Below are 115,343 nucleotides of genomic sequence, written 5' to 3'. Positions count from 1 at the left end.
ATCAACTTACCAAGTGCGCGCTTAAATGCAGCTTTACTCATGTTAAAGCGTTCTTTAATATCTTCTGGATGGCTCTTATCCCAAAACGGCATTGCTCCGCCTCGTTCTTCCATATATGCATAAATTACTGCAGCATCGTCTTCCATTCCTTCTTCTTTACGAGGAAGAAGTGAAATGTTAATTGTACCGTCATCTTTTACGTCAATAATACGGCCTGTTACACGCTGACCGATGCGGACTTGTTCTTTTCTTTCTGTATGGTGTAAGAAAGCACGGAAATGTTCATCTGTTAAAACGAATGAACCTACTTGAAGCGAACGATATACACGTCCATTTACGTTTTTATTACGCATAGATGGCGTTGCATCTACGATAATTTCTTGCATATCACTGTCTCTTGCCGGAAGAGCAATTAAACGATCACGATTCGTTAATTTTAACGTACAATATAATTCGTCTCCAACTTCTGGCCATACCGGCATATAAATTGGGAATTCATCAGCTGGAATTAGTATATCTTTTGATACACCAATATCAACAAACACACCTAAACTCGGAATAACTTCTACAACCTTTACCCAGTTCCAATCATACGTTGTAATAATTGGCTCCTTCATTGTTGCTGAAATACGATTTTGGTGATCAAGGTATAAGAATACATCAATCGTATCGCCTTCTTCAATTTCTCCAGCTACTTCATTTTTATGTAGGAAAATTTCTTCTTCTTCATTCCCAACCATATATCCGATTTCCGTTTCGCGTAAAACAGTTACCTGTTCAATCGATCCTATTTGCAAATACATATTTTTTAATTCCCTTCTATATATATAAAATTATCTTTTTTATCATTCCAAACAAAAGTTAATTATAACATGATTTTTCCTATATTTGTCCAACTGCCCAAAATTCACTATAATAAAATGAGGTTACATGAATATAAATACGAAAACACTTAAGTCTAGACTCGTTTTCAGCTATACTTTAGTATGTACAGTACATAACAAGATTAGAAATTTATTTGGAGGTGCTAACTATGGCAAAAGATAGTTCTTTTGACATCGTTTCGAAAGTAGAATTACCTGAAGTAACAAACGCAATTAATATCGCATTAAAAGAAATCCAAAACCGATATGACTTTAAAGGAAGTAAAAGTGATATTAAATTAGAAAAAGAAGTACTTGTTTTAACTTCTGATGACGAGTTTAAATTAGAGCAAGTAAAAGACGTTCTTATCTCTAAACTTGTAAAACGTAACGTTCCAATTAAGAACTTAGATTACGGAAAAGTTGAAGCTGCAACTGGCAACACTGTTCGCCAACGCGCAACACTTCAACAAGGTATCGATAAAGATAACGCGAAAAAAATTAACAACATCATTAAAGAAATGAAATTAAAAGTAAAAACACAAGTACAAGATGATCAAGTACGTGTTACAGCGAAAAGCCGTGATGATTTACAAGCAGTAATCGCAGCTGTTCGTAGCGCTGATTTACCAATCGACGTACAGTTCATTAACTACCGCTAAAAAGAAAACTCCTCTTAATTAGAGGAGTTTTCTTTTTGTCTTGTAGAGACAATATTACAAGAACAAACCATAGAAAAAAGGGTATGTGCGGTAAAAATCGCTAAGTAAATTGAAAATAAGGAAAAGACACCTTAAGACGTTTTCCCTTCGATTTGAATTACTTTTCTTAGCAATTACATCCTAGGCCAAAGTCATCTTAAAAATTGCTATAACTCATAATTCCTCTCCTCGTCGAAACGTAACAATTTATGAGTATAAGAATATTTTCCAACCTTTAATGTAATGTAAAATTAATAAGTATTTTAAAAAATGTTAATTAAAAAAGAGTTAGAAGTGGTTATTTGAAGAAATTAATATTATGGTTTTTATTGGCCACATTCTCCCTAAATACTGTAGGATGTTCTAATAATACGAATACACTAACGGATAAGTCTAACTGTATCAACAAAGCTTGGTACAAAAAAAATATGTCATGTAATCATTTAAAAAAACATTAAATAGTTAATGATAAAGGTCATAAAAAAAAGACACCTCAAAGTGCCTTCCTCCGACTTGAATCATCTCAATCTTAACAATATTTGGATGTGATTAAAAAGAAGCATAAATTGTTAATAAAGATGCAGACTTCAAAATAAAAAGTACACTAAGTAAACTCTTATTCAAAAATTTATATTAAGCACTAATATTTTAGAAACAAGTTTATAAGTATAAAACCTACAGAGATTTTCCCTGTAGGTTTTATTATATTTCAAGTGATTTCCAAATGAATTATAAGTGACTTTTTTCAGTTTGGTTTTCAAAATATTTTTCTTTAACCATTTTTATCAGATTTTCTTTTTCTGTTAGTTCAAATATAAATAATGCTTTTTTCATGTTATTTGCAATATCTTCTTCATTCTGTTGTTTAAATCTTAATAAATTCCATCCTTTTAAATAGTAAAGTTCACCTAATAAGTATAGAGTATTTAGATTAATAGCTAATTTGATGCCCTTATCAATGTATTTTACCGCTTCTTCATATTGATAGGTCATACCTAAACATTTCGCTAAATTAAAAATGATTTTTAATTTAATCGCTTTATCTCTCGGAAAATCTAATTTATTAAAATTAGTTAAACATCTTCCTAATATAGTAATACTTTTATCATATTCTTTATTTTCCGCATAAAATATAGACATTGTCTGCATAATATCTATTTCTCTTTCTGATAAAAAATCAACATTGGTTAAAGTTAGTTTTAATGCATTATTTAAAAGCTTTAAAGCAGTTTTTATGGATCTGTTCACCTCAAATATAGCAATAGCTTCATGCCATAGGAGAAATTGTTTATCTTCTTTTGCCTGGAAATTCTTTTCATCTTTCTCTTTTTTCACGATTTCATAAAGTTCATTATATTGTTTTTGCTTTAAGCAATCTTTTATTACACATTTTACATTTTCTACATATTTTAGCTTTTTGTTTTGAGTTAATGCAAATATATTATTTGGGTCAATACCAAGTCTTTCTGATAATTGATATAACAATATACTAGATGGATAAATCATACCTTTTTCTATTTTGCTAATTTGACTTTGCGAACATATTCCATGACATAATTCGGATTGTGATATATTTTTTTTAATTCTAAGCTCTTTAATGGTAATACCCAAATCGTAAAATTCCATTTTCCCACCTACTATTTAGTACTATATTAGTATAAGAGTATTCTCTAACTTTTAATGTAATGTAAAATTAATATAGTTGCAATTATTGTTTGTTTCAAAGGTCTTTCTCTATCCGTATTGACACAAAAACAGGCTAGGAAGAAGACTTTCTCCCTAACCTGGCCCCACCGAACAAACTTACAAATCCAATAAGAAGACATGAACATAGAGTGAGTAACTTCTCATCTCATCTACGTTTCCTTTTAACTGCAATTAAAAACGCAATAAATAATACATTCACACCAACGATTAAGGAGATAAATAACCAATTCACACCTGTTTCTCCGTTAACTTTATACACGTTTGATTCTTCACGCTTTAAAACGAGATAAAATTTTCCATTTTCCTCTCTTATAATTTCATCCTGCAACAATCCTCTTAACTCTTGTTTTTCACCAATTTCACTTGCAGGTAAGGAGACTTTTTGTGTTTCTTTCGTATTATTAATTGCTACTAAAGTTACTTCATCTTTATATTTTCGTTTTAGTATACTCATCCCGCTCTTATCATACAGAAGCTCAAACGTACCGCGTCGTAAAGACGGTCTCGCCTGCCTAAGTTCACCTAGTTTTGTTATGTGCTGCATAAATTTTTCGTCTGACTTAAAATCCATTAATCGTCTATTATCGGGTACACTTCCTCCATCTAATGCAATTTCAGTTCCGTAATAAAAATTCGGAATCCCAGGTGATGTTAACAAATATGTAAGCGCCAGTTTTAAACGTGATGGCGGATAATACATATTTTCTTTTGCAATACGCGCATATCTTTTTGTTTCTTGATCATCTAAAAACGTAACAAATTCCCCTTCTTTTTTACTCACATCGTATAACGATTTCACCGATACATCCGCTTCGGAAAACGATTCTACTATTTTTTCGTTGTATTCGCTATCCTCCTTTGTCATAATACGAAAATCTTTCTTTATCACTTGCATATCTTTTTGCGCGTTATCCCAAAAGGAACGCGGTTTTTTTTCACTATGTATAACATAACTTCCGTCTAAATCAACTTCTTTTATCCACCATTTCATTGCGTCAATTACCTGTCGTTCGTTTTCTCCAAGCGGAAATTGAAATACAACTTTCATTCCTTTTGCATGAGCTTCTTTTACAAGTTCTTTCACATCATTTTCTGTCCCGAAATGTTCATTTACCTTTTTAAAATTTCGCACGTCTAATCCATCGTACTTTCCACTTTCAAAAAGCGGCGAAAGCATAACGGTAGTAAAACCCATTTCTTTTATGTAATCCAACCTTTTTATAATTCCTCTTATATCCCCGCCTTGATACCCTTCTAAATTACCAACTTCTAATTGTTTGTCATTTTTCGGTTCTCCATTATTGAAGCGATCAATCATAATGGAGTATATAACTTCATCTTTCCACTCTCTTTTTTCGTCTGCAAAAGTATGTATTGGTACAAACAAAACAAAAGCTAAGCAAAAACAAATGAATAGTTTCCTAGTCCGTATTTTTCCCACACGCATCCCCCAAGTTTTTAATTGTAAGAATATTATACCAATTATCCAAGAGAAACGCATATGTCGATTTCAATCCTCACAAAATAATCTATGTTACATTTTCTAACATCATGTATATATTTTTCTGAATTTTTAGTTGATTTTCAGTTCCTTTTCGAATATGATATGAAACATAACAAAACGATGTTATTTTTTCTAACATTATAGGAGGAGAGCTCATGAATATGGGAGATACAGTTTTTATGTTTGTGACGACAGTAATGGTCATGTTGATGACACCAGGATTGGCACTTTTTTATGGAGGTATGGTCCGCAGCAAAAATGTACTCAGTACAACGATGCATAGTTATAGTGCAATGGCTATCGTTTCGATTCAATGGATTGTTATCGGCTATTCTTTATCATTCGGACCAGATTGGCACGGGCTTATCGGTACACTTGATTGGTTCGGTCTAAACGGAGTTACCTACGCACCAAATCCAGACTACTCATCTACTATTCCTCACAATTTATTCATGATGTTTCAACTCATGTTCGCCATTTTAACTCCAGCTTTAATTTCAGGTGCATTTGCTGAAAGAATGCGATTTTCTGCCTTTCTTATTTTTATCCTTCTATGGACAACGATTGTTTACAATCCTGTCGCTCATTGGGTATGGGGCGTCGGCGGGTGGCTAAGGGAACTTGGTGCACTAGACTTCGCTGGCGGAAACGTCGTTCACATCACTTCCGGAGTTGCTGGTCTTGTATTAGCTATTTTCCTTGGAAAACGAAAAAACATAAATGGTTCTTCTCCTCACCATTTGCCATTTACAATGTTAGGCGCAGGATTATTATGGTTTGGCTGGTTCGGTTTTAACGTCGGAAGCGCATTATCTTTAAATGATGTAGCTTTAACTGCATTTATTAATACAAATATAGCTGCTGCTGCCTCAGCATTAACTTGGATGCTTTCAGAGTGGTTCTTCCAATCAAAACCGACTGCGATGGGAGCTGCTTGTGGCGCCGTTTCCGGTCTAGTCGCTATTACACCAGCTTGCGGGTTCGTTACACCTTTCTCAGCTCTTCTTATCGGAGCAATTGGCGGCGTATTATGCTTCGGAGCGGTCTTTTTCTTAAAAACAAAATTCGGATACGACGATACACTCGATGCATTCGGATGTCACGGCATCGGTGGAACTTGGGGCGGTATTGCGACAGGATTATTTGCAACTACTGCCGTAAACGGTGATGGCGCTAACGGATTATTTTACGGAAACGCCTCGCTGCTGTTGAAACAACTTGTAGCGATCGGCGCAACATATGCGTTCACAATTATAATGACGTATGCCATTATTAAAGCAATCAACTTCTTCCTCCCTGTCCGGGTAGATGAGCACGAGGAACATATGGGACTTGATATTTCGATGCATGGGGAGAAAGCTTATGAGTATACTGAGCGAGTGAACTAAAAAAGAGATGCAATCTATCGATGATAGATTGCATCTCTTTTTTGCGTACCGGGCAACATACCCCACCTAGTATAACTGGAAATATATTAACGGTTTTTTGGATATATCAACGATTTTTCAAATATATCGATTGTTTCTTTCAATATATCAACGGTTCGACACAACATATCGATTTACCAACAAATTCCGACATGTTTTACATGCGAAATACCCCACATAACTTTATACAAAAAAGACGACCGAAGCCCGGTCGTCTTTTCCTATTTATTTCGGAGCATTTCCTACATATTGCGTAATATCAACATTTAATGCCTGCGCTAAACGCATACCGTATTCTTGATCTGCACGGAAGAAGTTACAAACAGCTAATAATTTTGTGCGTTCATTTACGTCTTTCAAGTCATTTGTTAAGTTTGCAATTAAGTTATCTTGCTCTTCTTTAGAGAATGAACGGTAACGCTCACCTGCTTGTTTAAAGTCATTTGGTTTCTCAATTTTTTCACGAGATACATAGCCTTCTACTTTCATAGTTGAATCGCGGTAAGCTGGGTCTTCAACTGGATTTTCAGCATGACGGCTCGGTTCGTAGTTGATTGTAGATGGGTTTTGATTTACTTGCATCGCACCATCACGTTGTTGGTTATGAACAGCTGCGTATGGGCAGTTTACAGGAATTTGTAAGTAATTTGCCCCAAGACGATAACGTTGTGTATCTGGGTAAGAGAATAAACGACCTTGTAATAATTTATCTTCCGATGGCTCAATACCATTTACAGTTGCACTTGGAGAGAACGCTACTTGTTCTACTTCTGCAAAGAAGTTTTTCGGATTACGATTTAACGTCATTGTCCCTACTTCCATTAATGGGAAGCGATCTTCTGGCCACACTTTCGTTGGATCTAGTGGATCAAAGTCTAAAGAGTCCATTTCATCTAATTGCATAACTTGTACGTGTAAATCCCATTTTGGGTGATTTCCTTTTTCGATTGCATCGAACAAGTCACGAGTTGCATGATTGAAGTCTTTCCCTTGTACTTCTTGCACTTCTTTCGCATTTAGGTTACGTACACCTTGCTGTGGTTTCCAGTGGTATTTTATATAAACAATTTTACCTTCTTCATTAATCCATTTAAATGAATGGACGCCAAAACCCTCCATTTCACGATAGCTTGCTGGTGTACCGTAATCAGAAAATACCCATGTCATCATATGTGTAGATTCTGGACTTAACGTCATGAAATCCCAATAACGATCTGGCGTTTGAATATTCGTATCAGGTGCTGGTTTTAAGGAATGTACCATATCTGGGAATTTAATTGCATCACGAATGAAGAAAACTGGTAAATGATTACCTACGATATCGTAGTTTCCTTCTTCTGTATAAAATTTAACAGCGAACCCACGTGGGTCACGTGCTGTTTCAGGAGAACCTTGACCATGAATAACCGTTGAAAAACGAACAAATACAGGCGTTTCAGTTCCTTCATTTTGTAAAAATGCCGCTTTCGTATATCGCTTCATACTATTTTTCGTTACGAATACACCGTGAGCACCTGCACCACGTGCATGCACAACGCGCTCTGGAATACGTTCACGATCAAAGTGTGCAAGTTTTTCTACTAAATGATAGTCTTCTAATAATACTGGTCCACGACGACCAGCTGTACGAGAATTTTGGTTGTCTCCAACTGGAGCACCTTGGTTTGTTGTTAAGCGATTATTTGGATTCATCTAGGGGGATCCTCCTCTTTATTTCGTAGTAATTATTATTTATTTAAAATTATTATAAATTAATTATTATTCAAAACTAAATCTTTGTCAACTATTTCCTTCACTTTTTTGGAAACAATTTCAGCCAAACAGTCGATCAATGCTGATTGTGCATTCGGCATATTTGGTCTAAAATATTTGGCATTTAATTCATCAGTTACAACTTTACATTCATAATCGTTGTCATATAAAACTTCTAAATGCTCCGCTACAAAACCAACTGGGCAATATATGAAAGATTCGTACCCATGCTCTTCATATAAATCTTTCGTTAAATCTTGCACATCTGGACCAATCCACGGATCTGGAGTATTCCCAGCACTTTGCCAACCGATTGTATAGTTTTGAATATTTGCAGCTTCTGCAATTAAATCTGCCGTATGCTTTAGTTGTTCTACATAAGGGTCTCCTGCTGCAATAATTTTTTCTGGCAAACTATGCGCTGAAAAAATTACGACTGCTTTCTCTTTATTTATAATATTAGTAAACGTCTCTTTTATTTGGTCTGCCCAATACGAAATAAACTTCGGTTCATCGTACCATTGTTCAATTGGTTCAATAACAGGACCACCGATTTCTTTTGAAAGACGAATAGCACGGTCATTATACGCTTTAATGCTAAATGTAGAGTAATGTGGCGCTAATACGATACTAATCGCTTGCTCGATCCCATCACGCTTCATTTCTTCTACCGCATCTTCTATAAATGGTGCAATATGTTTTAAACCTAAGTAACAAGTAAATTGATACTCTGTAAATATGTTATTCATTGAATCTGTTAATTTATGCGCCTGTTCTTTCGTAATTTTTGCAAGCGGCGAAATTCCACCAATCGCTTTATAGCGGCCAATTAAATCTTCAAGCGCTTCTTCTGATGGCGTACGCCCGTGACGGATATGTGTATAATATGCCTCTACATCGTCTAATGATTCTGGTGTTCCATACGCCATTACGAGTAAACCTATTTTTTTCTTTGTCATCTATATAACACCTCAATTTTATAAATGAGAATACTTTTCAGAACATTCGTTTCCAATTATAACAAGTAATAATAAATACGTCAAAATAATAATTCTAATTAAATATTATTTATAAGGTGATTTTGAATTTTATATGAAAATTTCTTTAATAAAAAGCGACTTACATAATTGTAAGCCGCTTTTCCCTTATTCCTTAATATTTACCCCATATTCTTTAAACCAAACGTGAATTTGTGCTAAATGAGCTAAAAGCTGTGGCCCAGTCATCAATTGACCAAACCATGGTGTTTGAAATGCACTGCCGCCAGACTGAATTAATCCGCTCAACTGCTCTTTATCAAACAGTTCGTGTAAAATTGAACCTTTATCCGTTAATAGATTTTGAAGCCATACTGTTACTGCTTTTGTATAGTGCGGATTGTGCGTTTTCGGATAAGGACTCTTCTTTCTATATAAGATGTCATGTGGAAGTACACCTTCTAACGCTTTACGTAATAGACCTTTTTCGCGGTTTTTATACATTTTCATTTCCCAAGGAATATTCCACGCATATTCGACAAGACGATGATCTGCAAATGGAACACGTACTTCTAAGCTCGCTCCCATACTCATGCGGTCTTTTCTGTCTAATAATGTTGTCATAAACCATACCATATTTAAATAAAATAATTGGCGTCTTTTTGCTTCTAGCGGACTTTCCCCCTCTAAAATAGGAACTTCTTGAATCGACTCTTCATAGCGCCTTTGTACATATTGTTGTAAATTTAATTTATTTCTCCATTCTTTTTTTAGAAGTTGTTCACGTGCCTCTGTAGAACGCATCCACGGAAATGCACTCGATTGTAAATCATCTTCTCTATAAAACCACGGATATCCACCAAATATTTCATCTGCACATTCTCCAGATAAGCCAACGACAAAATCTTGTTTAATTTCTCGGCAAAACCATAATAATGACGAATCGATATCTGCCATACCAGGCAAATCACGAACGAGTACTGCTTCAGTTAAATACTCTGCTAATTTTTCATTCGAAATGACGCAGCGATGATGGGTTGTTTGAAATGTCTCAGTCATTAAATTAATAAACGGAGCATCTGAATTTGGCTGGAATGCATTCGCTTTAAAGTATTTGTCATTATCTTCATAATCAATAGAATACGTGTGTAATTGCCCTTTTCCCAATCTCTCATATTCTTTCGCTGCAATAGCTGTAATAGCGCTCGAATCTACACCACCCGATAAAAAAGTACATAGTGGTACATCAGAAACAAGCTGTCTTGTAATAGCATCTTGTAATAAAAAGCGCGTTTTCTCTACTGTTTCTTCAAAAGAGTCTTCATGTTTTTTACTTTCTACATTCCAATATCTCCATATGCATAAACCGTTCTTTGAAAATGTCATCGCATGACCTGGACGCAATTCTTTTATACCAGCATAAATACCGTGGCCAGGCGTTCTTGACGGTCCGAGCCCGAATATTTCTGATAATCCTTCTAACGTTACTTCCGCCTTCACATCTGGATGCGACAATATCGCTTTTAACTCCGAACCAAATAGTAAGCGTCCGCTATCATATTTATAAAAAAGTGGCTTTACACCTAATCGATCTCTCGCAATAAATACTTGCTCTTTCTGTTCGTCCCATACTGCAAACGCATATATACCGTTTAAATGATCGACACATTCTTCTTTCCATTCAATATAAGAAGCTAATAATACTTCTGTATCAGAATGACCTTTGAACGTATATCCTCTTCTTAATAATTCTTTTCGAATGTCTTCTGTGTTATAAAGTTCACCGTTATAGCAAATGGCGTAATTCGTTTCATCTTTTAAACAAGTCATCGGCTGTTTACCGCCCTCAGGATCCACAACGATTAACCGCTTATGCCCAAATGCGACATTTCCTTTAATCCAAACTTTATTATCATCCGGCCCCCGTTTCGCTAACGTCTCAGCCATCTTCGTAACGACATCTCTTTCTCCTTCTAATGAGCGTTTATAATCCACCCATCCTGTAATCCCGCACATATAAATCATCCTTCCATCTTATTTCTTTTCTTGAACGTGCAGTAATCCCCACCCTAAGAGTGCGGATCAAAAAATGAAAAACTTGACGATAACCTACTATCCACATATGGAATAGCATTCTCACTCAGTAAAACGTGTTTTATTGTATGCCCACCTATGTCTAGATGTGTCTAGTTATAAAGAACGCACGAACTGTCTATAACAGGAATAACTACTTTTCATAAAGGAGAAATCGTGTATGATACAACGTAAACATATTTTATATAATCAGCCCCGTGCTCATACAGTCGGTAATGTAGAATATATAAACAATGAGTGGGTATTCTTTGATGATGAAAATGATGAAGCGTTTTTATTAGAAGATATTGCCGAAGATGGGTTTGAAATTTTGTATAATAACAATTGGCTACCAGCCCGTTTCTATGAACAAGATGTATTACAAATCGCCAACGAGCAACACCATTTGCAAAATGGTGAAATGATACGTATTCGAAAAAAGTTACTTCTTAGCTATAATGAATGGCTGGAGGAATTACCTGACTCTGTCTTCACATTATTAACCGAATCATTGCAATCACTTCACTACTCTTTATATGATTGCATGTATTGTCATAATTATTTATCTTTCTTACCGCAAGAGGAGTCACGCGAAGGAGTAAATATTCTTTTGTTTGATAACGAAGAAATGATCTGTACACTGCAGCACCATTTCGTCCGTCACACTACGTCAAATAAAAATATGTTCCGTTTTACGAAAGTAAATGGAGAAGAGTTGCATATCGATGCGACATAAAGTGAAACTTTAATCAGTGGGGTAGCCCACTGATTATTAGCCTTCACCAATCTGATGTTTACGGGATAAAGTAAAAAACCACCTTATAATCTCCCAAGTCTTTGAGATTATAAGGTGGCTTTATTTTTTATTAGAATACTTTCCAGCCAATCGGTAATTTCAGCCCAAGGTAAAATACTGCTACTAGCGCAACAATAAATAAGCCCCAAACCGCCCCTGTTGGTTTGTTTTTGCTCATTTTCACAAGAACCATTTCCATTCCACCGATAACTAAAATACCAGCTAACATTTTTAAGCCATACCACATGTGCATGCTACCTGTTGCTGTCTTCACAATACTCATGTACAACATGAAGCCTGTCACAATAATAATGATATACATTAGGCGAAGCCCCATATGTACACCTTTCCCTTTTCTTCCTGCTGAATAAAGTGAATACGCAACGAAGAATAAAATTAAACCTAACGCCCATGCTGTAATATGCATATGTACCATCGTATCCCTTACCTCCTCTTTTCACACTTTTTCACTCTATATGATAACATGTTCATTTATTTTCAGGAAATGTTTCGCTTTTTTACATTTAAATGCTATAATATTTAGAGTATTTACAAACTTCTTGTAATAACAAAAGGGGGAACAATCATGATTCAAACTAAGGATATTATCGAACTTACAGACACATACGGAGCAAATAACTATCACCCACTTCCAATCGTTATTTCTAAAGCAGAAGGTGTTTGGGTAGAAGATCCTGAAGGAAACCGCTATATGGACTTATTAAGTGCATATTCTGCAGTAAACCAAGGTCATCGTCACCCGAAAATTATTAACGCTTTAATTGACCAAGCTAATCGTGTTACGTTAACTTCTCGTGCTTTCCATAGCGATCAATTAGGTCCTTGGTACGAAAAAGTTGCGAAACTAACTAATAAAGAAATGGTACTTCCAATGAATACAGGTGCTGAAGCTGTTGAAACTGCAATTAAAACAGTTCGTCGCTGGGCTTATGATGTGAAGAAAGTGGAAGCAAACCGTGCTGAAATCATCGTTTGTGAAGATAACTTCCACGGACGTACAATGGGTTCTGTTTCCATGTCTTCAAATGAAGAGTACAAGCGTGGATTCGGTCCAATGCTTCCTGGCATCGTTGTAATTCCTTACGGTGATTTAGAAGCATTAAAAGCCGCAATTACACCAAACACAGCAGCATTCATTTTAGAGCCAATTCAAGGTGAAGCAGGAATTAATATCCCACCAGCTGGTTACTTAAAAGAAGCTTTTGAAGTATGTAAAAAAGAAAACGTTTTATTTGTAGCAGATGAAATCCAAACTGGCTTAGGCCGTACTGGTAAAGTATTTGCTTGTGACTGGGACAATGTAACTCCTGACATGTACATACTTGGTAAAGCACTTGGCGGCGGTGTGTTCCCAATCTCTTGCGTAGCAGCAAACCGCGACATTTTAGGTGTATTTGAACCAGGTTCTCACGGTTCTACATTCGGTGGTAATCCACTTGCATGTGCTGTTTCTATCGCGGCTCTTGAAGTGTTAGAAGAAGAAAAATTAACAGAGCGTTCTCTTCAATTAGGTGAAAAATTAGTTGGGCAATTAAAAGAGATTGATAACCCAATGATCACTGAAGTTCGTGGTAAAGGTTTATTCATCGGTATCGAATTAAACGAGCCAGCTCGTCCTTACTGTGAACAACTAAAAGCAGCTGGTCTATTATGTAAAGAAACACACGAAAATGTAATTCGTATCGCACCACCTCTAGTAATCTCTGAAGAAGATTTAGAGTGGGCATTCCAAAAAATTAAAGCTGTATTATCGTAATGATAGAGAGGTTGTCCGACATGTTGGGACAACCTCTTTCTTTTTATATTCATTTATATTAAGATGAAATTGTAATTTTCTGTATTTTAAAATCGTAAAGGAGGTGCGACATGCTATTAAGATATGGTAAACATATTAACTATTTAGCTACAGCTTTTATTTTAGTTACATTCTTTGGTTTCCTACTTTCCACAACATGGCTTCATTACTCAACTCCTACTACACTCACACTACTGAAAGCATCATTTTGGACTGCTGTTATTCTTACTATCATTGGTTTTGGACGAGAAAAAAGCGCACTTACGGTTATACTATTTGGCATTTGTACACTTGCATTCATTGGTCTTTACACTTTTGCCGTTATCGATTACCTCTATAACCCAAGGCCATAAAAAAGAGCTATCTTTTAACAAGATAGCTCTTTTCTTTATTTCACTACATTTCGTAAAGTACCAATTCCTTCTACTGTAATGACCACTTCATCACCAGCATGTAAAAACTTCGGTGGTGTAAAACCTTTTCCGACACCAGCCGGCGTTCCTGTTGCGATAATATCGCCTGGTTCTAAAGTCATTCCTTTACTTATCGTTGAAATAATTTCTTCTATTGAAAAAATCATTTTATTTGTGTTAGAAGTTTGCCTTACTTCTCCATTTACTACCGTTTCAATGTGTAATGCATTCGGCGCATTAACCACCGATTTATGAATTAAATACGGTCCCATCGGACAAAATGTATCGAAGCTTTTCCCAAGGAAAAACTGTTTATGTTTTCTTTGAATGTCTCGAGCTGTTACATCATTGATAATCGTATAACCAAAAACATGCTCAAGCGCTTTTTCTTTTTTTATTTGTTTCCCTCGCTTACCAATAATGATAGCTAATTCTCCTTCGTAATCTAGTTCGTCCGTTGCATGAGGGTGACCATTAATTTGCTCATTTATGCCAATAACTGTTGTTGGTGCTTTCGTAAAGATCATTATATTTTCTGGAATAGACTCTACTCCGCCCATTTCTACCGCATGCTCACGATAGTTTTTTCCAACGCACAAAATATTCTTTCTTGGCCTTGGAATCGGCGCTAATATTTTCACCTCTGTTAACGGATAATACGCCGCTTCCCCGTTCTCTTTTGCCCAATTTACAATTTCACATACTTTCTCAAAGCATTCAGTCCCTCTTTCAATACACTCTAACATTGTAATAGGGATTGTAACCTTTTCCCCTTTTTGTCTTTGCGCTTCTCTTAAGTGTAATACCTTTTCTTCTTCTTCATCTACAATACCTACAAATACCTTTTCTTCTTTCTTCGCCGTTACAAAACGCAATATTTCCACTCTCCATCCTAAAACTCATACCCTTTAATTGTATTCGCATCCGCAAGAAAAAAACCTTCTCATGCACGCTAATTTTTACAATATTCTTCTCATCCCCTATTCGTTACCCCTTTATCATTTGGCATAAAATGTAGAAATTTTACTTTTTTTAGCGAATGCATTTCTTTTTTATGAAGTTTTTGTATAATATGTACTACATATATACTAAAAATTTCATTTAGAGATGGAGCCGATTTCAATGTTTGAGCAAGCGATTGAAAAAAAACGTGAAAAAATGATTTATTTTGCTGAACGCTATGGAATGACTTCTCAAAAAACAGTGGATTGTAGCCAAGAACTGGACAGGCTCTTAAATGTAATTTGTCATGTACATACGGATTTACACCCTAATCAAACGTTCAAAACACACACGCAATAATGCGTGTGTTTCTTTTATTTCAAAAAAATACACATTTTATTGGAAACGCCCATACAATAGTAGAAAAGAAAATTTTAAAAGCGAAGGGTGTTTTGTATGCCAGCTATGGTCGGACATATTCGTATCGTCAATATTGGATCAAGTGGTATTTTTCATATTGGAGATGTATTTGCGATTAGGCCTATTAGTTACTCACGTGCTTTCGCCGGGGCCGGCTCTTTCAACGTTGGAGATAATGTTTCTGTCTACAATTATCAAAGTGCAACGACTGTCAACGATTCAGATGTAATCGATCAAGCGATAATTGGCTCAACTTAAAGGAGGCAATTGCATTGAATTTTTATGTAAACCAAAGTATCATCATCAACAGTATTAAAATTGATAGCATTACAACCTCTTCTGTGTTCCAAATTGGTACTGCCGGAAGTATTAAAGCCCTATCTAAATTTTCAAATACGGGCGGATTTACGGAACCGCTTCGCCCATTACAGGCGAAAGGACAAATTATTTCTATCAAACCATCAACTAGTTCTTCTTAAGACATCCTTGTCATAAATATATAGCAGGAATATTTTTACCCTCCCTATTGAAAAGGAGGTTTCACAAATGAATCAAGATATATATACTTACTTACACCAACTTCAACAAGCTCTTCAAACACAACAAGCAACCATCCTGAATTTAGAAGATCAAGTGCGCCAACTCCAAGAAGAGCTTAACGAATTAAAAAATCGCCCCTCCTCTTCTGTAGGAAAAGTGGAATACAAATTCGATCAATTAAAAGTCGAAAATTTAAATGGTACTTTAAATATTGGTTTAAACCCATTTTCAGCAAAAGGACAACAAATTGAAGATTTTCAAGTGGATACAGAAACATTGAAGGTAAACCCTGAAACCGAAACAAACCCAGACTTTTATCAAGGTATCCTCCAAGAAATGCATCGATACTTAGATGAAGAAGCATATAATCGTATTCTCCATTTTGAACAAGAAGAGAGAACACCGCTTGATGAAATGTATCGACAAATGATGGTGGATGACATAAAAAAACAGATGGAGCATCGACTCCCTTATTATTTATCACAAGCGCAATCATATGAAGGTATTTCAACAGATCCAGACTATTTACGAGATATCATTATTCAGGCAATGAAACAAGATATTGACAAAGCCTTTCTCTCCTTTATTCAGCACATACCGGGAAATTTCCGAAAGGAGTAAGTAGGTATGAACCTTAACGTTGTAAACCGTGAGTTAAAAGTCGGACAGATTAAAATGAACGGTGTATCGTCGTCCGCACTCTTTTTAATTGGAGATGCAAATCTCCTCATTCTATCTTCTATTCTCGATACACCATTTGAAACAGTTACAGAGGGTCCATTTGTACCATTAGTAACAGATGTCCCTCCTACTCCAGGTTAAGGAGACTGAAAAATTATGTTGCATCATGTGTCTATTGTCCAAAATGTTTCTATTGTTTCGTTAGGGATTGCTGCCGTATTTCAAGTTGGAGATGCCAATCAAATGGAATTAAAAAGTAGAGCTATTGCCGTCCACCGTGAAATTCCTTGTTATATACGGGGAGAAGGTAGCTTTGATGCTTTTGAAATCTTTACAGATGAACACATTACAATTCCAAAACGAACGACAGATGTAAAATTAAATATTGTAAATGAATGCCCTTTTATTGAAGTGAATAACGTTGAATTGCGCACACTTTTAAACTCTGGTGGATTTCAAATTGGAAATGTTGATTATGTTTTTAATAACTCTCGTATTATGCAAATCCGCCAATATATTACAGATGAACCTTCCGCACAATAATTCATATAGTAATTACAAAGTTTAGTAAAGTAGGTGGATGGATATGCCTTCTGTTGTTGGAAATCTCGTCGTTCAAAACAGTAACGGTTCTTTCAATTTAGGAGATTTTTATAACGTTTCTCCGAAAGAAAACACGAAAGCTTATAATGGGTCCGGAGCTTCCAATGTTGGATTTGTCGTGAATACGTTTAACGGTGTTAGTGCAACGAATACATTTGATTCTGATGTGGCAGATCAAGATCAGATTGGAACAGCGTAAAAAAAGTAGGAGATATTCTCCTACTTTTTTCTTTTATCTAATTCAAAATTATTAAAATGAAATTTTAATAAGCAAGAGCTTGACTGTCCACAAATAGTGGTATAAACAAGTAAGTAGTGAAGAGGCACTATTTTATTTAAATGATAACCCACTCTCCTCCAAAGCCTTCCTAAGCTTCGGCAAAGACGCAGGTCCCATACCATGCAGTTTTAAAATTTCTTTTTCACTATATTTTGAGAGTTCTTCTACAGTTTGAATTCCACGGTGCTCTAATGCCCTTCTTGCTGGCGCTGAAAGAAGAGAGAGAAAACCTTCTTTTGGTTTTCTCTCTTTCTCACAGACTGGGCAAGTTGGACAATCGCTACTTTTATAGTACTCGTGTCCCTGTTCACAAGTTCTTAACGTTTTTTCCGTTACCATTTTCAAGCCCCTCTATTCTTCAATATTTACAACGTGATTCCCATCAAAGAAGTATAAACATTTCTCTTTTACAGGATGTTGTAAGCTTTTCTCCAGTGCTTTTGCATATAAAGAAAGCTGCACTTTATATCGATCTTCTAAAATTGGTTTCGCTTGTTCGAATCCGCCTGGGAATTTCCCTTCAATCGTATCTGTTTTGAAGTCGATTAACGTAATGCCATCTTCCTCTTCAATCATGCAGTCGATAACCCCTTGGACAAGAATCATTTCCCCGCTCTTCCCTTGCCAATCTTGATATGCTTCTTCTGCTGCAAGCATCATCGTAAATGGTACTTCACGCTCAACACTTTTCGCCGCTAATACCCTTTTACCTAAGTCACTGTCAAAGAATGAAATTACTTTTTCAATCGCTATTTCTTCCGCCTGCTCGAATGTTAATAATTCCTTATTTACCATTCCAGCAATTTGCTCTTGAAGAACTTCAACCGTAATCGGCTTCTTCAAATCAACATGCTGCATAACGGCATGGACTGCTGTTCCGCGCTCTGCGTACGTTAACCCTTTTTTCTCCATAAATCGCGGGCGTGTTTTAATTGGTGCACGTAGTTTTTTAATAAAGGCGTTATCGCTACCTTCTTCAGATTGATAATTTCTCTTTATTTCTGTAACAGATTGCTTCGCACGATGAGATGTCGCATCCTCATATCCGTACTTCCACATTAATCTGTCGTACACTTCTTCTTTCCGTTCACTTTGCAGGGGAACAGCCTGTTTCTCACGAAGCGCTTCTAACAATTCTTGTTTCTCTTCTTGAACTGGCTCTGGTGCAAGTAGCGTGTTACCGTCCACAACTTCTACTTTCCAGCTAGTGTCATACTCGTAAATTTCATCTGGAATACTTCCTTGTCCTAATTCAAGAAGCATTTCACTATCACGGTGTCTATATAATGAAGGTGCAATCCAGTCTAAATAACAAGACGCTCCGGCACGTATGTGATCTGGTAATAACCATTCACTATGTTCCCTCGCATCAAGCCATTTTTCCATTTCCTTATTTGCATCCTTAACTGTGCCGATTAAAATTAACTTCTCTTTCGCACGCGTCAATGCTACGTATAGTACGCGCATTTCTTCCGCAATTAATTCCATTTTCATTTTACGCTTAATCGCAAGCTGTGATAATGTTGTATATTTAATTCGTTTACGCGGATCGATAAATTGCGAACCGAAACCGAAATCTTTATGCAATAAGAAACGTTTCATTAAGTCTTGTGTATTAAAACGACGACCGAGTCCAGCTACAAATACAACTGGGAACTCTAACCCTTTACTTTTATGAATTGTCATAATGCGAACAACGTCTTCTTGTTCACCGAGAGCCCTCGCCGTACCCATATCATCACCGCGTTCTAAAATACGTTCAATAAAACGTAAGAAGCGGAATAATCCTCTAAATGATGTTGCTTCATATTGTCTTGCGCGGTCATATAGTACGCGTAAGTTTGCCTGCCTTTGCTTTCCAGCCGGTAAACCGCCAACGAAGTCGTAATAACCTGTCTCACCGTACACTTTCCAAATTAAATCAGAAAGTGATTGTTGACGGGCGAATTCACGCCATCCTTGCAGTAAGTTATAAAACCACTCTAATTTATCATGAAGCTCTTGCTCCTCTTCAAGCGGTGCCCCTTTTAAGAATGAGCTCATTACTTCATAAAACGAGCCTTTCTTTCCATGAGCACGAAGCGTTGCAAGTTCTTCATCGCTCAATCCAACGATTGGGGAACGAAGTACAGCGGCAAGCGGAATATCTTGCATCGGATTATCAATAACGCGGAATACGTTCATCATAATATTTACTTCTGTCGCTTCAAAATAACCAGTCGCGAGGTCAGCGTATACTGGAATTCCTTGTAATTTTAACTCTTCCATAATTTGCGGGGCCCACGGCATGGAGCGAAGTAAAATAACGAAGTCGCGGTATTGTACCGGACGCATACTATCATTTTTACGGTCATACACTTCATAACCGGAATCAACCATCGCTTTAATGCGCTGCGCCATAAGGCGAGCTTCAAGCTGTGCTTTTTCGACTTCTGCACCTTCTTCACCGTCTATTACTTCTTCTTCCGTTTGCTGAATACATAGTAATTCTGCTGCTACATCTTCACCTTCTGGATAGGTAGCACCTAGCTTTAGTTCAGCGTCAGCATCGTAGTCAATTTCCCCAACTTCTTCGCCCATAATTTGTTTGAAAATAAAGTTCGTACCTGCTAGTACTTCATGACGACTACGGAAGTTTTTCGCTAAGTCAATCTTCATTCCGCCGCCTAATCCTTCTTGTGTGAAGCGTTTATATTTTCCTAGGAATAGTCCTGGCTCGGCTAGTCGGAAACGATAAATCGACTGCTTTACGTCACCAACCATGAACAAGTTTCCTTCACTCTCAGAATCTTTCGTTACGAATTTAATAATCGATTCTTGTACGAAATTCGTATCTTGATATTCATCGACTAATACTTCAGCAAATTTATTACGATATTGGAGCGCCACTGCTGACGGATTCATTTCACCATTTTCACTTTGTTCACTTAAAATTTGTAAACAGAAATGCTCTAAATCTGTGAAATCGACCATTCCTTTATCTCTCTTCATCGCTTGGAAACGCTCTGTAAATACTTTTACAAGTTGAACAAGCTTTTCTAATACTGGGTGCATATCTTGAAAATCTCGTAAGAAACTTTCAGGTTTGCGGCTAAATAACTCTTCTTGTAATTTCTTCACTTCATCTTTCGCTTTATTACGAAGAGAGTCTACTTGTTTTACAACATCTTCATTGTAATCACTTTTCTTAATACGCTTTAACGTTTGCCACGATACGTTTTGCATCGCTTCATACACACTTGTCCATGACTCACGAGCAGCTGATGATAGCGTTCCAAGTAATGCTACATCTGCTTGCAGGGTTTCAATGCGAGGCGCTGGACCGTCAGGAAGCATTGCGAGTTCAGTTGCCTTACGAATATGCTGTTCCGCTGTTTCAAGCTGGAATTTCACATCTTCTAATAAATAAGAAGCATACACTAAATCTTCAATTGTCTTTCCTTCTACGTCATATGCTTCTACTAATTTATCAAGCCATTTTTCCGGATTTGGATGCGCTCTTGACTCTGTATGAAGCGCTAAAATCATACGTTGTAAGTCATCATCACTACGGTCACTCGTATAACGATCAACAAGTTCAAAGAAGATTGTATTATCTTCGATTCCGTACTCTTCTTCTAATATGTCATCTAGCACTTCTTCTTTTAACAATTCATTTTCTGTTTGATTCGCAATACGGAAACGAGGATCAACATCAAGCATGTAGTAATATCCTCTAATTACTTGTAAACAAAATGAGTGAATTGTTGAAATGGAAGCTTTATTTAATAGGCTCAGCTGCTTTCTTACGTGTTGAGAACCTGGTTCATCAATTAATACCTTTTCTAACGCTTCCCCGATTCGGTTTTTCATCTCTTGCGCTGCTGCATTCGTAAATGTTACAACGAGCAGGCGGTCGACATCGACTGGATTCTCTTCATTAATAATCTTTTTAATAATACGTTCAACTAATACTGCTGTTTTACCTGATCCAGCTGCAGCCGCAACTAAAATATCACGCCCGTTCGCTACAACAGCTTTCCACTGGTCATCTGTCCATTGACTACCTTCTGGTTTTTTAGGACAATTTTCTATCATTCTCCGCCAACCTCCTCTCTTATTTTCTCCATCGCTTCGCTATCTTTCATATCTTTTAACGATCGGAACTGATTATCTTCCAGTGACTCATCAAATTGACAAACAGACTTGAAGTTACAGAACGTACATGCTGCTTTATTTCCCATTTTATAAGGAGCAATATCGATAACACCTTCTGTAATATCTTTTCCGATATTTTCAAACGTATGGTGTACATATTTTTGCAGTACGTTAAACTCTTGCTCACTTGCAATACTTGAACGCGCACTAAAGCTACCGTCTTTTTTCAGGCCAGCAGAAATAATATCTGAGCTTCCTGTTGAAAGTTTGTTATCCATTAAACGAACAACGTCAGCATCTCCTAATACGAGTCCTTTCATTTTAAATTTCTTTAAAATTTCTTTTTCAATTTCAGCTTCAGATGCGTCACCTTTCATCTCAACGATTGGGTTATGAATATGGAAATACAATACACCAGCTGGTGATGCTGCGTGGCCTTTTTTCATCCACGTCTGTGCATTCGAAGTAACGACATCTAAATACGTTAACATTTGAAGTGCTAATCCGTAATACACTTCCGTTAAATCTAACGCTTTTGAACTTGATTTATAATCAATAATACGTAAGAACGTCCCGTTTTCATCTTCTGCCTTATCAACACGGTCAATACGACCGACTACTTCCATCTTCACACCATTTGGTAATGAGAATTCCATCGGCGGAAGTGATCCTGTACCACCCATACCGAACGGCACTTCTAAATCAACTGGTACGAATCCGCTTGACTTCGCATGTTCACGAAGAATGATTGAAGTACGGAAAATGATTTGTTGTAGTTTTTGTTTTAAATAGAAATGACGGTTTGAACTTAATAAAATTTGTCGTTGTAATAACGGTGCGATTTCTTCTATTACTAAAACAGAAAGATGCTCACACTCTTTTATGGATAAATCCGCCCAAGTACGGTTTTCACGCAATAACTTGTCCGCAATTTTCTTTAATGCCGCATGGAATAATTCGCCGATGTCTGGCGCATCAAGCTTGAAAATATCACGCTCTCTAAGCGATAAACCGTGCTGCGCAAAATGAGCGTATGCACAACGGTTAAATAGTTCCATACGAGAGACACTTCCTTTAATTATATCTCCGTATAAATCTCTACTTACTGCTGTACTTAATTTCTTCGCACGATTTCGATAGAATAAACTTGATAAGACGCGGCTGCTTTTTTGTTTCCATTCATCTGAAGTTACGTAGAAATTATATACGTCCCACCAAAAGTCTAAATTCCCTTCAAATCCGTATCGCTTCCACGTTTGTAGTTGCTGCATAACGTAAGATAACGTTACTTCTGGCGTTGCTACGTATGAAATTTGTTCTGAACGTGATAAATCGTTTACATCATTCGTAATAAATGAATCTTTCACATTAGGGAACATTCTTTTTATTTTCTTAATAAAGCTAGACGCAAGTAACGTCTTTCCTTCTTCATCTGCAAGCGGGCATGAAATGTATAGCTTCTCAGATGCTCTCGTTACCATTTGATACATAACGAACTGTTCTTCTAACAAAGTTTGTCTCGTCGTTGGCCCTAATTCAATCCCTGCTGCACCAAGAACTTCTCTTTCTTCATCAGAAAGCATACCTTCGTCCATAGGTGCTGCTGGAATAACACCCTCATTTACACCTATAATAAACGTTGCTTTCACGTCAGATAATCTGGAGTGATCAATATTAGCAATTAACACTTGGTCTAATGACGGCGGAATGTTAGCAAATTGAAGCGCCTCAAGACCAGTCGACATAACGTCCGTAAACATAGAAAGAGACATTTTCTCCTCACCAAGCATCTCTACAAACGTATCAAGAAGGCTCATTACTTCTTCCCATACTTGTTCATGATCTGTCGCAAATAAGAAATCTCCACTTTCTTCTGCACGTATACGTAATTCTTCTAGTTTTTTCGGAACATCCAGTTCTTCTAAAAATAAGTAAACTGCTTCACACATTTGCATAACTGTTCCTGCACGCTTTAACCTTTTTTGCATGCGAATAACAGGTGTTCTTACAACGTCACGTAACCTATTTATTTTCTCTTCCATTTCACGTTCACTGTCTGTGATCATCCCGTTCGTATCATCAAGAGAACGATAACGGCGATACATCCATGGATCCTCTGAAGTCCATCTCTTTCCTTGTACACCGTACGCTAAACAGTAATTTTCAAATTCATCCATTTCTTCACGCATCGTTTCTTTTCTTACGTCTAATGGATATAAAAGCTCTGTTTTCACGCAACGGAACACCGCATCATAACGCCAATTCCCACTAATAATCTCGAGTGCAGAACGAATACATTCTACTAATGGGTGGTGTGACATCGGGCGCTTTTCATCGATGAAGTGCGGGATATTATAATCTGTAAATAACGTTCGCATCACATCGTAATAACTTTCCCCATTACGAAGAAGCACTGCAATATCCCGGTAACGATATTTTTCATTCGCAACAAGTTTACGAATTTCACGCGCAACACCTTCTACCTCCGCTCGTAAATTCGCAGCTGTACTAATCGTTACACTCGCTTCACCGTTAAATTTTTCATTCGGACGCGCTTCATAATGAGCTTCTAAATGCGCTAATGCCGGAGAATGAAAACGCGGCTGTTCCATAAGTGGAATTGTTTTTTCAATTTCTATTTTCTCTTCACGCGCTACTTGTTTTATTTTTTCATACGTTAACGTCGTTTCATAAAATAAATCGAGTTCATTTACTGGCTGCGCTAACGTTTTTTCATCTATCGTTAACGTGATTGTAACTCTCGCTCCGCAAATCATAAGCTGTCTTACAATCTCTAACTCTTGCGGGGAGAATGAATGAAATCCATCTATATAAATTTCCGCACCATTTACATATTCAGACTGCGGAAGCTTTTCCACTAGCAATTGCAGGTAGTCTTCTGAATCTAAGTATTTTCCAATTAAAGCACGTTCAAAATCATCGTATAATAGCTGTAAATCATACACTTTATTCGCTAGTAACTTTTGTTCGGCACTGCTACTATGCGCATCTAATTGTTGCCACATTTCATATACGTTAGATGGCGTTACATTGTAACGTTTAAACTCTGCAATCATACTGCCAAGATGTTCAAAGAAACCGTTTTGCTCCGCTGCTTTTTGGAACACCGATAATCCATCTTTACGAGACTCTACAATTTTACGGAGTAACATATGTACACCAGCTTCATCAATATGAAGACGACTCGCTCCGCCAACTTCTTGCAGTACCTTCCACGCTAATCGTGAAAAACTAAAAACTTGTGCCCGAATAGAACCTCTTACATCCTCACTTCCAATTAACGCCTGCTGCGTCTGGAATGTCATCTGTTCTGGCACAAGATATAATATTGTTTTCCCTCTCGGGCGTTGTTTTAACTCTTCTTGCACTTCGCGTAAACAAAGTGTACTTTTTCCACTTCCCGCTCTACCAATCACAAATCGAAGTGACATGTAACCCCACCTTTCACTTACATAACGAACGTTAGTTTGCTACTATAATTGTATTATAGGACACGAAAAAAGACAAACTGAGTTGTTTGCCTTTTTCTATACTTCTATCTATTATATCAACCTTTTGAAAAATTCGTTTGCACCTCTTGAATTGGCCAATATCGCAAATCAACTTTACCGACGACTGTATCAGCTTTTACAAAGCCAAAGTGTCTACTATCCCAGCTCCCGAGCCGGTTATCACCTACTACAAAAATAAACCCAGGTGGCACCAGTTTTTCTTTCGTTAACTCTTCTAATGTAAAGTCGCCTGTTAGTTGCCTTCCGTTTATCTCTTTCTTATACTTCTCTAAATACGGCTCATCAATAAATTGACCGTTTATATATAACTTATCCTGCTTATATTCAATATGATCTCCAGGTAAACCGATAATCCGCTTTACATAGTCCTCTTTTTTATTCGCATGAAATACCACAACGTCAAATCTGTTCAAGTCCCCAACTTGATAACTCACCTTATTTACAACTAGCATATTGCCATCTTGCAATGTCGGCATCATTGACTTCCCCTCTACAACATACGTTGAAAAGAAAAACGTTCGAAAAAATACAGCTAATAATACACCAATTAAAATTGTTCGTATCCACTCCATGCCTTCTTTTTTCAAAGTTTTCTTCATCTGCTTCTCCCCTTATCCTTTAATACTGAAGCTTTCCTTTACAAAGAAGACTATTCTTAATGTAGTTCTAACTTTACTTCGATTTTCTTACCGACATACCATAAAATAAAAATACCAATCGCTACAATAACTGATTTCACCGGATTATGAATAAATGACATTAAATCATGACCGATATACGTTAAAATAAAAATCATCACAAGTTTTCCGAATGCTAACGCTAGACCAAACTGTTTTACACTAATTCGGGATAAACCAGCGACAACATTTATGAGCGCTGACGGTGTAAACGGAAAACAAAATATAACAAAAATCGGTGCGAATCCTTTCCTTTCAATCCACCCCATTGCTTTTCGTACTCTCTCATGCTTATTTACAAACGAAAAGAAACGACTGCGACCAAAATGGCGGATGATGAAAAAGACAAGTAATGCACCCATTACTGATCCAAGCCATGAATAAAGAAAACCGAGCCAAAAGCCAAATGCAACAGCATTCGCCAGTACAAATACGATAAGCGGTAATGCTGGAATCAACGCCTCTATCATCGGTAAACCAATACCAAGAAGTGGTCCGAACGCTTTATAACTCTCAACAATATGATCCATATTTTCTGGTGAAAAATACTCTTTGATTGTCTGAAAATCCATTCTACACTTTACCCCTTTACTCTAAATACTATCCCTACTGTATCATTGCTTATATGAAAGAGGAAATGGTAGATACGACATATGGAGATGTATTTATTAAAGTTTCCATATCTTTCATAAGAATTCCTTCATTATTTAGCTATGATAATCTATCAATATTCGACAGGACGTGTCGTTCGTTTTGTTATTTAGATTGTTTTTTGATTTTTTCGGTAAATGAAATTACAATGGTGATTTTCTAAATATAACAATTACAACTCGGTTTTTCTAATATATCGCCTTACCTACAAAGACTGATAAAGTGAAACTTTAATCAGTGGGGATTTTGTTGATACCCCGCTTAACTTCTTTGCTTTCGCTGAATTTTGAGGCGGGGTCTTACTGCCCACAAATAACAGGATAAACAAAAAAAGAATGGGGATTCCCCCATCCTTTCACACTTCGCCTTCCTTTACAAAATACACACTCTCATAAGCGGGTCTTAATGTTGATTCCTCTTTTTTATCAACCTCTTTAAAACAAGGATTCCCTTGTTTTTTCCTACGATCTTCATATTCAGTACGTAATTTTGCTGTACGATTTTGTTGATTTTCAAAACTAGTTTTTGATATCTCTAATTTCACAGCAAAGCCATTTATAAATCTAATAATAAGATTTCCATCTTTTAATTCTTTATTACTTTCAATATAAAAATGAGACAACCAAGCACACTCTTTTCTAGAGTAAGAATAGGTAGGGAAAAAATAAAGTTGATCTGCTGGACTAATCGCAATCGGTGCTTTATGTGTAATATGAGTTAACTCTTTCGTTCCTTCTTTTCTGCCTAAGAAACTAGAGCCATGCTTGCGGCAACTTCTTTCTATAATATCTAGAGGTTTTTGAAATACGAAAAAAGAATCATTCATTTCAACGACTCGCGTAACAATTTTCTTTTCACTTAGAATAACAGGAAGTAAGGCCATCGTATTTTTCGTTACAACATAATTTTCGACATAGCGTTCCACTTTACTTTCCATACTCCATTATCTCCTTTTTTCCATTTATATTAGCAGCTGCATATATAATTTTAGCATCTATGAAAAGGAAATAGCTTACAAGTTCCGCTTTTTTACAATTTTTTATCATTTATCAAACATTTGTTAAATAAAAAAATCACGATATAGTAATGATTTAATTTTAAAGTTATAAAAACAGCATTTATACTACCTATAAATATTTATTATCCCTTCCTATTTTCACATCATGAAAACAATTAACTTTGCTATAATTAAAATGTAAATCCAATATATGGAGGGCCACTATGGAAGAAAAAGAGATCCAACCATCGATTCAAATGAAAAATAGTAGCGTCATTATCGTGAAAAACTCAGCTAGTATTATATTCGGTTTATTTTTCATTCTGCTATTCTTTGCTAAACCGTTTCGTAAATCAAAATGTCCAGAATGTAAAAAACGTGAGAAGACAAAATCATGACAAGAACAATAAAAGGCCTTCCTTTATGGAATGCCTTTTTACATTCGTAGTATCATTTTATTTATTCTTCTTCCCCCTAAAAAACGACTATATTTTCTTCCAAGGTTCTCTACATCTTTTTTGATTTGTAATATGATCCTTATATAAAACATGAGAAAGAGTATTACTTGTTACCCGCTTTTAATTTTTATTAAACACTTCAAATTTGTACATCTTTATCCATCACTAACAATTCGTTAATTAGTTAACTTTGTAATATAAGTTTTGTATATAATGTCATTCAAAAACACAATATATATAAGTAGCTATTTATAATTACATTGCTTTTTATCGAATTCTAAAAAGGAGTTGTATACTATGGATAAAGAAAATCCATTAAATCAGCAGGTTAATAGCATTCCCTCAGATGCTCTGAATACCCCTAGTAAGGAACAAGAACAACTGTTAGAAACATCATCTCAAAACGTACAAAATTCCAACAACAATGCTAACAAAAAAGATGTTACTCAAGGTCTATCTGGAAAAGATTCCCCTATTTCAATAGAGAATACAAATTTATAGTTATTTACTATCATACGCAGCAAATGCTCTTGCTGAACTAATTCTTCTACAGAAACTAATACGCATTCCAGATAATTTTTCACCCGTTGTAACATAGAAAAAGAGATTTAGATATAAAAACAGGCTCTGAAAAAACTTTCCCCACAACAAAAAAAGGATGGCATTAGCCATCCTTTTTTCCATCATCAACTATAAAATTATAGTTTGATTACGTTTTTAGCTTGAGGTCCACGGTTACCGTCTTCGATTTCGAAGCTAACTTTTTGACCTTCTTCTAAAGATTTGAAACCGTCAGTTTCGATTGCTGAGAAGTGTACGAATACGTCGTTTTCGCCTGGAACTTCGATGAAACCGAAACCTTTTTCGTTGTTAAACCATTTTACTTGTCCTGTTACTGCCATAATTATTTCCTCCTAAGAAAATACAAATTTTAAATTTTTTAGTCTTCCTGTCTAAAAAAAGAATCCACACATTATCAAATACGAAACATAAACTAGTTCTCACATACTTTTTCTCGTTCGTTTTCAGCACTTGATAACATATGGATTGCTTAATTTAACTATTCAACTGACATCATCATAGCACATTAAAATAAAATGTACAATCTTTTTCGAAAATAGAATTTCTAATTTTTAGTATTTCTTATAAAATATACTTATCTCTATTCTAAATAAGGAGGAGTTTATGACCAATAAAATTCCTAGAAAAACATTAAAAAGAATTGAAGAGGATATTGAAAATAATAATCTTGGAAAAGCAAGAGATAGATTGCACGGCCTCATCTTTACATACCCAAATGAATTACATCTTCGAAAACAACTCGGAGATATTTATTATACATTACAATATCCAGAAATGGCTGGACGTTACTGGTATCTAGAAGAGCATAAAACAGATATTATGCATGAATCATGTTTATTATTTGAAAAATCAATGGGAAATAGTCCTCATCATATTGCACGTGCTTTAAAGTTTAAAGGCGATTCTAACCATATAAAAGGTTTGTATAAAGATCAACCTTTATCTTCAGTGCAGAAGAAAGTAGCAGAGGAGTTAATTTATGAGTATAAAGAAACATGGCAAGATAAGCTAGTTCCTTTTGGCTGTCTAGCATTGCTTGCTTCCCTTCTCTTTTCTGCCGTTGTTGGTCTATTCACTATTTGGAATTGGATTTTTTAATTACAGGGGGAATTTTCACATGTCAAACTACGCTAAAGAAGAAAGGCTAACAGGGGGAAACGTCTCAAGCGTATATCGTTCTGAAAATACTGTTCGGCGAGAGTTAAAGCCAGGCAGTGAAAAGATTCATAAGCTATTGCAACATTTAGAAAACAAAGGATTTCATTATGCTCCAAAGTTTTTAGGTGTAGATGAAAAGGATAGAGAGATTTTATCCTTTATTGAAGGAGAAGCTGGCAATTATCCTTTAAAAGAATATATGCGATCTAATGATGTATTAAAAGAAATAGCAAAGATGCTCCGCCTTTACCATGATGCTGTAAGTGATTTTCCGTTATTAGATGATTGGAAACCGATGGATCATACTCCAAATAACATTGAGGTTTTATGTCACAATGATTTTGCCATATATAACATTATTTTTAATAATGAGAAGCCAGTAGGGATTATTGATTTCGATGTTGCTGCTCCTGGTCCAAGACTATGGGATATCGCTTATACACTTTATACTTGTGTGCCTTTAAGTAGAGTATATTATACAGAATCCGGTGAAGCCGTTCATTATGACTCATCGCAACATGCAGATCGTATTAAAGAGAGAATGAATTTGTTCGTTCAGTCCTATGATAAAAATATGAATGAAGATTACTTAGGAATGGTGTTACTTCGATTAGAAGGATTATGTACATATATGAAACGAAAAGCGCAAGAAGGCGACTTGAATTTCCAAAGAATGATCGATGAAGGACATCTAGAGCATTATGAGAAAGATATAAAGTTTATTCGTGATCATAGGGCTGAGTGGAGTTGATTTAGTAATAAAGAAAAGGGAGTATCGTTTTTTGCCGACAACTCCATCTCTCTTTTCGAATCGTTTAGAAAATAACAAGGGGCACCTTTCAAAAAAGGTGCCCCTTCCTTTTATTTCGTAAACTGTGCTTCTTCCGTAGATCCTTTTAACGCTGTCGTTGATGAAGTTCCGCCTGTAATCACTTGTGCTACTTCATCAAAGTAACCTGTTCCTACTTCGCGTTGATGACGTGTTGCAGAGTAGCCATGTTTTTCAGCTGCGAATTCTGCTTGTTGTAGTTCAGAGTATGCTGCCATGCCGCGCTCTTTATAGCCACGTGCTAGTTCAAACATACCGTAATTTAATGAATGGAATCCAGCAAGTGTTACGAATTGGAACTTGTAACCGTAAGATGCGATTTCCTTTTGGAAGCTTGCAATTGTTTTTTCATCTAGTTTTTGTTTCCAGTTGAATGAAGGTGAGCAGTTATATGCAAGTAGCTTCCCTGGATGCTCCTTATGAATTGCGTCCGCAAATCGTTTTGCATCTTCTAAATTTGGTTCTGACGTTTCACACCAAACGAGGTCTGCGTACGGTGCATACGCTAAACCGCGCGCAATTGCTTGATCAAGACCTGCATTCGTACGGTAAAATCCTTCTGGTGTTCTTTCTCCTGTAATAAATGCTTTATCAACAGGATCGATATCGCTCGTAATTAAATCAGCTGCATCCGCATCTGTTCTTGCAACGATAATTGTCGGCACTCCCATTACATCTGCTGCAAGGCGTGCAGAAATTAAATTGCGTACTGCTGTTTGCGTTGGTAGTAGTACTTTTCCACCTAAATGGCCACATTTTTTCTCTGAAGATAATTGATCTTCAAAATGCACACCTGATGCACCTGCTTCAATCATACCTTTCATCAGTTCGAATACATTTAATTGCCCACCAAATCCAGCTTCTGCATCTGCTACAATCGGTACGAAATAGTCTGTATCATCGCTTCCTTCCATATGCTGAATTTGGTCCGCACGTTGAAGCGTTTGATTAATTCGTTTTACTACAGCAGGTACGCTGTTCGCTGGATATAAACTTTGGTCTGGATACATATGTCCAGAAAGGTTTGCATCAGCTGCTACTTGCCAACCACTTAAGTAAATCGCTTTTAACCCAGCTTTTACTTGTTGCATCGCTTGGTTTCCTGTTAATGCGCCAAGTGCGTTAATATAGTCTTCTGTATGAAGCGATGTCCAAAGCTTCTCAGCACCGCGACGCGCTAACGTATGTTCAATGTCAATTGACCCGCGCAGGCGAATTACATCTTCTGCCGAATATGGACGTGTGATCCCTTTCCAACGCTCATCTAATTCCCAGCTTTCTTGCAACTTCTCGATTCTTTCGTTTTTCATTTGTTCCATCCCCTTTTCGTTTTTTATAAAATTTCATAACCCGGTAATGTTAAAAATGGTACGAATTCATCATTTCGAACGAGATTTGTAAACAACGTTGTCGCCTCTTGGAATCTCCCTTTCTTAAAGGCTTCCTTACCAATCTCTCTTTCTATTTTTGCTAATTCTTCTTCTTTTAGCTCTTCCATTAATTCAAGCGTAATATTACGACCATCATTTAGTTTTCCACCTTCATGACGAATCCATTGCCATACTTGTGCTCTTGAAATTTCAGCTGTTGCCGCATCTTCCATTAAGTTATAAATGGGTGCTGCTCCCCGTCCGCTTAACCAAGATGCAATATATTGAATACCTACGCTAATATTCATGCGAAGGCCCTCTTCTGTAATCGTTCCCACCGGTACCTCTAGTAAATCGTTTTCTGTTACACATATTTCTTCACGTTTTCTAAAAATTTGATTTGGTGTTTTCATAATGTGATTAAACACTTCCATTGCAACCGGTACAAGTCCAGGGTGGGCGACCCAAGTCCCGTCATGACCGTCTAAAGCTTCGCGTTCCTTATCAGCACGCACTTTTTCAAAAGCTGCTTCATTTGCTTCTGGATTATTTTTAATCGGAATTTGTGCCGCCATTCCTCCAATTGCTGGTGCATTACGGCGGTGACATGTTTGAATTACTTTCAAAGAATACGAACGCATAAATGGCGCCGTCATCGTGACTTGTGCTCTATCTGGTAGTAAGAATTTATTATGATTACGGAAACTCTTTAAAAAGCTAAAAATATAATCCCATCTTCCGCAATTTAAGCCAGCAGAATGATCTTTTAGCTCATATAAAATTTCATCCATTTCAAACGAAGCGTGAATCGTTTCTAGTAACACAGTTGCTTTAATCGTTCCATTTGGAATGCCGATATATTTTTGAGCAAATACGAATACATCATTCCATAATCTCGCTTCTAAATAACTTTCCATTTTCGGTAAGTAAAAGTATGGGCCGCTCCCTTTTGCTAAAAGAGCTTTCGCATTATGGAAAAAATACAAACCGAAATCTACTAAACTACCCGACATATTTTTCCCATCAACTTGCATATGCTTTTCCTCTAAATGCCATCCTCTTGGACGTACAATGAGTACAGCTGTTTTCTCATTTAATCTATATTCTTTCCCTTTATCATTTTCATGTGAAATCGTTCCCTTTACTGCATCTCGTAAATTGATTTGACCTTCCACTGCATTTTCCCAAGTTGGTGAATTCGAATCTTCAAAATCCGCCATAAAAAGATGCGCTCCTGAATTTAAAGCGTTAATGACCATCTTTCTATCTACCGGTCCAGTAATCTCTACACGGCGATCCTCTAAGTCTTTTGGCAGCTTGGCAATTGTCCAATCCGCTTCACGTATGTGTTTTGTTTCTTCTAGAAACTTCGGAAACTCCCCTGCATCAATTCTCTTTTGTTTTTCTACACGTTTTTGTAAAAGTTCTATGCGGCGCTCATTAAAATTCTCATGTAGTTCCTTCAAAAAACTAAGCACCTCAAGTGTCAATATTTCGCTGTACGCTGGTAACATTTCTCCAACGAGTGTAACCCGTGAAGTTTGCGTCGACATATTAGCATCCCCTTCTTAAACTGTTTTATAACAGATTTGATTTCATGTTTTATATTATATAACAAATCTTCAGAAAAGGAAGTTTTTTTTGAAAATTCATTTCGCTTTTTTTCAAAACGCCATTCTTTCGCGCTTTATTTCATACAAAAAAGGCCGCTGTTATACAACAACGACCTTTTTGTATTATTTTTGAATTTCACTTTGACTAGTTAAACTTTATTACTGCCCTTGTTCCATATCATGCAATATTGCTCTATGTAAAAACTGTGCGTATTGTTCTCTCGTTACCTTCATAGACGGACCGAATTTACCTTCTCCGATTCCCAGTGTAATACCATTTGTTTGTACTGCACTAATTGCATTCGTTGCCCATGAATTTGCTGAAACATCATTAAAGTTATGAGATCCCTTTGCCTGTAGGTCAAAAGCATTCGTAAGAACTTGTGCCATTTCCGCACGCGTTAACGTCGCCTTCGGTCTAAAGTTTCCATTCTCGTCTCCCTGGAAAATTCCGATTTCCGTTAGAGCCAATATCTCCTCGATAAAGCTTGTTGAATTTTCATCGATATCTCCATATGGGTTTTCATATTCATCTTGTTCTTCCATATCAAACACACGGTAAATTAAAGCTGCAACTTGCTCACGTGTTACATTATCCCCAAAACCGAATATTCCATCGCCATATCCCAAAATAATTTCTTGTTCCGCTAATTCATGAATTGCCTCATATGCCCAATGTCCTTTTGGTACATCTTTAAATACAATTGTATTTGCTTTTTGCAACGGTGCACTTTCCGCTTTTACACTATTACTCTCTGCTGAGAATAACACCCCACCCATAATTGTTAATGCTGTAGCTGTTTTTAATAATTTTTTGCTCATCAAATTATCTCCCCAATATGTATATGTTTTTTTAAAAATATACAGAATAAATGGTATAGTGACAATATATTTTCCGACACATTTCGTGACGGTTTTGTGAATCATATTACACATCATGTCTTTTTCATCGGGTTGATTATAAAGCTTGTTTATAACCATAAAAATACATAAATACGAATAATAATTCTTTTTTAAACAAACAAAAAAGCACAAATTTTTCTATTTGTGCTTTCATATTTCACTCTACTTCCAATCCTCTTTCAAATGATAATTAATAATCGCATTATTAATAAACTGAGCATATTGTTCTCTAGGTACAGGGCGATTTAATTCATACATGCCATTCCCAGTTCCTCTCACAACATTATTAGATTGTAACGCACTAATTGCATCTTCTGCCCAGTGACCTTTTGGAATATCTTTAAATGTATGTTTTTGTTTCGTTTCAAAATTAAATGCTCGTTTTAAAATGACAGCCATTTCCGCTCTAGAGATTGGTGCTTTCGGCCTAAAATCCCCTTGGCCATCCCCTGTAAAAACACCACGTTTTGTTAACGCTAAAATTTCCTTTTTAAAAGTGGTTGTACTATCAGAAACATCTTTATATGGATTCGCTACTGGCCCTTCTTCTTTTATCTCAAGTGTTCTGTAAATAGTCCCAGCTACTTGTTCACGTGTTATAAGATCGCCAACACCATACTTCCCGTTTCCATACCCTAATATAATTTTATGATACGCTAAATCCATAATAGCATCATATGCCCAAAATCCGTATGGAACATCTTCAAACACAATCATTTGTGGATACTCTTCCGCTTTTACAGGTGTCACATTCGCCCCTGCAAATATACCTCCTGCCATTGTCGCAATCATCATTACACCCAATATTTTTTTCTTCATTATCCTCTCTCCCTATTTCATTCAAATAAAATGAACTTCATTGTTTCAGGAGTACTATTTTTTTTGTGAATGTAAGATAAAATGCAAATCTTCTAGAAGAAATATTTCCACTACCTTTCTGCTTTATACCCCCTTCTTTCTTTTTCAAAAAGGAAGTTGTCACATCTAAGGTGTTATATACTAAAACATTCTACAATCTCTTTATAAACTCCTTTTCACTTTATAACTTCCCTTTATTGGCACCTAAAGGAGATGCCTAATGGAGATTACTATATTCATGGTTTATATTTCAGAGGTAGCATCCCCCTTCACTGATAACTCGCTTTCGCTGAATTTTGAGGTGGGGGTCTTACTGCCCAGCAAATAACGGGATAAAAAAATCATCCTTTTTTCTTAAAAGAGGATGATTTTTTTATATTTATTAACACTCAAATATGCTACTACTTTTGAAGAGTAAATTGGGCAACTATTTGTTTTAATTTTCCTGCTGCGTTATGCATATGTTCAATTGAAACCGAAATCTCTTGAACAGATTTTTCTTGCTGTTGAATAGACTCTTTTACCCTATCAGTTCGGTCAGATGATCTTTGGGAAATTTGAGCCATGTCTTCTGCAGAAGCCGAGATTTCCTCACTACTCGCTGCAATTTCATCTGTAGACATAGATACCGTTTGAATTTGCTCAGATACTTGCTGTACTTTTTCTGTAATTGTTCCAAATACTTTTTCTGTATGCATTACTACTTGTGTACCTGCCTGTACCTCATTATCTACTTTCCCCATCATATGTACCGTATGGTTCGTTGTTCCCATAACTTGAGTAATAAGATTCTCAATTTGTTTTGCAGAATCACTAGATTGTTCTGCTAATTTCCGCACTTCATCTGCCACAATTGCAAATCCTCTACCACTTTCACCAGCACGTGCAGCCTCAATTGCGGCGTTTAATGCTAATAAGTTAATCTGGGAGGTAATACCTTGCATAACATCAATGATTTTAACAATTTCTTCTGATTGTTCTTTCATAGTCTCTACTTGTTTCACACCACTATGTACCGAATTTTGGATTGTATCCATCTGTTGAATCATTTGTTTCATTAATTTGTTACCATTCTCTGCATCTAATGCTGATTGAGCAGATAATTCATTTACAGAGGACGATGTATTGACTATACTCTGCATTCCTTGTGTCAACTCTTCCATCGCACCCGCAGTTTGTTCCATTGCTTGCATTTGACTCTCTGCACCATTTGCAACTTCTTCAATATCCATAGTGATTTTCTTTGCTGCACTACTAGATACTTCTGATGCAGATACTACTCCGTCTGCATGTTGAAATAAAAGCTGAATATTATTCTCTACTTCTTGCATATTTGTTCTTAGCCCTGCAATCATCTCGTTAAAATTACTTACTAATACACCTAATTCATCTTTAGCATTATAATCACCATGTACGGTTAAATCTCCTTCTTTCGCTCTTTCCATCATACGACTAACCGTTTGTAAAGGAGCAACTATAAGCTTGCTAATAATATAACTTACTATACATATAACGATTGTAGTAACTACTACAAGAATGATAAAGGTAATAACGGAACGATCAATCATTTTTTGAGAATCTTTAAATACTTGGTCAGCTAAATTTGAAACATACGATTCTAGATCCACTGCATAACCGGCTAACTCTATTCCCTTCGGTTTTAATTCCTTCTGAAATTCATTTACCATTTGTGGCTCGTTTGTTGCCTTTGCCTTTTCAAATAATTTTTTATATGTATCTTTATAACTTGGCAAAGATTTCTTCATCTTCTGAAACAGTTCATCCTCTTGCTTACTTAAATTAAAACCATCATCATATTCTTTTAATAAAGAATCATATTTTTTAAGATCCTTTTCAATATTATCAATTATTCCCTCTTTATTTGCCACTTCATTTTGTGATACCGTAATTAATTCTAGTAGGTTATATTCTAGTGAATTTTGTGTGCGAAGCATTCCTTCTAATAAAATTGCAGAATATTGATAATCATCTACTACAACCTCTGTATCATGCTTAATCTTATTAATAGAACTAATTGCTACACTGCTTATAATTACCATACCTAAAACTGCTAATGAAATAAGCGACAATAATTTATATTTCACTTTTAAATTTTGTAAAAAATACATTTTTCCACCTTTATTCCTTTATATATAGATTTTTAGAATTTTATAGCTTATTATTTACAAAATCACAATAAAAAGCAATGATAAATATTCCCAATATGAAACTTATATCTCTATAAAAAAAGAAGTAGCTATCATGCTACTCCTTTTTGCTTTGTTTCTCATATTGTTCAAACGTATGAATTCTTTCAAAAATTGGTGGGTGCGTGTATAAGAAAAATTTTACTAACGCAGGCGGATTTACTTGGCTTAAACTTGTTTTTGATAAATATTGAAAAGTTTTCACACCAGATTTCCCATCCTTCGTCATATTTAAAGCATATTGATCTGCCGCTCTTTCTTCTATACGTGAAACGTAGTTTGTTGCTGGTTGTGCTGCAAAAGAGAGGACAGAAGAAATTAAGAAAAATAAAGGTAAAATGGAGAAACATGCTACTTTTGAAATTTGCAATGTATCTCCCCATTTGCGAATACACATATTTATAATACGACTAATTAAAAACATACCTATAAACGATAGCAATACATAACTTGCAACGCCAAAATATATATGTTTCATAACATAATGCCCCATTTCATGAGCCATTATAAATAAAATCTCTTTATCTTTTAACTGCTTAAGCGTTGTATCCCACATTACAATACGGGCGTTAGGACCAATTCCCGTTACGTAAGCATTTAATGCATTCGTTTTTTCTGACATGTTTACTTCATATACGTGTTTAGCAGGAATGTCCGCTTTGTCTGCTATCGCTAAAATTTTCGTTTCTAATTCTTTATTTTTCAGCGTCGAGAAGTCGTTATACAGCGGATCAATAACGACAGGCTGTATGAATGTTAAAAAGATTGTAAATGGAACAGAGAGCGCCCATCCTGCTAGCCACCATCTCTTCGGAAATTTACGGATAAGCCATAATAGAACGGTAACTACGATTAACATAGTCGCATAACTTTCCCAAAAACCGATAACATGATCTTTTATCCAGCTTTGTGTACTTTGTGTTGAAATGTCGTAATCAACGGACACTTTCCGGCCAATCCATTGCATCGGTAAGGCAAGCACTGTTGTCAATAATGATAAATAAAAGAAATAAATCGCAACTTGCAAAACACTTATTTTAGTCGTTTCCTTCGACCATTTCTCAAACTTTCTTGAAATACCTAGCACAAGTACAAATAATAAAATAATCCATTCAAGAGGCGTCGCTAAAAAGTATAGTAAATTTTTCACGCGCGAATAATCTTGGCTTAGCGTAAGCTCTCTAGCACTCATAAACGTTTCTGGATCTGCACTCGTTCCCTTATACATGTCCGGAATAAGTTCATGATTCCATCCAAATAAATACCAATATATAAGTAACGCAAATCCAACGTACAAAAAAAGCGACCAACCGATAACCTTCCTCACGCTATTCCCTCCTCTATGCTGCCTGTCTATTATTATTGTAAGTTCGTACACGCTAAATTAGAACAAGCTTATTATGTGAATTGCTCTGAATCTTTTTATTTACATAAAAAAACTCTTCTACATAAGAAGAGTTTTACCTATCTTTAAACACTTTCTTCGGTTCACAATCCGTACACTTACAAACCAACACGTACCCTACTTGCTTTTTAGATAAAATAAAAAGCCTCTTTAAGGAAGTACATCTATTAATAAACTAAAATCTTGTAAAGAGAAAGAACTATATTTCATAATACCCTGTACAGCTAAAAGTAAAACAAGACCGATCACACACATATAGTTAACGCTTTCTTCATTCTTTTTTTCAGTAACCACTCCACCACTTATACATAAAATCCCTAGCAAATGGAGCGCTAAATACATGAAAAAATAAGCTTCCTCCCAGCGCAAAATAACATTCACTGTCGTTATTAACACTAGACTAAGTAAAATCAAATAAAAAAACTTATTTGATGATATCGTTTCATTCATATAATTTTATACATCCCTTTCAAATTTCGAATTAATGATGTTTCAAAGCTATAAAGTAAATGATTGTTTTCATACCATAAAACAAAAGGAAAGCCACCATTACTTTCTCGAATACTTTATGAATCCACATATACTTCTCTTCATTCTTTCTGAAGATGCGCTTCATCATTTCTTCTACAATTAGACCAAATATTAGTAAACCCCCGAACACAATAAGAAGAGAAATAATATTTTCTTTTAAATGAGTACTAGAAAATACGTAATACTCTGGAAACACAATCGTATCTACTACAGGTTGAAGCCAATGACAAACACTTCTATCACACATATCTGTAATAGACGTAGAATCTATAATGTCTTTTAATATTTTTTCAACCGTCTTCTTCATCTTATTTACTCCCGACTACATCTGAAAAGCTCTTTTTCTGCTCTGCATATATAACTGGCACTTCTTTACTCCAATATTTGCGATTAACAAATAAAAAGATAAGTACTAAGTTTAATCCTGTTATAAAAATAATAAGTCCAGGAAAGAATGTCGTATAATTTGAGAAATCGGCAAAACTCATAATTTTTTCTCTACTTATTAGAAAAGACGCACCTATTACAAATGCATTGTTTAACATATGTATTGCAATTGGCATGAGTAAACTTTTCGTACGAATATATACGATTGACAATACGATGCTGAATATGGCTGCACCGAGGAAATCAACATGTAACAACGCAAACAATATTGCTACAACGATGGTCGCTATGCTCGTTCCCCATTTTGTTGCAAAACGTTGAAGTAAAAATCCGCGAAAAACAAATTCCCCGATAATTGGTGCGATGAATACGACCCTAATGACTTGAGATACATATCCCCCAGTACTATCTACAATTGGTTCATGCAGGGCGTTCATAATAAAGTCCGGTGTAATCCATGCAAAACTATACATATACAAAATAAGATACCCGTAACTAAACATGCATAACATAACCGTAATGTATAAAACTTGTACCAAGTTAAATGTTTCATTTTTATTAACAAATAATGAAAATGAAATGTGGTGCTTTCTATACTCATAAGAAATCCATACCATCGGAAGGATATAGAATATAAGGATATTTATAAAAGAAGAATTTTGTATATGAAATATACTTGTTAGCAAATCGCCACTACTTCTCGCTATTAAAATTAATAGTGCAAATACAATTAAAAAATATCTAGCTCGCATCACTTGAAACGGGTTCACACTCATCTCCTCCCCTATGTTACTTTTATCATATCATTTGATTCTTAATTTTTTGCGAAAGAAAACCTTAAAATTTCCTTAAAAATTCCATAAGTTACAAAATGATGATATGATATTCGAGAAAATTAGGAGGGATGTTTATGTACCAAGCAAATATTTTACTCGTTGATGATGAAACAGCAATTTTACAATTACTAACTACCATTCTTGAAAAAGAAGGCTTTTCTCATATTACAACTGCAACATCAGCTGAAATAGCTTTATCTCTAACTAAGCAAAACAATTACGATTTAATTATTTTAGATGTAATGCTTCCTGGACAATCTGGTTTTGATATTTGTCCAATCATTCGCCAACAAACAGATTGTCCAATTTTCTTCCTATCAGCAAAAGCATCTGATTTAGATAAAATATCCGGATTTTCATACGGTGCAGATGATTATATTACGAAACCATTTAATCCATTAGAAGTAGTAGCACGTATGAAAGCACAGCTTCGGAGACATATGAAACAAACCGTACCACACGAACAAAAATCACACTCGATTTCATTTGGAAGATTTGAAATTGATCAGCACTCTGCAGAACTAACAGTAGATGGGCACATTGTCGAATGCTCCGCTCAACTCTTTCAACTACTACTCTTCTTTTGCGAGAATCCGAACTACGTATTTTCGAAAGAGGAAATATACGAAAAAGTTTGGGGAGCACCTGCCTATAATGGCGATGACAACACTGTTATGGTCCACATTCGAAAACTACGTGAAAAAATTGAACATGATCCAAGTAAACCAGAATATATAAAAACCGTTCGCGGGCTTGGTTATAAGTTCGTTACAAAGTAGGGTGACGATATGAATTTTAATAAACGACTTATTATTCAATTTATCATGCAACACGTTTTTGTTTTAGTTACATTACTTATCGCTGTAGTTGCTGCTTTTACTTATTTAATTTTTCTTCTTACTAGTACTTTATACGAACCTAATATTCCAGATTCTGATAGTTTTACAATTTCAAGATACATCTCTTCAGAAGATGGGCATATTTCGTTACAATCTGAAGTGCAAGATTTAATAAAGGAGAAAAATGATTGGCTCCAAATTGTAGATGAAAACGGAAAAATCCTCTACCACTTTAATACACCAAATGATGTTCCGAATGCTTATACGAAGACATCTTTAGTCGCATATATACAACATCATATCGAAAGTAATTATAAATTTACATATTGGGAAATTGAATTAGAAGAAAAGAAAGTACTTGTTATTTATGGTGGTATGTTAAAAAGCAATGCGTTACTGACAGCAATTCAAAAGGATCACTCCTCTTTAACGATGGATTCGTTCACATTAACAGATCAAGAAAAACAGTTACTGTCTAAAGAAAAAGCAGCACTTCAAATATTTAATCAAAATGGCGAAGAGGTTTTTGCCTATCCAGCTGGAAAGAAAAAAACATTTTCAGCAATACAAATCGCCCTTAATGAAAAAGAACCGTGGAATCATAAAGAAAATACGTCTAGCTTTTACGATGCAAATAGTGGCAACCTTCTCGTTGTAACTTCAAAAAATGAGCACTACTATCCAGGTGACGAAATTGAAGATGTATTTACTAAGAAGTTTCTCATCGGATGCGGATTAATCCTTCTTATCGTATTTGTTTATTTAGTCATTCTTTCTATTTGGTACGGTAATAAATTCGGGAAACCGTTATTACATGCGATGCGCTGGCTTAAAAATATCGCTGGTGGAAAGTATGAAGAACCTATTAGTAAAAAAGGAAAACCCGTCAGGTTCCGGCGATCTGGTAAAGAAAAATGGTCATTCCGTTTGTTTAGAGATGTAACAAGTTCACTAGAACACCTTTCTATTACACTCAAAAAAAATGATGCGATGAGGCAAGTCCTCCAGCAAACACGAGAAGAATGGATTACCGGTCTAACACACGACTTAAAAACACCACTTAGCTCTATATATGGCTACGCATTATTACTCGAATCGAATCAATATAACTGGACTGATCGTGATATTCAGCAATTTGGTAGTGTTATGAAAGAGAAATCTCAATATATGACAACATTAATTGATGATTTAAGCTTAACGTATCAATTAAAAAATAACAGCCTTCCTGCCCAACACGTAAACGTTGAAATCAATCAGTTCGTCCAAAAAGTATTATTGCAATTTATTAATAATCCAACACTTCAAAATCAAAATATTGAATTCGTACCGAGCTCAAATAAAATTCAATATTTCATTGAAGAAAAATGGTTCCAGCGTATTATCGAAAACTTACTAGTAAATGCTGTAAAACATAATAACGAAACAACTACTGTCATCGTAAAATTATCACAAAACGCTAATTCCTTTACACTCTCCATTTCAGATGATGGAAAAGGAATGGATGAAAAAACGAAAGAACTTCTATTTGAACGATATTACCGCGGAACAAACACAGAAGAAAGCAACATCGGAACTGGACTTGGCCTAGCCATTACAAAACAGCTCGTTCATGCTCATAACGGAACAATTTCCGTTGATAGTGCACTCGGAAAAGGAACGACGATTATTCTTGTATTTCCGTTTCGTTCGTAGGAAAGACGCTATGTGGCGTCTTTTTTCTTCCCTGGAATAATTTTACTGTAATTGAAATTATGTGGATCGTTTTTTTTGAGGTGTTTTAACGGTATATGAAATTATACCGGCGATTTTTTGAATATATCAGCGATTTTCTAGATATATCGACTTACCGACAAAAACCGACAATACTAACCTGCTTCCCTACTATACAAAGTAAAAATAAAACTATTAACAAATACATTTCTAAACTGTTATACTATAAATAGAAGTATAAACTAACTAAGTTTTGCATAAAATGAAGTAGACGAGGTGCTTCCAACACCCCGTCACTGCAACTAATTACCGCAAGGTGGAAGGTTGCAACTAAAGCTTATTTGCGCTTAGAAGACTTCCCACGCTTCGCAGGCAGACGGGTGGTCTTCTTTTTGCGCTTTTTTTGCCGTTAATTTCTTAAATCCAAAAACTATACCTTCTCTAGCTATAGTTTTTGTAATTTCCAACAAAATTTGCAAAAGAAATTCCATACGATTACACCTCCTTTCTTCACAAAATGAAGAAAGGGCATAACCTTCCACCCGCAATATTTAATTGCTATTTTATTTTACCATTTTCATATGTATTACAGATAAAACAATACAAATTTAACAATCCACTTATAAAAAAAGCGAACCATCTCCCAATGATTCGCTCTTACCCTATTATTTTTTCTTCACCGGTATCCAAAGCTCTACTTGTGCAAACTCACTCTTATCTTCGTGGCAACGCTCATCGTATAATTCAAACTCTGTAACGCCGCAATGTTCATAGCCTGAATGCGGAAACCATTCTGAGAATACTGCATTCCAAGTTTGGTGGATAGACGATACCATTTCTTTATGAGGAACTTTCGGCGTTGTAAATACTGCATATGTTGCTGCAGGGAAAGTACGCTTTGCAATTTCATTTGGTACATTTTCAAAGTCTGTAACTTCCATTCCAATAATATAAGTGAAGTCCCCTGTTTCTAAATTAAAATCAGTACATAATCCAAGCTCTACCCATTGGCTCGTATCTTTACGATTCGGAATCGTTGTTCCAAGATCTTTTTGTAAATATTCTTGCCAAAATGCTGGGATGTCTTGATGGTTCTTCCCCTCTTTACTTGTCGTCTTCAGTTCATAACCTGCCATTAAAAATTCTGGTTTATTTACAATACGATATTCCATTTGTATGCCTCCTAAATACGGATTTAATTTTCTTTGCTTTACATTCACTCTGTAATACATCGGTGTTTCGATTTCTTGTTTTCGATATTCACTCGGTGTCATTTGAAATAATTTTTTAAAGGCTCTCGTGAACGTTTCGTGAGATTGAAAGCCATGCTCAAATGCGATATCAATAACTTTTTCATCCGTATGAGAAAGTTGATAAGCTGCCCGGGCTAACCTCCTCTTTCGAACATACTCCATTACTGTATCACCTACTAACGCCTGAAATACACGATGAAAATGCGACTCAGAAAAACCTGCAACCCGCGCTAAATTACGCAGCGTTTGTTTTTCCATTACATCTTCCTCAATATAATCAATTGACCTTTGAATTTGTGTTTCATAGCTTTCCATCTCTGTTCACCCGCCTTATATGTATTATGATAAAAGAGAACACAATCCAATTCTTGACGTTTTTTACTATAATTCCATAAAAAATTGTAACTTTTTTATATGTATTTAGTTGTTATGTATGAAGGGAGGGAAATGTAGTGAAACGCAAACAATCATTAGAAGACATTTACTCCGAGCATATGCAAGATTTATTTCACTATCTTCTCTCCCTAACCGGAGATTCCCACTATGCGGAAGATCTCATGCAAGAAACCTTTTACCGAATGCTCGTCCATATTGATTATTATAAAGGAGAAGAAATTAGGCCGTGGTTATTTACAATAGCCTACAACGCCTTTATCGATTGGTATCGAAAAGAAAAAAAGTATAACACAACTACAGTGGAAGAATTCCATTTACCAAACGTGCCAAGTACAGAACATGAATATTTCGTAAAACATGAGATTGCTAGTTGGTTAGACAGTTTATCTTCTCTTCCGCTCGAAAGACGAAATGCCCTGCTACTACGAGATTACTATGGATTCTCCTATAAGGAAATAGCAGAAATGACTGGTCTCTCATTAGCGAAAGTGAAAATTGAATTACACAGGGGACGAAAAGAAATAAAAAGCATAAAGGAGTGATACAGATGGGCTGTGCAGAATTTAAAAAACTATGGAAGAAGTATGAAAATGGAACGCTCACGCATGATGAACAAGAACTGTTAGAAAGTCATATTGAGTCATGTGAAGAGTGTGAAGCTTACTTAGATGAGCTGTTAACAAAAACAGAACCAATTAAGAAAAAGTTACCTCCAAAAGATCTTAAAATTCCTTTTTGGAGAATTAAGTGGAAACATCGTTTACAAACGTTTGGTTTTATATTATCAATTTGCATCGTTATCTATATAATCGGCGGGGTATTATCAGCCTTTTATTTTCAATCTAATAATGATAAAAGGCTAAAAGAAATTAGAGAGGTTCCTTCGCTTGCACTTGAAGCAACTATCCCAAATAGCCGCGTTATGGGAGGCGGAACAAGTGTAGAAGCTTTTTTCCGTACGAATAGCCAATTTGATTTAGTAAGAACCATCGGTAAAAAAGAAATGCCCCTCGGTACAATAGAAACAAAAAGCTTCTTATCATCTGTAGATATCACGAAGCAAACTTGGATGAATCCGTTCTATCAACCAAAACTCTTCTTTGTTCATCCAAAAACAGAGCAGGGTGATTATTTAAAAGATTCATCAAAAAAAGTATGGGATACACTTGCAAAAGTACATGATGGGACCGTTGCAGAAGTAGCAATTTCTTTTGATAAAGCTTACACTTTAAAAGAATTAGAACCGCTTCTATATAGCATATTCGAGGCACAAGAACTCCCTCCAACTCCTTTATGGTACGCTTTAGATACAGGACAAGAAAGAAAAAATGTAGATGACTATATCCTACATGGCGGAGAAGCTATAGGGTTTCCAGAACATGTAAGATTCCTCGCTAATGAAACTGACGGGCAGAAAACGCAAGAAGACAAAGTAACCGAAATGATGCGCATCCTTTCTATCCATAAAAAAACGGTAAGCAAAATAGCAGCGCTTTCTGAGAAAGAACTAAACTTAGATAAACGTTATCAATATGTAAAGGACAACGGTGTAAAAGTATACGGAATTGTTATTACTGGCCCATCGAAAGAGTTATTAAAATTACAAAACTCCCCGCACGTACGTTATGCGACTCTTGGAGATATTGAGATTTGGAATTGGTTTGATCATTAATAAAAAAGAAGTAGCGCTCTAAAAACGATGCGCTACTTCCTTTTTAATTCGAAATCACTTTCACATACATCCCTCTCACCGCTTTTTCATAAGCAATATCACTCATCTGTCTTATGTTTTCTGACACAACAGATGCTGGAATAACTTCATCTTCACGAAGTAACGGCGGATCAATAAGACGCACTTTATTTTTCTGATGTAAATCATAATCGTTTCTATCTTCTTTTACCTTTACATTTGGATGAACTTTGCTTAATAAAGCTTCTACTTCGGGGTCATTACATTGCTGCAATTTCGAAATAAGCTCCTCATCTTCAAGAAGAAAATCATCTGCATGAATAACCTTTTTATGAAGAGATAACTTTAACGTTTTCGCTAACATATCGTTTCCGTAAATATTCATTGGTTTCATAAAGAAATCAATTACTTCTTTGTAATACGTTTCTGTAAACCATTCTGCCATTTCGACACTTTGAACAACCATTTTCCCCTCTACTGCGATAATATCCTCTAAAAATCTATGAACCTCTTCTAAAGAAATATATCCGTATGTATACATATCTCGTAATGTATAATCCACTCTGTCTGCGCATAATTCTGGTGCTGACCTTTCGAGTAACGTCCATTTCGAATCATCTAACAAAATATCTTCATAGTTATAACCATACTTCGCAAGAATCGCTGGAATTTCTGAGTTTTTCACAACAGAACTAAATATCTCTTCATGATAACTTTCATCTTCATTATCAAAAACGTAATCAATCACATGGGAAAAAGCAGTATGCGATACGTCATGCAGTAAACTAGCAATCTGTTCTTTTACTGAACCACCTAATTTTTTAACTAATAACATAACACCAACTGAATGATCAAAGCGCGTTACATTCCATTTCTCGTTCATTAAGTAACTTGCGCCATTTTGATGAATACCTTTTAGCCTTTGCATAGACTTACTTGAAATTAATTCTTCTACTACTTGATCCACTTCAAATTCTCCGTATAGTACATCTGATATGATCACTTACAATCCCCCTTTATTTTAATCGAGTCTTATAATCTTATCTCTTTTATGAAATTAGCACCAACATAAATATTTATTGTTATTTGTTTTTATTAAAAAAAATAGAGAGCCATCAGCTCTCTATTTCATAACCCCTATTCAAATGTAACTTCTACCTGCACAATCTCCGACCTACTACCAAGTCTAAGCGGTGGTCCCCAAAACCCAAATCCAGAAGAAACAATTGCGTGGAACGCGCCTTTTTGTGCGTATCCCCAGTCTAGCTCGTACATTCTTCTCGTTACAATATGATTGGGCGCCATTTGTCCGCGGTGCGTATGACCGGATAATAATAAATCTACACCTGCCGCTGCTGCTTGTTTCAACTCAAATGGCTGGTGATCCATTGCGATAACAGGCATCGATTTATCTACCGTACTCATTAATTGTTCAAAGCTTTGACGATCTCGCTCTGTTTTATCTCTTCTTCCAACGAGATAAAAGTCATCTTCAATTGTAATTACTTCATCTAAAAGAATACGAATATCAATCTTATCCATCTCTTGTAAAAACTCTGGAACCGCTCTACCATAGTATTCATGGTTCCCTAAAACACCATATACGCCTAATGGTGCTTTCATTTGTTTCATGATTGGTCCCATATTCTTTTGAATGAACACACCTGGATGATCATCGATAATATCACCTGGCAGTAAAATAATATCAGGTTCCATCTCATTTACATGACGAACAAGCCTTTTTAAATGCGAAAAGCCAGACAGTTTACCGAAATGCATATCAGAAGCCATCGCAATGCGTAAACTTTTACGTCCCTCTACTTTTTTCGGTATGTGCACCTCGTACTTTCTAACTACTGGGCTATATGCGTTGAATACTCCGTATGCAAAAATAAAGATAAACGCAAGTAACACGGCCGTTCCTGTCCAAATAATTGCCGCTTCTTTCTCTACTGAAAACTGTAAAAGAAAGACCATAATATTAGCTAATGGCAACAGCATAAGCGCATATTGTATAACCGCAAACCAAATCGAACCTATCGTTCGCAGAAATGGCAAAAACTTAAACACTTGCACGAGAATGTACGCATATGAAATAAATGCGACTATAAAAGCATAATATCCCCAAGATTCCCAGCCAAATACCGCATGAAGCCAAACCCATCCGTTCCAGCCGATGTAAAACATAAGTAGTGTGTATATAATTAATATGGTAAATATATTGAGATAACGAAGATTCTTCACAGCCAGCCTCCTTATTGATTTCTTTTATTATAACTTGTTATGCACTTATAACGTAAATATTAAGCGCTTCAATCTTCATAATAAGAACATTGATAAACATATTATCTTAAAATTTTTAAGAACGGCTGTAATGGACATTTTTGAGTCTTAAGTGTTGGATGAAATTCTATTATCTTTATCGTTCAAAACTCACCTATGCAATTATGCATAACCATCCATTCCGTTTTATTTTCATGTTACGATATAAATGTAATACGACATATATCGACAAAGATAAAAGGAAGTGATTGGATGAAACGTTCTAAAACATACTTAAAATGTTTAGCATTATCTGCTGTTTTTGCTAGTAGCGCTGTAACTCTTTCAACACCTGCTGCTTATGCTCAAACAACATCGCAAGTTGTAACAGATATCGGACAAAATGCAAAAACACATACGAGCTATAATACATTTAATAATGATCAAACTGATAATATGACAATGTCTTTAAAGGTAACTTTTATCGATGACCCAAGCGCTGATAAACAGATTGCCGTTATTAATACAACTGGTAGTTTTCTAAAAGCAAATCCTACTATAAGTGATGCACCTATTGATAACTACCCAATCCCTGGTGCTAGTGCAACATTACGTTATCCTTCACAATATGATGTTGCATTTAACCTTCAAGATAACAGCGCTCGTTTCTTTAACGTAGCACCTACAAATGCTGTAGAAGAAACGACTGTAACATCTAGCGTATCTTATCAACTTGGTGGCTCTGTTAAAGCTTCTGTAACGCCTAATGGCCCTAGCGGTGAAGTTGGTGCAACTGGTCAAGTCACTTGGTCTGACTCTGTAAGCTATAAACAAACTAGTTATAAAACAAATTTAATTGACCAAACGAACAAAAACGTAAAGTGGAACGTATTCTTTAACGGATATAACAATCAAAACTGGGGTATTTACACACGTGACTCCTATCATTCTTTATATGGAAACCAACTGTTCATGTACTCTCGCACATACCTATATGAATCTGATGCAAAAGGTAATTTAATACCGATGGATCAACTTCCAGCATTAACAAATAGCGGTTTCTCTCCTGGTATGATTGCTGTTGTTATCTCTGAAAAAAATACAGATCAATCTAACTTACAAGTCGCTTATACAAAACACGCCGATGACTACCAACTTCGTCCAGGCTTCACATTCGGAACTGCAAACTGGGTTGGAAACAACGTAAAAGACGTTGATCAAAAAACATTTAATAAATCATTTACACTAGATTGGAAGAATAAAAAGTTAGTAGAGAAAAAATAAAGAAAACCGAACCTCCATTTAGATGGTGGTTCGGTTTTTATTTAAATTACAAAATCCTCCGGAATAAACACTTTCACTTCTTTCGGCTGTACGTATACGAAATCACCCGCTTGAATGTTCAACTGCTTGAACTGTTCTTTCGTAATTTCTGCTTCTAAATATTCATCTGTTCCGTCTCGTTTTAATTCTACATATACGATATTTCCGACTGCGTGAGAATAGGATACTTTTGCCGGGATTGCATCTATGCTTTGTTTCGTACGAGAGATTGATAAGTCATGCGGCCTTACGTAGGCTATTCCGTCTACGTTGGAAACGTGCTTATGCTCTGGTGCTTCTAGTTCGACCGATCCTACATTTAGCTTTCCTTTATGAACGCGGCCGTGAAATAAATTTACATTTCCTAAAAAGTCATATACAAACGGACTTGCTGGGTTTTCATATACTTCTTCCGGTGTTCCCATTTGTTCAATGCAGCCTTCATTCATTACAACGATGCGGTCTGCAACGTCTAACGCCTCTTCTTGATCATGTGTTACGAATACGCTCGTAATTTGAAATTCGTCATGTAATTTTCGGAGCCATCTGCGTAATTCTTTTCTCACCTTCGCATCGAGTGCACCGAACGGTTCATCGAGTAATAAAATTTTCGGTTCGACTGCAAGTGCTCGGGCTAGTGCAATACGTTGACGTTGTCCACCAGATAATTGCGCTGGATAACGTTTAGCAAAGCCATCCATTTTTACGAGCTTTAATAATTCTGTTACCTTTTCTTCTATCGCTTCTGCTGACGGTCTTAAGCTTTTCTTTCTTACTTTTAAACCGAAAGCGACATTCTCAAATACATTCATATGCTTAAAGAGCGCATAGTGCTGAAAGACGAAACCGACTTGCCTGTTTTTCACGTGAATGTCTGTTAAATCTTCTCCATCAAATGAAATAGAGCCTCCATCCGCTTCTTCTAATCCTGCAATAATGCGTAATAACGTCGTTTTCCCAGAACCTGACGGGCCTAATAAGGCAACAAGTTCGCCTTTTGGAATATCCAAATGAATGTCTGTTAGTGCTTGAAATGTACCATATTGCTTTGATACACCTTGAATTTGAATACTCACCGTAATCCCCCTCTTATTGTCGTTTTTCCATTCGCCATTCAATCCAGTTTTTTATAACGAGTGTAAACACTGCAATTAATGACATTAACGTCGCTACTGCAAATGCTGCTGAAAATTGATATTCATTGTACAAAATTTCAATATGGAGCGGCATCGTGTTCGTAATGCCACGCACGTGACCTGATACGACAGAAACGGCTCCAAACTCACCGATAGCACGGGCATTACATAGAATCATGCCGTATAAAAGACCCCATTTGATATTCGGAAGCGTAACGCGCCAAAACATTTTCCAGCCACTTGCGCCAAGTGATAAAGCTGCCTCTTCTTCACTTTTCCCTTGCGCCTGCATAATCGGAATTAATTCACGTGCAACGAACGGGAAGGTTACAAAGATTGTTGCGATAATAATGCCTGGTACAGAGAAAATGAGTTTCACTCCATGTTCAAGTAACCATTCGCCAAGAGCACCCCTCGGTGTGAAAAGTAAAACGAATACTAATCCTGCGATAACTGGCGACACAGCAAACGGCAGTTCAATAAGAGAGAGTAATACTTGTTTTCCTTTAAACTGAAACTTTGTAATAAGCCACGCGGCCGCTATCCCAAATATCGTATTAAGCGGCACAACGATTAACGCAACGAGAAGCGTTAACCTAATTGCTGAAAATGCTTCTTGATCAGTGATAGCGGCAAAGTATACATCCATCCCTCTTTCAAAGGCTTTTAGAAAAATAGTTATGAGTGGCAGTAATAGAAAGAGAGATAAAAATAAAACTGTAATCGTAATTAATACGCCTGGTACAAGCTTAGATTCTTTTTTAGCTGATACGCTTTTTACTATTTTCTTTTCTAATACTGTTGGTTCCATTTTCTCTCCCCCTATTCACTTTTTAGTTCATGCCTTCTACTCCAGCTTTGAATCATATTAATAAGAAGAAGGAAAAGGAGAGAAATAATAAGCATCACGGTCGCTACAGCTGTTGCCCCCGCGTAATCATATTGTTCTAGTTTCGTCATAATCATCAGTGGTGCAATTTCTGTTTTCATCGGCATATTACCTGCGATGAAAACGACAGATCCGTATTCTCCTAATGCTCTTGCAAATGCAAGTGAAAAACCGGCAAGAAGAGCGGGAAAGATCTCTGGTAAAATGATTTTCACAAATATTTGCAAGCGGGATGCACCTAAACTCGAAGCCGCCTCTTCTACTTCTTTATCAATATTTTGCAGCACTGGTTGCACCATTCGAACGACAAATGGTAAACCGATAAAAGTAAGCGCAACGATAATTCCGAGTGGTGTAAAAGCTACTTTTATATGAAACAGACTAAATATTTTCCCAATCCATCCATTTTCCGCATAAAGCGTTGTAAGTGTAATACCAGCTACAGCTGTCGGAAGTGCAAACGGTAAATCAATGAGTCCATCTAATAGTCGTTTCCCTGGAAATTTGTAGCGTACGAGCACCCATGCTATTAATAAACCAAAAATGGCATTTACAATAGCAGCTGCAAATGAAGTTGTAAAACTAACTTGATAGGAATGCAACACACGCTCGTTCGTTATAACCCCAGCGAACTTCTTCCAACCTAACTGTGAAGTTTGAATGAATACGATAGAAAGTGGTATAAGTACGAATAAACTCATGTACAACATTGTAAATCCAAGCGATAATCCAAACCCTGGTAAAACACGTTTCTTCCTCATCCTCTTTCACCTCATCCCCCTTTAGCAGTACGCATTATTTTTGATAAATTTTATCGAACACGCCGCCGTCATTAAAGTGTTTCTCTTGTGCTTTTTTCCAGCCACCAAATAGTTCATCTACCGTAAATAATTGAACTTTCGGAAATTGGGATGTATATTTTTCTGCTACTTTTTCATTACGCGGACGATAAAAGTTTTTTGCCGCAATTTCCTGTCCTTTTTCTGAGTACAAATATTCAAGATACCCTTCTGCTACTTTTTTCGTTCCTTTTTTATCAACGACTTTATCTACAACTGCTACTGGTGGTTCTGCAAGTACACTAATAGAAGGAGTTACAATTTCAAATTTATCTTTTCCAAGCTCTTTTTGGGATAATAGCGCTTCATTTTCCCATGCGATTAATACGTCACCAATTCCTTTTTCAACAAATGTTGTCGTTGCTCCGCGCGCTCCTGAATCTAATACTTCTACGTTTTTATAAATTTGGCTAACAAACTCTTTCGCCTTATCTTCACTATTATTATATTTTTTCAATGCGTATCCCCACGCCGCTAAATAGTTCCAACGTGCTCCGCCTGATGTTTTTGGATTTGGTGTAATGACAGACACACCTTTTTTCGTTAAATCATCCCAGTCTTTAATTCCTTTCGGGTTTCCTTTTCGAACAAGAAATACAATCGTTGACGTGTATGGAGTGGAATTATTCGCAAGTCGCTTCTGCCAATCTTCTGCTAGTTGTTTTTTCTTGCTAATGGCATCAATATCATAAGCAAGTGCTAGTGTAACAACGTCTGCTTCTAAGCCATCAATAACAGAGCGTGCTTGACTTCCAGATCCCCCATGTGATTGTTTTACATTTACTGTTTGCCCATGCTTCTCTTTCCAATACTTCGCAAAATCTTTATTAAAATCTTGATATAACTCCCTAGTTGGATCATAAGAAACATTTAAAAGCTCAACTGTTTTTTTATCTCCACTTCCTTCAGAATTACTAGTGGATGTTGCCGAACCACACCCTGATAAAAGTACAACTGCTGATAATACAACACCTGTACTTTTCATAAACGCTGTCTTACCCCACTTTTTCATCGTTAAGCCCCCTTAGTTTATACAATAGAAAAAGGCACACAATATATTCACAAATGTGAACATTGTGCGCCTTCAGTTTATCTGATTAGCTTCTAATGTATTGTATTCGATTTCTTTTCATTTTAATTCTGTAATTCATATGTGTCAACTTGGAGTTTGAATTTTCTTACTAAACTAAAATATTGGCATACTTCGAGCCCAATGATTTTTCAAATCAGCAAATTCTTTTGGTAACTTACTATTTTCATTCCATTCTAATTTATATGCATTTACTAACACCGTAGCCATTGATTCACGGTTCATTACTCCATTTTGATTAAAATTACCGTTCTTATCATTTTCAGAGTTCATTTCATCCATAATATCACAAATAAGATATTGCACTCGCCGTAAGCGTTAATTCCTTCTGTTCTACGTATATCTCCTCCTTGTTGGTCATATGAAGGTTTAAATATATGGCACCACCGCTTAATCAATACATAAAAATGAGGCAACCACCTTCAAAGATGGTTGCCTCATTTTTACACTTGCATCGCTTTCTCTCTCAATGCTCTTCTTAACAACTTACCAGTCGTATTCTTCGGTAATTCTATTAAAAACTCAATACTTTTCGGCACTTTATATTTCGCTAAATGTAACGTACAGTAATGCATTAGTTCTTCTTCTGTTACGTTCGTTTGTTTCAGAACGACGTAAGCTCGCACTGCTTCTCCTAAGTTTTCATCAGGAACACCGATTACAACAACTTCCGCTACTGATTCGTGCGTATATAATACTTCTTCTACTTCACGAGGGTATACGTTATAACCGCCAACTAAGACGATATCTTTTTTACGATCAACGATATAGAAGTAACCTTCTTCATCCATTTTCGCCAAGTCACCTGTATATAGCCAGCCGTCTTTCAATGTCGCAGCTGTATCTTCTGGTGCATTATAGTATCCTTTCATAACGTTAGGTCCGCGAACGATTAATTCGCCGACTGCGCCGACAGGTACTTCTTCCCCAAGTTCATTTACAATTTTATTTTCTACATGCCAAATATTTGTGCCAATCGACCCTGGTTTACGAGGACGATCTAGCGGATTGAAACAAGTAACTGGTGATGCTTCTGATAAACCGTATCCTTCTGAAACAATAACGTTAAAACGTTTTTCAAAGTTTTGTAGAAGAGCAACAGGCATCGATGCGCCACCGGAAATACAAAGACGAAGCGTCTTCACATCTTCTGCACTTGCTTCTTCAAATAAATATAAATAATTGTACATCGTCGGTACGCCAGCAAAGATCGTTGGTTCGTACGTACGACAAATACGGAATACTTCTTTCGGACTAAATTTCGGTAACATTAAAATCGTTGCCCCGTTCACAATCGGTGCATTTACCGCAACTGTTAAACAGAATACATGGAACATAGGCAGTGCCGCAACAACACGGTCATCAGCCGTATATTGTAAATACGAAGCCACATCGCTCGCATTACTATATAAATTTTTATGTGTAAGCATAGCGCCTTTCGGTTTTCCAGTTGTGCCCGAAGTGTATAGGATAACCGCTACATCTTCTTCATCTAGTTCAGGACCTTCGTAAGTTGTATCTCCAGTCCCCACAAAACTAGTAAACGTTTTCATTTTTTCGGTTTCTGTATGGTTAAAATCTGATGAGGTTTCGCATATGATGATGTTTTCTAATGAAGGAAGTCTTGTTGTAAGAGATTGTATAACAGGTAGAAGGACGTCGAGTACGATGATTGTTTTTACATCTCCATTTTGTAAAATATAATGCATTTCGTCTGCTGTATAAATTGGATTAACTGGAATAACAGTTGCTCCGGCTTTCATTGTTCCGTATAAACCGACCAAAAAATGTGGTGAGTTCCCAACAACTAATGCGACATTGTCCCCTTTTCCAATGCCCATTTCTGCTAAATTGCCAGAAAACCTTGTGACCATTTTGTTTAATTGGTCATATGAGACCGACTGATCCATAAATATATAAGCCGGTTTATCCCCCTTCTTTTTTGCCGTTTCAGCCAAAGATTGAACGAGATTCACAAAAACCCCACCTTTATAAAATTTAGAATATTTAAAAATTCTAAATTAATTATATTAAAAGAAAATTAAAGTGGCAAGTGATATTCTATTAACTGCATATAGACAGACCACCTTCTCTTAGTTTACTTTGGAAAAATAAGGGGATTTTATTTGTAAGTAATTTATGAAACTAGACCAGAAATCATTTTAGGATAATATGCATTCATCTTTTCTCTAAGTTTATTAAGTTCCTCTTTATTTAACGTCGTATGCTCGCCGTGCAAGTTAAGAGCGTCCGCTCCATCTTCATGAAAATACACCGTAACATATAACGTCGGTAACCCTGTATTGTCTTCATCTATTGATAAGATGACATCTGGTGTTTTATTAACAGTGCTGAATGTTTCATTTCTTTTCCACTTCTTATTTTGAAACATGTCTTGTATATCATGTATCTTTCGTTTGTTATCTGTATGCGTAAAATATATAACATTATCCTCCGCTGGTTTTCCGATAGACAAAATTGTACGACTTGAGGGCGATCCACTGCTACACGCTGTCATTCCGACGACGAAGCTGAGTAATAATACAACGTACATTACCCTTTTCATTTCGATTCGCCTCCTTTTGAATATATATATTCCTTTACGAGGGGCAAATGTCCTGTGATTTTATGTTTTTTGGTAAATGAAATTATATGAGCGATTTTTCAGTTATATCAGCGCAACTCAATTTATATCGGCGATTTTCCAAATATATCAGCGCAACTCGGTTTATATCGGCGATTTTTCAAATATATCGACTTACCGACAAAACCTGACAATCTACGCAAAAAGAAAGAGGCTGCCCGTTATGGAAGCCTCCCTCATTTTTAGAAGAATAAATGTAAGAAATCTTCTGTTGTAATGTTACCGAAGTAGCGTGCAATATCTACGCCTTCTAAAGCTGCAGTGAATGCATCTTTATCGAACTGAACGCCTGTTAGACGCTCTTCGATATCATGAACATCTAATGAACCGAAGAAGTCGCCGTAAATTTTACATTCTGTTACTGTTCCTTTTTTCACTTCAAGACGAACATCAACTTGTCCAACTGGGAAGCGGTGTGAATGTTGTAAGTTGAACTTCGGTGATTTTCCGTAGTTCCAATCCCAATTTTGGTAACGTTCTTCAGAAAGTTTGTGGATCTCTTTCCAATCATTTTCTGTTAATTCATACGTTGGGATTTCTGTTTCTCCTTCGAAAATTGTTTCTAGAAGAAGTTGTCTAAACTCCTCTGTCGTCATTTCTTCGTTTAGGAACTCTGTAATGTTCGCAACGCGGCTACGGATTGACTTAATTCCTTTTGATTGAATCTTATCCATTTTTACTTTTAACGCTGATACGACGTGATCGATTTCAGAGTCAAATAGTAACGTACCGTGGCTGAACATACGACCTTTCGTTGCGAACTGTGCGTTACCTGAAATTTTTCTACCTTCAGCTAAAATGTCGTTACGACCACTTAGTTCTGCATTTACGCCTAATTTACTAAGCGCTTTCGTTACAGGCTCTGTGAATTTTTTGAAGTTGCTGAAACTGTCTCCATCATCTTTCGTAATAAAACTGAAGTTTAAGTTTCCTAAATCATGATATACTGCGCCTCCGCCTGATAGACGACGAACGACATGAATACCTTTTTCTTTTACGTAATCTGCATTAATTTCTTCTACTGTGTTTTGGTTTTTACCAATGATAATCGAAGGCTCATTAATGTAAAACAGTAAATATGTTTCGTTAATATCTAAATTTTTCACACAATATTCTTCAATCGCTAAGTTTATTCTAGGGTCTGTAATTCCTTTATTATCAATAAATAACATCGTATCACCTCATGAATTCCATACGTAGCCACTATGCGCTAGCGTAATGTGACCACTGAAAATTTGTTTTGCTTCTGTTACTAAATCAGATGGGTTGCCTGTATGCGGTAAGTGCGTTAATAAAAGTTCTTTTACATTCGCATCTTTTGCAATACTTGCTACTTCTGTACTATTCATATGCCCTGCTTTTGCAGCCTCTTGATGTGCATACATATTACACTCACAAATGAAAAGATCAGCATCTTTTGTGAATGGAATGAATTCAGGAATATAACTTGAATCAGCGCTGTATACTACAGCATCATCTCCAGCTGTAATACGCATCGCAAAGCATGTAACAGGATGAACAGTTTTTAAGAATGAAATCGAGAACGGTCCAATTTGAAGTGTTTCTTCTGGATTGTACGGGATTCCTTTCGTATGCGGTTCATGCGTTAAAGAATGGAATCCATTCTCATCAAATGTATGACCGTATATTGGTAGTTCTGGTAGTTGCCTTGTTGTCGCACTCGTAATTAGTCTCGCATATTGCAATACCCCAATGTCTGCAACATGATCGTGATGATAGTGCGACAGTACAACTGCATCTATATCAGACGGTGTTATATATTTTTGAAGCTGTGCTAGTACACCACTACCACAGTCTACAAGTAAACGAAAACCATCGTGTTCAAACAAATACCCCGACGTTGCTTCTCCCGCTTCTGGAAAGCCGCCCCAAAAGCCGACAACAGTCATTTTCATATGTATCCATCCTTTCTAAAACCGAGTAGAAATGCATGTTTTGCTTACATCCTACATTGTTAACTATAATCCATTTCCTAAACTTTTTCATTAATTTTCAATTTTGTTATAAAACAGTTGTTGACTTTTATTTTTTGTACTAATACAATGATAGTAAGAAATGGAAATGGAGGGATTGACATGATCGATCAACCAATGGAGTTTTTCAGAAATTTACCGACGAAAACTTGTGCACACTGCGGGAAAGAAATTGATGAGCAGCACGAAGCATACCATAACAAATGTGATGATTGCGTTCACGAAGAATAGTAGTTTGTGAACAGAAAAAAACCTAGCAGACATAGTCTACTAGGCTAATAACATCTTATCCTTCATCGTTGAACCTTTCACCAAGAGCTCCAGTTCAAACTCATACAATTCTTTTTTTCGATAATTTTTCGTATGAATTTTATCCATCATTAGGTCGACAACTTTTCGGGCCATTTCATCAATTGGCTGTTCAATTGTCGTAATACCTGGTTCTGTAATCTGCGATAATATTTGATTATCAAAACCGATAACAGCGAGATCATCTGGAATGCTCCAGTTATGGCGTTTCGCCTCTGAGATAATTCCAGCTGCTACCTCATCGCCTCCTGCCAAAATCGCGGTAGGATTTTTTTTGTCCTTTAATACTTCATGGAATATTCGTTTTCCATCTTCCCAAGAGAAAGCGTTTTCAAGAAAGTCAATCGCTTCTACTTGGCGGCTCTTCTCAGTTATTGCACGTAAAAAGCCCATTTTTCGCTGCTGGCTAACGACTTTGGTTTCGTTACCACGGCAAAAAATAAGATTACGATATCCTTGATCTAACACATGCTTCGCAGCTATGTATGCTCCTTGCGCATGATCAAATTTCACTGTTGGAATATTTGCTTCCTCAATATATTCATTACACAACACGATTGGACCGTGCTGTAAGTATGGCTCTACATCTTCCCACGGATTTTCTAGTGAACATAGAATAATCCCATCTACTTGTTTCGTAGATAATAATTGTAAATACTCCATCTCTTTTTCCGGTAAATATCTTGTTTGACAAATAATCAGTTTATATTTATGTTCAGAAGCAGCAATCTCGATTGCTTCGATAAATCTACTGAAGAAAGGATTTGTAATCCTTGGAACGAGCACCGCAATTGTTTCCGTTTTTTGTTTACGAAGCCTTCTCGCCGCAGAATTAGGAACGAAGCCTAAATGCTTCATTGCTAATTGAACCCTTTTTTTCTTCTCATCTGAAACATATGGATGATTATTAATCACCCTAGAAACCGTTGTCCTTGATAACCCCGCTAATTTCGCCACGTCCTCTATAGTCGACACGAAATTCTCCCCCTTTGCATGAAAACGTTTTCTTAAATTGATTATATAGTATATTATTGGAAACTGCAATATCGGTTGTTATGATTTTACTATATTAATATTATACATAGGGAAAAGTCTGTTAATGCAGGGGCAATATACTACTTTTAGAAATTTACGTTATGTACATTCCTTTTCTTAATACCATATATCCTTTATTCAATATAAAACCCCATCAATACGTCATCTCCATATGATCCATCTTCATATTTAATTTGCTTTCGTTGTCTACCTTCTTCTACAAAGCCCATACGTTTGTACACTTTAATTGCCCGATCATTAACAGAAACTACACCTAAACAAATTTTTTCTAAACCTTTCTGCCCTTTCGCCCATCTAATAAGAAATTCAATTAATTTCGTGCCTATGCCTTGATTACAATACGCCTCTTTAATCCCCATTCCCATTGTGCCTGCGTGTTGTAACCGTTCTAGTTCATATCGGTTGAAAAGTAAAAAGCCAACTACCTTCCCATCTACTTCATACACGATATAAAGATTACCTTTCTCATTACTTTTCCGTATCTTTTCTCTTTCTGCATTCATATCATTCGGTAACTTCTTTGGGGATACTATGAAAAATTTTGTAGTAGTTTCCGATAATATAATTTCTTTTCTAATATTCATAATTGCTTCTGCATCAGTCTCTTTTACTAACCGTATCATTGAATCACCTCGTACTTTTTCTTTTTAAAAATAATATTACAACTATAAAACGGCCAATATGCAATATTACATATTGAGAATCTTTTTACTCTTGATAAAATATTCATATATCAAAATAAAAGGAATGTATACAATGAATCCAATCTTAACAGCTGCAAAACAACTATTACATAAAGAAGAAAAAATTTTATCTACTTTAAAATGTTCACTTACTGGCTATACGATTACGCATAAAGTCCCGTATCCTGGCATGTTACTTGCTACTAATCAAAGACTTCTCTTTTTTAGCCAATATAAAAATACATTCATTGCCGAATTTGATTATGAAGAAATTCTATCCATAGAAACGAAGAGAAGAATCTTTGACAAAAAAATAATATTTTACTATGAAGATGAATATATAACGCTTGGGTACATTACAAGTTCGAATGTTGAAGCGTTCATAGACTTACTACAAAGAAACAGCAAGACTAGCACAGGCTTATAATCAGCGGGGATCCCCTCGCTGATTCATTATTTTAACTCCTCCCACTTCTTCCAAACTTCTCTCCCGTTTATACAGTACATATTATCCTCTCTATTCATAAACCCCTGTACAATAAATTCACGTCTAATTGTACAAAAATCATCATGATATTGTTTTATAAATGTATTAATTTCTTTTTCTGTATATTGATTTTCAGCATTTAACTTGCTAATTAAATGCTCTAACAATACTAGTTTTTTCTTCTTTTGACCTGGAATCGATTTTAAACGATCCTCTTTATCGAAAAAGTTACGAATGGTCGTATCCCGGAATTTCATTTCACTTTCAGTCATTTTGTTATCCTCCATCACTTTTTTTCTTTATCTTTTCACTTAAAATATCAATAAAGTAATATCCACTCATTAACACATAATAGAACGTAAGTATTCCAAATGCATCTTTCATACTTGTATATACTTCTTTATCAAACAATATAGGTGAAAGGGCATAAACAAGAAAGATTATTAGCGGATTTACGATAAAATAATAAGTAAGATTGCCTTTCATCATATCAACTCCTCTACCCTATGTTTCTCTGTAAATTGTTGTAATTCCTTTTCTTTCGTTTCTATAGCTTTTAGAAAGATTTATAGATGAACTAAGGAAAAGATGCCCTCTATTAAAATAAAAAAGCACCAAAAAGGTGCTTTTTTCTAAGCTTCAATCGATTGATTTTCCGCAATATTTCTAAATTGTCGTTTGTGCATCCAAGTTAAGGATGCAATTGTTCCAAGTGATAATACAACAATGAAAATCATGAGCACCCCTACGTTTTGCCACATGAAGTCAAAGTCTCCGCTTGATACGACTGCTTTCAGTCCTGATACAGAATATGTCATCGGTAACCAAGCATTGAATGGTTGTAAAAACTTCGGAATCAACTCTAACGGGAATGTTCCAGCACTTGTTGTAAGCTGCATAATTAATGTGATGATGGCGATAAAACGGCCTGCATCACCGAATGCTGTTACTAAACATTGAATTAATGCGATAAATGCTAAACTTGTAATGATACTAAAGAGTATGAAGTATGGAATGCTTTGTACTTCTACACCCAATCCGAACAGTAATATAACATCTGCTACTATCGCTTGAATAATACCAACTGATAGTAGTACGCCAAACTTACTAATAAACCAACTAAACCCTGATTTCGGAACGCCGACTGTATCACGTAATGGATATACGATTGATAATAGTAATGCCCCAACGAATAAACCGAGTGATAAGAAGTACGGCGTAAATCCAGTTCCGTAGTTTGGAACTTCCGCCATTTTCTCCGTCTTCACTTTTACAGGACTTGCAAACATATCATACGTTTTATCCGTCCCTTTTACTTCACCAGTTTTTTCTGCTCCTTCGCCAAGTTTCTCTGCAAGTTCACCTGAACCATCGTTTACTTTCACTAGTCCATCAGTTACTTTTCCTGATCCGTCTGCTAGTTTATTTACTCCGTCGATTAGCTGGGTTGAGCCATTTGATAATGTACCTAAGCCTGTTGTTACTTGACCGGAACCGTTTGCTAACTTGTTTACTCCATCAACTAATTGACCGGTTCCTCCTGATAATGTGCCTAAGCCTGTTGTTACTTGACTGGAACCGTTTGCTAACTTGTTTACTCCATCAACTAGTTGACCGGTTCCCACTGATAATGTGCCTAAGCCTGTTGTTACTTGGCCGGAGCCTTCTGTGACTTGACTAGCTCCCCCTGCTAACTGATTTATCCCCACTGCCATTTGATTGGCGCCGATAGATAATTCACCTAAACCACCATTTAGTTTTTCTAAACCATTTGTCACTTTTCCAGAGCCATCCGCTAATTGATTTACACCTGTAATTAATTGATTGGATCCTGTAGATAATTCACCTAAGCCACCACTTAGCTTACCTGCACCATTTTTCAATTCATTAACTCCACTTACAAGCTTCGGCCCATTTTCAGCCAATTTGCTAACACCAAAATTTAATTCTTTACTTCCCTCTGTTACATTACTTGCTCCAAGTTTTGCTACCCCTAATCCTTGACCAAATCCTTGGAAATTAGCAAGAAATTTATTTTGCTCTTTTGCTAATTTTTCGATACCAGCTACTAAACCATTTAGATTTTCTGGACTTGATACCCTTATTTGTGCTCCCTCTCTCTCCTCACTCATTACACTTTTTAACTCTAATACATTTTTATTTGCTGTATTTGTTGTCCCTACAAGTTCTGTTGATTTCTTTTGAACTGCCTCTGTGCTTTTCTTAACATTTGCTATAAATGGTTCTAACTTATCTTGATATTCTTGTGGGAGACTTGCGATTTGTTCTTTCAAAGCTGCAACATCTTTTGTCATTTGATTTGCATTCTCTACATTAGATAGCGAATCTTCTTTTAGTTGCCCAACGCTTTCCACTGTTTTATTTATCTCTGCATTTACTTGTTGTACTGTATTGGATGATTTCTGTTCATTTGATTGATTCGTTACAACACTGTGTACTTGATTATTTAAATCTTGCAAACCTTGCTGAATTTTTTGTGCGCCTTCTTCTAATTGATTTTTTGTACCATCTAGTTTCTCTAAACCACTTGAAAGTTCGCCTGTACCTTTTTCTAATTTGTTAGAGCCTGCAGACACACTTTTCAAGCCATTATTTAATTCAATAGATTTATCCTCTAATTCTTTTAAACCACCATACAATTGCCCTGAGCCATCAGAAAGATTTCCTATCCCTTTTTGTAACTCACCCGATTTATTAACAAGTAAATTTAAACCACTATTAACTTGACTAGAACCATCGTAAAGCTGCCCTGCTCCATTTACTAGTTCAGTAATTCCACTCTTCATTTCTCCTGTTTTACCGTTTAATACATTTAAACCATTGGTTACTTTACTTGAGCCATCTGTTACCTGACCTGAGCCATCTAACAATTTATTAATACCTGTTGCCATCTCCCCTGACTTCCCTTGCAACGTATACAAACCAGATGTTACCTGACCTGAGCCATCTAACAGTTTATTAATACCAATTGTCATTTCCCCTGATTTTCCTTGCAACGTATAAAGGCCATCTGTCACTTTTCCAGAGCCATCTATTAACCTACCAACTCCATCCTTCATCTCCCCAGATTTCCCTTGAAGTGTATGAAGGCCATCCGTCACTTTACTTGAACCATCATGCAATTCACTTGATCCGTCGTGTAGTTTACTTGCCCCTTCTGATCCATCCGCTAATCCTTTTGAGACATCTTTAATAGAATCGAACATTTTCTCTGCATATGTTTTCGTTAACGTGCTTGATACTTCAGTTTTAATCTTTTCAATGGCTGTTCCTCCAATTTGTGAAGATAAGAAGTTTAAACTTTCGTTTGGAATGTACTCTAAGTTTAATGGCTTTGGATTGTCTTTTAGTAACGTTGTAGCGTTACTTGAGAAGTCATCTGGAATGCGCACTAACATGTAATACTTTCTACCTTCCATTCCTTTCTTTGCTTCTTTTTCACTTACGAACTCCCATTTAAAACTTTTATTATCTTTTAAATTATCAACGAGCCCTTTTCCGACCTCAATTGGTTTCCCATCAAATACTGCGCCTTTATCTAAATTGACTACTGCAACTGGTAAGTCATCTAACTGTTTATACGGATCCCAAAAGGCCCACAAAAACATCCCTGCATATAAAATCGGTACGAATAAGACCGCAATAATTGGAATTAATATTTTTTTACTTTTTATAATTTCCGTGAACTCTTTCCGAAGTAACTGATTACCTTTCATAATTTCTCCCCCTTTTATAAAATGACCAAAATGTTCATATAGTCATTTTTACCCAAACAAAAAGGCTATACTTGTTCATACATATGCCTTATCCCCGAATTTATTACTATGCAACTTTTTCTCATTATGATTATATTTTTTCTATATCCCCCCTTAACTTAAATATATGACCACATTGTTCATTCGGTCATTTTTTTTATAAAATTAAAAGGATTATCTTAGTTTGACAATCCTTTTAGTAAATAAAGTTCAAATAACTCTGCAATTTTTTCTTTTTCTAGCGGTTCATGATTTTTTTCCCAATCAAAAATAAGCGATACATATAGACGAAGCATAATAAATGCTGTAATTTCTGGATCACATTTGCTAATTTCACCTTTTTCAATCGCAATTTTTAAATACGATTGAATAACAGAAACGATTTCCACATCAACTTGTTGCATCACTTCTTGTACTTCTTTCGTTCCCATATCGCGCTCTTCTTGAATTAATTTAATCATGAGCTGATGTTCTTTTCTAAATTCCAAGATGCTATATAATGCTCTATGTACATTTTCAAAAAATGAAACATCTGAACGAATTGCACTTTCTGCAACTTGCTTCATTTCTGTAATTAAATTAGAAATAATTTCACCAAATAACTCTTCTTTATTTTTGAAAAAAGTATAAATCGTTCCTTTCCCTACATTCGCTAACTTCGCTACTTGATCCATCGTTGTTGCTTTATAGCCGAACGCTGAAAAAGACTTTGTTGCAGCCTCAATAATAGAACGTTTTCGATCTATTGCCACATCATCACCTCCAAAAATGACCAATTGGATAATATAGTCAATCAGTACATCTTTGATATTACCACACGCTTACATTCTATACAAGTTCTCTTTTTATTATTTCCAGTATAAAAAAATTTCAGTCAGTGTATATCATACTTTCCATAGTTTATCAGAAGAAAAGAGAAAAGGAAAAGATGTTCTAGAGATATACATCTTAAGAACACCTTTTTGCTATTTCAACATAGAAAGCATAATTTTCTCTAATTCTTCTTTATTTACATTCTTATCGAATACTGCTTCTCCTGGGTTCTCTAAACTATGATTAATAATAACGATTTGGTATGCACTATTTTTCCCTTTTGCTGGAACAATCATCTTCATACCTTGTAAATTACTATCCGAGTGATGAGTAGCGTAGAATATTTGATTACCTTCTAGTTCGTACTTTTCTATATTTTCAGGCACTATAAACTGGTGGCTAAATGGGTCTTTGCTTTCCCCAAAAACTTGCGATTGAGAAATTGTATAATTTCCTTTTCCGTTCGTATATTCTAATTCAATAGTGAATTCCGGTTTTATCTTAAGATAATAATTCACTCTTTCGTCTTTTTGGGTATATCCTTTAATTGTATAAGTTGGCCTCTTGATTTGGAAATCAACATGTTGCTGCACTTCTTCAACTGTATATGTTAAATATTTCCCTACCTTATCCTCATAAGGAGTTGTTTTATTATGAATTTCTTTTAATTTTTCACGATTTTCTGTACTTAAGCGCTCTTCTTTCACCTCTTTTATATCCCCTTGGAAATTTTCGGGTAAGTTTAATCTAACTAATCCTTTTTTCTCGATCTGCAATACCTCTTTATATAACTGCACATAATTCTCAAACTCTTCCTTTGTTAAAGCTTTTTCAGCATGATATAAAAAGGCTGTTCGGTTTTCATATTGCCATTTTGACATCCCCCACTCTTTTCTCGCCTTTTCCTCTGTACCAAATAATGTATCTACAGCATTTTGGAAAGCATCCTTTGACTGCTCTACTTTATCCTCTTGCTTTTCTTTTCCTTCCGTTGTACGTGCGTTGAATAAAGAAAGGGATGCTATAGCAACTATGACAATAACTCCGAGTAAAGAAAGACGATACGATTTCTTTTGGAATTTTTTAATCATAATGATTCTCCTTTTTAGTGTTCGTTTATTTCTACTTAAATTTGCTAGGCTTGGTACTTGATAGGAATAGTGTTCTAAAAGGGTAATAATTGTATGACCGTATGCAATTTGTTCCTCTTTATCTATAAAAGTAAGTGCATATGCATCACAGGCTAATTCTTGATCTTCTCGCATACAAAAATAGGCGTACCAAAGAATTGGATTGAACCAATTTAATAGGATTAAACTGTACATAATCCAATTTACAGCTACATCGTTTCTCTTAATATGAGCTAACTCATGGTAAAAGACATATTGTAATTGTTGTTTATTTAATACTTTCATATGTTTTTTTGATAGTAATACTTTCGGACGAAAGAAACTAAACACAGTTGGGCTCGCAATCTTTCCCGCTAGACGTAACGAAACTGCCTTCTTCATTTTCATAGACTGCTTACAGCGATTAAACACTGTAGTGACCTGTTCGTCCGTAATATCCGGTTGTTTCTTTATGTAAGAATATAAACGTCTATTTGTAAGAAACGTGATGGCTGCTAATATGATTACCCCAGCTAGCCACACATACAAAGCAAGTTTGTATAAAGAAAATGTAGTCTGTTTTTCCGAACTGACTTTTACTTCCGGTTCGCTAGTTTTTGTCACCATTTTAGAATTTGATTCCAATTCCACTTTTCGGTCACTTTCTATGTTCACTATATTCTCAGTAGCCGGCATATTTTTTGGAATAACTTCCGATACGCTAGAACTATAAGAAAGTAATGAGTAAATACTATAAGAGCTATCTGGCGACCACGGTAAAAGGAGTCTTATCATTAATACGATCCACAGCATATATTGCCACCGGGGGGATAATTTATTTCTAAATAGAACTTTTATACATAAAATAAATCCGACTAATATGCTAGCCATAAGTGACGTTTCTATAAGCCAATCAAAAAAATGAGGAAGGTATACATTTATAAGCGTGTTTATCATTTTTATCGATCCTTCCTCTTATTCTCCTCTGTCTTCTCATCTAAAATGCGTTTTAATTCATTAATATCTTCTGAAGATAATTTCTCCTCTTTTAAGAAATTAACAAGTAATGGCTTAAACGCTGCACCGCAAAAACGTTTTAGTAAAGATTTCGTTTCCACTTGCAAATAATTATGTTGTGATACTAACGGGTAATAAGCGTACATACGCCCTTTATCTTGATGGTAAGAAACGGCTTCCTTTTGCACTAATCGATTAATTAATGTGCGGATTGTTTTCGGTTTCCAGTCCATTGCATCTTCCAGTTCTTCTATAATTTCATTCGCTGTTTGCGGAGAACTCGACCAAAGTACTTTCATAATTTCTAATTCCGCTTCAGATATTTTAGGTAATTGATTTGTCATCGTATGTTTCACTCCTAAGTATTACATTTGTAATCTATAATTAAGATTACAAATGTAATACTTAATTGTCAACCATATTTTAGAAAAATTAATTTCAGCTAAACCTTACTTACCAACAACAAATTTCCTCTTTTTCAAATAATCAAATAAAAAAACAAGAAAATCTTTACAATTAATAGTAATATAGAAAATAGACAAGTTTATCAAAACAGTGGAGGCTTTTTCAGTCATGATGCGTGCACTTCGTTTAAATATAAAGCAAGCTTTTTGTAATCGTGTTTCTTTAATTATTATGTTTAGTGGATTTGTTCTTATTTGTATTTATCATTATTATTATGTAATTCGTTATTTAGGAGACGCTGCGAATGGACCTATATCGACGGATATTAAATGGATTGGATTTCGTGGAAATGAAATGGATGTTTATTTATTATTAATGCCAGTTATTGCAAGTCTTCCCTTTAGTACAAGTTATAACTCGGATAAGTCCGATGGTTTTAAACCGTTTGTCAGTAAAGAAATTTCTTTATTTTCTTATTCAGTAACGAAATATATCGTTACATTTTTTTGCGGCGGACTTCTTTATACATTTCCATTCATCTTATCGTTATTATTTTGCAAATTAACCATTCCAGACGGAGTACCAACGGCTGGTTCAGGCATTATAAATGATAACGGGATGTTTGCAAACTTATATGAAACTTCTCCCATCACTTACATTGCTGTATATATCGGAATTAATTTTTTATTTGCAGGTCTGATGGCTCTTTTAAGACTTGCTGCATCTGCATGGTCCCAAAAGGACTATATGGCGCTTCTATTTCCATTTGCAACTACCTCTATTCCTTACGTCCTGCTAAATACGGTACTCCCTACAATAGGTGGAGCGCCTATTCATTTATATGATCCAAGGCAGCCGCTGCATGGCATGTCACCATATATTTTGACAATATACAATGTGCCTTCTTCCTCCTCGTTAGCTTAATCATGTATATACAAGGAGTAAAACGTGATAGAAAAAAATATAGAAGAAGGTTGCAAAAAAGAGAGCGGTGTAGAAAGGCGTTTCAAGTATAATAAAACCCTAATTTCCTTACTATATTGGAAATTAGGGTTTTATTTACTATTCACTTACGGTGTACCTGCCAATCCCCATAAAATAACAACCGCTACAAAATAAATCGCTTTAATCGCTACTACTAAACATAATGAAACAATTGCATATTTACTTAATTCTCTTCTTGCACCTATTAAAGTGAAAATAACCGCCAAACTAAATGTTATATAAGAAGCTGCTGTATGTATTAAGTTATACGTAATATCTAGATTGCTTATAAGTCCTGTTATATCAGCTACAAACTGAAGCATGACGATCGTACTAAAAAAATTGCAAACTGATTCATTACCTTTCCATTTATTTGTAACTGCATTGTTGTCCTCCTTTTTAAAAACTAAATATTCAATCAATTTTATCATTAGATTACAAAAAAAGGAATCATCTCTTTATACTATTCTATAACGATGCAAAAAAAAAACGCTTAGTTACCTAAGCGTTCCTTTCTTTAAGAAGCTTTCTTCAAATCAATTTGAGCAAGTACTGGGTCATGGTCGCTTACACGTCCGTGCTCTTTCATTATATTTGAGTTTAAGTGCACTGGATCTACAATTGTGTGTGGTGCGATATTATTTGTTACTAAAATATGATCTAACACTTGTGCATTTCCTTCGTGAATGTACGTGTAACGATTCTCTTTTGGCACTGTGTTTAACATATCTTTTAAGATTGTTCCCTCTAGTGTTTTTAGTGGTTTAGAGAATTCGAAATCGTTCATATCACCTAACACGACAACTGGTGCATTCGTATTCTTTTTCTGAATTCCTTGCACGAAATGATTTACTTCTTGTGCTAACTGAATTCGTTTGTCTTCACTTTTTAATACGAGCGGCTGCACTTTTCCAAATGGCGTTGCATCTCCTAGTTTTGAGTTTAAGTGATTTGCAACGACAACAATGTTTTGTCCTTGGAACGTAAATTCTGCCGCTAACGGTTTACGTGTACTTTCAAATAATGGATTTTCGTCTCCAATACGAACAACATTTTTATCAAGTAACTTTGGTACCGTCGCTAATTTCACGCGTGATGGATTGTAGAAGAAGCCGACGCGAATATTCGCTCCTGGTGCTCCTCCGTCTTGATTATTGTTTGGAGCGATTTCTACATACTCATACTTCGGTCCACGAATTTCTAGCACTGCATCAATGATACGTTTTGCGCTTAATGACGCATCTGTTGTACCGTCATTAATTGATCCGTTATTATCTTGCATTTCCTCTACACCGATAATATCTGGCATTTTTAAGTTGTATTTAATAGAATACGCTAACGCTTTTACCTTTTCATCTGTTGTTTCTTTTTTATTCGCTGAGAAGTTTTCAATGTTATATGTAGCAACCGTTAACTTATCAAGACGTGGCTGAATATTTGCGCCTACTTGCTTAAATCCACCATCCACTACAGCTGGCAGTTCTGTTATTGGCGAAATACGGAAAGAACCGTAATCATATCCTACTACCCCTGTTATATCTCCAGTGAAAGTATCTCCTACTTTTGCTACATAATCGCGAGGTACTTTTACAGAAAGACGCTCTGGGTTTAATTGGTTTTCATCTAATAGAGGTGTGCCATATTGTGTTACTATTTTATCTCCACCATTTTTTACTGTTACATATAAATTTCCATTTTTCTGAGGTGCAATAATTTTTGGTGTTGGCATCGTAACACGCATGCCTTCTATACTTTCATAAAAGTCGATTGCATCTTCATTTGGATCAAATAAACCGAATGCATCATTATCAATAATCTGGTCCGGGATTTTCACACCGTTTTCCCCAAGTACAATCGGTGCTGGCAAAGATTGATCTTTTGCGATTACAGCAACGCGACTCGCCTTAATTTCTGTCGTCGTTAAGTCTGTTTCAAATCGCTCTGCATATCCTGGTCCAACATATTCTTCTACTACTCCATCAACTTGAATAAGATCTCCTACTGCTACATTCGCATCTTTTTTATATACGTACATACCTTCTGAAGTAGCTGGATCATTATCTGGCTGATTGTCTTCTATATAAAAGCCGTTTTTATCAAGCGCTGTGACAACGCCTTCCACATTGTTTACTTTCTTCCCGTTGTAAGGAGACATATGTGATTTTCCTTGAATGTCATGAATACGAACTGGTTCATTATTTACGATAATAAATGAAAATGTCGAAATTGCTGAAGAAGTAAGTCCTTCTTTTTCTGCGATTGCTTTCACTACACTATTTTCATTCACTATAATTTGTCCATTATAAAGAACACTTTTATTAGTAGGATTAGAGCCATCTAACGTATAGTAAATCGTTGCACCTTCTGTATTCGTCGTTAATGTTACCGCTGTTCCTTTAGCAACTTCTCCACCGTTCGGTGAAGCTACTACATCGCTAACACGGTTTTGTCCTTCACCTTGAAACTTATAAGCTGTTACTGATTTTAAACCTGGGTTACTAAAATATAATTCAAGAGTCCCAGTCAAACTAACTTTCTTCCCGATATTTTCAGGGTGATCTTTTACATTCACTGCCGTTCTCACATCACCTTTTGGCAACTGAACGGGCATGATTTTGTCTGGATTCGTTTCGTTTGGCGAATCTGCAATTGCTACGTTTGTATCATCAAACTTAGCTGGATCCTTCGTATATTTAGAAGAACTTTGCGTATATCCGACAATATATCCTTCCACAATCCCCTTCGTTTTCCCTTGCTGCTTAAATACTTGAATTGCTTTTTCTACTGACATAGAAGCAGTTTCTTCTGCTTGCGCTAAAGTTCCAGTAAATGAAAGCAATAGCAAGAATGATAAAAAGACACTTAACAATTTCTTCACAGCCATTTTCCTCTCCCTATTTCATATTTTCTCAGCATTTCTATCATAACAAATGATTCGTTATATAGAACTATTTTTCGACAAATTTTACAAAAGATTTATTTAATTTACAAGCTTTCAAACTATAATACAAAATAATAATTTTACACCTTCTACAAATGCACTCTATAATGTTAGAGAGAGAAAACAGAAAATATCGACATTTGATTGGCATGTAAAATGGATTCATTTGAATAGGAGTGATTGGATGGAAGTGCAAACAGAAACATACCGCGCAGCTATGAATGGAACATTAGAACGTCATTTTTCAGATATGATTGCTGTTATACCAACTAGAATTACAATTGAGCAGTTAAAACAACGGCTAGAAAATATCGCTACTAAAGTTGATGAGTTAAAAATTGTTTATAGTGATGAGACAAGCCTTATTGTTGAGTTACATATGGATGAAACAATCATACCGTATGAACTGCATATTGATGAGGCGAATGACCCAGAAGAATATAAAATGTACAATAGACAAGATTCTACAATTGTAGATCGTAATTTTGAAGATGCGGCTTTCGGTACTGAAATTTTCACTCGTACGCTATTTGTAGGCGATGTACTCGACTGCTTTTTCCAGCAAATACAATTTTTATGGAACCTCGCCCCAGATTTGTTATTTGTAATCGATTCAAGTGCAGCAATGAAAGTGATATCTAGAAACTATATTGAATATCACGTTGAAAATGAATTATTACCTGACATTCCTGACTTATACGTTATTCATTCCGTTTATGAAGACGATAAAGAAGGTGAGCCTACGCAATATTGGTTTCATACACACGGCCTTTTAAGAGCGGGCGTAACTGAAATAGAGTTAATTATTCCAAATCGCATTTCTTCCTACTACGGCATTGGCGATCTCTTTCAAACATTTGCTAATAATGCCGTTGAGAATGGACAAGTCCCTATGAATGAGCCTATCGTTATCGCGCATAGTCAGCAAGGTTCTATACATACAGTCGCTGTTCCGTGGGAGAAAGGATTATCTTATATAGGGCATAAAACGAGTATGGACCAATTATCTTCAATCGAGGATGAAGAAGTGAAATTACAGCCAATAGATGCACAAAATACATTCTTAGGCGGAATGGATGCCCGAGATGAATACCATCAATCTCCATCCGTTCTCTTATTCAAATTTAATACTTCAGAAGAATATATTGAAAGTTTTTTCAAAGAAAACGAGGAAGCTACAGGGCTCATGTTCTATAAAACAAATAGTGAAACCGATCGTATGGCTTATAATGCGAAAAATACTTTCGGGTATTTCAGCAACATTTTTCAAATTGAAAAATCAAATGAAGAGTTTCGTTTTCTCGCTAAGTTTGGTGTTTCCTATGAAGAGGGTAAAAGCGAACATATGTGGTTTGAAATGCAACATATTACAGAAGACCTGATTCAAGGAATACTCATCAATGAACCATATTTTATAGAAGATATGAGTGAAGGAAATAGTTATCATTTAGATTTTGATAACTTAACAGATTGGGTTATTTATGCAGGAGATGCTGTTATAAAGCCAAATAACTTATATATGTTTATTGGCGAATAAGTATTTTATATAATAAACGAAACGCCTTCAATATGATTGAAGGCGTTTCTTATAATTTATTGTGCGATTAATTCAGCATCTATTACTTTCTCCAAATGAGATAATACACGCTTTGCAGCTTCCTCACCTTGATTCATACAGTCTGGAAGTCCAGCACCAGCATAGGAGCTACCTGCCAAGTATATACCTGGCAACTCTTTCTCCATAAATGTTGTGAGCTTTTTCATTCGCTCGTTATGGCCCACTGTATATTGAGGCATCGCTTCTTTCCAGCGACTTACGATTGTAAACTCTGGATCCTCTGTAATATCCATCGTCTTCCTTAAATCTTCTAGTACGAGCTGAACGAGTTCTTCTTCAGTTTGTTCTACAACCGCTTCATCACCAGCACGTCCAACGTAACAGCGAAGGAGTGTTTTTCCTTCTGGCGTTGTATGTGGCCATTTTTTATGCGTCCACGTACATGCTGTAATGGTGTAATCGCTATTTCGTGATACGACAAATCCTGTACCATTAATATCGCGCTGGATTGCAGACTTTTGGAAAGCAAGTGCCACATTCGCAACGGATGTGGATGGAATATTACGGAAGAAACGAAACTGCTTGTACTGAGCAAACATGGACGGCAATACTTTATGCGAAGTTGCCACTACGATGGCGTCCGCTTCTATTTCTTTTCCGTTACTAAGAGTAATCGTATAACCATCACCCTGTTTCGCAACTTTTTCAATGCGAGTTCCCTTTATTATCGTACCTTCATGCATCTTTGCTTCGAGAGATTTTACGATAGATTCTAAACCTGTTTTCACTGTTTGGAACATTCCCTTTTTCGGTTCAGCTTTCTCTTCTTTCGGAGCGAGCGTACGCATACCGAGTGAAATACTGCGATGTTTCTGCTCAATTTGATACATTTGCGGGAATGTTGACATTAAGCTCATTTCATCAATATCCCCTGCATAAATACCCGATAGTAACGGCTCTATTAAGTTTTCAACCACTTCGTTTCCAAGACGATGTCTGAAAAATTGTCCGAGTGATTGGTCAGATACTGGCTTTGACCTCGGCATTAATAGATCAAAGCCAGCTCTTAGTTTACCAATTGGGGAGAACAGCCCGGAAAATAGAAACGGCGTAATTTGCGTTGGAATTCCCATCATTGATCCATTCGGCATTTTATGTAACCGATTGTTTACAAGGATAAATGATTGACCGGCTTGATTATTTACAAGTTCATCGCCAAGACCTAATTCTTTCACTAATCTAGCTGCACTTTCTTTTCGTGCTAAGAAAGAATCTGGTCCGCGCTCAATTGTAAATCCATCTTTTCGAACGGTTTGAATTTTTCCGCCAAGTTTACCCGATGCTTCTATAAGTAATGTATCAATCGGCAAGTTTTTTTCATGAATATTTTTTTGTAAGTTATACATTGCTGTTAATCCAGTGATGCCTCCGCCGACGATCACAACTTTTTTCCTCAAGCAGGCTCCTCCTTTCTTCTTACAGTACAGATTCTTTTTTCTTTAATACAACATCTGTTAAACAATCAATAAATGCCTCCGATGCATTTGGCATTTCTGGACGATAATATTTTGCACCAATTTCATCCGTTACAACTTTACACTCAAAGTCGTTGTCATATAAAACTTCTAAATGTTCCGCAACAAATCCAACTGGTGCATATACGAATGAAGTATAACCGTGCTTTTCATTTAGTTCTCTCGTTAAATCTTGTACATCTGGACCAATCCAAGGATCTGGTGTGTTTCCTGCACTTTGCCAGCCTACTGCATAGTTTGCTACTTCAGCTCCGCGCGCGATATAATCCGCTGTTTCATTTAATTGATCTGGATATGGATCGCCCATTGCAATAATTTTCTCTGGTAAGCTATGTGCAGATACGATTAATACTGCTTTTTCACGCTCTGCATCTGACATACCGTTATATATACCTTTCACTGCATCAACCCAGTACTGGATGAATTTCGGCTCTTTATACCAGCTATCAATGCCGTGAATTGTTAAGTTTCCAAGTTTCTCAGCTTCTTCTTGTGCTCGTCCAACGTACGATTTCACGCTAAACGTAGAATAGTGAGGTGCAAGAACAAGTGCGATTGCATCTTGTATTCCGTCGTTATGCATATCTTTCACCGCATCTTCAATAAACGGTTCAATATGTTTTAAGCCAAGATACATATGGTACTCTACTTCATCTTGTACTTCATTTAAACGCTTCTCTAACTTCTTAGCTTGCTCTAATGTAATAGTAGCTAAAGGAGAAATACCACCAATTGCACGGTAACGCTCTGTTAAATCTTCCAGCATTTCAGGACTTGGCTTTCTTCCTCTGCGAATATGTGTATAGTAACGTTCAATATCTTCTTCTTTATATGGCGTTCCGTATGCCATTACAAGCAAACCAATTTTCTTTTTCATACAGCAATGCTCCTTTACTTCGCTAACTGCCCTTTAGAGTATTCATGAATAAATGTAGTTAAACGTTTTAATGTATCTGGATTTACTTCTGGGAATACACCGTGACCTAGGTTAAAGATATAACCCGGCTGTTTCATCCCTTGATCTAAAATACCTTTTACATGTTCTTCAATAACAGACCATGGTGCAAGTAAGAATGAAGGGTCCATATTGCCTTGTACCGCCTTATGAACGCCCCGTGCACGTGCTTCTTCAATCGGTAAGCGCCAATCTAAGCCGACTACATCAAGCGGTAAGTCGTGCCACTCATTCACTAAGTGTGCAGCTCCTACGCCGTGCATAATCATTGGAACACCCATCTTACGAACTTCTGCAAAAATACGCTCCATTGCTGGTTTAATAAATACGCGATAATCCGCTACATTTACTGTTCCAACCCAAGAATCGAAAATTTGAACTGCTTTTGCTCCTGCGTTAATTTGCGCTTTTAAATATGTAATAACCATATCTGCTAGTTTATCCATTAAAGCGAACCAAGCTTTCGGCTCTGCATACATGAACGCTTTCGTATTATGGTAGTTACGAGATGGACCGCCTTCAATCATATAGCTCGCTAATGTAAATGGAGCTCCTGAAAAACCGATTAACGGTACGTCTAACATTTCTGTCGTTAATAAACGAATTGTATCTAGTATGTACGGTACGTCATCTTCTGGATTGATTTCCCCTAGTTTTTCTACGTCTTGTAAAGAACGGATTGGGTTATCGATAACTGGGCCAATACCTGATTTAATTTCTACATCCACACCAATTGCAGGTAGTGGTGACATAATATCTTTATAAAGAATTGCTGCGTCTACGTTATACTGATCAACCGGCAATTTTGTAACGTAAGCACATAACTCTGGATTGTGTGTAATTTCAAATAAAGAATACTTTTCTTTAATCTTTCTATATTCCGGTTGTGAACGACCTGCTTGACGCATATACCATGCTGGTACATAATCGGTACGTTCCCCCCTACATGCTTTTAAAAATGTCTCATTTATAGTTCTTACCAAGACCCTTGCTCCCTTCCTTACCAATGCTTCGAATACGTTCGATATTTATCTTTTTTTACTATACAGCTTGTAAAAACAAAATGCATAATATTATGTACGTTGTTCATTAAATTGACACAAACATTCTTAAAAACGCTTACTATTTTCACAACATTCTTATTATAACACAGAGAAAAACTATGGTTTAGCTACTTTTGACTTTTCTCCTTCACGATTCGTTTGTGTATTATATGGTACAACGTAAAAGCTCGGTTTTGAAAATATGTTAACGAACTTTTCCTCATATTCCCCAGCACCATTTACAGTGCTAACATGCGTATGAATTCCGTTCTCCACTCTATAGATTCGGTACATAATTCTGTTATCTGGAAGTGGCGTCCAGCTTAATTTTGCTTTAAATAAACCGAAAGGGCTAAATGATAATTTCATTTTTACATCTTCAATTTTGCGCAGCCGAATCGGAGCGCTGATTGTTTCCACACCTTCAGGCTTCATAAACTTCTCTTTATGTTCTACATTAGACTTCGTTAAAATTTTCTTAAACAATTTTGTCGCAGATGCACTTTCTCCTTGCAACTGATGCTCCTTATCCGTACGGTCATAACCAATCCAAACAGCGCCTACTAAGTTCGGTGTATAACCAACGAACCACATATCTCTTGCTCCCTTATCGTCATTTGGCAATGAAGTTGTACCCGTTTTTCCAGCTAACGCACCGTTATATACACCAACTCTTGCTGTCCCTTCCTTCACAACTCCTTCTAGCATTTTCGTCATATACCATGCTGTCTGCTTCGAGAAGATTTTTGTCTCTACTTTTGGAGATTCCCCAATGACTGCACCGTGTCTGTTTAATACTTTATCAATAACGTGCGGCTCGATAATATTTCCATTTGCTAAAAATGAACGGTACATTTTTACAAGATCAAATGTTGAAACGCCATTTTTCAATCCGCCAAGCGCTGTACTTAAACCAGCATCTGCAATATGAACATTTCCTTTTTCTAAATATTGCTTTCCTTCTTCTACCCCTAACTCATTTAATAAAGAAACTGCCGGTACATTTGCCGACTCTAAAATCGCATCATACATCGTCATTTCTTTTGAATACTCATGATTATAATTTCGAGGTTCATACCCTTCAAAAGAATTTCTTTCATTCGTTAATAAAGAATACGGATTATACTTTTTCGTTTCTAGTGCTGGTGCATAAACGATAAGTGGTTTTAAAACAGATCCAGGCTGCCTTTTGGCAAAAACACGATTAAATCCTCTCGGGACGTACTTTCTTCCCCCAATCGCCGCTTTAATCCCTCCCGTACGATTATCCATTAATAAGAAAGCACCTTGCGCCCCCTCTTCTTTCCCAGGGAAATTCCTTGCATCTTGAAACTGGTTATATGCTACCTTTTGAATCTTTTCATCCATAGGTACGACAAACGTATATCCTCCGCGAAGTACTTCTTGATGAGACAACCCGTATAAACGAGCGGCTTCATCTATGACCATATCAATATACGGCATATATGCAAGCTCATTCTCATCTAAATTTTTATATAGAGCAATTGTCTTCCCTTGATAACGAACGCTTTCTTCTGCAGTCAAATAGCCTTGTTTATGCATAAGTGACAACACTAGATCACGGCGTTCCTTACTCTTCTCTGCAGAATAGTACGGTGAATATCCGTTTGGTGACTTCGGAAGGCCTGCAAGCATTGCCCCTTCCTCTACTGTTAAATCCTCAACATTTTTATTAAAATACAACTTTGCTGCCGCTTGAATGCCGTAAGCCCCATGACCAAAATAAATATGATTCATATACATTTCAAGAATTTGTTGCTTCGTATATTTTTGCTCTAATTGAAGAGAAATTGCGACTTCCTTCAATTTGCGCGTAAATGTTTTTTCACGAGTTAAAAAGACGTTTTTAGCGAGTTGCTGCGTAATGGTACTACCGCCCTCTACCTTCTCTCTAGCTAACGTATCTTTATAAAGAGCACGGAATATAGACGGATAATCAATCCCTTGATGCTCATAAAAACGAGAATCTTCCACCGCAACAAACGCCTGCTGCACATACTTCGGAATTTGCTCGATCGGTACGAGCTCTCTATTTTCTACGTATAATTTCGTAATTTCTTTCCCTTTCTGGTCAACGATACGTGATGAAGAGTGGAAAACGAGCTGCTTTTCATCCATCATATAGCCACCAGCTAACACGATAAGTTTATAGATTACAATCGCTACTACGAACGTTGCGACGCCGCCTAATAAAGTCCACTTTACTTTCTTCATACATCGTCCTTCTTTCCAAATGATGGTACATTTATTATTTGAAAAAGAAGTATCTTTATGTATATAATCTTCGAAGTTTTTTAAGAGAGTTGATATAATAGAAACAAACTATTAAGGGGGCATTAAAATGAAGGCTATTATTTCATACGAAACACCTCTAGAACAAGCACATTTCACTGCAAAAAATGATGAAAAAAATATGTTTTATAAAGAAAATACAGAAGAATCTGTAGAAGGCTCACTTAAGTATGACGTACTAGATGCTGTCGGTGAATTTAAAGGACAACCTGGCTATATCGTTTGTAACAACATTTCTGTCACAGACGAAGGTCGCCCTGTATTTGAAAACCGTTTTAAAAACCGCGCAGGCCTTATTGAAAACGAACCAGGATTCCAAGCGATCCGTGTTCTACGCCCATTAAGTAACGATACATACGTCATCTTAACGATGTGGGAAACAGAGCAAAACTTTAAAGACTGGACAGAATCACGTTCATTCGAAAACGCTCATAAAAAACGTCCCACGCAAGCAGAAGGACAAGCTCAAGCGCATCCACATGCGGAACAGCAAAAGAGTATTTTCTCTCGTCCATCTTTTGTGACTACTTTTGATGTGTTAGTTTAATTAAAACATAATACAACACTAACAGTACGTGAAATTATATCAACGATTTTCCGAATATATCTATCATATCTTGAAATATATCAACGATTTTCCGAATATATCTATCATATCTTGAAATATATCAACGATTCGACTAAAGATATCAATTTAATGACAAAAAGGAAACACCATTACACACCGGTGTTTCCTTTTTCTTTGTACCAATTGTATATACGAAGTGAATCTTTTTTTCTCATATGCTTTACTTCATAACCGCGCCCAGCTACCGCTACAAGAGTTGTACATAATTCATCTTTTCTTTGAAAATACGATTGATTATAACCTACTGCTTGAACATGTCTTCTTCGCATTATTCCTGTATATTTCGAAAAATTACGATATACAACCGTTAGTTGATTTTCTCTTAATTCATAACCGCCACTTTTATATCTAGCATACGCAAGTAACGAAAACACGATAAATAACGGTAAAATAACAAACAACGCAATATATTGTTCAAAATATATACTCACGCTGGCAATTAGAACTGTGAGTATGATACTTATTAACCAGCCCATAATGAAATAACGACGCAACGCTGTTTTTGGTAAGTGAACGATCTCCGCTTCGATTTCATATGGTAACTCTAAATATGTGATCAGGTGCTGTACATCTTTTTTCTTCATAAATGGATGCAACATTACTTCGTTACTTGCTGCTCCAATACTTTGAATTGCTTCCACTTCAACAGCACAATAGCCAAACGGCTGGCGAAGCATACCTTCTTTTACAGTAATCGCTTGAATGCGGTGCAATTTTAAGACAAACTCTTTCTTTTCAAATAATCCTTGAACGATACGAATCTCTTCCCCTTTTCGCTCAATTTTAAAGTTTGCATATTTCAACACATATCCAGCTGTGGAAATAATCCACGAAATTGCCATTAAAATTAATGCAATTACAATTAGTTTATAAACACCGTTTCCCATCACATACGCTTCTACTTTACTTGTGAATCCTTCAGGAAGAACAAAATCAAACTTTGTGTAAAGAAGTACTAGTCCAGAGAACACTAGTCCGAACCGACCAGATGTAATCGCTGCGGCTAAAACCTCTTTCGCTGTTAACTGATAAACCGTCTTGCTTTCTTCCTCTTCTATTTCTTCTTTTACAGTAGTTTCTTTCTTATGTAATAAAGAAATTAAATGTTTTGCCTCGTCTTCTTTAATACCAGCCAACATCACTTCTGGTTCATTACCACCACCGGCTACTTCTATATTTAACTTCATAAGTCCGAGCATTTGATAAATGATGTTAGAAGACGTACTAATATTTTGTACACGCTCTTTATTTAAATAGCTTTCCTTCTTTACAAAAACACCGTGCTTTATATGTAAAATATTATTCTCAATCCAGTACACTTTAAAATACCATTTAATTACTGAAAAAATAGCCATGATGAATAAAACAACCAGAAGAAAAAGATAAAATAAATACCAAGGTTCCACTTGTTCATCAGGTTTAAATAAAACAAGAATAATAAGTGGCAACAAACTCGCAATCCTAATACCTAACAATATCGTAATCGGATGTTGCCTCTTATACATCCTTATCACTCACTTTCGCAAGTTCTCCAATTTGTCTTTTCAGCTGTTCTGCTTCTTCTTTCGTTAAACCTGGAATACTATGAGAAGTTGCGGCTGTTGAAATATGTAATTCTGCTAAATTATACTTTCTCATGATCGGCCCTTGCTCAATCGTTACGTGCTGCACACGGATCATCGGAATAAGTACGCGTTTTACAACGAACATTCCCTTTTGAATCTCAATCTCTTCTTCATTTAATCTGTAACTATAATAGCGCTGACGTAAATTTGGAAACACAAAATAATCAAGTGGAATAAATGTAATAGCTCCTGTTACTAATAGTCCAAACAACCAGCCCCACCAGTTAAAGTTAATCATAAAAAAGAAATACGCAATTACGACTGTTAGTATAACTGCCGTCCCAATTAAAGCGTGAATTCGCCACACTTTCAGCATATTAGAATGAATCTCCCTTTCTAACGGCTGCATCTCATCACTCCAATTCTATGAATTTATTACTTATATATTATCAAAAAATAAGATTTCATATACATTTTTGTAAATTTATAGTCAAATAAAAATAGTTGAATCAAAAGCATATTAAAGAAACACACACCTCAGTTTTGAAAATTATGTATTATAAATATGAATTATATTGAACTAAAATAAACCTTACATGATTCATGTAAGGTTTATCGTTTTATACACAATATATTTCATTATTGTTGAGATATACTAGCATCGCTTTCAATTCGCTTTTCTTTTTGGCTCAGTTTTTTATCTTTAGATTTTTTTAATGTTAAAGTCATGCCAATAAAAATAAAAAGAATTCCTGTTATTTGCATTAAAGTTGGACGGAATCCAGTAAGTACAGTATCTAATAATATTGCCACTGCCGGATCTAAAAAAACTAATATTGAGATTGTTTTTGTAGATAAATAGCGTAAACTATCAAAAAACAGATAATATACTATCCCTGTGTGAATAAAACCAGTAGCTATAATATATGTCCAATTACTTTGAGTGAGGCCACTAAAAGCATCTAAATCTATAAATGGTATTAAAAGAAATATCCCCAAGAATGTTTGTAAAAATGTCATTGCATACGCACTCATTTTGTTAATCCCTTTACCAAATAAAGTTGTAAATGCATAAAAGAGAGCTGCAAGAAATCCCCATATCATACCTGAAGACATTAATGAACCGAAAGAGAAGCTTCCATCGATACCAGCAATTAATAAAGCTCCTGCAAAACACACAATTATTGAAATGATAGATATGAATGTTAATTTTTCTTTAAAGACGATACTTCCAATTAACAGTACAATTACTGGTGCAAGATGATAAACTGAGATAGCAATTGTAACTGACATATTTTCAAAGGCTTTAAATAAGAAAACCCAATTAAATACTAAGAAAAAGCCACATATTAAAACTTGAATAACTTCTTTTCGTTCCCATTTATCTTGTTTATATTGCCCTGTAAGCAACCAGCATACACTTAAAAATATTGTCGCAAAAATACACCTTACAAACACTAATTCAAACGAAGGTAAGTTTGTTTGAACCGAAAAAAAGCCAACTGATCCAAAGATAACCATTGATGCTATCATCTTTAAGGCCGGTACCGTTTTCTCTTGCTTAAAACTCTTTTGAAGCAAATTAATCCCCCTCCAATAAAAACTCGGTTTATAGTGAGAAAAACACCAGCCTAAAAAAAGGACAGGTGCTTTTCCTCAAAAACACTCAATTATAAATTTTTCCCAGCAGTCCAACCACCATCAATTACAAAATTAGAACCAGTAATAAAGCGGGCCTGATCAGAAATCAAGTACTCAATACATGAAACAATATCCTGCGGCAACCCCCAAGTATCTAAAGATTGATTACTTTTTATCATAGACATCAAGGCTTTATTACTAAAGTATTCTTCTGTAAGTTCAGTTCTAATAACACCGGGAGAAATACTATTTACCCTTATATTTTGCTTACCAAATTCCATAGCCATCTGTTTAGTCAATCCGATTAAAGCATGCTTTGATGCAACATAAGCAGCTCGCTCTGGTTCAGCCATTAATCCAGAAACCGATGCTATATTCACAATACAACCTTTTATTTTCGATTCACACCATCGCTTAGCTACTTCCCTAGAAAGGATAAATGGGGCTACTAAATTTACATCAATTACTTTTTTAAACATATCATCGGATAAATGTAAAACAGGTGTTATCTCTCGAATACCAGCTGCATTTATTAATATATCAGGAGAAAGCTTTTCTAAATCTAATTGAGTAAAAAGATTATGAATCGCTTCGCTATTACTTAAATCAATTTGCACTACTTTCAAAGGCATATCTGTTTTCATATAATCTATTAAATTATTATTATTAATATCAAGCGCTATTACATAAAATGATTTTTCTAAAAAGTATTTTATACAAGCATGACCTATACCGCTATTGGCTCCAGAAATCATAATTATTTTATTCTCTCTCATTTTGTCTCCTTATAAGAAAATGTTACTAATAAAATATCACGAAAAGCCTCCGTACTACATTCTGTTCCAAGTGGCGTTACGGCATGGAAGACCTTTTGTCCAAATACTAAAGTTTCTAAAGGCTCCTTCAAACTTATAAACTGATTAATTTCCCGAGGAGAATTAGCTATTAAATTATCTCCACCAATAGCTGTATTACTTAAATTCATAAGGTGTAAAAATACTACTGGTTCATCATCTTTATGTAACCAAATAGGTGAACTAAAAGATGGTCTTTCTTTAGTAGCTTTATATCTTACTTGATGTAAACCTATAATTAAGTCTTTACTTGTATCTATTATATTTGTTTTAAATGCAAATTCAGTATCGAAACGCACGATATTTTGAATTAAAGGATTACATAAAAAGCTATCATTTATGCTATTGAACTGTCTAACTTTCCCGCCATCGTCATAGTTATATTCTTTAGATTGGAAGTAATCATTACTATTATCTAAAATATAATCTGGTGAATCAACATACTTTATATACCTTGAATAAGATCTAGCACGGCATTCACCGTACGCATCATCTTCCAAATTATAATAATCTAACTGTGCTTGTGTTAATAAACGATGATTCTCTTCCTCTTGTAAAAAGATTTCATTTGAGATTTCAAGGAATCCTTTAGATTCAAATTCATGTACCTTTTCTTCTATGCTAAACCCATTCATTTTACTAAGAACAAACGTCATTATAAAAACCTCCACACTATTGTATTTTTCTATCTCACCCTATGTTAGAAATGCAATAAGTAACCGAGATTCTTGCTTAATAAAATTTTAAATTATGATATTCAATTAATACACCAAATGAAATATATGTAATTCATTAAAATTATTTATTAAGCAATATTATATATCCTTTTGGTTATTTTTTCTAATTATCTGAAGATTTATCAACATTAGTCTTAATATTCGAAATTAAAGAAATGGATTTTTCAGAAAGATAAAACTGCGCGTATTGCAATTATTTATGTATATAACTTTTTTAAAAATTATATTTTAAAAATTATATTTTAAATATAGCTAGTTTTTTATAATTTTTTTGATATAATTACATACGGGAAAAGGGAAGAATTTTGTCTTCCCTTGTGTTTTTATTTGCATCTAGTACTTTTGCTAGATGCTTTTTTTTATGCTAAAAAAAGTATCCTCAAATACTTTGAGGATACCTTTTCACCTTTATTATCTCTGCTGTTTTCTACCTAATACGAGTAACCCAAAACTCATCATTACAAGAAGTGCTCCCATATATGGTTCCACAGGCATTTTCTGCCCTGTCTTCGGTAATTCTTTTTCAGGTTTCTCTGGATTCGGTGTTCCAGGTTTTTCTGGATCTGGTGTTCCAGGCTTCTCCGGATCCGGTGTTCCAGGTTTTTCTGGATCTGGTGTTCCAGGCTTCTCCGGATCCGGTGTTCCAGGTTTTTCTGGATCTGGTGTTCCAGGCTTTTCTGGATTCGGTGTTCCAGGTTTCTCCGGATCTGGTGTTCCAGGCTTTTCTGGATTCGGTGTTCCAGGTTTCTCCGGATCTGGTGTTCCAGGCTTCTCCGGATCCGGTGTTCCAGGCTTTTCTGGATCTGGTGTTTCTGGACCTGGTGGTGCTAAATGATTCAATTTGTTTAATACTTCTAATTGAACTGCATTTATCATTCCATTTGTAATTTCAAATGGAATTGGATTAGTTAATTTTTCATATCCTTTTGGTGCTTCTACTTCTACTAGTGTGTAGTTACCTACAGATAGATCTGTGATTTTTGCCTTTCCATCTTTATCTGTTGTTACTTTCACTACTACTTTTCCCTTTTCATCATGAACTTCAAACACAGCTCCTGATAAGACTTCCTTGCTTTCAGCGGCCATTTTTGTAATCTCCACTGCACCTTTGTCTAACTGTTCGTTCTCTACTTTCAATGATAAGACTTTTGTCATACCTTTTGTAATTTCGAATGATACTGGTTCCGTTAACTTTTTGTAACCTGGTAAGCTCTTCGTCTCTACTAATTTGTATTTTCCTACTGATAGATCTGAAACGTTTGCTTTTCCTTCTTTATCCGTCGTTACTTTCGCAACTACTTTGCCTTTTGAGTCACGTACTTCAAATACAACATTTTCTAATGGTGCTTTACTGTCTTTATCTATTTTTGTGATTTCTATATTCCCCGTATCTACCATTTCATTTTCTACAGTGAACGCTAAAGATTTTGTCATACCTTTTGTAATTTCAAATGGTACAGGCTTTTCTAATTTTTTGTAGCCTGGTAAACTCTCTACTTCTACTAGCTTGTACTTTCCTACTGATAAATCTGAAACTGTTGCTTTTCCAGCTTTATCTGTCGTTACTTTCGTTACTACCTTGCCTTTGTCGTCTTGTACTTCAAAGACTACACCTGCTAACGGTGCCTTATTATCTTTATCTATTTTTGTAATTTCTACATTTCCCGTATCTACCATTTCATTTTCTATTTTTAATGATAGAACTTCTGTCATACCTTTTGTAATTTCAAACGATACTGGTTCTGTTAATTGTTTGTAACCTGGTAAACTTTCTTTCTCTACTAATTTGTACTTTCCTACAGATAAGTCTGAGATTTTTGCTTTACCATTTTTATCTGTTTTTACTTCTGTTACTACTTTTCCTTTGTCGTCTTGTACTTCGAAGACTACGCCTTCTAATACTTTTTGACTATCTTTATCTACTTTTGTGATTTCTACTGAACCCTTGTCTAACTGTTCATTCTCTACTTTTAATGATAAGAATTCTGTCATACCCTTTTTAATTTCGAATGATACTGGCTCTGTTAGCTTTTTGTAGCCTGGTAAGCTTTCTACTTCTACTAGTTTGTAATTTCCTACAGATAGATCTGAAATTTTCGCTTTTCCTTCTTTATCTGTTGTTACTTTTGTTACTACTTTGCCTTGCTCATCTTGCACTTCGAATGTTACGCCTTTTAATAACGCGCCACTTTCTTTGTCCACTTTTGTAATTTCTACTGAGCCTTTATCTACTAATTCGTTCTCTACTTTTAGTGATAAAACTTCTGTCATGCCTTTTTTAATTTCAAACGATACTGGTTTTGCTAGTTTTTTATATCCTGGTAAGCTTTCTACCTCTACTAGCTTATATTTTCCTACTGATAAATCTGAAATTGTTGCTTTTCCTTCTTTATCTGTCGTTATTTTTGTTACTACTTTATCTTTTTCATCTTGCACTTCGAATGTTACGCCCGCTAATACTGCGCCACTTTCTTTGTCCACTTTTGTAATCTCTACTGAACCTTTATCTAACAGTTCGTTCTCTACTTTCAATGATAAAACTTTCGTCATACCTTTTGTAATTTCGAATGATACTGGTTCCGTTAACTTTTTGTAACCTGGTAAGCTCTTCGTCTCTACTAATTTATATTTTCCTACTGATAGATCTGAAACGTTTGCTTTTCCTTCTTTATCTGTCGTTACTTCTGCTACTACTTTGCCTTTGTCGTCTTGTACTTCGAAGACTACGCCTTCTAATACTTTTTGACTATCTTTATCTACTTTTGTAATTTCTACTGAACCTTTATCTACTAGTTCATTCTCTACTTTTAATGATAAGACTTCTGTCATACCTTTTTTGATTTCGAATGATACTGGTTCTGTTAATTGTTTGTAGCCTGGTAAGCTTTCTTTCTCTACTAATTTGTACTTTCCTACAGATAAGTCTGAGATTTTTGCTTTACCATTTTTATCTGTTTTTACTTCTGTTACTACTTTTCCCGCTTCATCTTGGATTTCAAAGACTACGCCTTCTAATGCTTTTTGACCATCTTTATCTACTTTTGTAATTTCTACTGAACCTTTATCTACTAGCTCATTCTCTACTTTTAGTGATAAAACTTCTGTCATACCTTTTTTGATTTCGAATGATACTGGTTTCGCTAGTTTTTTATATCCTGGTAAGCTTTCTACCTCTACTAGCTTATATTTTCCTACTGGTAAATCTGAAATTGTTGCTTTTCCTTCTTTATCTGTCGTTACTTTTGTTACTACTTTGCCTTTTTCATCTTGCACTTCGAATGTTACGCCCGCTAATACTGCGCCACTTTCTTTGTCTACTTTTGTAATTTCTACTGAACCTTTATCTAACAGTTCGTTCTCTACTTTCAATGATAAAACTTTCGTCATACCTTTTTTGATTTCGAATGATACTGGTTCCGTTAATTTTTTGTAACCTGGTAAACTCTTCGTCTCTACTAATTTGTATTTTCCTACTGATAGATCTGAAACGTTTGCTTTTCCATCTTTATCTGTCGTTACTTCTGTTACTACTTTGCCTTGCTCATCTTGAACTTCGAAGACTACGCCTTCTAATACTTTTTGACTATCTTTATCTACTTTTGTTACTTCCACATTTCCCTTGTCTAACATTTCGTTTTCTACTGTTAAAGCAAGAGATTTTGTCATACCTTTTTCAATTTGGAAAGTAATCGGATCTACTAATTGTTTATATCCTTTTGGTGCTTTTACTTCTACTACCTTGTATGTGCCGACTGATAAATTAGTAACTTGTGCTTGTCCTTTTTTATCTGTCGTTATTTTAGCGACTACTTGTCCTGCTTCATCTTGAATTTCAAAGACTGCATCAGCTAAAGCATCTTTATTTTCTTTATCTACTTTTGTAATTTCTACATTTCCTGTATCCACTAATTCATTTTCTACAGTCAATTGTAATGCTGTTACTCTACCCTTTTCAATTTCGAATGAAATTGGCTTTTCTAGTGGTTTGTATCCTGCCGGTGTTTCTACTTCTACCAACTCATACTTTCCAATAGATAAATCTGAAACGTTTGCTTTTCCTTCTTTATCCGTTTTTACTTTCGCAACTACTTTTCCTTTTGAATCACGTACTTCAAATACAACATTTTCTAATGGAGCTTTACTATCTTTATCTATTTTTGTTATCTCTATATTCCCTGTATCCACCATTTCATTTTCTACTTTCAATGATAGGACCTCGGTCATGCCTTTTTTAATTTCAAATGATACTGGTTTTTCTAACTTTTTATAACCAGGTAAACTTTCTACCTCTACTAATTCATACTTTCCTACAGGTAAATCTGAAACATTTGCTTTTCCTTCTTTATCTGTCGTTACTTTCGTAACTTCCTTACCCTTTTCATCTTGTACGATGAATGTTACTCCCGCTAACGGTGCTTTATTATCTTTATCTATCTTTGTTATCTCTATATTTCCCGTATCTACCATTTCATTTTCTATTTTTAATGATAAGATCTCGGTCATACCTTTTGTAATTTCAAACGATACTGGCTCTGTTAATTTCTTATAGCCTGGTAAACTTTCTTTCTCTACTAATTTGTACTTTCCTACTGATAGATCTGAGATTTTTGCTTTACCATCTTTATCTGTTTTTACTTCCTTTACTACTGTTCCAGCTTCATCTTGCACTTCAAAGACTACGCCTTTTAATGCTTTTTTGCTGTCTTTATCTATTTTTGTAATTTCTACTGAACCTTTATCTAACTGTTCATTTTCTACTTTCAACGATAGGACTGTTGTCATACCTTTTGTAATTTCGAATGATACTGAATCTGTTAGCTTTTTGTAGCCTGGTAAACTTTTCGTCTCTACTAATTTGTACTTCCCTACTGATAAATCAGAGATTTTTGCTTTACCATCTTTATCTGTTTTTACTTCTGTTACTACTTTGCCTTGCTCATCTTGCACTTCGAAGACTACGCCTTCTAGTACTTTTTGGCTATCTTTATCTATTTTTATAATTTCTACTGAGCCTTTGTCTAACTGCTCATTTTCTACTTTTATTGCTAAAGATTTTGTCATACCTTTTTTTATTTCAAATGGTACTGGTTCTGTTAGCTTTTTATAACCTGGTAAGCTTTTCGTCTCTACTAATTTGTACTTTCCTACTGATAGATCTGAAACGTTTGCTTTTCCATCTTTATCTGTTACTACTTTTCTTACTACTCCATCTTTCTCATCTTGGACTTCAAATTCGACACCCGCTAATACTGCCCCGTTCTCTTTGTCCACTTTTGTGATTTCTATATTACCTTTGTCAACCATTGCATTTTCCACTTGTATTGGGAATATGCCGTCCCCTGTTACATTTACTTCGAACTCTGCTTCTTTTAATTGGTAGCCTTCAGGCGCTTTCGTTTCTTTTAAAATATATTTCCCTGGTGCTAACGGTTTAGAGATTGCCTTACCATCTTTATCTGTAATAATATGTTCGACTACTACACCGTCTTTTACTATATCAAACTCTGCATTTGCTAATGGTTTTTCACCATTTTCCGAATCAATTTTCTTTACTTCAATTTGACCCTTTTGCATAGTATTTTTAATTTCAATTGTTTTTGTTTCTCCAGCTTGAAGTGTAACCTCTACTGGTTCTTTTAATTTTTGATATCCTTCTGGTGCTACTGTTTCATATACTTTATACGTCCCAGGAGCTAAAGGTTGAGGTACTGAAAAACCTTTTTCGTCCGTTTTCAGTTTTGCAACAACTTCATTTGCACTATTTCGGACTTCAAATTCGGCACCTTTTAACCCTTTGTTCGGATTCTCAGAATCTATTTTATGAAGCGATACTGTACCATCTTTTGGAGCTTCAGGCGGCGTAATAGTTACTTCTTTTGATGTTAATGTTTTATCATCAAAATGTAATTCCGCTTTATTAGGAATCTTCTTATCTACGTAAGAAGATAAGTCTGCATCATTTTTAATTTTCGCCTTAATACTAAGATTAATTATCTGGTCTTCATATGACTTATAGTCAAAATTCTCACCAAACGTAAATGTTACTTCACTTCTTTGCTTATCTATCTTTAACGTCCCTTTAGAAGTAATATCTTGGCCATTTTGATCATACACTTTTGCCTCTAATACTTCTAAAACATCTTCTAAATCATCACGAATTACCATTGATGTGTATTTAGGAGGATCGTTTGGTATATGTGTACCAACTTGGTATTGAATCACTTGATCCATTTGTGTTAGCTGCTCATTCTCTACAAGCTTGCCATTCTCATCAACTATATTTTTTTCAATACTAGGTGGATTATCGTCACCTGAACCGGTTCCCCCTCCACCACTTACGAATACTTGTCCTACTTTTTCTTCAGTTTTAATATTTTTACCTTCTAATTTCACAGTATTTTTATGAGGCTTTGCAGAAGGATTAGTAATCTTTGTTTTATATCTTAAAATATAACCTTTTGAACTGTCTGGAAACTCAATTGTAAATCCAGCCTTTGTTGCATTAATTTTAATGTTAGATAAATCTGCTGGCTTAATATTTGTTGGTGCATAACCATCTTCAAATACAGCCTCTTCTAATACTACGCTGTCTGTAATTAACTCATGCCCAGGTCCTAATGTATCTGTTAATTTAAGATCTTGCATTTCTGTTCCAGTTGCATTTACATATACAAGCCAATCAGCAATCGAAGGATCTTCTTGATTATAAGAACCCCATTTCAATAGATTATCTGTATTGGGCTGTGGCTTCGGTCTCTCTGTCGTATTACTTACATTTACTTCTTTATTGACGATTTGACCATCAACGTTAAATTCTAATGGAATTTCTTTAACACCATCATATGCTTCTAGACCAAAGTAGAATTCTACGAATAAAGAACCTTTAATGTTATTCTTTCCTTCTACGTAATCCCCCATAGTACACGTTAATAGACCCTTTTTCATCTCACATGTACCAACTATTTTTCCTTCAGCATCTTTTAAAGGAAAACTCATATTCATAAGGTCTTTTCGAAACTCTTTTGGCATATCAATTGTGAATTGATCTCCACTTTTTATTTTTTCTTTAGCTGACCACTTCACTTCTACTTTCATACCATCTGAGGCTTGATACGGTTCAGATGTCGTGCCATCAGTACGGGAAATATTAATTTCGTCCACTGGACTTTTCATCACAGCAGCTTGAATAACTGGAGCCCACACATTCAGCACTGAAAATAATACTAGAAAAACTAATGAAACCATTGAAATATGTCTTTTAGTACTTTTCATTTGCATAGTTCCCTCCTATTTTTTATATTTATATAACAAAAAAAGACCGTCCGGTTGCATCAAAAATGTGCAACCAGACGATCTTAGTAACCAATATGTATTACCGTAGACTCTAAGCTTTGCGGCCTATCCTTTCGAATAGTGTGCTAAAAATATCTTTTATTCTTTTTTTGTTTCATTTTCCTCTTAAACCAAATATTACTATACCGTCTGGACGGTTATAATTCAATACTCTATAAAATTGTTCTATTTTTCTAATAAAAAAAATAATTCACCACTACATTAAAGAAGCAACGGTGAATTATTTTTACATTATATAGTTCGTATATTCTATTTATATGAATTCCTAATAAGAGCTTGAATCACTTTTTCTCTTAACTCAGGGCTTAGTCTTCCAACCCCTAAATATTCCGAATACCATAATCCATCTGCTGCTAATCTAATAATTGTTGCACAAACTGCATCTATCTCATCGTTTTCTATATTCTTTTGCAGTTGCTGAAATGATTGTTGTAATGGCTCAAGTAATTCAGGTTTTAACATGAATGCTGCCATCATACTACTAGATAACTCTTCTGTTCTTCTCTCATTATTTAATCTTTCCTCTACAAAAGAGCGAACCCATCTCCCTTTCTTCTCTGCGTCTTCCGCTACTTTATTGTAAATGGCTCCCTCATAATCCTCTACCCCTCTGACTATCATACCTTCTATTAAAGCTTCTTTATTTGAAAAGTGATACAATAATCCACCTTTACTTACACCCGCCTCTTTTGCCACTGCTTCTAATGTTAATTTAGCAACCCCTTTACATTGCACAATTTGAGAAGCGGCCGCCAAAATCTTTTGCCGCGTTATGCTTATACTCATTCCTTTTTAAAACCCCATTTCTACTAAATTTATATAAATACGAATCTTATTTTTAATATTGTTGATTACTACTAAGTATTTTCTTTATACAACAAAAGCTTCATTACCTTTGAATTTTTAGTTACTTATTCTATTAAAAATTTCCATATCATTCAATATGATAACATTAAACACACAAAGCTGACTATACATCTATACTTTTGTATTTATTGAAAATATATCCATTAATAAAATTTACCAATTTAGTCCTTCTTATTACCTTATAAGACGGCAGTAATTCTTTCAGCACTAAATAAAAAATGTTATTACTCCCATTGAATTGAGTAATAACATTTCACTTAACAAATTCGCTGCCAACTAGCATCCTTCACATCTTCACTAGTCGGTTTTCTAACTAATCCAATAAAACATTCCTCGCAAGCACCAAATGCAATAAAATTTTTCTGTGCTTGTCTTAACGAGACTTCATTTGCACCGCCTTCAAAGTCAGGATCGTTAAACTGTACCTCATCATCTTCCCAGTAACATATATTACAAATTTCATATGTACCTGGTGGTTCTTCTTCTATTGTTCTATACCCGCAGCACGGACATGTATATTTCATTCTGTTACTCCATTATTCATTTCTTTTTTCTCCCATATATTCCGGCCCATAAAGAATGTAACAGCGCAAATCATAGTTATTACCATGAAAGTAGTATTAGAATCCTCATATGTAGTTGGAATTCCAACCGTTACAGAAACAATACTAAAAGCTAAAAGTAGATATAATAATAAAGATATAATATAGCTGAGTTTAAATCGTAAAATGATACCTCTAAACAATAGCTCACCAAGTAGACAGCCACCTAAAATAATAGGTACTCCGAAATACAATGTAAGGACTCCCATTTGCGCAGTAGATTGAATTATCTTTCCAATTATGTTCGGCGAAACCAGCTCACTATTGTTTCCCATCCTATCATATAATTCAAGTGCTGTTGCTGAAATAAAGAAACTTAATATAGAAAATGAATACGGTATTAAAAATTTGCTCACTCTCATTCACCTCGCTTGTTTCTTTACATATATTATTCATTATTTTCGCATAAAAAAATAGCCCGTCTTCCGCGAAAGGCGAGCCGTTCCACTTAATTCTCACTTAACTTCTTCTTATACCAATCCTGCATTCTCTCCGCATCTTCTACTCTCGTATGCTCTATTTTGTAACTAGATGATGCACTCGAAAACTTATACGTACATAAATCCGCACGGCGCTGGAAATATGATTGTGTCTTCTCCATTGATTGGACGTGTCTTCTTCTAATAAGTCCTGTATATTTTCCGACGCTACGATAGACAAGTGTAATTTGTTCTCCGTTAACACTGTAACCATTTGTTTTAAATGTTGCGTATCCAAGTGTAAAGATAAAGATTGCGAGCGGTAGTAATGCCCACATGATGTAATACTTTTCAAAGTATATGCCTATTCCAGTAAGCGGGATTGCGAGCATAGCGAAAAAGATGAAACTATCAATGAGATAGCGGCGCAATGCTGCTTTTGGTAACGAAGTAATATTTGCATTCAGTTCGTATGGTAATTGTAAATGCGCGAGTAACTGTTGCACTCGATCTTTTCGAATGATAGGATGCAGTGTAACTTTTTCTTTTTCGTCACCCGTTCCCTTACTTTGAATGACTTCTACTTGCACAGCACAATAACCGAACGGTTGGCGTAAAATACCTTCTTTTATCGTAATCCCTTGAATACGGTGCAATTTTAGTACGAGTTCTTTTTTCTCCAGTAATCCTTGCGAAATACGGACTTCGTCATTTCTTCGATTCACTGTGAAATCTCCATGTTTTAGCGCATAACCAATTGTCGATATAATCCACGAAAGGACGAGCAAAATAGCTATCATCAAAATCCAGCCATATATATCATGTTCCATTACATACGACTTTACGCTATTCTCTATCCATTTCGGAATGTACTCATCTACTTGGTGATACACAAAAAAGATTAATGAGAATAATAATCCAAATTGACCAGATGTAACAGAGGCTATTAAAATCTCTTTCCACGTTAATTTGTATTCTCTCGCTTGTTTTTCCTCTGTAATAATTTCTTTTACTTCTACTTCTTCTAATGTTTTTTCTACTTTCAATTCTGAAGCCGACTCATTTAACATTGCGATAAGCTCTGTCGCTTCTTCTACCGTAATTCCAGCTAAGCTAACTTCTGCTTCATCGCCTCCGCCAGCTGTTTCAATCTGAATTTTTTTCAAACCGAGCATTTGATATAGTACGTTAGAACTTGTATTAATCGTTTGAACACGTTCTTTATTTAAGTAGCTCTCCTTTTTCACAAAGAGACCTTGTTTCACATGTAATACGTTATTTTCAACCCAGTATGTTGTGTAATACCATTTTTCAAACGCTGAAAAGACGGTGAGTAAACCGAATGCAGTGGGAATTAAATACCAAAACGGGAACTTTCCGTTTAAGCTAAACATGAAAATAATGAGTGGTATAAAGTCTGTTATTTTTAACTCTAATAACATCGTGATTGGATGCTGCCTTTTATACATCCTCATCACTCACTTTCGCTAATTCTGCGATTTTCGTTTTCAACATTTCAGCTTCATACATCGTTAAACCTGGGATGCTATGAGAAGTTGCTGCTGTTGAAATGTGTAATTCTGCTAATCCGTATTTTCTCATAATTGGCCCTTGTTCAATCGTTACGTGCTGTACACGAATCATCGGCACTAATACGCGCTTAACAACGAAAAGGCCATGCTGAATTTCAAGTTCTTCTTCATTTAGTTGGTAGCTGTAATAACGTTGACGTAGTTTCGGAAACGTAAAGTAATCAAACGGTGTATATACGATTGTTAATCCGATGAGCACATAGAAAATCCAAGCCCACCAATTAAACTTAATCATAAAGAAAAGATATGCAAAAATGACTATAATACTGATTCCTAGCTCAATTAAAGAACGCGCTTTCCACACCTTGACCATGTCAGGGTGAATTTCATTTTTCAATGGATCCATGTAACCACTCCAAATCTAGTAATCTAATATATGAATACTCTCAATCTATATTTTACGTAACTTTACAGAAAATTGGAATTTAATCTTCTTTCTTCTCAGGAATAAAATATCCGAACCAAAGTAGCCAAATGAAACCGATTAACTTCATCCAATTTCCATCCGCTTGAAAAGCTTCAATCATACCTGGTATTTTATAAACCCCAATAAATCCAAGAAAACCGAGCCACCAGTTTTTTTGCATTTTCATTTTTACTCCTCCTTCATTACGTTTTTCACATTTCGAATCCAAATTTCTTTATACTTTAACTGGAATCCCATGAGCATATAGTTGCTCATATTATCGATCACGAGCGCTAGCGTATGAGCATTTTCTTCCGTTTCATGTTGTGACACAACGCCCAGTCTCGCGCCTTTCTTCAATAAATCATGGAAACCATGCAAAAAATCCTCTTGTATTTCAAATAAACGTTTCTGATACTTTTCATTTCGCGATGCAGTTACGATAAATTCATTGATAACGCGTAGTATTCCTTCTTGCCCTTCATACTCAGAGAGCATATGTAAACCATCTGCGATTAGCTTTTCTGCAAAGTTTTCTTTCGTATACCGCTCTTCATTAAAGTATTTTGTAAAATGATAATCAGAAAAAATCTCTTCAAATAAAAAATCAACTAACGCTTCTTTAGAAGAAAAATGATAGTAAATAGCCGGTTTTGAAATACCTACCTCTTTCGCAATCATGGAAAGACTCATCTTCTCAATGCCGTGTTCTGCCATAAGTTTAAATGATGCCTCTACAATGTTCTGCGATGTTTGTAAATTCTTCGTCATACTATACCTCACTTGTTTTTACTTACCGTTCGGTAAGTAAATTATAAAACAAAACGAAATGATTTTCAATTTAGTTAGCACTACAGAAGGTATTTATTGGAAAATACAGAAAGTTATAAAGTAAAAGCAACATATAAGAATAAGGAGGATATCATATGGGACTTGGTGGTAGTGGTGGTAATGGCGGCGGTGAAGCGGGACAAGCTGGTAAGAGCGGATTTTCATTAATCATTGTACTTTTTATCGTATTGATTATAGCTGGAATTAGCTATATCGGACTTAGCTTCTAAGAAAAGGCGTCCTACATTACATATGTAGGACGCCTTGTTTTTAATCTCTATTCAGCAATCGCATACGATAACAATTCATCGTCACTTCTCCAAGCCTTTGCAGTAATTGATAGTTCGCATATGCGCCGACTGGGGCACCGATTACTGGTACGAGCTGAAGCATTTTCGCTAAATCAATATAGTCTCGGTACTCTGTTTGGAACTTTTCCCAGTCCATATGATTTTCTTTTTCTGTATCCCACGTTTCGATTGCTTTCCATATTTCTTTTCGGTGATCGTCACTTGAAAAGGCAAGTTGGAAAACGTGAAGGATAAAAAGACGCTCTTCTTGTTTACTCGTATCAAATCCGTACAATGTCGCTGCATCGAATAAAAATTTAATTTTAATTGTAAGTAAAAGCGGAAAGTCAGCAAGACCGAGGAGAATACCACCAGCTCCAGTCCCTGCTCCTTCTGCCGCTGCTATTTTTTTGTACTCATCCATTTTTTTACGAACTTCATCGTCACGTCTTTGCAGTGACCATGTCGTCTCTTTTAGCTTCGGCTTTATAAAGTTTGACCCGGCGCTAATCGTTTGCACCATCATACGAATCGTCTCTGTTAGTACCTTTTGTACTTTCGCCGGAATGAGCTGTTGCACCTTCGTCTGCACTTTTTTGGAGAACCGTGTCATCATAGAAGAATCTTTCATGAATGTAGCTTTCCACTGCTCCAATTCTTTTATAACCTTCTCTTCGTATGTAATCATAGGTTCATTCCTTTCAATTTAAACGCTCAATGCGCTTCGCCCCGTATTGGTAAACGAAACCGATACTAAATAATATGCTTACGATAAGTAAAATTCCTGTCATCATGAAATCTTTCGTTGCTAGTGCAAATATAACTGTAAAGATTACGCTTCCGATGATTAGAATCGCGTTTAATAAAGCAAGAAAATCTTTCTTCTTCTCTTCTCCCCCTACTGGATACAAATCAAGCCAAATTTTCATGCGATGATGTTTCCATAAAGTTAATAGCTGATAACCGATTAAGTATAGGAAGATAAGGCTTACAATAAATCGTCCATATAAAAATGGAATGAAGTAAAGAATTACTCCGCCAAGAGCGAGCAGACGCACATATAATCCAAAATAATTACCAGATCTTAAAAATGTTCTCGTATATAAGTATAAATATGTACGCTTTTCGCCTATCATCGACAGAATGAAATCTAGCCATTTTCTGCGGGCTACTCTTTCTTTTAATGCTGGTACATCAACGAACATGTTCGCAATGCGGTACAGTAGCATCATCTTCTTACCTTCTTCGGAAATTAAATACTCCCAGTTTAGTGGCTTTCCTTTGACCATTTGATGCATGATAGCAAGGTATAACACCATGAGAAGGACGATTCCACCAATGAAAAGAACTGAAGTACGTTCTACAAGGAAATATACAAATAAACCGTTTAGGATAAAACGAATAAACCAATCAGCCCTTTGTATATTTTGATCTGTTAAAAATGACTTTTCCCACGCTACAAATAAATTCCACGCTTTTACAATGACAAATGCGAGTACGATCCATATGTAGCCAGCTCCTGTTTGCTTCATTTGTTGGAAGTATAACGGAGCAAGCGCGGCTGCTACGATTGCGATTATGTATAACTGAATCATAAATGTAAAAAGAAATGCCTTTGTGAAGTAAGGTTTTAACTTTTCTTCAACTGGCAGTAAGTAAACGAGATCCGCTTCTTTTAATAATGTTTGAATGGATCCAGCCGTTAACACGAGTCCAATTAATACTGCCATTACGAGCGCAGTTGGAAACGAAGTTGTTAACGTTTGTAACCATTGCTGGTAATAATACGCTCCCGCACCGATGATGAACACGAAAATAAATTTCAAATGATCATTAAATACGTATTTACTATATGTACGAACTTCTTTTAGAAAGTGACGAAATCGTTCTTTCCATAACGCTGTGCTATTCATAATCTTCTTCCTTTGTTAGCGCGATGTAAATATCATCTAACGTTGCACCTGGCATATTAAACTGTGATTGCAGTTCAGATAGCGTTCCCTTCGCTCTTACTTCACCTTGATGTAAAATAATGAACGAATCACAATAACGCTCTGCCGTCGCTAAAATATGTGTGCTCATTAAAATACCGGCACCACTCTTTTTCATTTGGTCCATCATTTGAAGAAGGGATTGAATCGCTAACGGATCTAATCCAACGAAAGGTTCATCTACTATGTAAAGAGATGGCTCCACTAAAAATGCGCTCATAATCATTACTTTTTGTTTCATCCCTTTTGAGAAATGAGATGGAAACCATTTTAAACGATTTTTCATACGAAACTCTTGTAGTAGTTGTCCTACACGTTCTTCATATTGTTTTTCATCCACGCCGTACGCCATAGCTGTTAATTTCAAATGCTCTTCTAACGTTAATTCATCATATAATACCGGCGTTTCCGGAATAAATGAAAAGCTAGAACGGTACGCTGTCATATCATCACGAATTGTTTTCCCATTAATTGTGACAGTTCCTTTTTTCGGTTCCATTAAACCGATAATATGTTTAATCGTCGTACTTTTACCAGCTCCATTTAAACCGATTAAGCCGACAAGTTCGCCTTTATTAACAGAGAACGAAACGTCTTTTAATACAGGTCGTTTCGTATATCCTCCTGTAACATTTTCCACACGCAATAACTCGCTCATACGACACCACTTTCTTCATTAGTATTCATTCTATATTCATCTTACCAAAAATTATGCTGTACTACATAGTATCCATGTACTCAAAAAAAATTTTTAAATTTATTAGCATATAATTTCCCGAAAGCGGACATCATAATTATTGAAGAAGGAACACATTGAAAAAGCAACCACCAATTGATGAGTACAACAACATAGTGAAGTCATCATGAAATGGGGTGTCCAAGTTGGACAATGAAATTTACACATAACCAGATCATTTGTTTCATTTTCGAAACGGGGTGTCTCTGAAAGAGCATATACTGTTTTAAAAAATAAACAATTTCATTTTAAAAAAGATTGCAATTCATTTCACTTGAAAATGGGGTGTCTGCGGCAGAAACTTTAGCCGATTTACCGTGCATTTCTTAAATAAATGAGGTGTCTGCGAAACGTAAATTACGATAATGCTTTTTCAATCCCTCTTCAGAAAACAGGAAGCTGAGTCAGCTTCCTGTTTTTCGTGTTTGTTCTCTTATGTAATTATGGTAAAATACGGCTAAGGATATTTGAAAGGATGAGATCAATGAATCATACAGCAGACAATTGTATTTTTTGTAAAATCATTGACGGGCAAATCCCTTGCTCAAAAGTATACGAAGATGAATATGTGCTTGCATTTTTAGATATTAGTCAAGTAACAAAAGGACATACTCTTGTTATTCCGAAAGTTCACAAACAAGACATTTTTGCGTTAACGCCAGAAATCGCATCACACATTTTTTCTGTCGTTCCAAAAATCGCAAATGCGATTAAAGCAGAGTTTAATCCAGTTGGCTTTAACCTACTTAACAATAACGGTGAAAAAGCTGGACAAACTGTGTTCCACTTCCACCTTCATTTAATTCCACGCTACGGTGAAAAAGATGGTTTCGGTGCTGTTTGGAAATCACACCAAAATGAATACACTATGGAAAATTTACAAAACATCGCAAGTACAATTGCAAATAGTGTGAAATAATGACACTATAAGAAGGCGTAATACATAACAAGCCACTTCCCTGAAGTCATCAAATTCCGCATGGCTTGTTTCTTTACTTAAAATGCTCAGGGATGATTGTTTGTGCATAGCACATATAAGAAAGATATGCATATTTTCCCATCATGAATACGAACAAAAAATAAGGAGGTCTCCTTTTATGTCAAAAGCTAAATCCTTTATTACAGGTGTTATTTGCGGCGGAGCAGTTGCTGGACTAGCTGTTCTTTTCTCAACTCCTTCTTCTGGTAAAGACATGCGCGGCAAGTTAAAAGAAAAAGGAAATGATATTAAAAAGACTTTAGCTGATATTACAGCTGATACGAAATTATTAAAACGTCAAATCGTTGAAACTGCTTCAGAAGGTAAAGAAGTGTTCCAAGAATTAAAAGACGATATGCACGATACACTTTCTAACTGGAAGCAAGATATTTCTCAAAACAAGCGCCATATTGAGAAAGAAATTTTGGACATCCAAAAGTCAATTGAGAAACTACAAGAAGCTGTTCCAGAAAAAGCGTAAACAAATTCCTGCTTAGTTTTTTGCATATAACAAATATTTTTTATATAAATTGACCTTGACACGGCATGTCGTATAGATATGCCGTGTTTTTATGCATTTACAATATATGTTATCACTTAACATGTAAGGACAACGTATGTATTCACGACTCATAAAACGCTTCCATAGTTATGCATGATTTGTATAGAATGTCATTTTTCCGAAAAATTTTCACAATTCTCACAAAAAGACTTTATTAATTTTTATTTTACTGGCATAATAGATAGTAATGAAAAAAGAATGTTAAAGTGGGTGAGTAAATGAAAAGTGGAGAAAAAGATTACTCGGTAAAAGAAGCGATGATTTTCAGCCAACGCATTGCTCAATTATCGAAAGCGTTATGGAAATGTGTAGAGAAAGATTGGCAGCAGTGGATTAAACCTTACGATTTAAATATTAATGAACATCATATTTTAACAATCGCTTATCATTTAAAAGGGGCTTCTATTTCTGAGATTGCTAAGTTTGGAGTTATGCACGTATCAACGGCGTTTAACTTCTCTAAAAAGCTAGAAGAACGTGGCTATCTTGTATTCTCAAAAAAGGAAGATGATAAACGAAATACGTACATTGAAATTACAGACAAAGGGGAAGAATTACTACTTCGCTTAATGGAGGAGTATGATCCTGAAAATAATTCAGTGTTTAATGGGGCTCTTGCACTTCGTAATTTTTATGGGAAGTTCCCAGAAAATATCGAACTGATTGCAATCCTGCGTAATATTTACGGACAAGACTTTATCGATATTTTTGAGAAATCATTAGAAGATATTGAAGAGAACTTTACAGAATCCGATCAAAAGTTAGTTAAGAAATAATCTATTTATTTTTTCGCAATCATGCTTAAGAATTCATTCATAAGCGGCTTAAATAAACCTTGTTTTGCTAGCGCTTCCGCAGTTTCGTGTACTTCGAGCTGATGTGGAAGCGCTTTTTCAAATTGATCTAACAGCGCATCGAACAGAAGAAGCCCTTCTGCTTTCTCCGCTACATATTGCTCGTTCAGTTTTTCACAAAGATTTAGTATACGTTCAATATCTTTTTTACGAGCTTTTTTCTTTATGATCAAAGAATAAAATGGACACTTCTCTTCATCAATCATTTTAAATAGTAGGTCTACATAGTATTCAGCTTGTTCTAATCTTCTAACAACGTCCATTTTCTCCCTCACTTTCTAACACAAAGTCTTCTATTTCTGAATTTTGTAACACGAACAAAATATCGTGTGATACAATATATGTATATGTATTTTAGCCAAAAGGAGGTCTCGCCTCATGACACTTATAACAGTTGTTTTTGTCGCATTCGCACTTCTTGTTATATTTTACACGAATTTCATGACACATACACTGTGTGAACGAAAACAAATAGCTGCGAGCCGCCAGCCCGGTGTCTTTCGGGTTATTAATGTATGTATAACAATTTTATTAATTTCTAGTTATATAGAAATTATATTTCATGGAAAGTGAGGAAGGAAAGCCCCTTCCTCACTTTTTTCCTCTATAAGCAAATTATACCTACAATAACCAATAAAATAAACAGTACAAGTAATAAAATAAGTTGAGAATTCATCCCCATCCCCTCCTCTATTCTGTATATGCGGCATGCGCCCAATATGGCACACTTTCAAAATCTGACACGTGCTGGTTATTTTTTCTTTATCAATATGAAAACGGTTCGAAATATGATATATTAAATTTTGTACATATTGCTTATACTATAGAACAAAACATTCATCAAAACTTTATCCTCAGCCACGGTAAGCCCTGTTAAGCGCGCTTTACCAATATAAAAAAGCAAAAGTATCAGTGAGACTTAATCGGGCTCTTATGAATCAAAATTCATTGGTGTAGGATAAATTAAAAATACATAATAGTAGGAGTGTTTATCGAATGAAGAAAGCTATGCTTGCCTTAGCCGCAACAAGTGTAATCGCATTATCAGCATGTGGAACATCATCATCAGACAAAATTGTTACATCTAAAGCTGGTGACATTACAAAAGAAGAATTCTACGATCAAATGAAGACACAAGCTGGTAAACAAGTACTAAACAACATGGTTATGGAAAAAGTACTTATTAAAAACTACAAAGTTGAAGACAAAGATGTAGACAAAAAGTTCGATGAAATGAAAAAACAATACGGTGATCAATTCGATACACTATTAAAACAACAAGGTATTAAAGAAGAAACGATAAAAACTGGTGTGCGTGCTCAATTAGCTCAAGAAAAAGCGGTTGAACAATCGATTACTGATAAAGATGTAAAAGCAAAATTCGAGGATTATAAAAAAGAAATTAAAGCAAGTCATATCCTTGTAAAAGATGAAGAAACTGCTAAAAAGGTGAAAGATGAACTTGCTCAAGGTAAATCTTTCGAAGAATTAGCAAAACAATACTCTGAAGATACAGGCTCAAAAGAAAAAGGTGGCGACTTAGGATTCTTCGGACCAGGGAAAATGGTAAAAGAATTTGAAGAAGCAGCTCAAAAGTTGAAAAAAGGTGAAGTAAGCGAACCTGTAAAAACACAATTCGGTTACCATATCATCAAAGTAACTGATAATCACGCAGATGCAAATTTCGATAAAGCAAAAGCTGATATTAAAAAATCACTAGTTCAAGAAAAAACACAAGATGCTCAATTTATGAACGATCTTATGATGAAAGAAATCAAAAAAGCTGACGTAAAAGTTGACGATAAAGATTTAAAAGATCTTTTCGAAGAGAAAAAAGCTGACGATAAAAAAGAAGAAAAGAAATAATGAAGTAAAAAAAAGCTTGGGCTTCGGCCCGAGCTTTTTTATGTATCCTCTTCGTTAATGAAAGTTTATTTTTTCATTCGTTTAACTAAAACCATCTTTTATGCATTTCACTTAAAAACATTTCTGTAATTTTAAATCCAGAATTTTCTCCTATAATAGAGTCAATCCCGCAATGCGGACAAACTGCTGTGTTATCATCATCCCACCACTCTGTAATTTTTTCTGGATGAAAAATTTCTAAACAATAGAAACAACCACATATAACATCCTTTTCTAAGTGCTTTCTATTACGAGAACAAAAACGATGCGCTTCCTCAAAATATTTTTGCATCAGTATCCCTCTATTCCTGATTTTCTTTTTTGCTTTACTTACATTCTCCTCAATAAAATTGCAATTCTTCCTTAAAAAAACACAAAAAAACCTTGATCCACGCCACGCAGAACCAAGGTTTATCTTATTATCATTGATTAAATGAAAAAACTATGTTAAATTAGAACAGAAACACGTTTCCTAAAACGAAATGAACGTATTTATCCGTATCTTAATTGTACACCAAAACACATCTTCAGTCAACCTCTATTTTTCACTTTTAAAGGAGTGCTACCGTATGAACAAAAAACTTGATTTAGAGCAAAAACGATTGGATACCGTAATTGAAACAATTACGGAGCAAATTGATAAACTGGAAAACGAAACTGGCAGACGCCGGGCAGAAGTAATCAATATTCGTAAACACTTTTGGGATGACGTGAAAGTGAATACTGATACTTTCGATGATTATCTTGAAACAGTTATCAACTTAAGACAACAAGCTCAGTCACTAGCTGTCACACAAATTACCCATAAGCACACCTTTAATCGACTTGCCGCATTAAGACGTATGCATAAAGCACCTTATTTCGGACGAATTGATTTCAAAGAAGAAGGAGAATCTGCCGCGGATCAAATTTATATCGGCGTCGCTACACTTACTGATGCAAGCGGAGAAAACTTCCTTATATATGACTGGCGCGCACCTATTTCGAGTGTGTACTATGATTATCCACCAGGACCTGCTGAATACAGTACACCAGGCGGCGTAATCCACGGTAATGTGGAGAAAAAATTACAATACATTATTCAAAATGGCGAGATTGATTCTATGTTCGATACGAGCCTTACAATTGGTGATGAAATCTTGCAACAAGCGCTTGGAAAAGGCACGAACAAACATATGCAAAGCATCGTTGCTACGATTCAGCGCGAGCAAAATGAAATTATCCGTCACGATGAAGGCCGACTCCTTATCGTGCAAGGAGCCGCTGGTAGTGGTAAAACATCAGCTGCCCTGCAGCGAATCGCCTACTTACTATATAAATATCGCGAATGGCTAAAAGCGGATCAAATTATTCTCTTCTCCCCTAACTCTATGTTCAATAGCTACGTTTCTAACGTACTACCTGAACTCGGTGAAGAAAATATGCAGCAAGTGACATTCCAAGAATATTTAAATCATAGACTAAGTAAGTCATTTGACGTTGAAGACCCTTATGAGCAATTAGAATATATGCTAACTGAAACAAATAGCCCTACCTATAAAACGAGAAATGCGAGCATCCGATTTAAAGCATCCACTCAATTTTTCGAGATGATTAGAGCGTACAGACAATCTCTTGAATCTTCAGGTATGCTATTTAGAGGAATGAAATTTAGAGGGAAACTAATCGCCTCAGCTAAAGAAATTACAGAGCAATTTTACAATACAGACTCCTCCCTTCGTTTCAATAATAGAATTGAAAAGTTAACGGATTGGCTAAATAAACAAATAGATGCACTTGAAAAAGCAGAATTGAAAAAGCCTTGGGTAGAAGAAGAAATTGAACTACTTAGTAAAGATGAATATCAAAAGGCTTATAAATATTTACAGAAAAAGGGCGAGTTTGACGACAACTCCTTTAACGATTTTGAGAAAGAAGCGAAAGTACTTGGACGTATGATTGTCCGTAAAAAATTGAAGCCTCTTCGTAAAGGCGTTCAAACATTGCGCTTTATCAATTTTACAGGTATATATAAACAACTTTTCACAGATGCATCATGGGTTACTGGAGAAAAACCGAAAGAGTGGGATGATATTTGCTCATTAACAGTAAATATGCTTGATGAAGGAAAGCTATATTACGAGGATGCGACTCCATTTTTACTTTTAAAAGAATTAATTGAAGGCTTCCAAACGAACAGATCGATTAAACACGTACTCGTAGACGAAGCACAGGATTACTCGCCGTTTCAGTTCGAGTTTTTAAAACGTCTCTTCCCTGCTACAAGAATGACGGTACTCGGGGACTTTAACCAAGCGATATTTGCCCATGCGAGTGAAACAGTGAATTTCAATACACTTACTAGCTTATACGGACCAGATGAAACGAACGGTATTAACTTAACTCGTAGCTACCGCTCAACAAAACCGATCATTGAATTTACACGTGCTCTCGTACCAGAAGGCAACAACATTCATGCATTTGAACGTGACGGCGCGAAACCTACAGTGACGAAAGTAGCTAATCACAACGAACTGCACGAACATATTACTGCAAAAGTTGCTGAACTACAAACAGAGCAGCACAATACGATCGCAATCATCTGTAAATCCGCAGCTGAAAGCGCCGCTGCCTACGAAGCACTTAATCATATCGAGAATATTAAACTTGTGAAAAGTAACTCAGCCGAGTATGAGCAAGGCATTGTCGTGATCCCCGCTTACTTAGCGAAAGGTATCGAATTTGATGCTGTTATTATTTACGATGCTTCTAAAGATGTGTACAGCGATGAGAGCGTTCGTAGATTGTTCTACACTGCTTGTACGCGCGCAATGCATGAATTGCACCTTTATAGCGTTGGCGAGGTTAGTCCTTTTGTGCTTGGGGCTGATTCGGAGAGTTTTGAGCTTATAACGAAAACACCTTGATAATCATCAAGGTGTTTTTCTCATTCTAAAAGGAATATCTTTACGTCGATATACACTTAACACAATTCCCATTATAAATGCATGAAACAGAGTTGGTATCAATCCGTAGCTAATAAAAGGTAATGATATAGAAACACGTGGTAATATCCCGAGGGTCATGCCAACGTTACAAATAAAATGGATTACAAAAAGAGTCACTCCGCCAACGAGAAGCAATTTACCATAACCATCATTTATTTTATAAGCTATGTTCATTATTCTTACTGCAAAAAGAGAAAGAATCACGACAAGAACTAGCGCAAGTACATATCCATAATAGTAAGTCAAACTTGCAAATACAAAATCAGTATGGGCAGCACGGATAGACTTTATATTTTCATATGTACCAAACCAACCTGCTGAAGACATCGCCTCTTTTAAACGTAAATACCATAGATCATGCTCTGGGTTTAACATTCCTAAAACTCTGGCCATACGGTATTCTTTTACAGCAGACCAGGAAAGTAGATCCCTAATAATCAATGGTACAATAGGTAAAATCGTAATGAGCCATGCCGTTTTCTTTCCTAACTTACTCCACCAAAGCATAACAAATACCATCGTAATGTAGATGAAAATGGGTAAAAGAATTGATATAGTTGAAAATAAATATAAAGAAAATACGTACAACATGAGAAGATGTATAAACTTTAACCTACTATTATTGAAAAACGAAGCCCAAGCTAAAAAGAAGAATGGTATCGTCATTAAACAGTCAATTTTGATGGGGCCAATTTTTATTATCGCTTCCCCAATCACGTAACCAGTCGGAAAACATTTTATAGCTAACAAGATAAGTATTCCAATTGTATAAAACAGCCACCCGAGTCTTTCTAGCTTCCGGTAATCAAGCAGCATCATCCCAACAGCTGTTGCAATGCCGAGAATTACAAAAATTACTTTGTTCATTAGTAAATCGTTCGTATGCCCAAGAGCGATTATTGGTAAAAACCCTAACCCCATAGCAGCTACTAATAAAATAAGTAAGAACCAATCCACCTTTGGCTTATGAAGTTTGTTAAGTTCCCGGCCAAGTTTAATCGGACTCCCCATTTGTTCAACAGCCTTATCTTCAGCAACTTCCTCACTTAATCCTTTATCCATCCACATATTCTTCGCCTGTTTCAAGTGAAAATTTAGTTCAGCTGCTACTAAGTCCTTCGCTTCTTTTGATTTAATATGGTTCGTAACTTCTTTTAAAAAACGCTCCCCTTTTTTGTTCAATTTTTTCTCACTCCTGTACTAAGCCTTTTAATATAAATCGTGCCTTCGTAGCATTCTTCTCTGCCTTTCGCAGCATCTTGTTTCCTTTATCATTTAATTGATAATATTTAGCTCCTGCGTGATCCCAGCTAGATTGGATAAAGCGATTCCGTTCTAAACGATGTAATAAAGTGTATAGAGACCCTTCATCACCTTCGAATTTTTGAATCCCTCTCCCTCTTAGCAACTGCATCAATTCATAACCTGTTTTTTCATTCATAAGAAGTTGTAACACTGCTAAAAGGATATCTTCTTCCTTTTCGGACGATTGCTTAATTTTTTCGCGCACCTGCTTCTGGTGTTGATCAGAAAAACTCAAATGTTTAAACGTTGTGTTCTCCATTGATTTTCGCAAGCCTTTTAATCGATCTTCCATTTGATTATTCCTCCAATCCTTCCTTCAAAAGTTCCTTCGCTTTTTTTAGTCTTGTCTTTATCGTGTTTTCTTTCACATCTATTACTGTAGCAATCTCTTTAATTGATAATTCCTCATAATAAAATAGATAAATGACTTCTCGATATTTTATCGGTAAATTCATTACCGCAGAAGCCAGTTCACGATCCTCCGCATTTTGAATGACAGTTTGTTCCACACTTTCTTTTTGACTCTCCATATACGTAAAGTCACCCTCTGTAACGATAACTTTTTTGTTATACCAACTTTTTATATAGTCCTTACATTGATTGATCGCAATTCTCCATAACCACGTTTTCACATTCGATTTCCCTTTATATGTATGAAGAGATTTATAGCATTTCACAAATATATCTTGCGTTACATCCTCCGCAACCTCTTTATTATTCACATACGAATACACAAGCTGCAGGACTTCTTGTCCATACTTGTTCATTATTTCGTCGATAAGGTCCTCCTTATCTTCTATTTCAAACGCTTCTATCGTTAATTCATCCACATCATTTCCTCCTTCCCATATATTAGACGACGCACTGTATGGAAAAGTTTTATAAATACATAAAAAAATACGGATGGTAATGTCCATACCGTTTTTTTATGAATATTTATTTACTTCTTGTCCCCTGACACTAATGTTCTGCTTAAAAACAGGAATTTTCATCCATATATCTTGTTCCCTATTTTAAAACATAATACAATGAATACGTAACTTAATAAGCTATAACTAGTAGGTGTGGCAATCATCTCTTCCATTTTGAAAAAAGGGGGAGGTGATAATATAATCGCGATGTTTGTAATTAAATTAGTGTATGGTATCCTAACCGGAGCTGGCGTTGTCATCGGTAGAAGATACGTCGGTCCGTGGCTAATTTCTGTATACAAAAAAGCGAGAACCACCCTGCTTCGTGGAAAAGGTAAGGGCGGTTCTCGGCTAAAACGTTAATGTAATTGTCTTATAACCGCACCTACTACCACCACAATAGCAAGTTAGGTTACACAAGGCAGAAGTTTCTCAGGCTTCTGTCTTTTTTATTTTATGCAAAATTCACACTACATACTCTATCATCATTGTAACACATTTTATTTATTTTTAGTCAAGAGAAAAAACCACCTAAAGGGTTCCCCTTCAGGTGGTTCTCTATTTTACGCTAACGCAGTTGCCTGTTCTTGTTGTTCTAGACTTTTTCTAGTTCAGCTGTGCCGCTCTCATCATTTATAGCACCAATAAAGACGGATTATGGACCCGCTTCATAACAGGATGAATAAACAAGGAACAACACCTATTACGAATATAAAAAATCCCCTCACTACATAGCACCTATGTTTTCAGCAATACTCTATTACCATCAAACTAAATTTGTATAATTTAAACTACAGAATAGCAAGTTAATTTTCAAATATGTTCTTGCGCATTATCCTAAATTTATTATCTATTTGTATCATGCTTATAAATAAAAGATATCCTACCGACGCACCGAGCATATTTATAGCAATCCGCCACACATCAAAAACATCAGACAAAGTTAGTAAATGTAATATCTCCCAAACAAGAAAGGTCATAACATACCACTTACGAGCTTTCTTATAGTTAGTCACTTTATTAATGAGCACTGGAACGAAAAATCCGAATGGAACTACTAATATTATATGTTGTAAAACGCTTAACCAATAAGTTGAGTTTCCCCAAGGACCTGGATGTGCAATAAAATCTTTAACTTGCCAAAGTGTTATTCCAAAAAGTTGTAATAACGTTTCTAAATCAGATATATGTAAAAATTGCTGCCAAAATTCAATGGGATGATAGACAGTCCCACCTGTCAAACTGCGAACAGAGTCAAATGTAGAAGTTGAAATAAATGTTCCTAAAAAGACAATAAAACAAATGATTATATAAGGAATACATAAAATTTTTGATAATACCTTTAATGGCCTAGGAACTTCGTATACCGATTTATTAATCTCTACGCCAATAACTTTTGATTCTCCAAAACTTTGAATCGCTTTATAAATCGCTTCTTTTTCATTCATACCTTGTTCCATATATTCTTCTTTCAAACTATTCAAGTGATCATACATTTCTAGAAATAACTCATCCTGTTCAATATCACTAAGTTCTGAATAGGCTAAAATAGACTTAATATACTCGTCAAATTCACTCATAAATAACTCCTTTCTGACAAGCTTGAATTAATGCTGTTACACTCTCCCAAGAATTCACTTTCTTCTGCAATTCTTTTTTCCCTTTATCTGTAATAGTATAGAATTTCCTTTTCATCCCATTCTCAGATTCATTCCAATAAGATTCAAGAAACTCCTTTTTCTCTAATCTCTTTAAAGCAGGATACAAAGTTCCCTGCCCCATACTATACAAATCTTCACTTGCATCCTTTAAACTTTGAGCTATTTCATATCCATATGTATCACGTTTTGCAATGATAGAAAGTAATAAAATATCTATACTTCCCTTTAAGATTTCTTTGTCCAACAATACCACCACCTTATATACATCGTATAACAACATATGTCGTTATGCAATATAGTTAGAAGAATATTCCATAAAAAAAAAGAACCACCTAAAGGCTCCCCTTCAGGTGGTTCTCTATTTTACGCTAACGCAGCTGCCTGTTCTTGTTGATCTACAGGAATGACAGCGTCTGTTAATGCTTTTTCTAATTCAGCTGTGTATTTCATTTGCTCTTCTTTGCTCCAGCCTAGTTTCGCAGCCATGTAGTTGATTACTGCTTCTTTCCACTCGTATACCCAGTGGATGTTGAAGAATACAGCGCCTCTGCGGCGTACGAAGAAGTCGACTGGTTTTGCTGTCATTTCGTAATCCATTGCGTATACAAGCGGGATTAGAACGTCTAGCGGCATGTTATATTCTTTCGCTTCGTCTTTATGTTTTTTCGCTAAGTCGAATAGTACATCAACGTTAGAGCCGTAGAATTTTGCGAATTCTTCTGCTTGCGCTGTCGTTAAACCATATTTCGTACCTTCGCCAGCTTTTTTCGCAACGAATGCTGGGAATCCGTGTGAACCATCTACATGTCCACCAGAGATTGGCATATGTTTCGTTGTACTCTTCGGATATGCACTATGGCCTTCTTTTTGTAGTAAGTTCGTTACGTAGTCTACTACCATTTCAGCCATTTTGCGGTATCCAGTTAATTTACCACCTGCGATTGTAATTAAACCAGATTCAGAAGTCCAAATTTCATCTTTACGAGAAATTTCAGATGCACTCTTACCTTCTTCATAAATTAACGGACGAACACCAGCCCAGCTTGATTCGATGTCTTTTTCCGTAATTTTTACGCTTGGGAACATATAGTTAATCGCATTAATGATGTATGTGCGATCTTCTGTTGTCATTTGTGGTACAGCTGCGTCTTTATCATAGAACGTATCTGTTGTACCTACGTATGTTTTTCCGCCGCGAGGAATCGCGAACACCATACGTTTATCTGGTGTATCGAAGTAAATCGCTTGACCTAACGGGAAACGTTTTTGATCAATTACTAAGTGAACACCTTTTGATAACTGAAGTACTTTTCCTTTTTTCGAGTTATCTTTTTCACGAAGTGTATCTACCCAAGGACCAGCTGCGTTTACAATTTTCTTACCGTAAACTTCGTATACTTCACCGTCTAGTAAATCGATTACACGTACACCGCATACTTTTCCATCTTTATATAAGAAACTGTCTACTTTTGCGTAGTTAACAGCTTTTGCGCCGTGCTCAATTGCTTCTTTCATTACTTCAATTGTAAGACGCGCATCGTCTGTACGATATTCTACGTAGTAACCGCCGCCTTTTAATCCTTCTTTTTTTACAAGAGGCTCTTTGTTTAGCGTTTCTTCACGGTTAAACATCTTTCTGCGCTCGCTTCGTTTTACACCTGCTAAGAAGTCGTATACACGAAGACCAATTGATGTACTAAATGATCCGAACGTACCGCCTGTATGGAACGGAAGTAACATCCACTCTGGTGTTGTTACATGGGGACCGTTCTCATATACGATCGCACGCTCTTTACCCACCTCTGCTACCATTTTCACTTCAAGTTGTTTTAAATAACGTAGACCACCGTGTACAAGCTTCGTTGAACGACTTGATGTACCTGCTGCAAAGTCCTGCATTTCAAACACAATTGTTGATAACCCGCGTGTTGCTCCATCTAATGCAATACCAGAACCAGTAATACCTCCACCAATTACGATCACATCTAACTCTTGTTTATTTACTCCGTTTAATACGTCTTTACGTTGTTTACTTGAAAATTTCATGGTAATTCCTCCCTTTGATAACGAAAAAAGAGACCACAAACTCCGCTATAGATTTCGCCTCTATAGCGCGTTGTGGTCTCTCCAAATCTCCTACCGAATTATTAACTTGTCACCATTATAACACTGTTTATGATTATTTGAAAGCTTTTGTTGCTTCAATTGCTTTTTTCCATCCAGCATATAGCTCTTCGCTTGTTTTCGCTTCCATCGTTGGCTCAAAGCGTTTGTCCATATGCCACTGTTCTTTAATTTCATCTTGGTTTTTCCAATATCCAACCGCAAGACCAGCTAAGTATGCTGCACCTAAAGCTGTTGTTTCATTGATCACCGGACGCTCTACAGGAACATCTAAAATATCACTTTGGAACTTCATTAAGAAGTTATTTTTAACTGCTCCGCCATCAACGCGTAATGTTTTCAGTTCAATACCTGAATCTGCTTCCATTGCGCATAATACATCTTTCGTTTGGTAAGCTAAAGATTCTAGCGTTGCACGAATGAAGTGCTCTTTCGTCGTACCGCGTGTTACACCAAACATAGCGCCGCGTACTTCACTATCCCAATAAGGTGTTCCTAGTCCAACGAATGCTGGTACAACGTATACACCGTCAGTTGATTCAACGCGATTTGCGTACACTTCACTCTCACTTGCATCTTTAAACATGCGCATTCCGTCACGTAACCATTGAATTGCAGAACCTGCTACGAAAATACTTCCTTCTAATGCGTAGTTTACTTTACCATCTATTCCCCATGCAATTGTTGTTAATAGGCCGTGCTCAGAAGCTACTGCTTTTTCACCAGTGTTCATTAACATGAAACAACCAGTTCCGTAAGTATTTTTCGCCATACCTTCACCGAAACAAGCTTGTCCAAATAATGCTGCTTGTTGGTCACCAGCTACACCTGCAATCGGTACATTTTGGCCGAAGAAGTGATAATCAATTGTTTCTCCGTAAATTTCAGATGATGGACGCACTTCTGGAAGCATGCTCTTTGGTACTGTTAACATTTCTAGAAGCTCATCATCCCACTGTAAGTCGTGAATGTTAAACATTAACGTACGTGATGCGTTTGAGTAATCTGTTACGTGTGCTTTACCACCAGATAGTTTCCATACAAGCCACGAATCAATTGTTCCGAATAATAGATCGCCGTTTTCTGCTTTCTCTCTTGCACCTTCAACGTTATCTAAAATCCATTTTACTTTCGTACCAGAGAAGTATGCATCAATTAAAAGACCTGTTTTTTCGCGAACCATTTCGCTATAACCTTTTTCTTTTAACTCATCACAAATTTCAGCTGTTTGGCGAGATTGCCATACGATTGCGTTGTAAATTGGTTTACTAGTTGTTTTATCCCATACAACCGTTGTTTCACGTTGGTTCGTAATACCGATACCAGCGATTTGTTCTGGTTTTACATCCGCTTCGCTTAAGCAAGTTGCGATAACTGCTAAAATAGATCCCCAAATTTCTTGTGCATTATGCTCTACCCAGCCCGGCTTTGGAAAATGTTGTGTAAACTCTTTTTGAGCTGAATGAACAATTTCACCTTTTTTATTGAAAAGAATTGCGCGTGAGCTTGTTGTTCCTTGGTCTAATGAAAGAATATATTTTTTCATATCGGTTTCCCCCTTATGCTACTTTTCTACTATTTGTATTGCTTCCGCTTTTTTTACTTGTCATATAAGAGATTGCTAGTACAATCACAGTTGCGATAATCACATAAATAAGTGCTGAATTTTGTTTTCCCTCAAATACAACTTGATGGAATAAACCTGCAAGTGATCCACCTAAAATTGGACCAACTACTGGAATCCATGCATACTTCCAGTTTGAACCGCCTTTTCCTGCAATCGGAAGGAAGAAGTGTGCGATACGCGGACCTAAATCACGAGCCGGGTTAATTGCGTATCCTGTTGTTCCACCTAATGATAAACCAA

At 35.8% G+C, this 115,343-nt stretch carries 110 protein-coding genes, 3 pseudogenes and 1 riboswitch (2 of these 114 running past the window's edge); of the genes and pseudogenes, 35 read left to right on the top strand and 78 right to left on the bottom strand.

The genetic code is table 11. The annotated features are described in order from the left end of the window. Positions 1-803 carry the 5' portion of a S1-like domain-containing RNA-binding protein gene (locus NST90_RS05800; RefSeq protein WP_000281262.1) on the bottom strand. 52 nt of this gene lie to the left of the window's left edge, so 803 of the gene's 855 nt are visible here — the first part of the coding sequence; it begins with the start codon at positions 801-803; the stop codon falls past the left edge of the window. A 230-nt stretch (positions 804-1,033) separates the two neighbouring features. Between NST90_RS05800 and NST90_RS05795 the strand changes: the two genes are divergently transcribed. Continuing rightward, entirely contained in the window at positions 1,034-1,525 is a 492-nt protein-coding gene (locus tag NST90_RS05795) for a YajQ family cyclic di-GMP-binding protein (protein WP_001040149.1), read from the top strand. Positions 1,526-2,293: 768 nt separating this feature from the next. Here NST90_RS05795 and NST90_RS05790 read toward each other — a convergent pair. Continuing rightward, complete coding sequence (locus NST90_RS05790; protein ID WP_000397876.1) at positions 2,294-3,190, bottom strand: helix-turn-helix domain-containing protein; 897 nt, start codon at positions 3,188-3,190, stop codon at positions 2,294-2,296. A 226-nt stretch (positions 3,191-3,416) separates the two neighbouring features. Next, entirely contained in the window at positions 3,417-4,772 is a 1,356-nt protein-coding gene (locus tag NST90_RS05785; RefSeq protein ID WP_050427354.1) for an alpha-amylase family glycosyl hydrolase, read from the bottom strand. 158 nt (positions 4,773-4,930) lie between these two features. Between NST90_RS05785 and NST90_RS05780 the strand changes: the two genes are divergently transcribed. Beyond that, entirely contained in the window at positions 4,931-6,163 is a 1,233-nt protein-coding gene (locus NST90_RS05780; RefSeq protein ID WP_001055855.1) for an ammonium transporter, read from the top strand. 264 nt (positions 6,164-6,427) lie between these two features. On the opposite strand, the gene katB is transcribed toward NST90_RS05780, so the two are convergent. The 3 genes from katB to asnB form a co-directional block, all read right to left on the bottom strand. Next, positions 6,428-7,894, bottom strand: coding sequence for a catalase KatB (katB, locus tag NST90_RS05775; protein ID WP_046392458.1), 1,467 nt, complete (start codon positions 7,892-7,894; stop codon positions 6,428-6,430). A 59-nt stretch (positions 7,895-7,953) separates the two neighbouring features. Continuing rightward, on the bottom strand, positions 7,954-8,913 hold the full coding sequence (gene hemH / locus NST90_RS05770) for a ferrochelatase (RefSeq protein WP_046392457.1): 960 nt from the start codon (positions 8,911-8,913) through the stop codon (positions 7,954-7,956). Between the two features lie 186 nt (positions 8,914-9,099). Further along, positions 9,100-10,947, bottom strand: coding sequence for an asparagine synthase (glutamine-hydrolyzing) (gene asnB, locus NST90_RS05765; RefSeq protein ID WP_000333997.1), 1,848 nt, complete (start codon positions 10,945-10,947; stop codon positions 9,100-9,102). 238 nt (positions 10,948-11,185) lie between these two features. Between asnB and NST90_RS05760 the strand changes: the two genes are divergently transcribed. After that, on the top strand, positions 11,186-11,740 hold the full coding sequence (locus tag NST90_RS05760; protein ID WP_000616046.1) for a DUF2777 domain-containing protein: 555 nt from the start codon (positions 11,186-11,188) through the stop codon (positions 11,738-11,740). 130 nt (positions 11,741-11,870) lie between these two features. Here NST90_RS05760 and NST90_RS05755 read toward each other — a convergent pair whose 3' ends face one another. Next, on the bottom strand, positions 11,871-12,236 hold the full coding sequence (locus NST90_RS05755; protein WP_000233494.1) for a YisL family protein: 366 nt from the start codon (positions 12,234-12,236) through the stop codon (positions 11,871-11,873). Between the two features lie 150 nt (positions 12,237-12,386). Between NST90_RS05755 and rocD the strand changes: the two genes are divergently transcribed. After that, on the top strand, positions 12,387-13,577 hold the full coding sequence (rocD, locus tag NST90_RS05750; RefSeq protein WP_000616658.1) for an ornithine aminotransferase: 1,191 nt from the start codon (positions 12,387-12,389) through the stop codon (positions 13,575-13,577). A 110-nt stretch (positions 13,578-13,687) separates the two neighbouring features. Next, positions 13,688-13,969 carry a hypothetical protein gene (locus tag NST90_RS05745; RefSeq protein ID WP_000926857.1) on the top strand — a complete coding sequence of 94 codons (282 nt, stop codon included), beginning with the start codon at positions 13,688-13,690 and terminating at the stop codon, positions 13,967-13,969. Positions 13,970-14,004: 35 nt separating this feature from the next. Here NST90_RS05745 and NST90_RS05740 read toward each other — a convergent pair whose 3' ends face one another. After that, positions 14,005-14,904, bottom strand: coding sequence for a fumarylacetoacetate hydrolase family protein (locus NST90_RS05740; protein WP_001213071.1), 900 nt, complete (start codon positions 14,902-14,904; stop codon positions 14,005-14,007). Positions 14,905-15,151: 247 nt separating this feature from the next. Between NST90_RS05740 and NST90_RS05735 the strand changes: the two genes are divergently transcribed. The 7 genes from NST90_RS05735 to gerPF all read left to right on the top strand — a co-directional run bounded on the left by NST90_RS05735 (position 15,152) and on the right by gerPF (position 17,414). Further along, a complete protein-coding gene (locus tag NST90_RS05735) occupies positions 15,152-15,331 on the top strand; it encodes an aspartyl-phosphate phosphatase Spo0E family protein (RefSeq protein ID WP_000462841.1) in 180 nt (59 codons plus the stop codon). A 96-nt stretch (positions 15,332-15,427) separates the two neighbouring features. Further along, positions 15,428-15,649 (top strand): spore germination protein GerPA, encoded by a 222-nt coding sequence (gene gerPA, locus NST90_RS05730; protein WP_001111187.1) that lies wholly within the window; start codon positions 15,428-15,430, stop codon positions 15,647-15,649. A gap of 14 nt (positions 15,650-15,663) precedes the next feature. After that, positions 15,664-15,870 carry a spore germination protein GerPB gene (gene gerPB / locus NST90_RS05725; protein WP_001012508.1) on the top strand — a complete coding sequence of 69 codons (207 nt, stop codon included), beginning with the start codon at positions 15,664-15,666 and terminating at the stop codon, positions 15,868-15,870. A gap of 67 nt (positions 15,871-15,937) precedes the next feature. Next, positions 15,938-16,552, top strand: coding sequence for a spore germination protein GerPC (gerPC, locus tag NST90_RS05720; protein WP_025709865.1), 615 nt, complete (start codon positions 15,938-15,940; stop codon positions 16,550-16,552). A 6-nt stretch (positions 16,553-16,558) separates the two neighbouring features. Then, complete coding sequence (gene gerPD / locus NST90_RS05715) at positions 16,559-16,753, top strand: spore germination protein GerPD (RefSeq protein ID WP_001052807.1); 195 nt, start codon at positions 16,559-16,561, stop codon at positions 16,751-16,753. 15 nt (positions 16,754-16,768) lie between these two features. Next, the gene (locus NST90_RS05710; RefSeq protein WP_000902333.1) at positions 16,769-17,155 is read left to right on the top strand and encodes a spore germination protein GerPE; all 387 of its coding nucleotides are present in this window, start codon (positions 16,769-16,771) and stop codon (positions 17,153-17,155) included. Positions 17,156-17,198: 43 nt separating this feature from the next. Next, entirely contained in the window at positions 17,199-17,414 is a 216-nt protein-coding gene (gene gerPF, locus NST90_RS05705) for a spore germination protein GerPF (protein WP_001141566.1), read from the top strand. Between the two features lie 132 nt (positions 17,415-17,546). Here gerPF and NST90_RS05700 read toward each other — a convergent pair whose 3' ends face one another. The 6 genes from NST90_RS05700 to NST90_RS05675 all read right to left on the bottom strand — a co-directional run bounded on the left by NST90_RS05700 (position 17,547) and on the right by NST90_RS05675 (position 27,430). Beyond that, positions 17,547-17,834, bottom strand: a complete 288-nt coding sequence (locus NST90_RS05700) for an RNA polymerase alpha subunit C-terminal domain-containing protein (RefSeq protein WP_000255728.1) — start codon at positions 17,832-17,834, stop codon at positions 17,547-17,549. A gap of 12 nt (positions 17,835-17,846) precedes the next feature. Beyond that, positions 17,847-21,572 carry a helicase-exonuclease AddAB subunit AddA gene (addA, locus tag NST90_RS05695; protein ID WP_025709864.1) on the bottom strand — a complete coding sequence of 1,242 codons (3,726 nt, stop codon included), beginning with the start codon at positions 21,570-21,572 and terminating at the stop codon, positions 17,847-17,849. Then, a complete protein-coding gene (gene addB, locus NST90_RS05690; protein WP_025709863.1) occupies positions 21,569-25,084 on the bottom strand; it encodes a helicase-exonuclease AddAB subunit AddB in 3,516 nt (1,171 codons plus the stop codon). Before addB ends, addA begins: the two co-directional genes overlap by 4 nt. A gap of 116 nt (positions 25,085-25,200) precedes the next feature. Beyond that, positions 25,201-25,764: a signal peptidase I gene (gene lepB, locus NST90_RS05685; protein ID WP_000751919.1), complete on the bottom strand. Its 564-nt coding sequence runs from the start codon at positions 25,762-25,764 to the stop codon at positions 25,201-25,203. Positions 25,765-25,820: 56 nt separating this feature from the next. Continuing rightward, the gene (locus NST90_RS05680; protein WP_000347517.1) at positions 25,821-26,414 is read right to left on the bottom strand and encodes a TVP38/TMEM64 family protein; all 594 of its coding nucleotides are present in this window, start codon (positions 26,412-26,414) and stop codon (positions 25,821-25,823) included. Positions 26,415-26,848: 434 nt separating this feature from the next. Further along, on the bottom strand, positions 26,849-27,430 hold the full coding sequence (locus tag NST90_RS05675; RefSeq protein ID WP_000444443.1) for a competence protein ComK: 582 nt from the start codon (positions 27,428-27,430) through the stop codon (positions 26,849-26,851). A gap of 284 nt (positions 27,431-27,714) precedes the next feature. On the opposite strand from NST90_RS05675, the gene NST90_RS05670 reads away from it, so the two are divergent. After that, the gene (locus NST90_RS05670; RefSeq protein ID WP_000391374.1) at positions 27,715-27,888 is read left to right on the top strand and encodes a hypothetical protein; all 174 of its coding nucleotides are present in this window, start codon (positions 27,715-27,717) and stop codon (positions 27,886-27,888) included. Between the two features lie 357 nt (positions 27,889-28,245). Then, positions 28,246-28,449 carry a hypothetical protein gene (locus NST90_RS05665; protein ID WP_000356924.1) on the top strand — a complete coding sequence of 68 codons (204 nt, stop codon included), beginning with the start codon at positions 28,246-28,248 and terminating at the stop codon, positions 28,447-28,449. Between the two features lie 197 nt (positions 28,450-28,646). Here NST90_RS05665 and cspA read toward each other — a convergent pair whose 3' ends face one another. Further along, complete coding sequence (cspA, locus tag NST90_RS05660; RefSeq protein ID WP_000301518.1) at positions 28,647-28,850, bottom strand: RNA chaperone/antiterminator CspA; 204 nt, start codon at positions 28,848-28,850, stop codon at positions 28,647-28,649. 283 nt (positions 28,851-29,133) lie between these two features. Here cspA and NST90_RS05655 point away from each other — a divergent pair, with 283 nt between their 5' ends. Beyond that, a complete protein-coding gene (locus tag NST90_RS05655) occupies positions 29,134-29,628 on the top strand; it encodes a DUF6584 family protein (RefSeq protein WP_000182396.1) in 495 nt (164 codons plus the stop codon). A 19-nt stretch (positions 29,629-29,647) separates the two neighbouring features. Continuing rightward, entirely contained in the window at positions 29,648-30,439 is a 792-nt protein-coding gene (locus tag NST90_RS05650; RefSeq protein WP_000073793.1) for a phosphotransferase, read from the top strand. Between the two features lie 110 nt (positions 30,440-30,549). Here NST90_RS05650 and aceA read toward each other — a convergent pair whose 3' ends face one another. The 9 genes from aceA to NST90_RS05605 form a co-directional block, all read right to left on the bottom strand. Further along, complete coding sequence (gene aceA, locus NST90_RS05645; RefSeq protein WP_000787346.1) at positions 30,550-31,827, bottom strand: isocitrate lyase; 1,278 nt, start codon at positions 31,825-31,827, stop codon at positions 30,550-30,552. Positions 31,828-31,850: 23 nt separating this feature from the next. Then, a complete protein-coding gene (gene aceB / locus NST90_RS05640; protein WP_283748234.1) occupies positions 31,851-33,440 on the bottom strand; it encodes a malate synthase A in 1,590 nt (529 codons plus the stop codon). 219 nt (positions 33,441-33,659) lie between these two features. Then, a complete protein-coding gene (locus NST90_RS05635) occupies positions 33,660-34,427 on the bottom strand; it encodes an S-layer homology domain-containing protein (RefSeq protein ID WP_113710744.1) in 768 nt (255 codons plus the stop codon). A 138-nt stretch (positions 34,428-34,565) separates the two neighbouring features. Further along, positions 34,566-35,222, bottom strand: coding sequence for an S-layer homology domain-containing protein (locus NST90_RS05630; RefSeq protein ID WP_000727094.1), 657 nt, complete (start codon positions 35,220-35,222; stop codon positions 34,566-34,568). 440 nt (positions 35,223-35,662) lie between these two features. Further along, positions 35,663-37,390 carry a HAMP domain-containing methyl-accepting chemotaxis protein gene (locus NST90_RS05625; RefSeq protein WP_006924933.1) on the bottom strand — a complete coding sequence of 576 codons (1,728 nt, stop codon included), beginning with the start codon at positions 37,388-37,390 and terminating at the stop codon, positions 35,663-35,665. Positions 37,391-37,526: 136 nt separating this feature from the next. Then, on the bottom strand, positions 37,527-38,795 hold the full coding sequence (locus tag NST90_RS05620; protein WP_283748235.1) for a M48 family metallopeptidase: 1,269 nt from the start codon (positions 38,793-38,795) through the stop codon (positions 37,527-37,529). A 228-nt stretch (positions 38,796-39,023) separates the two neighbouring features. After that, positions 39,024-39,323, bottom strand: a complete 300-nt coding sequence (locus NST90_RS05615) for a DUF2101 family protein (RefSeq protein WP_001006050.1) — start codon at positions 39,321-39,323, stop codon at positions 39,024-39,026. 31 nt (positions 39,324-39,354) lie between these two features. Then, positions 39,355-39,711 (bottom strand): hypothetical protein, encoded by a 357-nt coding sequence (locus tag NST90_RS05610; protein WP_044306655.1) that lies wholly within the window; start codon positions 39,709-39,711, stop codon positions 39,355-39,357. 1 nt (position 39,712) lies between these two features. Beyond that, positions 39,713-40,561, bottom strand: coding sequence for a type II CAAX endopeptidase family protein (locus NST90_RS05605; RefSeq protein WP_001067986.1), 849 nt, complete (start codon positions 40,559-40,561; stop codon positions 39,713-39,715). 140 nt (positions 40,562-40,701) lie between these two features. Here NST90_RS05605 and NST90_RS05600 point away from each other — a divergent pair, with 140 nt between their 5' ends. Together NST90_RS05600 and NST90_RS05595 are read left to right on the top strand one after the other, a co-directional pair. After that, positions 40,702-41,406 (top strand): response regulator transcription factor, encoded by a 705-nt coding sequence (locus NST90_RS05600; protein WP_029442109.1) that lies wholly within the window; start codon positions 40,702-40,704, stop codon positions 41,404-41,406. A gap of 9 nt (positions 41,407-41,415) precedes the next feature. Continuing rightward, on the top strand, positions 41,416-43,158 hold the full coding sequence (locus NST90_RS05595; RefSeq protein WP_069604544.1) for a HAMP domain-containing sensor histidine kinase: 1,743 nt from the start codon (positions 41,416-41,418) through the stop codon (positions 43,156-43,158). 365 nt (positions 43,159-43,523) lie between these two features. Here NST90_RS05595 and NST90_RS05590 read toward each other — a convergent pair whose 3' ends face one another. Together NST90_RS05590 and NST90_RS05585 are read right to left on the bottom strand one after the other, a co-directional pair. Next, the gene (locus NST90_RS05590; protein ID WP_006916098.1) at positions 43,524-43,667 is read right to left on the bottom strand and encodes a hypothetical protein; all 144 of its coding nucleotides are present in this window, start codon (positions 43,665-43,667) and stop codon (positions 43,524-43,526) included. Between the two features lie 174 nt (positions 43,668-43,841). Next, entirely contained in the window at positions 43,842-44,744 is a 903-nt protein-coding gene (locus NST90_RS05585; protein ID WP_000446853.1) for an AraC family transcriptional regulator, read from the bottom strand. 137 nt (positions 44,745-44,881) lie between these two features. Here NST90_RS05585 and NST90_RS05580 point away from each other — a divergent pair, with 137 nt between their 5' ends. Further along, entirely contained in the window at positions 44,882-45,367 is a 486-nt protein-coding gene (locus tag NST90_RS05580) for an RNA polymerase sigma factor (protein WP_048534187.1), read from the top strand. Positions 45,368-45,372: 5 nt separating this feature from the next. After that, complete coding sequence (locus NST90_RS05575; protein WP_048534189.1) at positions 45,373-46,497, top strand: anti-sigma factor; 1,125 nt, start codon at positions 45,373-45,375, stop codon at positions 46,495-46,497. Between the two features lie 43 nt (positions 46,498-46,540). Here the strand turns inward: NST90_RS05575 and NST90_RS05570 are convergent, their stop codons facing one another. Continuing rightward, positions 46,541-47,518 carry an HD domain-containing protein gene (locus tag NST90_RS05570; protein WP_231009181.1) on the bottom strand — a complete coding sequence of 326 codons (978 nt, stop codon included), beginning with the start codon at positions 47,516-47,518 and terminating at the stop codon, positions 46,541-46,543. Positions 47,519-47,652: 134 nt separating this feature from the next. Continuing rightward, positions 47,653-48,759 carry a metallophosphoesterase gene (locus NST90_RS05565; RefSeq protein WP_231009182.1) on the bottom strand — a complete coding sequence of 369 codons (1,107 nt, stop codon included), beginning with the start codon at positions 48,757-48,759 and terminating at the stop codon, positions 47,653-47,655. 34 nt (positions 48,760-48,793) lie between these two features. Between NST90_RS05565 and NST90_RS05560 the strand changes: the two are divergent. Both NST90_RS05560 and cytK2 read left to right on the top strand, forming a co-directional pair. Then, positions 48,794-48,907 (top strand): annotated as a pseudogene (locus tag NST90_RS05560) (TetR family transcriptional regulator); the annotation flags it as partial. Between the two features lie 143 nt (positions 48,908-49,050). After that, entirely contained in the window at positions 49,051-50,061 is a 1,011-nt protein-coding gene (gene cytK2 / locus NST90_RS05555; RefSeq protein WP_231009183.1) for a beta-channel forming cytolysin CytK2, read from the top strand. A gap of 41 nt (positions 50,062-50,102) precedes the next feature. Here cytK2 and NST90_RS05550 read toward each other — a convergent pair whose 3' ends face one another. The 9 genes from NST90_RS05550 to NST90_RS05510 form a co-directional block, all read right to left on the bottom strand. After that, positions 50,103-51,176: a sulfate/molybdate ABC transporter ATP-binding protein gene (locus tag NST90_RS05550; protein WP_000027093.1), complete on the bottom strand. Its 1,074-nt coding sequence runs from the start codon at positions 51,174-51,176 to the stop codon at positions 50,103-50,105. 13 nt (positions 51,177-51,189) lie between these two features. Further along, a complete protein-coding gene (gene cysW, locus NST90_RS05545) occupies positions 51,190-52,047 on the bottom strand; it encodes a sulfate ABC transporter permease subunit CysW (RefSeq protein WP_000433861.1) in 858 nt (285 codons plus the stop codon). A gap of 11 nt (positions 52,048-52,058) precedes the next feature. Further along, positions 52,059-52,886, bottom strand: coding sequence for a sulfate ABC transporter permease subunit CysT (cysT, locus tag NST90_RS05540; protein ID WP_001227879.1), 828 nt, complete (start codon positions 52,884-52,886; stop codon positions 52,059-52,061). Positions 52,887-52,920: 34 nt separating this feature from the next. Continuing rightward, on the bottom strand, positions 52,921-53,976 hold the full coding sequence (locus NST90_RS05535) for a sulfate ABC transporter substrate-binding protein (RefSeq protein ID WP_025710372.1): 1,056 nt from the start codon (positions 53,974-53,976) through the stop codon (positions 52,921-52,923). 174 nt (positions 53,977-54,150) lie between these two features. Then, complete coding sequence (locus tag NST90_RS05530; protein WP_001986183.1) at positions 54,151-54,327, bottom strand: hypothetical protein; 177 nt, start codon at positions 54,325-54,327, stop codon at positions 54,151-54,153. Between the two features lie 170 nt (positions 54,328-54,497). Further along, on the bottom strand, positions 54,498-56,030 hold the full coding sequence (locus tag NST90_RS05525) for a fatty acid--CoA ligase family protein (protein WP_006916060.1): 1,533 nt from the start codon (positions 56,028-56,030) through the stop codon (positions 54,498-54,500). Between the two features lie 161 nt (positions 56,031-56,191). After that, positions 56,192-56,620, bottom strand: coding sequence for a hypothetical protein (locus tag NST90_RS05520; protein ID WP_000832638.1), 429 nt, complete (start codon positions 56,618-56,620; stop codon positions 56,192-56,194). A gap of 260 nt (positions 56,621-56,880) precedes the next feature. Beyond that, the gene (locus tag NST90_RS05515; protein ID WP_000897277.1) at positions 56,881-57,870 is read right to left on the bottom strand and encodes a lipoate--protein ligase; all 990 of its coding nucleotides are present in this window, start codon (positions 57,868-57,870) and stop codon (positions 56,881-56,883) included. A gap of 9 nt (positions 57,871-57,879) precedes the next feature. Further along, the gene (locus NST90_RS05510; protein ID WP_016122068.1) at positions 57,880-58,614 is read right to left on the bottom strand and encodes an MBL fold metallo-hydrolase; all 735 of its coding nucleotides are present in this window, start codon (positions 58,612-58,614) and stop codon (positions 57,880-57,882) included. Between the two features lie 180 nt (positions 58,615-58,794). Between NST90_RS05510 and yhfH the strand changes: the two genes are divergently transcribed. Then, positions 58,795-58,923: a protein YhfH gene (gene yhfH, locus NST90_RS05505; protein ID WP_000567010.1), complete on the top strand. Its 129-nt coding sequence runs from the start codon at positions 58,795-58,797 to the stop codon at positions 58,921-58,923. Between the two features lie 39 nt (positions 58,924-58,962). On the opposite strand, the gene NST90_RS05500 is transcribed toward yhfH, so the two are convergent. Continuing rightward, positions 58,963-59,976, bottom strand: coding sequence for a LacI family DNA-binding transcriptional regulator (locus NST90_RS05500; protein ID WP_000103715.1), 1,014 nt, complete (start codon positions 59,974-59,976; stop codon positions 58,963-58,965). Between the two features lie 194 nt (positions 59,977-60,170). Next, on the bottom strand, positions 60,171-60,680 hold the full coding sequence (locus NST90_RS05495; RefSeq protein WP_048656899.1) for a GNAT family N-acetyltransferase: 510 nt from the start codon (positions 60,678-60,680) through the stop codon (positions 60,171-60,173). Between the two features lie 133 nt (positions 60,681-60,813). Between NST90_RS05495 and NST90_RS05490 the strand changes: the two genes are divergently transcribed. Then, the gene (locus tag NST90_RS05490) at positions 60,814-61,167 is read left to right on the top strand and encodes a PH domain-containing protein (protein WP_001068223.1); all 354 of its coding nucleotides are present in this window, start codon (positions 60,814-60,816) and stop codon (positions 61,165-61,167) included. A 26-nt stretch (positions 61,168-61,193) separates the two neighbouring features. Here NST90_RS05490 and NST90_RS05485 read toward each other — a convergent pair whose 3' ends face one another. The 6 genes from NST90_RS05485 to NST90_RS05460 all read right to left on the bottom strand — a co-directional run bounded on the left by NST90_RS05485 (position 61,194) and on the right by NST90_RS05460 (position 68,286). Next, positions 61,194-61,499 carry a DUF2087 domain-containing protein gene (locus NST90_RS05485; RefSeq protein ID WP_000140290.1) on the bottom strand — a complete coding sequence of 102 codons (306 nt, stop codon included), beginning with the start codon at positions 61,497-61,499 and terminating at the stop codon, positions 61,194-61,196. Between the two features lie 4 nt (positions 61,500-61,503). Next, positions 61,504-61,716: a hypothetical protein gene (locus tag NST90_RS05480; RefSeq protein WP_025710375.1), complete on the bottom strand. Its 213-nt coding sequence runs from the start codon at positions 61,714-61,716 to the stop codon at positions 61,504-61,506. A 143-nt stretch (positions 61,717-61,859) separates the two neighbouring features. After that, positions 61,860-64,964 carry a YhgE/Pip domain-containing protein gene (locus NST90_RS05475; RefSeq protein ID WP_231009185.1) on the bottom strand — a complete coding sequence of 1,035 codons (3,105 nt, stop codon included), beginning with the start codon at positions 64,962-64,964 and terminating at the stop codon, positions 61,860-61,862. 218 nt (positions 64,965-65,182) lie between these two features. Beyond that, a complete protein-coding gene (locus NST90_RS05470) occupies positions 65,183-65,755 on the bottom strand; it encodes a TetR/AcrR family transcriptional regulator (RefSeq protein ID WP_000963381.1) in 573 nt (190 codons plus the stop codon). Between the two features lie 213 nt (positions 65,756-65,968). Further along, positions 65,969-67,882: a M56 family metallopeptidase gene (locus NST90_RS05465; protein ID WP_046392435.1), complete on the bottom strand. Its 1,914-nt coding sequence runs from the start codon at positions 67,880-67,882 to the stop codon at positions 65,969-65,971. 2 nt (positions 67,883-67,884) lie between these two features. After that, positions 67,885-68,286, bottom strand: coding sequence for a BlaI/MecI/CopY family transcriptional regulator (locus tag NST90_RS05460; protein WP_000184510.1), 402 nt, complete (start codon positions 68,284-68,286; stop codon positions 67,885-67,887). 229 nt (positions 68,287-68,515) lie between these two features. Between NST90_RS05460 and NST90_RS05455 the strand changes: the two are divergent. Beyond that, positions 68,516-69,363, top strand: a pseudogene (locus NST90_RS05455) (hypothetical protein). 54 nt (positions 69,364-69,417) lie between these two features. On the opposite strand, the pseudogene NST90_RS05450 reads toward NST90_RS05455, so the two are convergent. Continuing rightward, positions 69,418-69,716 (bottom strand): annotated as a pseudogene (locus NST90_RS05450) (hypothetical protein). A gap of 132 nt (positions 69,717-69,848) precedes the next feature. Then, positions 69,849-72,215, bottom strand: coding sequence for a DUF6359 domain-containing protein (locus NST90_RS05445; RefSeq protein ID WP_046392434.1), 2,367 nt, complete (start codon positions 72,213-72,215; stop codon positions 69,849-69,851). A 241-nt stretch (positions 72,216-72,456) separates the two neighbouring features. On the opposite strand from NST90_RS05445, the gene NST90_RS05440 reads away from it, so the two are divergent. Beyond that, entirely contained in the window at positions 72,457-73,809 is a 1,353-nt protein-coding gene (locus tag NST90_RS05440; RefSeq protein WP_000453705.1) for a DUF4026 domain-containing protein, read from the top strand. Positions 73,810-73,865: 56 nt separating this feature from the next. On the opposite strand, the gene hemY is transcribed toward NST90_RS05440, so the two are convergent. From hemY to NST90_RS05420, 4 genes are all read right to left on the bottom strand, one after another. Then, on the bottom strand, positions 73,866-75,287 hold the full coding sequence (hemY, locus tag NST90_RS05435) for a protoporphyrinogen oxidase (RefSeq protein WP_001228101.1): 1,422 nt from the start codon (positions 75,285-75,287) through the stop codon (positions 73,866-73,868). 19 nt (positions 75,288-75,306) lie between these two features. Continuing rightward, complete coding sequence (gene hemH, locus NST90_RS05430) at positions 75,307-76,242, bottom strand: ferrochelatase (RefSeq protein WP_000726779.1); 936 nt, start codon at positions 76,240-76,242, stop codon at positions 75,307-75,309. A gap of 14 nt (positions 76,243-76,256) precedes the next feature. Beyond that, on the bottom strand, positions 76,257-77,303 hold the full coding sequence (gene hemE / locus NST90_RS05425) for a uroporphyrinogen decarboxylase (protein ID WP_000252605.1): 1,047 nt from the start codon (positions 77,301-77,303) through the stop codon (positions 76,257-76,259). A 177-nt stretch (positions 77,304-77,480) separates the two neighbouring features. Beyond that, positions 77,481-79,598, bottom strand: coding sequence for a PBP1A family penicillin-binding protein (locus tag NST90_RS05420; RefSeq protein ID WP_000756292.1), 2,118 nt, complete (start codon positions 79,596-79,598; stop codon positions 77,481-77,483). Between the two features lie 127 nt (positions 79,599-79,725). Between NST90_RS05420 and hmoB the strand changes: the two genes are divergently transcribed. Continuing rightward, the gene (gene hmoB, locus NST90_RS05415; protein ID WP_070179171.1) at positions 79,726-80,223 is read left to right on the top strand and encodes a heme-degrading monooxygenase HmoB; all 498 of its coding nucleotides are present in this window, start codon (positions 79,726-79,728) and stop codon (positions 80,221-80,223) included. A gap of 170 nt (positions 80,224-80,393) precedes the next feature. On the opposite strand, the gene NST90_RS05410 is transcribed toward hmoB, so the two are convergent. The 13 genes from NST90_RS05410 to NST90_RS05350 form a co-directional block, all read right to left on the bottom strand. After that, positions 80,394-81,809, bottom strand: a complete 1,416-nt coding sequence (locus tag NST90_RS05410) for a PH domain-containing protein (RefSeq protein WP_061113330.1) — start codon at positions 81,807-81,809, stop codon at positions 80,394-80,396. Next, entirely contained in the window at positions 81,802-82,278 is a 477-nt protein-coding gene (locus NST90_RS05405) for a PH domain-containing protein (protein WP_001182725.1), read from the bottom strand. Before NST90_RS05405 ends, NST90_RS05410 begins: the two co-directional genes overlap by 8 nt. A 230-nt stretch (positions 82,279-82,508) precedes the next feature. Continuing rightward, a complete protein-coding gene (locus NST90_RS05400; protein WP_000939621.1) occupies positions 82,509-83,450 on the bottom strand; it encodes a DMT family transporter in 942 nt (313 codons plus the stop codon). 89 nt (positions 83,451-83,539) lie between these two features. Beyond that, positions 83,540-84,286 (bottom strand): SDR family oxidoreductase, encoded by a 747-nt coding sequence (locus NST90_RS05395; RefSeq protein ID WP_001208949.1) that lies wholly within the window; start codon positions 84,284-84,286, stop codon positions 83,540-83,542. Beyond that, positions 84,283-85,020, bottom strand: coding sequence for a 2OG-Fe dioxygenase family protein (locus NST90_RS05390; RefSeq protein WP_000144813.1), 738 nt, complete (start codon positions 85,018-85,020; stop codon positions 84,283-84,285). Before NST90_RS05390 ends, NST90_RS05395 begins: the two co-directional genes overlap by 4 nt. Before the next feature lie 492 nt (positions 85,021-85,512). Beyond that, positions 85,513-92,379 carry a SpaA isopeptide-forming pilin-related protein gene (locus NST90_RS05385; protein WP_231009187.1) on the bottom strand — a complete coding sequence of 2,289 codons (6,867 nt, stop codon included), beginning with the start codon at positions 92,377-92,379 and terminating at the stop codon, positions 85,513-85,515. A 59-nt stretch (positions 92,380-92,438) separates the two neighbouring features. Then, a riboswitch (cyclic di-GMP riboswitch) is annotated at positions 92,439-92,531 on the bottom strand. A 172-nt stretch (positions 92,532-92,703) separates the two neighbouring features. Further along, positions 92,704-93,240, bottom strand: a complete 537-nt coding sequence (locus tag NST90_RS05380) for a TetR/AcrR family transcriptional regulator (protein WP_000028016.1) — start codon at positions 93,238-93,240, stop codon at positions 92,704-92,706. Between the two features lie 338 nt (positions 93,241-93,578). Further along, positions 93,579-93,845 carry a CPCC family cysteine-rich protein gene (locus tag NST90_RS05375; protein WP_000877835.1) on the bottom strand — a complete coding sequence of 89 codons (267 nt, stop codon included), beginning with the start codon at positions 93,843-93,845 and terminating at the stop codon, positions 93,579-93,581. Further along, positions 93,842-94,285 (bottom strand): hypothetical protein, encoded by a 444-nt coding sequence (locus NST90_RS05370; RefSeq protein WP_074619093.1) that lies wholly within the window; start codon positions 94,283-94,285, stop codon positions 93,842-93,844. The genes NST90_RS05375 and NST90_RS05370 overlap by 4 nt, the downstream gene beginning before the upstream one ends. Positions 94,286-94,371: 86 nt before the next feature. Further along, complete coding sequence (locus NST90_RS05365; protein ID WP_000278230.1) at positions 94,372-95,811, bottom strand: PH domain-containing protein; 1,440 nt, start codon at positions 95,809-95,811, stop codon at positions 94,372-94,374. Beyond that, positions 95,804-96,280: a PH domain-containing protein gene (locus NST90_RS05360; protein WP_000371345.1), complete on the bottom strand. Its 477-nt coding sequence runs from the start codon at positions 96,278-96,280 to the stop codon at positions 95,804-95,806. Before NST90_RS05360 ends, NST90_RS05365 begins: the two co-directional genes overlap by 8 nt. A gap of 79 nt (positions 96,281-96,359) precedes the next feature. Continuing rightward, entirely contained in the window at positions 96,360-96,527 is a 168-nt protein-coding gene (locus NST90_RS05355; protein WP_000783813.1) for a hypothetical protein, read from the bottom strand. A gap of 2 nt (positions 96,528-96,529) precedes the next feature. Continuing rightward, a complete protein-coding gene (locus NST90_RS05350; protein ID WP_000164838.1) occupies positions 96,530-97,111 on the bottom strand; it encodes a TetR/AcrR family transcriptional regulator in 582 nt (193 codons plus the stop codon). A 155-nt stretch (positions 97,112-97,266) separates the two neighbouring features. Between NST90_RS05350 and NST90_RS05345 the strand changes: the two genes are divergently transcribed. Further along, positions 97,267-97,401, top strand: coding sequence for a YjcZ family sporulation protein (locus NST90_RS05345; protein ID WP_078186684.1), 135 nt, complete (start codon positions 97,267-97,269; stop codon positions 97,399-97,401). 40 nt (positions 97,402-97,441) lie between these two features. On the opposite strand, the gene ecsC is transcribed toward NST90_RS05345, so the two are convergent. From ecsC to ecsA, 3 genes are read right to left on the bottom strand one after another with little or no spacing between them, the layout of a single operon-like run. Next, positions 97,442-98,149, bottom strand: coding sequence for an ecs operon protein EcsC (ecsC, locus tag NST90_RS05340; protein ID WP_000634142.1), 708 nt, complete (start codon positions 98,147-98,149; stop codon positions 97,442-97,444). 13 nt (positions 98,150-98,162) lie between these two features. After that, the gene (gene ecsB / locus NST90_RS05335; RefSeq protein ID WP_001089131.1) at positions 98,163-99,374 is read right to left on the bottom strand and encodes an ABC transporter permease EcsB; all 1,212 of its coding nucleotides are present in this window, start codon (positions 99,372-99,374) and stop codon (positions 98,163-98,165) included. Beyond that, positions 99,367-100,110, bottom strand: coding sequence for an ABC transporter ATP-binding protein EcsA (ecsA, locus tag NST90_RS05330; RefSeq protein WP_001292603.1), 744 nt, complete (start codon positions 100,108-100,110; stop codon positions 99,367-99,369). The genes ecsB and ecsA overlap by 8 nt, the downstream gene beginning before the upstream one ends. Before the next feature lie 562 nt (positions 100,111-100,672). Between ecsA and NST90_RS05325 the strand changes: the two genes are divergently transcribed. The 3 genes from NST90_RS05325 to NST90_RS05315 all read left to right on the top strand — a co-directional run bounded on the left by NST90_RS05325 (position 100,673) and on the right by NST90_RS05315 (position 102,505). Then, complete coding sequence (locus NST90_RS05325; protein ID WP_069604502.1) at positions 100,673-101,107, top strand: HIT family protein; 435 nt, start codon at positions 100,673-100,675, stop codon at positions 101,105-101,107. Between the two features lie 178 nt (positions 101,108-101,285). Then, the gene (locus NST90_RS05320; RefSeq protein WP_000030300.1) at positions 101,286-101,648 is read left to right on the top strand and encodes a YtxH domain-containing protein; all 363 of its coding nucleotides are present in this window, start codon (positions 101,286-101,288) and stop codon (positions 101,646-101,648) included. Between the two features lie 299 nt (positions 101,649-101,947). Beyond that, positions 101,948-102,505 (top strand): HTH-type transcriptional regulator Hpr, encoded by a 558-nt coding sequence (locus NST90_RS05315; RefSeq protein WP_000834924.1) that lies wholly within the window; start codon positions 101,948-101,950, stop codon positions 102,503-102,505. 5 nt (positions 102,506-102,510) lie between these two features. On the opposite strand, the gene NST90_RS05310 is transcribed toward NST90_RS05315, so the two are convergent. Continuing rightward, positions 102,511-102,846 (bottom strand): DUF1878 family protein, encoded by a 336-nt coding sequence (locus NST90_RS05310; protein ID WP_044307203.1) that lies wholly within the window; start codon positions 102,844-102,846, stop codon positions 102,511-102,513. 115 nt (positions 102,847-102,961) lie between these two features. On the opposite strand from NST90_RS05310, the gene NST90_RS05305 reads away from it, so the two are divergent. Next, on the top strand, positions 102,962-103,156 hold the full coding sequence (locus NST90_RS05305) for a hypothetical protein (protein WP_000172690.1): 195 nt from the start codon (positions 102,962-102,964) through the stop codon (positions 103,154-103,156). Between the two features lie 31 nt (positions 103,157-103,187). Here the strand turns inward: NST90_RS05305 and NST90_RS05300 are convergent, their stop codons facing one another. Further along, positions 103,188-103,301 (bottom strand): YjcZ family sporulation protein, encoded by a 114-nt coding sequence (locus NST90_RS05300; RefSeq protein WP_306302919.1) that lies wholly within the window; start codon positions 103,299-103,301, stop codon positions 103,188-103,190. A gap of 278 nt (positions 103,302-103,579) precedes the next feature. On the opposite strand from NST90_RS05300, the gene prsA reads away from it, so the two are divergent. Next, positions 103,580-104,449, top strand: a complete 870-nt coding sequence (gene prsA / locus NST90_RS05295) for a peptidylprolyl isomerase PrsA (RefSeq protein ID WP_044307201.1) — start codon at positions 103,580-103,582, stop codon at positions 104,447-104,449. Positions 104,450-104,534: 85 nt separating this feature from the next. Here the strand turns inward: prsA and NST90_RS05290 are convergent, their stop codons facing one another. Continuing rightward, a complete protein-coding gene (locus NST90_RS05290) occupies positions 104,535-104,780 on the bottom strand; it encodes a hypothetical protein (RefSeq protein ID WP_001174905.1) in 246 nt (81 codons plus the stop codon). A gap of 277 nt (positions 104,781-105,057) precedes the next feature. On the opposite strand from NST90_RS05290, the gene helD reads away from it, so the two are divergent. Continuing rightward, complete coding sequence (gene helD / locus NST90_RS05285; protein WP_048534225.1) at positions 105,058-107,394, top strand: RNA polymerase recycling motor HelD; 2,337 nt, start codon at positions 105,058-105,060, stop codon at positions 107,392-107,394. 6 nt (positions 107,395-107,400) lie between these two features. Here helD and NST90_RS05280 read toward each other — a convergent pair whose 3' ends face one another. Genes NST90_RS05280 through NST90_RS05270 form a run of 3 tightly spaced genes read right to left on the bottom strand, consistent with a single transcriptional unit; the run spans position 107,401 to position 109,610 of the window. Then, complete coding sequence (locus tag NST90_RS05280; RefSeq protein WP_016122057.1) at positions 107,401-108,657, bottom strand: FtsW/RodA/SpoVE family cell cycle protein; 1,257 nt, start codon at positions 108,655-108,657, stop codon at positions 107,401-107,403. A gap of 7 nt (positions 108,658-108,664) precedes the next feature. Then, positions 108,665-109,072, bottom strand: coding sequence for a PadR family transcriptional regulator (locus tag NST90_RS05275; protein WP_000390150.1), 408 nt, complete (start codon positions 109,070-109,072; stop codon positions 108,665-108,667). 4 nt (positions 109,073-109,076) lie between these two features. Continuing rightward, a complete protein-coding gene (locus NST90_RS05270; RefSeq protein WP_048534227.1) occupies positions 109,077-109,610 on the bottom strand; it encodes a sigma-70 family RNA polymerase sigma factor in 534 nt (177 codons plus the stop codon). A 288-nt stretch (positions 109,611-109,898) separates the two neighbouring features. Here NST90_RS05270 and NST90_RS05265 point away from each other — a divergent pair, with 288 nt between their 5' ends. Further along, on the top strand, positions 109,899-110,054 hold the full coding sequence (locus tag NST90_RS05265) for a hypothetical protein (RefSeq protein ID WP_000497655.1): 156 nt from the start codon (positions 109,899-109,901) through the stop codon (positions 110,052-110,054). Positions 110,055-110,497: 443 nt separating this feature from the next. Here NST90_RS05265 and NST90_RS05260 read toward each other — a convergent pair whose 3' ends face one another. The 5 genes from NST90_RS05260 to glpF form a co-directional block, all read right to left on the bottom strand. Beyond that, the gene (locus NST90_RS05260; protein ID WP_025687727.1) at positions 110,498-111,271 is read right to left on the bottom strand and encodes a VanZ family protein; all 774 of its coding nucleotides are present in this window, start codon (positions 111,269-111,271) and stop codon (positions 110,498-110,500) included. Next, entirely contained in the window at positions 111,264-111,596 is a 333-nt protein-coding gene (locus NST90_RS05255) for a PadR family transcriptional regulator (RefSeq protein WP_000356630.1), read from the bottom strand. The genes NST90_RS05260 and NST90_RS05255 overlap by 8 nt, the downstream gene beginning before the upstream one ends. 119 nt (positions 111,597-111,715) lie before the next feature. Beyond that, positions 111,716-113,398 (bottom strand): aerobic glycerol-3-phosphate dehydrogenase, encoded by a 1,683-nt coding sequence (gene glpD / locus NST90_RS05250; protein WP_016122054.1) that lies wholly within the window; start codon positions 113,396-113,398, stop codon positions 111,716-111,718. A gap of 133 nt (positions 113,399-113,531) precedes the next feature. After that, positions 113,532-115,022, bottom strand: a complete 1,491-nt coding sequence (gene glpK, locus NST90_RS05245) for a glycerol kinase GlpK (RefSeq protein ID WP_000760009.1) — start codon at positions 115,020-115,022, stop codon at positions 113,532-113,534. 13 nt (positions 115,023-115,035) lie between these two features. Further along, positions 115,036-115,343: the end of a glycerol uptake facilitator protein GlpF gene (glpF, locus tag NST90_RS05240; RefSeq protein ID WP_001272200.1), read on the bottom strand. It continues 514 nt past the right edge of the window; only the last 308 of its 822 coding nucleotides appear in the window; its start codon lies off the right edge, out of view; its stop codon occupies positions 115,036-115,038.

The sequence above is a fragment of the Bacillus sp. FSL E2-8900 genome (assembly GCF_037966225.1).
Taxonomy (GTDB): Bacteria; Bacillota; Bacilli; order Bacillales; family Bacillaceae_G; genus Bacillus_A; species Bacillus_A cereus.
Note: the sequence above shows the minus strand (reverse complement) of the source record. Positions and strands in the feature narration are given on the sequence as shown.

Coding starts and splice junctions, on each gene's coding strand:
- NST90_RS05655 (WP_000182396.1), top strand. CDS start 29,134: ATGACCAATAAAATTCCTAGAAAAACATTAAAAAGAATTGAAGAGGAT.
- gerPD (WP_001052807.1), top strand. CDS start 16,559: ATGAACCTTAACGTTGTAAACCGTGAGTTAAAAGTCGGACAGATTAAA.
- NST90_RS05460 (WP_000184510.1), bottom strand. CDS start 68,286: ATGACAAATCAATTACCTAAAATATCTGAAGCGGAATTAGAAATTATG.
- NST90_RS05310 (WP_044307203.1), bottom strand. CDS start 102,846: ATGGACGTTGTTAGAAGATTAGAACAAGCTGAATACTATGTAGACCTA.
- NST90_RS05760 (WP_000616046.1), top strand. CDS start 11,186: ATGATACAACGTAAACATATTTTATATAATCAGCCCCGTGCTCATACA.
- hemH (WP_000726779.1), bottom strand. CDS start 76,242: ATGAAAAAGAAAATTGGTTTGCTTGTAATGGCATACGGAACGCCATAT.
- NST90_RS05710 (WP_000902333.1), top strand. CDS start 16,769: ATGTTGCATCATGTGTCTATTGTCCAAAATGTTTCTATTGTTTCGTTA.
- asnB (WP_000333997.1), bottom strand. CDS start 10,947: ATGTGCGGGATTACAGGATGGGTGGATTATAAACGCTCATTAGAAGGA.
- NST90_RS05410 (WP_061113330.1), bottom strand. CDS start 81,809: ATGTATAAGAGGCAACATCCGATTACGATATTGTTAGGTATTAGGATT.
- NST90_RS05600 (WP_029442109.1), top strand. CDS start 40,702: ATGTACCAAGCAAATATTTTACTCGTTGATGATGAAACAGCAATTTTA.
- NST90_RS05590 (WP_006916098.1), bottom strand. CDS start 43,667: ATGGAATTTCTTTTGCAAATTTTGTTGGAAATTACAAAAACTATAGCT.
- prsA (WP_044307201.1), top strand. CDS start 103,580: ATGAAGAAAGCTATGCTTGCCTTAGCCGCAACAAGTGTAATCGCATTA.
- NST90_RS05630 (WP_000727094.1), bottom strand. CDS start 35,222: ATGAAGAAAAAAATATTGGGTGTAATGATGATTGCGACAATGGCAGGA.
- glpD (WP_016122054.1), bottom strand. CDS start 113,398: ATGAAATTTTCAAGTAAACAACGTAAAGACGTATTAAACGGAGTAAAT.
- NST90_RS05665 (WP_000356924.1), top strand. CDS start 28,246: ATGGATAAAGAAAATCCATTAAATCAGCAGGTTAATAGCATTCCCTCA.
- NST90_RS05490 (WP_001068223.1), top strand. CDS start 60,814: ATGAATCCAATCTTAACAGCTGCAAAACAACTATTACATAAAGAAGAA.
- cysT (WP_001227879.1), bottom strand. CDS start 52,886: ATGAGGAAGAAACGTGTTTTACCAGGGTTTGGATTATCGCTTGGATTT.
- NST90_RS05480 (WP_025710375.1), bottom strand. CDS start 61,716: ATGATGAAAGGCAATCTTACTTATTATTTTATCGTAAATCCGCTAATA.
- NST90_RS05485 (WP_000140290.1), bottom strand. CDS start 61,499: ATGACTGAAAGTGAAATGAAATTCCGGGATACGACCATTCGTAACTTT.
- katB (WP_046392458.1), bottom strand. CDS start 7,894: ATGAATCCAAATAATCGCTTAACAACAAACCAAGGTGCTCCAGTTGGA.
- NST90_RS05365 (WP_000278230.1), bottom strand. CDS start 95,811: ATGTATAAAAGGCAGCATCCAATCACGATGTTATTAGAGTTAAAAATA.
- glpK (WP_000760009.1), bottom strand. CDS start 115,022: ATGAAAAAATATATTCTTTCATTAGACCAAGGAACAACAAGCTCACGC.
- NST90_RS05305 (WP_000172690.1), top strand. CDS start 102,962: ATGACACTTATAACAGTTGTTTTTGTCGCATTCGCACTTCTTGTTATA.
- cspA (WP_000301518.1), bottom strand. CDS start 28,850: ATGGCAGTAACAGGACAAGTAAAATGGTTTAACAACGAAAAAGGTTTC.
- NST90_RS05440 (WP_000453705.1), top strand. CDS start 72,457: ATGGAAGTGCAAACAGAAACATACCGCGCAGCTATGAATGGAACATTA.
- NST90_RS05360 (WP_000371345.1), bottom strand. CDS start 96,280: ATGGATCCATTGAAAAATGAAATTCACCCTGACATGGTCAAGGTGTGG.
- NST90_RS05700 (WP_000255728.1), bottom strand. CDS start 17,834: ATGGTAACGGAAAAAACGTTAAGAACTTGTGAACAGGGACACGAGTAC.
- NST90_RS05745 (WP_000926857.1), top strand. CDS start 13,688: ATGCTATTAAGATATGGTAAACATATTAACTATTTAGCTACAGCTTTT.
- NST90_RS05795 (WP_001040149.1), top strand. CDS start 1,034: ATGGCAAAAGATAGTTCTTTTGACATCGTTTCGAAAGTAGAATTACCT.
- NST90_RS05395 (WP_001208949.1), bottom strand. CDS start 84,286: ATGAGAGAGAATAAAATAATTATGATTTCTGGAGCCAATAGCGGTATA.
- cysW (WP_000433861.1), bottom strand. CDS start 52,047: ATGGAACCAACAGTATTAGAAAAGAAAATAGTAAAAAGCGTATCAGCT.
- NST90_RS05275 (WP_000390150.1), bottom strand. CDS start 109,072: ATGGAAGATCGATTAAAAGGCTTGCGAAAATCAATGGAGAACACAACG.
- aceB (WP_283748234.1), bottom strand. CDS start 33,440: ATGTCGACGCAAACTTCACGGGTTACACTCGTTGGAGAAATGTTACCA.
- NST90_RS05350 (WP_000164838.1), bottom strand. CDS start 97,111: ATGACGAAGAATTTACAAACATCGCAGAACATTGTAGAGGCATCATTT.
- NST90_RS05785 (WP_050427354.1), bottom strand. CDS start 4,772: ATGCGTTTCTCTTGGATAATTGGTATAATATTCTTACAATTAAAAACT.
- rocD (WP_000616658.1), top strand. CDS start 12,387: ATGATTCAAACTAAGGATATTATCGAACTTACAGACACATACGGAGCA.
- cytK2 (WP_231009183.1), top strand. CDS start 49,051: ATGAAACGTTCTAAAACATACTTAAAATGTTTAGCATTATCTGCTGTT.
- hmoB (WP_070179171.1), top strand. CDS start 79,726: ATGAAGGCTATTATTTCATACGAAACACCTCTAGAACAAGCACATTTC.
- ecsC (WP_000634142.1), bottom strand. CDS start 98,149: ATGATTACATACGAAGAGAAGGTTATAAAAGAATTGGAGCAGTGGAAA.
- NST90_RS05385 (WP_231009187.1), bottom strand. CDS start 92,379: ATGCAAATGAAAAGTACTAAAAGACATATTTCAATGGTTTCATTAGTT.
- ecsB (WP_001089131.1), bottom strand. CDS start 99,374: ATGAATAGCACAGCGTTATGGAAAGAACGATTTCGTCACTTTCTAAAA.
- gerPF (WP_001141566.1), top strand. CDS start 17,199: ATGCCTTCTGTTGTTGGAAATCTCGTCGTTCAAAACAGTAACGGTTCT.
- NST90_RS05445 (WP_046392434.1), bottom strand. CDS start 72,215: ATGGCTGTGAAGAAATTGTTAAGTGTCTTTTTATCATTCTTGCTATTG.
- addA (WP_025709864.1), bottom strand. CDS start 21,572: ATGATAGAAAATTGTCCTAAAAAACCAGAAGGTAGTCAATGGACAGAT.
- NST90_RS05595 (WP_069604544.1), top strand. CDS start 41,416: ATGAATTTTAATAAACGACTTATTATTCAATTTATCATGCAACACGTT.
- NST90_RS05530 (WP_001986183.1), bottom strand. CDS start 54,327: ATGAACTCTGAAAATGATAAGAACGGTAATTTTAATCAAAATGGAGTA.
- NST90_RS05465 (WP_046392435.1), bottom strand. CDS start 67,882: ATGATAAACACGCTTATAAATGTATACCTTCCTCATTTTTTTGATTGG.
- NST90_RS05475 (WP_231009185.1), bottom strand. CDS start 64,964: ATGAAAGGTAATCAGTTACTTCGGAAAGAGTTCACGGAAATTATAAAA.
- helD (WP_048534225.1), top strand. CDS start 105,058: ATGAACAAAAAACTTGATTTAGAGCAAAAACGATTGGATACCGTAATT.
- NST90_RS05495 (WP_048656899.1), bottom strand. CDS start 60,680: ATGATACGGTTAGTAAAAGAGACTGATGCAGAAGCAATTATGAATATT.
- NST90_RS05635 (WP_113710744.1), bottom strand. CDS start 34,427: ATGATTCACAAAACCGTCACGAAATGTGTCGGAAAATATATTGTCACT.
- NST90_RS05650 (WP_000073793.1), top strand. CDS start 29,648: ATGTCAAACTACGCTAAAGAAGAAAGGCTAACAGGGGGAAACGTCTCA.
- addB (WP_025709863.1), bottom strand. CDS start 25,084: ATGTCACTTCGATTTGTGATTGGTAGAGCGGGAAGTGGAAAAAGTACA.
- NST90_RS05735 (WP_000462841.1), top strand. CDS start 15,152: ATGTTTGAGCAAGCGATTGAAAAAAAACGTGAAAAAATGATTTATTTT.
- NST90_RS05510 (WP_016122068.1), bottom strand. CDS start 58,614: ATGAAAATGACTGTTGTCGGCTTTTGGGGCGGCTTTCCAGAAGCGGGA.
- gerPA (WP_001111187.1), top strand. CDS start 15,428: ATGCCAGCTATGGTCGGACATATTCGTATCGTCAATATTGGATCAAGT.
- NST90_RS05355 (WP_000783813.1), bottom strand. CDS start 96,527: ATGAAAATGCAAAAAAACTGGTGGCTCGGTTTTCTTGGATTTATTGGG.
- aceA (WP_000787346.1), bottom strand. CDS start 31,827: ATGAAAAACGAAAGAATCGAGAAGTTGCAAGAAAGCTGGGAATTAGAT.
- NST90_RS05670 (WP_000391374.1), top strand. CDS start 27,715: ATGGAAGAAAAAGAGATCCAACCATCGATTCAAATGAAAAATAGTAGC.
- NST90_RS05515 (WP_000897277.1), bottom strand. CDS start 57,870: ATGTTATTTATTGATAATAAAGGAATTACAGACCCTAGAATAAACTTA.
- NST90_RS05755 (WP_000233494.1), bottom strand. CDS start 12,236: ATGGTACATATGCATATTACAGCATGGGCGTTAGGTTTAATTTTATTC.
- NST90_RS05315 (WP_000834924.1), top strand. CDS start 101,948: ATGAAAAGTGGAGAAAAAGATTACTCGGTAAAAGAAGCGATGATTTTC.
- ecsA (WP_001292603.1), bottom strand. CDS start 100,110: ATGAGCGAGTTATTGCGTGTGGAAAATGTTACAGGAGGATATACGAAA.
- NST90_RS05780 (WP_001055855.1), top strand. CDS start 4,931: ATGAATATGGGAGATACAGTTTTTATGTTTGTGACGACAGTAATGGTC.
- NST90_RS05370 (WP_074619093.1), bottom strand. CDS start 94,285: ATGAGAGTGAGCAAATTTTTAATACCGTATTCATTTTCTATATTAAGT.
- hemH (WP_046392457.1), bottom strand. CDS start 8,913: ATGACAAAGAAAAAAATAGGTTTACTCGTAATGGCGTATGGAACACCA.
- NST90_RS05265 (WP_000497655.1), top strand. CDS start 109,899: ATGTTTGTAATTAAATTAGTGTATGGTATCCTAACCGGAGCTGGCGTT.
- NST90_RS05380 (WP_000028016.1), bottom strand. CDS start 93,240: ATGAGTATAAGCATAACGCGGCAAAAGATTTTGGCGGCCGCTTCTCAA.
- NST90_RS05675 (WP_000444443.1), bottom strand. CDS start 27,430: ATGGAAAGTAAAGTGGAACGCTATGTCGAAAATTATGTTGTAACGAAA.
- NST90_RS05680 (WP_000347517.1), bottom strand. CDS start 26,414: ATGGATTTTCAGACAATCAAAGAGTATTTTTCACCAGAAAATATGGAT.
- NST90_RS05325 (WP_069604502.1), top strand. CDS start 100,673: ATGAATCATACAGCAGACAATTGTATTTTTTGTAAAATCATTGACGGG.
- NST90_RS05320 (WP_000030300.1), top strand. CDS start 101,286: ATGTCAAAAGCTAAATCCTTTATTACAGGTGTTATTTGCGGCGGAGCA.
- NST90_RS05610 (WP_044306655.1), bottom strand. CDS start 39,711: ATGAAGAAGACGGTTGAAAAAATATTAAAAGACATTATAGATTCTACG.
- NST90_RS05345 (WP_078186684.1), top strand. CDS start 97,267: ATGGGACTTGGTGGTAGTGGTGGTAATGGCGGCGGTGAAGCGGGACAA.
- NST90_RS05520 (WP_000832638.1), bottom strand. CDS start 56,620: ATGAAAAGGGTAATGTACGTTGTATTATTACTCAGCTTCGTCGTCGGA.
- NST90_RS05585 (WP_000446853.1), bottom strand. CDS start 44,744: ATGGAAAGCTATGAAACACAAATTCAAAGGTCAATTGATTATATTGAG.
- NST90_RS05405 (WP_001182725.1), bottom strand. CDS start 82,278: ATGCAGCCGTTAGAAAGGGAGATTCATTCTAATATGCTGAAAGTGTGG.
- lepB (WP_000751919.1), bottom strand. CDS start 25,764: ATGAAGAAAACTTTGAAAAAAGAAGGCATGGAGTGGATACGAACAATT.
- NST90_RS05420 (WP_000756292.1), bottom strand. CDS start 79,598: ATGAAGAAAGTAAAGTGGACTTTATTAGGCGGCGTCGCAACGTTCGTA.
- yhfH (WP_000567010.1), top strand. CDS start 58,795: ATGATCGATCAACCAATGGAGTTTTTCAGAAATTTACCGACGAAAACT.
- NST90_RS05535 (WP_025710372.1), bottom strand. CDS start 53,976: ATGAAAAAGTGGGGTAAGACAGCGTTTATGAAAAGTACAGGTGTTGTA.
- NST90_RS05615 (WP_001006050.1), bottom strand. CDS start 39,323: ATGAATGAAACGATATCATCAAATAAGTTTTTTTATTTGATTTTACTT.
- NST90_RS05625 (WP_006924933.1), bottom strand. CDS start 37,390: ATGTATTTTTTACAAAATTTAAAAGTGAAATATAAATTATTGTCGCTT.
- NST90_RS05260 (WP_025687727.1), bottom strand. CDS start 111,271: ATGAGTGAATTTGACGAGTATATTAAGTCTATTTTAGCCTATTCAGAA.
- NST90_RS05575 (WP_048534189.1), top strand. CDS start 45,373: ATGGGCTGTGCAGAATTTAAAAAACTATGGAAGAAGTATGAAAATGGA.
- NST90_RS05790 (WP_000397876.1), bottom strand. CDS start 3,190: ATGGAATTTTACGATTTGGGTATTACCATTAAAGAGCTTAGAATTAAA.
- NST90_RS05390 (WP_000144813.1), bottom strand. CDS start 85,020: ATGACGTTTGTTCTTAGTAAAATGAATGGGTTTAGCATAGAAGAAAAG.
- gerPC (WP_025709865.1), top strand. CDS start 15,938: ATGAATCAAGATATATATACTTACTTACACCAACTTCAACAAGCTCTT.
- NST90_RS05290 (WP_001174905.1), bottom strand. CDS start 104,780: ATGCAAAAATATTTTGAGGAAGCGCATCGTTTTTGTTCTCGTAATAGA.
- NST90_RS05375 (WP_000877835.1), bottom strand. CDS start 93,845: ATGAAATATACATGTCCGTGCTGCGGGTATAGAACAATAGAAGAAGAA.